The 112,165-nt window shown below is 71.1% G+C and carries 110 protein-coding genes, 3 tRNA genes and 1 other RNA gene (2 of these 114 only partly in view); 46 read left to right on the top strand and 68 right to left on the bottom strand.

Annotation, left to right across the window (positions count from 1 at the left end; genetic code table 11):
• The 6 genes from ilvC to CVS47_RS08565 form a co-directional block, all read right to left on the bottom strand.
• Positions 1–41: the start of a ketol-acid reductoisomerase gene (gene ilvC / locus CVS47_RS08540; protein WP_127095706.1), read on the bottom strand. Its footprint begins 985 nt before the window's first position; the window shows 41 of its 1,026 coding nt (coding positions 1–41); its start codon is at positions 39–41; its stop codon lies off the left edge, out of view.
• 67 nt (positions 42–108) lie between these two features.
• Entirely contained in the window at positions 109–618 is a 510-nt protein-coding gene (ilvN, locus tag CVS47_RS08545; protein ID WP_127095707.1) for an acetolactate synthase small subunit, read from the bottom strand.
• A 1-nt stretch (position 619) separates the two neighbouring features.
• The gene (locus CVS47_RS08550; protein WP_127095708.1) at positions 620–2,425 is read right to left on the bottom strand and encodes an acetolactate synthase large subunit; all 1,806 of its coding nucleotides are present in this window, start codon (positions 2,423–2,425) and stop codon (positions 620–622) included.
• A gap of 40 nt (positions 2,426–2,465) precedes the next feature.
• Positions 2,466–4,178, bottom strand: coding sequence for a dihydroxy-acid dehydratase (ilvD, locus tag CVS47_RS08555; RefSeq protein ID WP_127095709.1), 1,713 nt, complete (start codon positions 4,176–4,178; stop codon positions 2,466–2,468).
• A 9-nt stretch (positions 4,179–4,187) separates the two neighbouring features.
• Positions 4,188–5,018, bottom strand: a complete 831-nt coding sequence (otsB, locus tag CVS47_RS08560; protein ID WP_127095710.1) for a trehalose-phosphatase — start codon at positions 5,016–5,018, stop codon at positions 4,188–4,190.
• On the bottom strand, positions 5,015–6,448 hold the full coding sequence (locus CVS47_RS08565) for an alpha,alpha-trehalose-phosphate synthase (UDP-forming) (protein WP_127095711.1): 1,434 nt from the start codon (positions 6,446–6,448) through the stop codon (positions 5,015–5,017). Before CVS47_RS08565 ends, otsB begins: the two co-directional genes overlap by 4 nt.
• Positions 6,449–6,583: 135 nt before the next feature.
• Here CVS47_RS08565 and CVS47_RS08570 point away from each other — a divergent pair, with 135 nt between their 5' ends.
• Positions 6,584–6,838, top strand: a complete 255-nt coding sequence (locus CVS47_RS08570) for a hypothetical protein (RefSeq protein ID WP_127095712.1) — start codon at positions 6,584–6,586, stop codon at positions 6,836–6,838.
• Between the two features lie 4 nt (positions 6,839–6,842).
• On the opposite strand, the gene CVS47_RS08575 is transcribed toward CVS47_RS08570, so the two are convergent.
• From CVS47_RS08575 to CVS47_RS08585, 3 genes are read right to left on the bottom strand one after another with little or no spacing between them, the layout of a single operon-like run.
• Positions 6,843–8,030 (bottom strand): acetyl-CoA C-acetyltransferase, encoded by a 1,188-nt coding sequence (locus CVS47_RS08575; protein ID WP_127095713.1) that lies wholly within the window; start codon positions 8,028–8,030, stop codon positions 6,843–6,845.
• Positions 8,027–8,704 (bottom strand): 3-oxoacid CoA-transferase subunit B, encoded by a 678-nt coding sequence (locus CVS47_RS08580; RefSeq protein WP_206502583.1) that lies wholly within the window; start codon positions 8,702–8,704, stop codon positions 8,027–8,029. The genes CVS47_RS08575 and CVS47_RS08580 overlap by 4 nt, the downstream gene beginning before the upstream one ends.
• A gap of 1 nt (position 8,705) precedes the next feature.
• Positions 8,706–9,476 (bottom strand): CoA transferase subunit A, encoded by a 771-nt coding sequence (locus tag CVS47_RS08585; RefSeq protein WP_127095714.1) that lies wholly within the window; start codon positions 9,474–9,476, stop codon positions 8,706–8,708.
• A gap of 102 nt (positions 9,477–9,578) precedes the next feature.
• Between CVS47_RS08585 and CVS47_RS08590 the strand changes: the two genes are divergently transcribed.
• Complete coding sequence (locus CVS47_RS08590) at positions 9,579–10,367, top strand: IclR family transcriptional regulator (RefSeq protein ID WP_127095715.1); 789 nt, start codon at positions 9,579–9,581, stop codon at positions 10,365–10,367.
• Here the strand turns inward: CVS47_RS08590 and CVS47_RS08595 are convergent.
• Positions 10,336–11,310: an alpha/beta hydrolase gene (locus tag CVS47_RS08595; RefSeq protein WP_127095716.1), complete on the bottom strand. Its 975-nt coding sequence runs from the start codon at positions 11,308–11,310 to the stop codon at positions 10,336–10,338. The genes CVS47_RS08590 and CVS47_RS08595 overlap by 32 nt on opposite strands.
• A gap of 79 nt (positions 11,311–11,389) precedes the next feature.
• Between CVS47_RS08595 and CVS47_RS08600 the strand changes: the two genes are divergently transcribed.
• The 3 genes from CVS47_RS08600 to CVS47_RS08610 all read left to right on the top strand — a co-directional run bounded on the left by CVS47_RS08600 (position 11,390) and on the right by CVS47_RS08610 (position 14,197).
• Entirely contained in the window at positions 11,390–11,824 is a 435-nt protein-coding gene (locus tag CVS47_RS08600) for a MarR family winged helix-turn-helix transcriptional regulator (protein ID WP_127095717.1), read from the top strand.
• Positions 11,821–13,047 (top strand): MFS transporter, encoded by a 1,227-nt coding sequence (locus CVS47_RS08605; RefSeq protein ID WP_127095718.1) that lies wholly within the window; start codon positions 11,821–11,823, stop codon positions 13,045–13,047. Before CVS47_RS08600 ends, CVS47_RS08605 begins: the two co-directional genes overlap by 4 nt.
• A 118-nt stretch (positions 13,048–13,165) precedes the next feature.
• Positions 13,166–14,197 (top strand): PIG-L deacetylase family protein, encoded by a 1,032-nt coding sequence (locus CVS47_RS08610; RefSeq protein ID WP_164734619.1) that lies wholly within the window; start codon positions 13,166–13,168, stop codon positions 14,195–14,197.
• Between the two features lie 64 nt (positions 14,198–14,261).
• Here the strand turns inward: CVS47_RS08610 and CVS47_RS08615 are convergent.
• Positions 14,262–14,337 (bottom strand) — tRNA-Lys (locus CVS47_RS08615).
• A gap of 93 nt (positions 14,338–14,430) precedes the next feature.
• On the opposite strand from CVS47_RS08615, the gene CVS47_RS08620 reads away from it, so the two are divergent.
• The 3 genes from CVS47_RS08620 to CVS47_RS08630 all read left to right on the top strand — a co-directional run bounded on the left by CVS47_RS08620 (position 14,431) and on the right by CVS47_RS08630 (position 17,265).
• On the top strand, positions 14,431–15,258 hold the full coding sequence (locus CVS47_RS08620) for an inositol monophosphatase family protein (RefSeq protein ID WP_127095720.1): 828 nt from the start codon (positions 14,431–14,433) through the stop codon (positions 15,256–15,258).
• 65 nt (positions 15,259–15,323) lie between these two features.
• The gene (locus CVS47_RS08625; protein WP_127095721.1) at positions 15,324–15,902 is read left to right on the top strand and encodes a hypothetical protein; all 579 of its coding nucleotides are present in this window, start codon (positions 15,324–15,326) and stop codon (positions 15,900–15,902) included.
• Between the two features lie 34 nt (positions 15,903–15,936).
• Positions 15,937–17,265 carry an MFS transporter gene (locus CVS47_RS08630; RefSeq protein ID WP_127095722.1) on the top strand — a complete coding sequence of 443 codons (1,329 nt, stop codon included), beginning with the start codon at positions 15,937–15,939 and terminating at the stop codon, positions 17,263–17,265.
• Positions 17,266–17,282: 17 nt separating this feature from the next.
• Here CVS47_RS08630 and CVS47_RS08635 read toward each other — a convergent pair whose 3' ends face one another.
• The 3 genes from CVS47_RS08635 to CVS47_RS08645 all read right to left on the bottom strand — a co-directional run bounded on the left by CVS47_RS08635 (position 17,283) and on the right by CVS47_RS08645 (position 19,659).
• The gene (locus CVS47_RS08635; RefSeq protein WP_241240079.1) at positions 17,283–17,843 is read right to left on the bottom strand and encodes a 2'-5' RNA ligase family protein; all 561 of its coding nucleotides are present in this window, start codon (positions 17,841–17,843) and stop codon (positions 17,283–17,285) included.
• A 97-nt stretch (positions 17,844–17,940) separates the two neighbouring features.
• Positions 17,941–19,176: a hypothetical protein gene (locus tag CVS47_RS08640; protein WP_127095723.1), complete on the bottom strand. Its 1,236-nt coding sequence runs from the start codon at positions 19,174–19,176 to the stop codon at positions 17,941–17,943.
• 54 nt (positions 19,177–19,230) lie between these two features.
• Positions 19,231–19,659: a phage baseplate assembly protein V gene (locus CVS47_RS08645; protein WP_127095724.1), complete on the bottom strand. Its 429-nt coding sequence runs from the start codon at positions 19,657–19,659 to the stop codon at positions 19,231–19,233.
• A gap of 15 nt (positions 19,660–19,674) precedes the next feature.
• Here CVS47_RS08645 and CVS47_RS08650 point away from each other — a divergent pair, with 15 nt between their 5' ends.
• Genes CVS47_RS08650 through CVS47_RS08660 form a run of 3 tightly spaced genes read left to right on the top strand, consistent with a single transcriptional unit; the run spans position 19,675 to position 22,363 of the window.
• Entirely contained in the window at positions 19,675–20,193 is a 519-nt protein-coding gene (locus CVS47_RS08650) for a DUF2243 domain-containing protein (RefSeq protein WP_127095725.1), read from the top strand.
• Positions 20,190–21,089, top strand: coding sequence for a cytochrome c oxidase assembly protein (locus tag CVS47_RS08655; protein WP_164734620.1), 900 nt, complete (start codon positions 20,190–20,192; stop codon positions 21,087–21,089). The genes CVS47_RS08650 and CVS47_RS08655 overlap by 4 nt, the downstream gene beginning before the upstream one ends.
• Positions 21,023–22,363: a flavin monoamine oxidase family protein gene (locus tag CVS47_RS08660; RefSeq protein ID WP_127095726.1), complete on the top strand. Its 1,341-nt coding sequence runs from the start codon at positions 21,023–21,025 to the stop codon at positions 22,361–22,363. Before CVS47_RS08655 ends, CVS47_RS08660 begins: the two co-directional genes overlap by 67 nt.
• Before the next feature lie 41 nt (positions 22,364–22,404).
• Here CVS47_RS08660 and CVS47_RS08665 read toward each other — a convergent pair whose 3' ends face one another.
• From CVS47_RS08665 to CVS47_RS08685, 5 genes are all read right to left on the bottom strand, one after another.
• Positions 22,405–24,405, bottom strand: coding sequence for an ABC1 kinase family protein (locus CVS47_RS08665; protein ID WP_127095727.1), 2,001 nt, complete (start codon positions 24,403–24,405; stop codon positions 22,405–22,407).
• Between the two features lie 225 nt (positions 24,406–24,630).
• A complete protein-coding gene (locus CVS47_RS08670; RefSeq protein WP_127095728.1) occupies positions 24,631–24,915 on the bottom strand; it encodes a putative quinol monooxygenase in 285 nt (94 codons plus the stop codon).
• Positions 24,916–24,944: 29 nt separating this feature from the next.
• Positions 24,945–25,520: an RNA polymerase sigma factor gene (locus CVS47_RS08675; RefSeq protein ID WP_164734621.1), complete on the bottom strand. Its 576-nt coding sequence runs from the start codon at positions 25,518–25,520 to the stop codon at positions 24,945–24,947.
• A 370-nt stretch (positions 25,521–25,890) separates the two neighbouring features.
• Positions 25,891–26,301: a four-helix bundle copper-binding protein gene (locus tag CVS47_RS08680; RefSeq protein ID WP_452311577.1), complete on the bottom strand. Its 411-nt coding sequence runs from the start codon at positions 26,299–26,301 to the stop codon at positions 25,891–25,893.
• A 3-nt stretch (positions 26,302–26,304) separates the two neighbouring features.
• Complete coding sequence (locus CVS47_RS08685; RefSeq protein ID WP_127095730.1) at positions 26,305–26,718, bottom strand: CBS domain-containing protein; 414 nt, start codon at positions 26,716–26,718, stop codon at positions 26,305–26,307.
• 163 nt (positions 26,719–26,881) lie between these two features.
• Here CVS47_RS08685 and CVS47_RS08690 point away from each other — a divergent pair, with 163 nt between their 5' ends.
• Positions 26,882–27,277 carry a VOC family protein gene (locus tag CVS47_RS08690; protein ID WP_164734622.1) on the top strand — a complete coding sequence of 132 codons (396 nt, stop codon included), beginning with the start codon at positions 26,882–26,884 and terminating at the stop codon, positions 27,275–27,277.
• Between the two features lie 150 nt (positions 27,278–27,427).
• Here CVS47_RS08690 and CVS47_RS16770 read toward each other — a convergent pair whose 3' ends face one another.
• Positions 27,428–27,574, bottom strand: coding sequence for a hypothetical protein (locus tag CVS47_RS16770; RefSeq protein WP_164734623.1), 147 nt, complete (start codon positions 27,572–27,574; stop codon positions 27,428–27,430).
• Between the two features lie 208 nt (positions 27,575–27,782).
• Here CVS47_RS16770 and CVS47_RS08695 point away from each other — a divergent pair, with 208 nt between their 5' ends.
• Positions 27,783–28,148 carry a hypothetical protein gene (locus tag CVS47_RS08695; protein WP_127095732.1) on the top strand — a complete coding sequence of 122 codons (366 nt, stop codon included), beginning with the start codon at positions 27,783–27,785 and terminating at the stop codon, positions 28,146–28,148.
• A 153-nt stretch (positions 28,149–28,301) separates the two neighbouring features.
• Here the strand turns inward: CVS47_RS08695 and ssrA are convergent.
• Positions 28,302–28,670: a transfer-messenger RNA gene (ssrA, locus tag CVS47_RS08700) on the bottom strand.
• A 253-nt stretch (positions 28,671–28,923) separates the two neighbouring features.
• On the opposite strand from ssrA, the gene dacB reads away from it, so the two are divergent.
• Positions 28,924–30,558, top strand: a complete 1,635-nt coding sequence (gene dacB, locus CVS47_RS08705; protein ID WP_127095733.1) for a D-alanyl-D-alanine carboxypeptidase/D-alanyl-D-alanine endopeptidase — start codon at positions 28,924–28,926, stop codon at positions 30,556–30,558.
• On the opposite strand, the gene CVS47_RS08710 is transcribed toward dacB, so the two are convergent.
• The 5 genes from CVS47_RS08710 to CVS47_RS08730 all read right to left on the bottom strand — a co-directional run bounded on the left by CVS47_RS08710 (position 30,552) and on the right by CVS47_RS08730 (position 35,155).
• Positions 30,552–32,084, bottom strand: a complete 1,533-nt coding sequence (locus CVS47_RS08710; protein WP_127095734.1) for an SPFH domain-containing protein — start codon at positions 32,082–32,084, stop codon at positions 30,552–30,554. The two genes, dacB and CVS47_RS08710, sit on opposite strands and share 7 nt — an antisense overlap.
• Positions 32,085–32,227: 143 nt before the next feature.
• Positions 32,228–33,013, bottom strand: a complete 786-nt coding sequence (locus CVS47_RS08715) for an anti-sigma factor (RefSeq protein ID WP_127095735.1) — start codon at positions 33,011–33,013, stop codon at positions 32,228–32,230.
• Positions 33,000–33,560 carry an RNA polymerase sigma factor gene (locus CVS47_RS08720; protein ID WP_127095736.1) on the bottom strand — a complete coding sequence of 187 codons (561 nt, stop codon included), beginning with the start codon at positions 33,558–33,560 and terminating at the stop codon, positions 33,000–33,002. The genes CVS47_RS08715 and CVS47_RS08720 overlap by 14 nt, the downstream gene beginning before the upstream one ends.
• Before the next feature lie 14 nt (positions 33,561–33,574).
• Positions 33,575–34,213 (bottom strand): class F sortase, encoded by a 639-nt coding sequence (locus CVS47_RS08725; protein ID WP_241240080.1) that lies wholly within the window; start codon positions 34,211–34,213, stop codon positions 33,575–33,577.
• Positions 34,214–34,330: 117 nt separating this feature from the next.
• A complete protein-coding gene (locus tag CVS47_RS08730; RefSeq protein ID WP_127095737.1) occupies positions 34,331–35,155 on the bottom strand; it encodes a DUF4397 domain-containing protein in 825 nt (274 codons plus the stop codon).
• Positions 35,156–35,290: 135 nt separating this feature from the next.
• Between CVS47_RS08730 and CVS47_RS08735 the strand changes: the two genes are divergently transcribed.
• On the top strand, positions 35,291–35,488 hold the full coding sequence (locus CVS47_RS08735; protein ID WP_127095738.1) for a hypothetical protein: 198 nt from the start codon (positions 35,291–35,293) through the stop codon (positions 35,486–35,488).
• Between the two features lie 21 nt (positions 35,489–35,509).
• On the top strand, positions 35,510–36,181 hold the full coding sequence (locus tag CVS47_RS08740; protein WP_127095739.1) for an SIMPL domain-containing protein: 672 nt from the start codon (positions 35,510–35,512) through the stop codon (positions 36,179–36,181).
• Between the two features lie 36 nt (positions 36,182–36,217).
• Here the strand turns inward: CVS47_RS08740 and smpB are convergent, their stop codons facing one another.
• From smpB to prfB, 4 genes are all read right to left on the bottom strand, one after another.
• Entirely contained in the window at positions 36,218–36,694 is a 477-nt protein-coding gene (smpB, locus tag CVS47_RS08745; protein ID WP_127095740.1) for an SsrA-binding protein SmpB, read from the bottom strand.
• A 92-nt stretch (positions 36,695–36,786) separates the two neighbouring features.
• Positions 36,787–37,704 (bottom strand): permease-like cell division protein FtsX, encoded by a 918-nt coding sequence (gene ftsX / locus CVS47_RS08750; RefSeq protein WP_127095741.1) that lies wholly within the window; start codon positions 37,702–37,704, stop codon positions 36,787–36,789.
• Positions 37,701–38,744, bottom strand: a complete 1,044-nt coding sequence (ftsE, locus tag CVS47_RS08755) for a cell division ATP-binding protein FtsE (protein ID WP_127095742.1) — start codon at positions 38,742–38,744, stop codon at positions 37,701–37,703. The genes ftsX and ftsE overlap by 4 nt, the downstream gene beginning before the upstream one ends.
• A gap of 93 nt (positions 38,745–38,837) precedes the next feature.
• Positions 38,838–39,947 (bottom strand): peptide chain release factor 2, encoded by a 1,110-nt coding sequence (gene prfB, locus CVS47_RS08760; protein ID WP_127095743.1) that lies wholly within the window; start codon positions 39,945–39,947, stop codon positions 38,838–38,840.
• Here prfB and CVS47_RS08765 point away from each other — a divergent pair.
• The 4 genes from CVS47_RS08765 to CVS47_RS08780 all read left to right on the top strand — a co-directional run bounded on the left by CVS47_RS08765 (position 39,946) and on the right by CVS47_RS08780 (position 42,850).
• Positions 39,946–41,289 carry an MFS transporter gene (locus CVS47_RS08765; protein ID WP_127095744.1) on the top strand — a complete coding sequence of 448 codons (1,344 nt, stop codon included), beginning with the start codon at positions 39,946–39,948 and terminating at the stop codon, positions 41,287–41,289. The genes prfB and CVS47_RS08765 overlap by 2 nt on opposite strands.
• 151 nt (positions 41,290–41,440) lie before the next feature.
• Positions 41,441–41,821, top strand: coding sequence for a hypothetical protein (locus tag CVS47_RS08770; protein ID WP_127095745.1), 381 nt, complete (start codon positions 41,441–41,443; stop codon positions 41,819–41,821).
• A gap of 212 nt (positions 41,822–42,033) precedes the next feature.
• Positions 42,034–42,342: a hypothetical protein gene (locus CVS47_RS08775; protein WP_127095746.1), complete on the top strand. Its 309-nt coding sequence runs from the start codon at positions 42,034–42,036 to the stop codon at positions 42,340–42,342.
• A gap of 31 nt (positions 42,343–42,373) precedes the next feature.
• Positions 42,374–42,850, top strand: a complete 477-nt coding sequence (locus tag CVS47_RS08780) for a hypothetical protein (RefSeq protein WP_127095747.1) — start codon at positions 42,374–42,376, stop codon at positions 42,848–42,850.
• A 77-nt stretch (positions 42,851–42,927) separates the two neighbouring features.
• Here CVS47_RS08780 and CVS47_RS08785 read toward each other — a convergent pair whose 3' ends face one another.
• Positions 42,928–43,431 (bottom strand): hypothetical protein, encoded by a 504-nt coding sequence (locus CVS47_RS08785; protein ID WP_127095748.1) that lies wholly within the window; start codon positions 43,429–43,431, stop codon positions 42,928–42,930.
• 212 nt (positions 43,432–43,643) lie between these two features.
• Between CVS47_RS08785 and CVS47_RS08790 the strand changes: the two genes are divergently transcribed.
• The gene (locus CVS47_RS08790) at positions 43,644–44,234 is read left to right on the top strand and encodes an RNA polymerase sigma factor (RefSeq protein ID WP_241240337.1); all 591 of its coding nucleotides are present in this window, start codon (positions 43,644–43,646) and stop codon (positions 44,232–44,234) included.
• The gene (locus CVS47_RS08795; RefSeq protein WP_127095749.1) at positions 44,197–45,360 is read left to right on the top strand and encodes a CU044_5270 family protein; all 1,164 of its coding nucleotides are present in this window, start codon (positions 44,197–44,199) and stop codon (positions 45,358–45,360) included. Before CVS47_RS08790 ends, CVS47_RS08795 begins: the two co-directional genes overlap by 38 nt.
• Before the next feature lie 280 nt (positions 45,361–45,640).
• Here CVS47_RS08795 and CVS47_RS08800 read toward each other — a convergent pair whose 3' ends face one another.
• The 8 genes from CVS47_RS08800 to CVS47_RS08835 all read right to left on the bottom strand — a co-directional run bounded on the left by CVS47_RS08800 (position 45,641) and on the right by CVS47_RS08835 (position 51,761).
• Positions 45,641–46,066 (bottom strand): pilus assembly protein TadG-related protein, encoded by a 426-nt coding sequence (locus tag CVS47_RS08800; protein WP_127095750.1) that lies wholly within the window; start codon positions 46,064–46,066, stop codon positions 45,641–45,643.
• A complete protein-coding gene (locus CVS47_RS08805; RefSeq protein WP_241240081.1) occupies positions 46,066–46,569 on the bottom strand; it encodes a TadE/TadG family type IV pilus assembly protein in 504 nt (167 codons plus the stop codon). Before CVS47_RS08805 ends, CVS47_RS08800 begins: the two co-directional genes overlap by 1 nt.
• On the bottom strand, positions 46,544–46,942 hold the full coding sequence (locus CVS47_RS08810) for a TadE/TadG family type IV pilus assembly protein (RefSeq protein WP_378790525.1): 399 nt from the start codon (positions 46,940–46,942) through the stop codon (positions 46,544–46,546). The genes CVS47_RS08805 and CVS47_RS08810 overlap by 26 nt, the downstream gene beginning before the upstream one ends.
• A 3-nt stretch (positions 46,943–46,945) precedes the next feature.
• Entirely contained in the window at positions 46,946–47,146 is a 201-nt protein-coding gene (locus tag CVS47_RS08815) for a hypothetical protein (protein WP_164734694.1), read from the bottom strand.
• Positions 47,147–47,175: 29 nt separating this feature from the next.
• Complete coding sequence (locus CVS47_RS08820; protein ID WP_241240082.1) at positions 47,176–48,108, bottom strand: type II secretion system F family protein; 933 nt, start codon at positions 48,106–48,108, stop codon at positions 47,176–47,178.
• Entirely contained in the window at positions 48,105–48,962 is an 858-nt protein-coding gene (locus tag CVS47_RS08825; RefSeq protein ID WP_127097272.1) for a type II secretion system F family protein, read from the bottom strand. The genes CVS47_RS08820 and CVS47_RS08825 overlap by 4 nt, the downstream gene beginning before the upstream one ends.
• Positions 48,959–50,107: a TadA family conjugal transfer-associated ATPase gene (locus CVS47_RS08830; protein WP_127095751.1), complete on the bottom strand. Its 1,149-nt coding sequence runs from the start codon at positions 50,105–50,107 to the stop codon at positions 48,959–48,961. Before CVS47_RS08830 ends, CVS47_RS08825 begins: the two co-directional genes overlap by 4 nt.
• A gap of 361 nt (positions 50,108–50,468) precedes the next feature.
• On the bottom strand, positions 50,469–51,761 hold the full coding sequence (locus CVS47_RS08835) for an alpha/beta hydrolase-fold protein (RefSeq protein WP_241240083.1): 1,293 nt from the start codon (positions 51,759–51,761) through the stop codon (positions 50,469–50,471).
• Positions 51,762–51,890: 129 nt separating this feature from the next.
• Here CVS47_RS08835 and CVS47_RS08840 point away from each other — a divergent pair.
• Together CVS47_RS08840 and CVS47_RS08845 are read left to right on the top strand one after the other, a co-directional pair.
• Positions 51,891–51,972 (top strand) — tRNA-Leu (locus CVS47_RS08840).
• Between the two features lie 73 nt (positions 51,973–52,045).
• Entirely contained in the window at positions 52,046–52,819 is a 774-nt protein-coding gene (locus CVS47_RS08845; protein ID WP_127095752.1) for a DedA family protein, read from the top strand.
• 54 nt (positions 52,820–52,873) lie between these two features.
• Here CVS47_RS08845 and ku read toward each other — a convergent pair whose 3' ends face one another.
• On the bottom strand, positions 52,874–53,851 hold the full coding sequence (ku, locus tag CVS47_RS08850) for a non-homologous end joining protein Ku (protein ID WP_127095753.1): 978 nt from the start codon (positions 53,849–53,851) through the stop codon (positions 52,874–52,876).
• Positions 53,852–53,928: 77 nt separating this feature from the next.
• Here ku and CVS47_RS08855 point away from each other — a divergent pair, with 77 nt between their 5' ends.
• A complete protein-coding gene (locus CVS47_RS08855; protein ID WP_127095754.1) occupies positions 53,929–56,505 on the top strand; it encodes an ATP-dependent DNA ligase in 2,577 nt (858 codons plus the stop codon).
• A gap of 3 nt (positions 56,506–56,508) precedes the next feature.
• Here the strand turns inward: CVS47_RS08855 and CVS47_RS08860 are convergent, their stop codons facing one another.
• The 4 genes from CVS47_RS08860 to murI form a co-directional block, all read right to left on the bottom strand.
• Positions 56,509–57,429 (bottom strand): cation diffusion facilitator family transporter, encoded by a 921-nt coding sequence (locus tag CVS47_RS08860; RefSeq protein ID WP_127095755.1) that lies wholly within the window; start codon positions 57,427–57,429, stop codon positions 56,509–56,511.
• An 85-nt stretch (positions 57,430–57,514) separates the two neighbouring features.
• Complete coding sequence (rdgB, locus tag CVS47_RS08865) at positions 57,515–58,111, bottom strand: RdgB/HAM1 family non-canonical purine NTP pyrophosphatase (RefSeq protein WP_206502584.1); 597 nt, start codon at positions 58,109–58,111, stop codon at positions 57,515–57,517.
• A 2-nt stretch (positions 58,112–58,113) separates the two neighbouring features.
• A complete protein-coding gene (gene rph, locus CVS47_RS08870) occupies positions 58,114–58,851 on the bottom strand; it encodes a ribonuclease PH (RefSeq protein WP_127095757.1) in 738 nt (245 codons plus the stop codon).
• A gap of 49 nt (positions 58,852–58,900) precedes the next feature.
• Positions 58,901–59,719, bottom strand: coding sequence for a glutamate racemase (gene murI, locus CVS47_RS08875; RefSeq protein WP_127095758.1), 819 nt, complete (start codon positions 59,717–59,719; stop codon positions 58,901–58,903).
• A 153-nt stretch (positions 59,720–59,872) separates the two neighbouring features.
• Here murI and CVS47_RS08880 point away from each other — a divergent pair, with 153 nt between their 5' ends.
• Entirely contained in the window at positions 59,873–61,213 is a 1,341-nt protein-coding gene (locus CVS47_RS08880; RefSeq protein ID WP_127095759.1) for a nicotinate phosphoribosyltransferase, read from the top strand.
• 15 nt (positions 61,214–61,228) lie between these two features.
• On the opposite strand, the gene CVS47_RS08885 is transcribed toward CVS47_RS08880, so the two are convergent.
• From CVS47_RS08885 to CVS47_RS16935, 3 genes are read right to left on the bottom strand one after another with little or no spacing between them, the layout of a single operon-like run.
• Positions 61,229–61,495 (bottom strand): DUF3039 domain-containing protein, encoded by a 267-nt coding sequence (locus CVS47_RS08885; protein WP_127095760.1) that lies wholly within the window; start codon positions 61,493–61,495, stop codon positions 61,229–61,231.
• Between the two features lie 25 nt (positions 61,496–61,520).
• Positions 61,521–63,053 (bottom strand): hypothetical protein, encoded by a 1,533-nt coding sequence (locus tag CVS47_RS08890; RefSeq protein WP_241240084.1) that lies wholly within the window; start codon positions 63,051–63,053, stop codon positions 61,521–61,523.
• 11 nt (positions 63,054–63,064) lie between these two features.
• Entirely contained in the window at positions 63,065–64,645 is a 1,581-nt protein-coding gene (locus CVS47_RS16935; RefSeq protein ID WP_241240085.1) for an ABC transporter ATP-binding protein, read from the bottom strand.
• A gap of 566 nt (positions 64,646–65,211) precedes the next feature.
• Here CVS47_RS16935 and CVS47_RS08905 point away from each other — a divergent pair.
• From CVS47_RS08905 to CVS47_RS08920, 4 genes are all read left to right on the top strand, one after another.
• Positions 65,212–66,093, top strand: coding sequence for a hypothetical protein (locus CVS47_RS08905; protein ID WP_127095762.1), 882 nt, complete (start codon positions 65,212–65,214; stop codon positions 66,091–66,093).
• Between the two features lie 70 nt (positions 66,094–66,163).
• Entirely contained in the window at positions 66,164–67,846 is a 1,683-nt protein-coding gene (locus tag CVS47_RS08910; protein WP_127095763.1) for a S8 family peptidase, read from the top strand.
• A gap of 30 nt (positions 67,847–67,876) precedes the next feature.
• Entirely contained in the window at positions 67,877–69,148 is a 1,272-nt protein-coding gene (locus CVS47_RS08915) for a hypothetical protein (RefSeq protein ID WP_127095764.1), read from the top strand.
• Positions 69,149–69,300: 152 nt separating this feature from the next.
• Entirely contained in the window at positions 69,301–69,549 is a 249-nt protein-coding gene (locus CVS47_RS08920) for a hypothetical protein (RefSeq protein WP_127095765.1), read from the top strand.
• A gap of 25 nt (positions 69,550–69,574) precedes the next feature.
• On the opposite strand, the gene CVS47_RS08925 is transcribed toward CVS47_RS08920, so the two are convergent.
• A complete protein-coding gene (locus CVS47_RS08925; RefSeq protein ID WP_127095766.1) occupies positions 69,575–69,973 on the bottom strand; it encodes a GlcG/HbpS family heme-binding protein in 399 nt (132 codons plus the stop codon).
• Positions 69,974–70,150: 177 nt separating this feature from the next.
• On the opposite strand from CVS47_RS08925, the gene dinB reads away from it, so the two are divergent.
• The gene (gene dinB / locus CVS47_RS08930; RefSeq protein ID WP_127095767.1) at positions 70,151–71,347 is read left to right on the top strand and encodes a DNA polymerase IV; all 1,197 of its coding nucleotides are present in this window, start codon (positions 70,151–70,153) and stop codon (positions 71,345–71,347) included.
• A 7-nt stretch (positions 71,348–71,354) separates the two neighbouring features.
• Here the strand turns inward: dinB and CVS47_RS08935 are convergent, their stop codons facing one another.
• Entirely contained in the window at positions 71,355–72,098 is a 744-nt protein-coding gene (locus tag CVS47_RS08935; protein ID WP_127095768.1) for a dienelactone hydrolase family protein, read from the bottom strand.
• 41 nt (positions 72,099–72,139) lie between these two features.
• Here CVS47_RS08935 and CVS47_RS08940 point away from each other — a divergent pair, with 41 nt between their 5' ends.
• Positions 72,140–72,358, top strand: a complete 219-nt coding sequence (locus CVS47_RS08940) for an SCO4848 family membrane protein (RefSeq protein ID WP_127095769.1) — start codon at positions 72,140–72,142, stop codon at positions 72,356–72,358.
• A gap of 57 nt (positions 72,359–72,415) precedes the next feature.
• On the opposite strand, the gene CVS47_RS08945 is transcribed toward CVS47_RS08940, so the two are convergent.
• From CVS47_RS08945 to CVS47_RS08985, 9 genes are all read right to left on the bottom strand, one after another.
• Positions 72,416–73,951, bottom strand: a complete 1,536-nt coding sequence (locus tag CVS47_RS08945; RefSeq protein WP_127095770.1) for a CoA-acylating methylmalonate-semialdehyde dehydrogenase — start codon at positions 73,949–73,951, stop codon at positions 72,416–72,418.
• A 61-nt stretch (positions 73,952–74,012) separates the two neighbouring features.
• Complete coding sequence (locus tag CVS47_RS08950) at positions 74,013–75,335, bottom strand: aspartate aminotransferase family protein (protein WP_127095771.1); 1,323 nt, start codon at positions 75,333–75,335, stop codon at positions 74,013–74,015.
• A gap of 82 nt (positions 75,336–75,417) precedes the next feature.
• Positions 75,418–76,581 carry an ABC transporter substrate-binding protein gene (locus CVS47_RS08955; RefSeq protein ID WP_127095772.1) on the bottom strand — a complete coding sequence of 388 codons (1,164 nt, stop codon included), beginning with the start codon at positions 76,579–76,581 and terminating at the stop codon, positions 75,418–75,420.
• A gap of 89 nt (positions 76,582–76,670) precedes the next feature.
• Entirely contained in the window at positions 76,671–77,474 is an 804-nt protein-coding gene (locus tag CVS47_RS08960; RefSeq protein ID WP_127095773.1) for an ABC transporter permease, read from the bottom strand.
• Positions 77,474–78,304 (bottom strand): ABC transporter ATP-binding protein, encoded by an 831-nt coding sequence (locus tag CVS47_RS08965; RefSeq protein WP_127095774.1) that lies wholly within the window; start codon positions 78,302–78,304, stop codon positions 77,474–77,476. The genes CVS47_RS08960 and CVS47_RS08965 overlap by 1 nt, the downstream gene beginning before the upstream one ends.
• Positions 78,301–79,236 (bottom strand): ABC transporter permease, encoded by a 936-nt coding sequence (locus tag CVS47_RS08970; RefSeq protein ID WP_378790515.1) that lies wholly within the window; start codon positions 79,234–79,236, stop codon positions 78,301–78,303. Before CVS47_RS08970 ends, CVS47_RS08965 begins: the two co-directional genes overlap by 4 nt.
• Positions 79,233–80,249: a TIGR03842 family LLM class F420-dependent oxidoreductase gene (locus CVS47_RS08975; protein WP_127095775.1), complete on the bottom strand. Its 1,017-nt coding sequence runs from the start codon at positions 80,247–80,249 to the stop codon at positions 79,233–79,235. The genes CVS47_RS08970 and CVS47_RS08975 overlap by 4 nt, the downstream gene beginning before the upstream one ends.
• Positions 80,250–80,259: 10 nt before the next feature.
• The gene (gene hydA, locus CVS47_RS08980; protein WP_127095776.1) at positions 80,260–81,696 is read right to left on the bottom strand and encodes a dihydropyrimidinase; all 1,437 of its coding nucleotides are present in this window, start codon (positions 81,694–81,696) and stop codon (positions 80,260–80,262) included.
• Between the two features lie 19 nt (positions 81,697–81,715).
• Positions 81,716–82,564: a nitrilase-related carbon-nitrogen hydrolase gene (locus tag CVS47_RS08985; RefSeq protein WP_127095777.1), complete on the bottom strand. Its 849-nt coding sequence runs from the start codon at positions 82,562–82,564 to the stop codon at positions 81,716–81,718.
• A 237-nt stretch (positions 82,565–82,801) separates the two neighbouring features.
• Here CVS47_RS08985 and CVS47_RS08990 point away from each other — a divergent pair, with 237 nt between their 5' ends.
• Positions 82,802–84,166: a maltokinase N-terminal cap-like domain-containing protein gene (locus tag CVS47_RS08990; protein WP_127095778.1), complete on the top strand. Its 1,365-nt coding sequence runs from the start codon at positions 82,802–82,804 to the stop codon at positions 84,164–84,166.
• A 104-nt stretch (positions 84,167–84,270) separates the two neighbouring features.
• Here the strand turns inward: CVS47_RS08990 and CVS47_RS08995 are convergent, their stop codons facing one another.
• Positions 84,271–85,971, bottom strand: a complete 1,701-nt coding sequence (locus CVS47_RS08995) for a S1C family serine protease (RefSeq protein ID WP_127095779.1) — start codon at positions 85,969–85,971, stop codon at positions 84,271–84,273.
• Positions 85,972–86,070: 99 nt separating this feature from the next.
• Here CVS47_RS08995 and CVS47_RS09000 point away from each other — a divergent pair, with 99 nt between their 5' ends.
• Positions 86,071–87,270 (top strand): aminotransferase class I/II-fold pyridoxal phosphate-dependent enzyme, encoded by a 1,200-nt coding sequence (locus CVS47_RS09000; RefSeq protein WP_127095780.1) that lies wholly within the window; start codon positions 86,071–86,073, stop codon positions 87,268–87,270.
• Positions 87,271–87,291: 21 nt separating this feature from the next.
• On the opposite strand, the gene CVS47_RS09005 is transcribed toward CVS47_RS09000, so the two are convergent.
• Both CVS47_RS09005 and CVS47_RS09010 read right to left on the bottom strand, forming a co-directional pair.
• On the bottom strand, positions 87,292–88,140 hold the full coding sequence (locus tag CVS47_RS09005) for a carbon-nitrogen hydrolase family protein (protein WP_241240086.1): 849 nt from the start codon (positions 88,138–88,140) through the stop codon (positions 87,292–87,294).
• Entirely contained in the window at positions 88,137–88,649 is a 513-nt protein-coding gene (locus CVS47_RS09010) for a DUF6328 family protein (RefSeq protein ID WP_127095781.1), read from the bottom strand. The genes CVS47_RS09005 and CVS47_RS09010 overlap by 4 nt, the downstream gene beginning before the upstream one ends.
• Before the next feature lie 100 nt (positions 88,650–88,749).
• Here CVS47_RS09010 and CVS47_RS09015 point away from each other — a divergent pair.
• A tRNA-Met gene (locus tag CVS47_RS09015) sits at positions 88,750–88,826 on the top strand.
• Between the two features lie 28 nt (positions 88,827–88,854).
• On the opposite strand, the gene CVS47_RS09020 is transcribed toward CVS47_RS09015, so the two are convergent.
• Positions 88,855–89,358 carry a MarR family winged helix-turn-helix transcriptional regulator gene (locus CVS47_RS09020; protein WP_127095782.1) on the bottom strand — a complete coding sequence of 168 codons (504 nt, stop codon included), beginning with the start codon at positions 89,356–89,358 and terminating at the stop codon, positions 88,855–88,857.
• A gap of 73 nt (positions 89,359–89,431) precedes the next feature.
• Here CVS47_RS09020 and idi point away from each other — a divergent pair, with 73 nt between their 5' ends.
• The 7 genes from idi to CVS47_RS09055 are packed head-to-tail and all read left to right on the top strand — an operon-like array spanning position 89,432 to position 95,163.
• A complete protein-coding gene (gene idi, locus CVS47_RS09025; protein WP_127095783.1) occupies positions 89,432–89,986 on the top strand; it encodes an isopentenyl-diphosphate Delta-isomerase in 555 nt (184 codons plus the stop codon).
• On the top strand, positions 89,983–91,050 hold the full coding sequence (locus CVS47_RS09030; protein WP_127095784.1) for a polyprenyl synthetase family protein: 1,068 nt from the start codon (positions 89,983–89,985) through the stop codon (positions 91,048–91,050). The genes idi and CVS47_RS09030 overlap by 4 nt, the downstream gene beginning before the upstream one ends.
• Positions 91,047–91,952 (top strand): phytoene/squalene synthase family protein, encoded by a 906-nt coding sequence (locus CVS47_RS09035; RefSeq protein ID WP_127095785.1) that lies wholly within the window; start codon positions 91,047–91,049, stop codon positions 91,950–91,952. Before CVS47_RS09030 ends, CVS47_RS09035 begins: the two co-directional genes overlap by 4 nt.
• Positions 91,949–93,547 (top strand): phytoene desaturase family protein, encoded by a 1,599-nt coding sequence (gene crtI, locus CVS47_RS09040; RefSeq protein WP_127095786.1) that lies wholly within the window; start codon positions 91,949–91,951, stop codon positions 93,545–93,547. The genes CVS47_RS09035 and crtI overlap by 4 nt, the downstream gene beginning before the upstream one ends.
• 1 nt (position 93,548) lies before the next feature.
• Positions 93,549–93,914 carry a lycopene cyclase domain-containing protein gene (locus CVS47_RS09045; protein WP_127095787.1) on the top strand — a complete coding sequence of 122 codons (366 nt, stop codon included), beginning with the start codon at positions 93,549–93,551 and terminating at the stop codon, positions 93,912–93,914.
• Positions 93,911–94,270 carry a lycopene cyclase domain-containing protein gene (locus tag CVS47_RS09050; protein WP_127095788.1) on the top strand — a complete coding sequence of 120 codons (360 nt, stop codon included), beginning with the start codon at positions 93,911–93,913 and terminating at the stop codon, positions 94,268–94,270. The genes CVS47_RS09045 and CVS47_RS09050 overlap by 4 nt, the downstream gene beginning before the upstream one ends.
• Complete coding sequence (locus CVS47_RS09055; RefSeq protein ID WP_127095789.1) at positions 94,267–95,163, top strand: prenyltransferase; 897 nt, start codon at positions 94,267–94,269, stop codon at positions 95,161–95,163. Before CVS47_RS09050 ends, CVS47_RS09055 begins: the two co-directional genes overlap by 4 nt.
• 269 nt (positions 95,164–95,432) lie before the next feature.
• Here CVS47_RS09055 and CVS47_RS09060 read toward each other — a convergent pair whose 3' ends face one another.
• Positions 95,433–98,351 carry a UPF0182 family membrane protein gene (locus CVS47_RS09060; protein WP_127095790.1) on the bottom strand — a complete coding sequence of 973 codons (2,919 nt, stop codon included), beginning with the start codon at positions 98,349–98,351 and terminating at the stop codon, positions 95,433–95,435.
• 89 nt (positions 98,352–98,440) lie between these two features.
• Positions 98,441–99,562: a YlbL family protein gene (locus tag CVS47_RS09065; RefSeq protein WP_127095791.1), complete on the bottom strand. Its 1,122-nt coding sequence runs from the start codon at positions 99,560–99,562 to the stop codon at positions 98,441–98,443.
• A 126-nt stretch (positions 99,563–99,688) separates the two neighbouring features.
• On the opposite strand from CVS47_RS09065, the gene CVS47_RS09070 reads away from it, so the two are divergent.
• Positions 99,689–101,140 carry a zinc-dependent metalloprotease gene (locus tag CVS47_RS09070; RefSeq protein WP_241240087.1) on the top strand — a complete coding sequence of 484 codons (1,452 nt, stop codon included), beginning with the start codon at positions 99,689–99,691 and terminating at the stop codon, positions 101,138–101,140.
• A gap of 837 nt (positions 101,141–101,977) precedes the next feature.
• Here the strand turns inward: CVS47_RS09070 and CVS47_RS09075 are convergent.
• The gene (locus CVS47_RS09075; RefSeq protein ID WP_127095792.1) at positions 101,978–103,780 is read right to left on the bottom strand and encodes an ATP-dependent helicase; all 1,803 of its coding nucleotides are present in this window, start codon (positions 103,778–103,780) and stop codon (positions 101,978–101,980) included.
• Entirely contained in the window at positions 103,777–104,694 is a 918-nt protein-coding gene (nudC, locus tag CVS47_RS09080; RefSeq protein ID WP_127095793.1) for an NAD(+) diphosphatase, read from the bottom strand. The genes CVS47_RS09075 and nudC overlap by 4 nt, the downstream gene beginning before the upstream one ends.
• A gap of 86 nt (positions 104,695–104,780) precedes the next feature.
• Here nudC and CVS47_RS09085 point away from each other — a divergent pair, with 86 nt between their 5' ends.
• The 3 genes from CVS47_RS09085 to CVS47_RS09095 are packed head-to-tail and all read left to right on the top strand — an operon-like array spanning position 104,781 to position 108,328.
• Entirely contained in the window at positions 104,781–106,175 is a 1,395-nt protein-coding gene (locus CVS47_RS09085) for a phosphotransferase (RefSeq protein ID WP_127095794.1), read from the top strand.
• 27 nt (positions 106,176–106,202) lie between these two features.
• Positions 106,203–106,832 carry an ABC transporter ATP-binding protein gene (locus tag CVS47_RS09090; RefSeq protein ID WP_127095795.1) on the top strand — a complete coding sequence of 210 codons (630 nt, stop codon included), beginning with the start codon at positions 106,203–106,205 and terminating at the stop codon, positions 106,830–106,832.
• Complete coding sequence (locus tag CVS47_RS09095; protein ID WP_127095796.1) at positions 106,829–108,328, top strand: hypothetical protein; 1,500 nt, start codon at positions 106,829–106,831, stop codon at positions 108,326–108,328. The genes CVS47_RS09090 and CVS47_RS09095 overlap by 4 nt, the downstream gene beginning before the upstream one ends.
• 35 nt (positions 108,329–108,363) lie before the next feature.
• Here the strand turns inward: CVS47_RS09095 and CVS47_RS09100 are convergent, their stop codons facing one another.
• Together CVS47_RS09100 and CVS47_RS09105 are read right to left on the bottom strand one after the other, a co-directional pair.
• A complete protein-coding gene (locus tag CVS47_RS09100; protein WP_127097278.1) occupies positions 108,364–111,681 on the bottom strand; it encodes an ATP-dependent DNA helicase in 3,318 nt (1,105 codons plus the stop codon).
• A 98-nt stretch (positions 111,682–111,779) separates the two neighbouring features.
• Positions 111,780–112,165 carry the final stretch of an ATP-dependent helicase gene (locus CVS47_RS09105; protein ID WP_241240088.1) on the bottom strand. It continues 2,788 nt past the right edge of the window, so only the last 386 of its 3,174 coding nucleotides appear in the window; its start codon lies off the right edge, out of view; the stop codon is at positions 111,780–111,782.

The raw sequence follows: 112,165 nt of genomic DNA on the forward strand, positions 1-112,165 counted from the left end.
ATGCTCAGGTCGGCATCGTCGTCGTACAACATTTCGGCCATGGGGGTATCTCCTTGTTGATTACTCGGGTCGTTGGGGAGCGAAGCGAGATGAGACGCTCGGGGGTGTTCAGCCGCGCAGGACGCGCTCGGTGATGCTCTTGCCGCCACGGCCGACGGCGACGAGGCCCGACTGCGCGAGCTCCTTGATGCCGAAGGGCTCGACGGCCTTGAGGAAGGCCTCGACCTTGCCGCGATCCCCCGTGACCTCGACCACGACGGCGTCGGGGGCGTAGTCGACGATCGACGCGCGGAAGAGGTTGACCACCTCGACCACGCTGGAGCGGGTGGCGTTGTCGGCGCGCACCTTGACCAGGATGTGGTCGCGCTGCACCGACTGGGCGGGGTCGAGCTCGACGATCTTGATGACGTTGACGAGCTTGTTCAGCTGCTTGGTCACCTGCTCGAGCGGAAGCTCGTCGACGTCGACGGCGACCGTGATGCGCGACAGCCCCGGCACCTCCGTCACGCCGACGGCGAGCGACTCGATGTTGAAGCCGCGGCGGGCGAAGAGCCCCGCGACGCGCGTGAGCAGACCGGGCTTGTCCTCCACGAGGAGGCTCAACACGTGGCTGGGCATCTCAGGCCTCCTCGTCGAATGCGGGCGAGTGCTCGCGGGCATACTGCACGTAGCTGTTGCTGACGCCCTGGGGGACCATCGGCCACACCATCGCGTCGGCGCTCACCACGAAGTCGATCACCACGGGGCGGTCGTTCGTCTCCAGGGCGAGCCTGATCGCGGCATCCACCTCGTCCTCGCGCTCCACGCGGATCGCCAGGCAGTTGTAGGCCTCGGCGAGCTTCACGAAGTCGGGGATGCGGATCGATCCCGCGCCGGTGTTGAGATTGGTGTGCGAGTAGCGGCCGTCGTAGAACAGCGTCTGCCACTGGCGGACCATGCCGAGCGAGGAGTTGTTGATGATCGCGACCTTGATCGGGATGTTGTTGATCGCGCAGGTGGCGAGCTCCTGATTGGTCATCTGGAAGCAGCCGTCGCCGTCGATCGCCCAGACGTGACGCTCGGGCTGGGCGACCTTGGCGCCCATGGCCGCGGGCACCGCGTAGCCCATGGTGCCGGCGCCGCCGGAGTTCAGCCACGCGTTCGGGCGCTCGTACTTGATGAACTGCGCGGCCCACATCTGGTGCTGTCCCACGCCGGCGGCGAAGACGCCCTCGGGACCGGTGATCTCGCCGATGCGGGAGATCACGTGCTGCGGAGACAGGAGGCCGTCGGTGGTGGGCGCGTAGCCCAGCGGGAACTCCTCGCGGAGGCCGTCGAGGTACGACCACCACTCCCCCGTGTCGGGCGCCGCGCCGTCGGCGGCCGCGCGGTACGCGGCCTCGAGGTCGACGAGCACATCCTTCAGGTCACCCACGATCGGCACGTCGGCCGTGCGGATCTTGGAGATCTCGGCCGGGTCGATGTCGACGTGCACGACCTTGGCGTGCGGGGCGAACAGAGCCGCCTTGCCGGTCACGCGGTCGTCGAAGCGGGCGCCGAGGGAGACGAGGAGATCGGCCTCCTGCAGCGCGAGCACCGCCGGCACCGTCCCGTGCATGCCGGGCATGCCGAGCTGCTGCGGGTGGGAGTCGGGGAACGCGCCGCGGGCCATGAGCGTCGTGACGACGGGCGCGCCCGTGGCCTCGGCGAGCTTCAGAAGCTCGGCGGACGCCTTCGAGCGGATCACGCCGCCGCCGACGTAGAGCACCGGCTTCTTGGCGGAGGCCAGCAGCTGCGCGGCGGCCTGGATCTGCTTGCCGTGGGCCTTGGTGACCGGACGGTAGCCGGGGAGATCGACCTTGGGCGGCCAGACGAAGGGAGCCTCGGCCTGCTGGGCGTCCTTGGTGATGTCCACCAGGACGGGCCCCGGACGGCCGGTGCCGGCGATCTCGAACGCGGCGGCCAGGGCGCCCGGGATCTCCGCGGCGTCCTTCACCAGGAAGGAGTGCTTGGTGATCGGCATGGTGATGCCGACGATGTCGGCTTCCTGGAACGCGTCCGTGCCCATCAGGGTCGAGAAGACCTGGCCGGTGATGAACACGACCGGCACGGAGTCCATGTAGGCGTCCGCGATGGCGGTCACGAGGTTGGTCGCACCGGGGCCGGAGGTGGCGATCGCCACGCCGACCCGGTTCGACGACGAGGCGTAGCCCTCGGCGGCATGGCCGGCACCCTGCTCGTGGCGCACCAGGATGTGCCGGAGTTCGGTGCTGTCCATGAGCGGGTCGTAGACGGGCAGGATGGCGCCGCCGGGCAGGCCGAAGACGTCGGTGACGCCGAGCAACTCGAGCGAGCGCACGACGGCCTGGGCGCCCGTCATCGTCGGGGCGGCGGAGGAGGTGCGGGCAGGCGGCCGTGGCACGGCCGTGGCGGTATCGACGGGCATTGTGATCGACCTCGATGGAGAGTGAGCGGATGTCGGGGGCCTAGCCCGTGACGGCGCCTTCCGCGGCGGAGTGCACGAGCTTGGAGTACTTGGCCAGGACGCCTCGGGTGTAGCGCGGAGGAAGCGGCTCCCAGCCGGAGCGGCGGGAGCTCAGCTCGGCCTCGTCGACGAGTAGGTCGAGAGTGCGAGCCGCGATATCGACCCGTATCAGATCACCATCGCCCACGAATGCGATCGGACCTGCGTCGACTGCTTCGGGTGCTATGTGGCCGATGCACAGGCCGGTTGTGCCGCCTGAGAATCTGCCGTCCGTCAAGAGTAATACATCTTTCCCGAGGCCAGCGCCCTTGATGGCGGCCGTGATGGCGAGCATCTCGCGCATGCCGGGCCCGCCCTTGGGTCCTTCGTAGCGGATGACGACGACGTCGCCGGCGGCGAGCTCGCCCGCCTCCAGCGCGTCCATCGCGGCGCGCTCGCGCTCGAACACGCGGGCGGGGCCCTCGAAGACGTTCCCGTCGAAGCCGGCGGACTTCACGACCGCGCCCTGCGGCGCCATGGTGCCGTGCAGGATCGTGATGCCGCCCGTCGCGTGGATCGGGTCGTCGAACGAGTGGATGACCGTGCCGTCGACCGGGTCGGGGTTCAGATCGGCGAGGTTCTCCGCGAGCGTCTTGCCGGTCACGGTGAGCGCGTCGCCGTGCAGCAGGCCCTCGTCGAGCATGGCCTTCATGATGACCGGGATACCGCCGTGGCGGTCGACGTCGTTCATGACGTACTGGCCGAACGGCTTCATGTCGGCCACGTGGGGCGTCTTGTCGCCGATGCGGTTGAAGTCGTGCAGGTTGAGCTCGACCTCGGCCTCGTTGGCGATGGCCAGCAGGTGCAGCACGACGTTGGTCGAGCCGCCGAGCGCCATGGCGAGGGCGATCGCGTTCTCGAACGCCTCCTTGGTGAGGATGTCGCGGGTCGTGATGCCCTGACGGAGCAGGTTGACGACGGCTTCGCCCGAGCGGTGCGCGAAGTAGTCGCGACGGCGGTCGGCCGAGGGCGGAGCGGCGGAGCCGGGGAGGCTGAGCCCGAGCGCCTCGGCGACGGAGGCCATGGTGTTCGCGGTGTACATGCCGCCGCAGGCACCCTCGCCGGGGGCGATCGCGCATTCGATGCGCTTGAGGTCGGCCTCGCTCATCTTGCCGGCCAGGCACGCGCCGACCGCTTCGAACGAGTCGATGATCGTGACGTCCTTCTCGGTGCCGTCGGAGAGCTTCACCCAGCCCGGGGCGATCGAGCCGGCGTAGAGGAAGACGCTGGAGAGGTCGAGCCGCGCGGAGGCCATGAGCATGCCGGGGATCGACTTGTCGCAGCCGGCGAGGAGCACGGAGCCGTCGAGGCGCTCGGCCATCATGACGGTCTCGACGGAGTCGGCGATGACCTCGCGGCTGACGAGGGAGAAGTGCATGCCCTCGTGGCCCATCGAGATGCCGTCGGAGACGGAGATCGTGCCGAACTGGAGCGGGTAGCCGCCGCCGGCGTGCACGCCTTCCTTCGCGCCCTGGGCGAGGCGGTCGAGGCTCAGGTTGCAGGGGGTGATCTCGTTCCAGCTGGACGCGATGCCGATCTGCGGCTTGTCCCAGTCGGCGTCGCCCATTCCGACGGCGCGGAGCATGCCGCGCGAGGTCGTGGCCTCGATGCCGTCGGTGACGACACGGCTGCGGGGCTTGATGTCGATGGGGGCGGAGGCATCGTGCTCGGGCATGCTGCGAGTCTATTCCCGCGCGGGCGCCGCCTCTGCCGTCGCGACGGCCCGCAGCCGGGCGAGGACGGCCAGCGCGGACGACAGCGTCGCGGCGTCCGGCACGCGCACCGCCGCGGCCGTGTCGCCCTCCCCCACCCGGATGCCGAGATCGTCGCCGGTCAGGGATCCGAGTGCGTCCTCGTCGGTCGTGTCGTCGCCGGCGAAGAGCACCGCCGTGGCGGAGAGGCGTTCCCGGAGGACGCGGAGCGCAGCATCCTTCCCCTCCTGTCGGAAGGAGTACTCCACGATGCTGTGGCCCGTGCGGCGACGCCACTCCGGCGCCCGCTCGGCGACCATCGCGTCGGCGGTCTCGAGCGCCCGGGCGGCGTCGTCGTCGGAGGCGGCGCGGGTGTGCACGCCGAAGCCGTAGGTCTTCGGCTCCACCCAGACCCCGTCGAGGTCGGCGAGCTCGCCTTCGGCCCTGGACCGCAGCTCGTCGCGGAGGGCGACGGCAGCCGGGTCCTCCTCGGCGACGGCGATCCGCTCGCCCGCGATCAGGAACTCGGCTCCGTGCGAGCCGGCCATGTCGATCGGGCTGTCGTCGGCGTGCTCCGAGATGACGGCCAGGTCCTCGATCGTCCGCCCGGAGACGAGCGCCACGACCGTGCGCGGGAGGGCGGCCAGCGCGTCGACGGCGGCCCGCGCCTCGGGGAGCATCCGGGCCTTCATCGGCTCCTTCTGGAGCAGGGACAGAGTGCCGTCGAAGTCGAGGGCGACGAGCAGGACGTCGGTGCCGGCGATCCGCTCGAGCGCGGCGAGGGTATCGGCCTCCAGGGTCGTGTCGCTGTCGTGCGGGGTCATGATGCGGCCTCCGATCGGGCTGCCGAGTTGCGGGCGCGCGCGGTGTCGAGGGCATCGAGGAAGTCGCGCGACCACTTCTCCACGTCGTTGTCGCGCACCTTCTTGCGCAGCGCCCGCATGCGGCGTCCCTGCTCCGCCGGTGACATCTCGACCGCCTGCATGATCGTGTCCTTGAGGGTGCCGATGTCATGCGGGTTGATGCGCAGCGCGCTTCCCAGCTCGTCGGCGGCCCCGGCGAACTCGCTCAGGATGAGCACGCCCCGGTTGTCGACCCGCGACGCGACGTACTCCTTGGCGACGAGGTTCATGCCGTCGCGCAGAGCCGTGACGAGCATCACGTCGGCGGCGAGGAACAGCGCCACCATCTCCTCGCGCGGGTAGCCCTGATGCAGGTAGCGGATGGCGCTGTGGCCCATCGTGTCGTAGTCGCCGTTTATGCGGCTGACCGTCAGCTCGATCTCGTCGCGCAGCTGCACATAGGCCGCGACGCGCTCCCGGCTGGGGCTCGCCACCTGCACGAGGGTCACGTCCTCGACGTCGAGCCGGCCGTCCTGCAGCAGCTCGCCGAACGCCTTGAGGCGGTGCCGGATGCCCTTGGTGTAGTCGAGCCGGTCGACGCCGAGCAGGATGTGCTTCGGGTTGCCGAGGCTCTCGCGGATCTCGGCCGCGCGGGCGCGGACGTCCTCGCGCCGGGCGAGCTCCTCGTAGGAGGCGGTGTCGATGGAGATCGGGAACGCCCGTGCCACGGCGGTGCGCACGGTGCCGTCGGGCTGCGGCACCGTGATGCCCGACGCCTTCGTCTCGTAGCGGAGCTGGCGACGCACGGCGCGGGCGAAGTTGCCGGCGTCGGCGACGCGCTGGAAGCCGATCACGTCGGCTCCGAGCAGCCCCTCCAGCACCTGTCGGCGCCAAGGCAGCTGCGAGTACAGCCCGTATGCCGGGAACGGGATGTGGTGGAAGTACCCGATCGTGAGATCGGGTCGCGCCTGCCGGAGCAGCTGCGGCACGAGCTGAAGCTGGTAGTCCTGCACCCAGACGGTGCCGCCTTCGGCAGTGGCGGATGCCGCGGCCTCCGCGAACCGCTCGTTGACCTGCACGTACGACTCCCACCACTGCCGGCGGTAGCGCGGTGCGGCGATGACGTCGTGGTAGAGCGGCCAGATCGTGTCGTTGGAGAAGCCCTCGTAGTAGAGCTCGACCTCCTCGTCGGACAGCTCGACCGGCACGAGCTGCGTGCCCTCGAACTCGAACGGCTCCGCCTTCAGCCCGGCGCGGCCGGGCCAGCCGACCCAGGCGCCGTCGGCGCCGCGCATGACCGGCTCCAGCGCCGTGACCAAGCCTCCGGGCGAGCGACGCCACCCGCCGTCGACGGTCTCGTCGTGGTCCACCGGAAGGCGGTTGGCGACGACGACAAGATCAGCCTGCGGCACAAGTGCTCCCCTGTTGCGGATGTCGTTCCAGGCTAACAGCGGGCCCCGGACCGGACAGGGGGTTGCGAGCGCGGTCGCGCGCCGTCGCCGTGTCAAGTCCCGTTCGCATGCCGGGACGGGCGCTACCGTGGGGGAATGCGCAAGTACCTCTTCGGAACCGGTCTCATCAGCGCCGTCACCGGCGGCGTCACCCTGCTGCGCGGACTGCGGGACGACGAGCCGTTCACGTGGCGCACCGCACTCGGATGGGCCAGCTGGGCCATCACGCTCGCCCTGGCCATCGGCGCCGTCGTCGACACGCGCCGGGCGTCGCGCGGCAAGCTGGTCGCCGGTGACAGCCCGCGGGCGGGCGAGCAGGCCAAGCTGCTGAAGAAGCGCCTGAAGGGCTGACCCCTCAGCGGGTGAGGATCAGCGCCTCACCCTGACCGCCGCCGCCGCAGAGGCCCACGGCCGCCGTGCCGCCGCCGCGGCGCACGAGTTCGTGCACCGCGTGCACCACGAGCCGGTTGCCGCTGGCACCGATCGGGTGGCCGATCGCGATGCCTCCACCGTGGATGTTCACGACGTCATCGGACACGCCGAGCTCGGTCTGCGAGCGCGCGACGACCGCACCGAAAGCCTCGTTGATCTCGACGAGGTCGAGGTCGTCGGCCGTGATGCCCTGGCGGTCCATGGCCTGGGCGATCGCCCGCGCCGGCTGCGCGTGCAGCGAGTTGTCCGGTCCGGCGACCTGGCCGTTGGCGCCGACCGTGGCCAGCACGTCCCACCCGTGGGCCTCGGCGGAGCCGCGCGTCGTCAGCACGACCGCAGAGGCTCCGTCGGAGATCTGCGAGGAGTTGCCCGCCGTGATCATGCCGCCCTCGGCGAAGGCGGAACGCAGCTTCGCCAGCGTCTCGACCGTCGTGTCGGGGCGGATGCCCTCGTCGGCGGTGACGGTGACCGCCTCGCCGCGCTTCTGCGGCACCTCGACCGGGATGATCTCCGCGTCGAAGACGCCGGCCTGCTGCGCGGCGGCCGCACGCTGGTGAGAACGGGCGGCGACGGCATCCTGCTGCTCGCGGGTCACCTCGTAGTGCGGGTTCAGCCGCTCGGTCGACGCGCCCATGCTCTCACGGTCGTAGGCGTCGGTGAGGCCGTCGTAGGCCATGTGGTCGAGCACCTCGATGCTCCCGTAGGCGTAGCCGTCGCGCGATCCCATCAGCAGGTGCGGAGCGCGGGTCATCGACTCCATCCCGGCAGCCACGACGACGTCCGCGTCGCCGACGCGGATCATCCGGGCGGCGTCGATGATGGCGGTGAGTCCCGAGAGGCAGACCTTGTTGACGCCGGAGGCCGGCACGTCCCAGCCGATGCCGGCCGCGATCGCGGCCTGTCGCGCGGGGTTCTGGCCGGAGCCCGCCGGCAGCACCTGGCCGACGATCACGGCGTCGACGTGCTCCGCGTCGATGCCGGCGCGCTCGAGCGCGCCCCGGATGGCGAGGCCGCCCAGCTGCGGGGCGGTGAAGGAGGCCAGCTGACCCTTCAACCGGCCCTGCGGGGTGCGTGCGGCGGCGACGATGACGATGTCCTGGGCGTCGGTCATGAGAGCTCCTCAGGTGAAGTGGAGGCGGTGACGGTCAGTCCGTCGGCCAGGATGAGCGGCGGCTGGGTCGCGGCGACGACCTCGTCCACGGTGACGCCGGGGGCGGTCTCGACCAGCACGAGGCCGGCGGGCGTGACGTCGATGACGGCGAGGTCGGTGATGATCCGATCGACCACGCCTCGCCCGGTGAGGGGCAGCGAGCAGGTGTCGACGATCTTCGCGGAGCCGTCGCGCGCGACGTGCTCCATGAGCACGATCACCGTGCCCGCGCCGTGGACGAGGTCCATCGCCCCGCCCGGGCCCTTGACCATCTTCCCGGGGATCATCCAGTTCGCGAGGTCGCCCGAGGCCGACACCTGCATGGCGCCGAGGATGGCCGCGTCGATCTTGCCGGCGCGGATCATGCCGAAGCTCGTCGCCGAATCGAAGAACACCGCGCCGGGCAGCGTCGTCACCGTCTCCTTGCCCGCATTGATCAGGTCGGGGTCGACGGCGTCCTCGGTCGGGTAGGGGCCGACGCCGAGGATGCCGTTCTCCGACTGCAGCACCAGCGTGACGCCGTCGGGCACGTGGTTGGGCACCAGGGTCGGCAGGCCGATGCCGAGGTTGACGTACGAGCCGTCGGCGAGCTCTGCGGCGGCACGGGCCGCCATCTGTGTGCGGGTGAGTGCCATGTCAGCTGACCTCCGTGACGGTGCGACGTTCGATGCGCTTCTCGATGCCGGTGCCGACCTCCACCACGCGGTGGACGAAGACGCCGGGCAGGTGGACGGCGTCGGGATCGAGCTCGCCCGGCTCGACGAGCTCCTCCACCTGGGCGATGCAGACCCGGCCGGCCATGGCCGCGAGCGGATTGAAGTTGCGCGCCGCCTTGTTGAACACCAGGTTGCCGAAGCGGTCGCCGCGCAGGGCGTGCACGAGTGCGAAGTCGGTGACGATCGCCTCCTCGAGCACGTACTCCCGCGCCGTTCCGTCGACGTCGAAGGTGCGCACGTCCTTCGCGGGCGAGGCGACCGAGATGCCGCCCGATCCGTCGTAGCGGCGCGGGAGCCCGCCCTCCGCGACCTGGGTGCCCACGCCGGTCTGCGTGAAGAAAGCGGCGATGCCCGATCCGCCGGCGCGCAGCTTCTCGGCCAGCGTGCCCTGCGGCGTCAGCTCGAGTTCGAGCTCGCCGGAGAGGAACTGACGCTCGAACTCCTTGTTCTCGCCGACGTACGAGGAGGTCATCTTGCGGATGCGCCGTGCGCTCAGCAGGATGCCGAGCCCCCAGTCGTCGACGCCGCAGTTGTTGCTGACGATGCTGAGGTCGGTCGTCCCCTGCGCCAGCAGCGCCTCGATCAGCGCGATCGGGTTGCCGGAGAGTCCGAATCCGCCGACGGCGAGCGACGCGCCGTCGGGGATGTCGGCGACGGCCTCAGCCGCCGAGCCGTAGGTCTTGTCGATCACGCGCACTCCTTCGTCGTCGGACCCATTCATCCTCGTCGCCGAACAGCGCCGCGTCACGCCGGGCGTTGCCATGTGGAAGGCACGACGCCTAGTGTCCATATCGTGGACACCGCGAGAACCTCCGTCCCCGGCGCGCAGGCGGTCGCCCGCGCCGCGCGTGTGCTCCGGCTGGTCACCTCCGGGGGCGCGTCCGGGGTCGCCGTCACCGACGTCGCCCGCGACGCAGGGCTGACGAGGCCGACCGCTCACCGGCTGCTGGCCGCCCTCGCCCACGAAGGGCTCGTCGACCACGACGAGCGGACGGGACGGTGGATGCCCGGGCCGGAGCTCTTCCTCATGGGCACGGTGGCGGCATCCCGCTACGACATCACCGATGTCGCGCGTGACGTCGTGCGCTCCCTCGCCGTGCGCACCGAGGAGAGCGCCTTCCTGTCCGTGCGCCGCGGTGACGAGACCGTCTGCCTCCTGCGCGAGGAGGGGAGCTTCCCGATCCGCTCCTTCGTGCTGAGCGAGGGCGTGCGCTTCCCGCTCGGGGTCGCATCGGCGGGGCTCGCCATCCTCGCGTTCCTTCCGCCCCACGATGTGGACGCGTACCTCGACCGCCACCCCGACATCGGAGAGCGGTGGGGTGCGGCGCACGACCCCCGGCGGCTGCGGCCTCGGCTCCGCGAGACGCGCGAACGCGGTTACGCCGTGAACCCGGGACTCATCGTGGAGGGGAGCTTCGGGCTCGGAGCGGCGGTGTTCGACCGGAGCGGGCACCCGCAGTGGGCGCTGAGCCTGACGGGCGTGGAGTTCCGGTTCGGGCCCGACCGCATCGCCGAACTCGGACGCACGCTCCTCGCGCACGCCCACCAGCTCACGACCCGCGTGGCCGCCTCGCATCGCTGACATCGACGGCTGCGCGGTGGTCCGCCGAGATCTCGGCCCGCACGGCCTCCGCGACGGCGTCGGCGCCACGGTCGGACAGGACGATCGTGTAGTGGTTGACGTCTGCCACGGGCAGGTGCCGCAGCCCGGGCACCGCCGCGACCTTGTGCGACAGCCGTTCCGCGGCGTACAGCGCCGGCACCTGGTCGAGCAGGCCGCGCTCCGCGCTGAGGAGGATCACCGGATGCTGCGGCCGCGACTGGGCGGCGGAGATGTCGTGTCCGGTGTTCTGGTCGAGCGAATCCTCTTCGAGCGTGGCGTACGACGTCGACGGCCGGAGCTCGGGCGCCTCCCCCACGAGGTCGTAGGCGAGGTAGGCCTCGAGGGCGGGCGACCAGTCCCGGGCGAAGGCGGGGTGCGCCCGCCAGAAGTCCAGGTAGTCCTGCTCTGAGGCGAATCGCCGTGACAGCCGCTCGGCGGTGGGGCCGAGCACCAGCCGGATGACCTCGTCGGTCGGCATGTCCTCCGGCAGGTCCAGCGGCAGACCGCCGTCCACGAGGACGAGCCGCGACACGCGCTCCGGGTGACGCTCCCCCAGCACCAAGGCCACGAACGCGCCCATCGAGTGACCGGCGACGACGGCGGTGTCGACGTTCAGTGCGTCGAGCACGGCGACGAGGTCGTCCGCGTGGGCCGCCATGCCCGCCGCACCGGCGAGGCCGGCGCTGCGGCCGCGACCGCGGAGGTCGGGGGCGATGACCCGCGCCCGCGGGAGCCGCTCGGCGACGAGCTGCCACGACAGATGCGAGGCGGTGACGCCGTGGACGAGCAGCACGGCGGGTGCAGCATCCGCTGACGCCCGCTCGCTCTCCTCCGAGGGGGTCGGCTCCCACACCCCCACGCGCAGGTCGCCGCCGGGGACGGCGACGTCGAGGGTGCGATGGCGTTCGTACAGGGCGCTCATAGAGCCCACACGCTACCCGCGCTGTCGTCGTGGCGGCGGTAGTGACCCCGGTTACATACCTGAGGTATATACTTTGGGTATGAGTCGTTCAGAAGACATCGAGAGGATCGTCGTCGCCGCGCAGGTGCTGACCCGCATCGCCGCCGTCGAGACACGCAATGAGGCGCCCGCCGCGCAATGGCGGACGTTGAACATCCTGCGCGCGGAGGGGCCGCTCCGCCTGGGAACGCTCGCCTCCCTCAGCCGCATCACGCAGCCGGGGATGACGCGGCTGGTGGCTCAGCTGGCCGATGCGGGGCTCGTCACCCGCGCCAGCGACCCCGACGACTCGCGCGCGACGGTCGTGGAAGTCACCACGGACGGCCTCCGGGCGCTCGACGCCTGGCTCGTGCAGCTGCGCGATGCGCTCGAGCCGATGTTCGACGACCTCGATGACGACGACTGGGCGGCGCTCTCGCGGGTCGCCACGATCCTGTCCGAGCGCACCTCCTCCCGGGTGGAGGTCGCTCGATGAGCGGCGGCGCATCGTCCGGCGTGTGGCGCCAGCCGGCACAGGTCTGGGCGGTCGCCTTCGCGTCTGTCGTCGCCTTCATGGGGATCGGGCTCGTCGATCCCATCCTCCCCGCGATCGCGGAGTCGCTGCAGGCCTCCGCCGTGCAGACCGAGCTTCTCTTCACGAGCTATCTGCTCGTCACGGGACTCGCGATGCTCATCACCAGCTGGGTCTCCAGCCGCATCGGCGCCAAGCGGACGCTGCTCATCGGTCTCGCCCTCATCGTCGTGTTCGCCCTCCTGTCCGCGACCGCGGGCAGCGTCGACGCGATCATCGGCTTCCGCGCGGGCTGGGGCCTGGGCAACGCGCTCTTCATCTCCACGGCGCTCGCGACGATCGTCGGCGCCGCCTCCGGCGGCAGCAGCGCGGCGATCGTGCTCTACGAGGCGGCGCTCGGGCTCGGCATCGCCATCGGCCCTCTCCTGGGCGGTCTGCTGGGCGAGCTCAGCTGGCGCGGACCGTTCTTCGGCGTCGTCGCCCTCATGGCCATCGCCTTCGTCGCGGTGCTCGTGCTGCTGCGGGGGCCGAGTGAGCCGCGACAGCCCGTCTCGCTCGCGGCACCCTTCCGTGCCCTGCGTCAGCCGGCCCTCGCCGTGCTGGCCATCACGGCCCTGTTCTACAACATCGGCTTCTTCGTGCTGCTGGCCTTCTCGCCCTTCCCGCTCGGATTCGGTGCGATGGGCATCGGCCTGACCTTCTTCGGCTGGGGCCTGGGCCTGGCGATCACGAGCGTCTGGGTGGCGCCGTGGATGATGCGTCGGATGCGGCGCACCACCGTCATCCTCATCGTCCTCCCGCTCCTGGCGGTAGACCTGCTGGCCGCGGCGCTGTTCTCGAGCGACCCCGCGGGTCTCGTGACGTGCATCGTCGTCGGCGGCCTGCTGCTCGGAGTGATGAACACCGTGCTCACGGAGTCGGTCATGGAGGCCACCGACCTTCCCCGCTCCGTCGCCTCGTCGGCGTACTCCGCGGTGCGGTTCCTCGGCGGTGCGGCCGCCCCGCCGATCGCGGCCGCGCTGTGGCACGCCTTCGACGCGCGCGTGCCGTACGTCTTCGCCGCGGCATCCGTCCTCATCGCCGCCGCCACCATCCTGATCGGGCGCCGAGCCCTCGCGCGCGTCGACGAGCGCGAGGCCGATCAGGCGGACGAAGCGGTCTCGGTGCTGGTGGGCGACGCCGCCTGATCTCCCCCGTTCCGCGACGCCGTCGGGCTGACCCGGCGGCGTTGCGGTGCGCGGACAGCCCGGTATGGCAGGATCATGCCCGTGCGAGCCGCCGGGGGGCGATTCGGGAGAGAGAGCCGTGCGAAGAAGTGCGAATCGCTGGCGCCCGCGAGCAGGAGCGCTGCTCGGTGTCGCCGCCCTCCTGCTGGCGACCTTCGTGGCCGTCCCCGCGGCCGCGTCGGAGCGAGGAGCGGACCGGTCTTGGGCGTCCGCGTCCACGACCTCCGGCACCCCGCAGCCCACCGCGCAGATGCGCGGAGCCGACCCGCTCGGCGGTTCGTGCTTCGGCGCGCCCACGACGCTGTCGATCTGGGCGCACTACGACGACGATCTGCTCTTCGCGGGCTCGCGCCTCGACGACGCGATCCACGCGGGGAACTGCATCCGCACGGTCTTCCTCACGGGCGGCGACGCCGGCAAGGGGCCGGGTTATGCGGCAGGTCGCGAGCAGGGCATCATGCGCGCCTACAACGTCATGCGCGGCGAGAAGTCCGAATGGACGAGCACCGATGTCACCCTGGACTCCGGTGCGAAGGTCGTGGCCTGGCGTCCGACCGACGATGATCGCGTCACCCTCGTGTTCTTCCGTCTCCCGGACGGGAATCTCCAGGGCCAGGGCTTCCCCACGACCGGCGACGTCAGCCTGCTGAAGCTCGCCAACGGCGTCATCCCGTCTCTGAGGAGCCTCTCGGGGAGCTACTCCCTCACGTGGCAGCAGATCGTCGATTCCCTCGACGCCCTCATCCACCGGTTCACACCGGCGACGATCCTCACGTCCGTGCCGGGCGATTCCCGGAAGTGGTCGGCCGGCGATCACGCCGACCACCAGATGGTCGGCAACGCGACCCGCGAGGCGTGGGAGAACGCCGGGTATCCGGTCGATCTCGTGTCGTACGCGATCGGCTACCAGAGCGAGAACTTCGCGCCGAACATCGAGGGCGACGCCCTGGTCCGCAAGATCGACGCCTTCAGCGCCTACGCTCACGGCGACACCGTCGTCGACAAGTGCGTGAACTACAAGAGCTGCCTCGCCGTGCCGCGCTTCGGCGCCTGGCTGCAGCGTCAGTATGCCCGGACGGATGCCGGACTCTTCACCGACGACGGCCCCTGATCGGCCTTTTCACCGGAGAAGAAGAACCGCCTCTCGGGGACGTCGTCCCGACGAGAGGCGGTCGTGGTGCACCCCCTCGGACTTGAACCGAGAACCCACTGATTAAGAGTCAGTTGCTCTGCCGATTGAGCTAGAGGTGCGTGATTCGCACGAGTCGAACCGAGGGTCAACGTTAGCATCACGATCGCCGGTCCCGCCAATCGAGCCCCACGGTCGCCGGTATCCTGGAGCGCGTGACCCCTCCTCCTTCGGCCTTCCCAGCGGCGCCCGATTCCGCGGAGCCGCACGCGGAGGATCTGGCGGTGGCCCTCCGTCTGGCGGATGCGGCCGATGCCGTCTCGATGGCGCGCTTCGACGCGGCCGACCTCGACGTGCAGATCAAGGCCGACGCGACGCACGTGACGGAGGCCGACCTCGCCACCGAGCGCGCGATCCGCGACATCCTCGCGCGGGAGCGGCCCGAGGACGGCATCTTCGGCGAGGAGTTCGGGTCGTCAGGCTCCACGATCCGACAGTGGATCATCGATCCGATCGACGGCACGGCGAACTACCTGAAGGGCATCCCGATGTGGGCGACGCTCATCGCCCTGGCCGTGGACGGCGTGCCGCAGGTCGGCGTCGTCAGCCAGCCGGCGCTCAGCAGGCGCTGGTGGGCGGCGACCGGACAGGGAGCGTGGACGACGACCCCGTCCGGCGAACCCCGACGGCTCTCGGTCTCGACCGTCGACACCGTCGACACGGCGAGCGTCAGCTTCCAGAGCATCGGCCAGTGGCGTGACGTCGGACGACTGGATGCGCTCGAGCGGCTCACCGCGGCTGTGTGGCGCGATCGCGGCTACGGCGACGCGTGGCCGTACATGCTGCTGGCCGAGGGGCGCCTCGAGCTCGTCGCGGAGTTCGGCGTCAAGGAGTACGACATCGCCGCGCACGTGCCGATCATCACCGAGGCCGGCGGGCGCGTGACCGCCTTCGACGGCACGACGACCCTCTCCGACCGCTCGGTCGTGGCCACGAACGACCGCCTGCACGAGCCGTTCCTCACTCTCCTCCACGACGCCTGACGCGCCCTCCGCTCCCCGTTCCCACCCCTTCACGACCGCACACGATCGCACCCGGAGACGACCCGATGACTCGTAGCCCGCACCGACTGGGCGCCATCGCGCTCATCGTCGCCGCCGCGGCACTGACCGCCGCGTGCGCGGGCGGCCCCTCGGCCGCCCCCACGGGCGAGGCCACCTCTCCCGTGCCGGTGGCGACCTCGCCGTCGCCCACGGCGGCGTCGGACGAGACCGCCGTCCCGGCCGCTCAGCCCACGTGCGACCGGATCATCCCCGAGTCCACCGTCGAGCAGTTCGAGAAGGTCGGCTGGACGGCGAAGTCGGAGCCGATGCGCATCGGCGAGCTCGTGATCGACGCCGGCGTGCAGTGCACCTGGGGCGACTTCACCACGGCGACGGACCGCGTGCAGATCTTCGGCTGGGCCCCCATCGAGACGGCGGACGCGACCGAGGCCCAGCAGACGCTCGTCGCCGAGGGGTGGAAGCGCGAGGAGGGCGCGGGCGGCGTGTACCTCACCGAGCCCGAGTCCACGACGATCGCGACCGACGCCGAGGGCTACGGCCTGACCTACCAGTTCGGCGCCGGCTGGGTGAAGTACGCCGACACGAAGCAGAGCCTGCTGCTCATCGAGTGGCCGAAGGTCTGACCGCGGGCCGCGGCATCCGATCGACGACGCAGACGTGACCACCCCGGCTCTCCTCCGCTCACCCGGCTGGCGCACCTGGCTGGTGTGGGGGGTGGGCGTCGCGGCCTACGTCGTCGCGATCGTCAACCGCTCGTCACTGTCGTCGGTGGGCGTGGACGCCGCTGTGCGCTTCGATGCCGACGCCTCGACGCTCTCGCTGTTCGCCGTGATCCAGCTGGCCGTCTACGGCGGCATGCAGGTGCCGATCGGCCTGCTGCTGGACCGCTGGGGCGCGCGGCCGATCATCGCCATCGGCATGGTGCTGATGGCGCTCGGGCAGGCCGTCATGGCGTCGGCGGATGCCGTCGGCATCGGCATCCTGGCCCGTGTGCTCATCGGCGCGGGTGACGCCGCGGTCTTCCCCAGCGTCCTGCGCGTCGTCGCCACCTGGTTCCCGGCGCAGCGGAGCCCGGTGCTCGTGCAGCTGACGGGCATCGTCGGGCAGTTCGGCCAGATCATCGCGGTCATCCCGCTCGCGGCGCTCCTGCACGCGACGTCGTGGAGCATCACGTTCGGCAGCCTCGCGGGCCTCGGAGTGCTGTTCGCGGTGCTCACGTTCGCGATCATCCGCAACCGGCCCCCGGAACGCCGGGACGACGCCGTCGACACGACGGTGGACACGTCGACCGGCGCCATCCGTGTGGTGCGCTCCTCGGCCGACCTGCGGGAGGGGTTCCGCGCGTCGTGGCAGCATCCGGCGACGCGGCTCGCCTTCTGGTCGCACTTCACGACGCCGTTCGCCGGGACCGCCTTCGTCCTCCTGTGGGGATTCCCGTTCCTCACCCGGGGCGAGGGGCTCACGCCCGCCGTCGCCTCCGTGATGCTCACGTCGTTCGTGGTGTTCAGCATCCTCTGCGGCCCGGTGATCGGCGCGCTCTCCAGCCGCCATCCCACGCGCCGGTCGCGGTGGCTCGTGCTGCCGATCATCGGCTTCCAGGCTCTGACGTGGCTGGTCGTGATCCTGTGGCCGGGGCCGGCGCCCATCGGCGTGCTGCTCGTGCTGATGTTCGCCCTCGGCGCCGGCGGACCCGGGTCGATGATCGCGTTCGACCACGCGCGCACCTTCAATCCCAGCCACCGGCTGAGCACCGCGACCGGCATCGTCAACGGCGGCGGCTTCTTGGCCGCGCTGATCGCGATCCTCTTCATCGGCATCGCGATGGACGTGCAGGGCGCCGGGACGCCCGACACCTACTCGCTCGACGCCTTCCGCATCGCGTTCCTCACGCAGGTGCCGCTGTGGCTCGTCGGCGCGACGGCGATCGTCATCGAGCGGCGCCGGACCATCCGGCATATCGGCGGGACGCAGAACTACCCGCGCTGAGTGGGCGGCCGGAGCCCTCAGCCCAGCACCGTCACCGTCGCCGTCACCGAGTCCCAGCGTCGCAGCGCGACGCCTCGGCCGCGGCCGGCGGGGCCGAGCAGCGCCAGCGCCTCGTCGAGACGGTCGAGCCGGAGACGGCGCGCCAGTGTGACGTGCGGCGTCCAGTCACCCGGAGCCGTGAACGGCGCATCCTCGCCGGGCGGCGCCGCGTCATGCACCGCCCGGTGGAGGCGGCGGAGGCTCTCATCGACCAGGAGCGGCCGCACCAGCACGCCGCGATCGCCGTGGGGGAAGACCGTCGGCTCGCCGAGCTCGACGTCGATCGGCAGCAGGTCGACGGCGGAGGCGAAGTCGACCGGCTCGAGCGTCGAGCGCACGAGCAGAGTGATGTGCGGGCTGTTCGAGGGTGACGGATGCCGCCCGAGGCTCGGCAGCCCCGCGTCGATCAGGCGGGCCCAGTCGGCTCGGACCGCGGCGTCGGTGGCGGCGTCGAGGGTCAGCTCAATGCTGACGACGGCTTTCCGCGTGGGCGTCGGGTTCCCGGGCACGGGGTTCGTGGGCGACGGGTTCCCGGGCACGGGGTTCGTGGGCGTCGCGTTCCCGGACGTCGGGTTCCCGGACGGCGGGTTCCCGGACGGCGGGCGTCCGGACGGCGGCTGGTCTACGGGCACGGGATCACCGGCACCCGCTCGCGAGGTCGATCATGGCCTGCGACGGGTAGCCGTAGGCCTGCACGCCGTTGCCCTCGGCCGTCTGTCCCATGCTGATGGCCCACGCGGTCGCCCACTCCTCGTTCGCGGGGCCGGACTGCGAGTCGAACAGCTGGTAGCACTTCGCGGTGATGGAGTGACCCACCTCGTGCGTGACGAGTGCCCGTGCGTCATCGCCGGGCCACCAGTCGGCGACCGAGTACGAGAACGTGATGGTCGAGGATCCGCCGCGCGACGAGTCCCACGTCGCCGTCCCGCCGATCGAGTTCGCACCCCCGGCGCCGGCCGCCGTCGGCGCCCAGTCGAAGTCGAGCAGCACTCCCCCGCTGATGGACCGCGCGTAGGCCTCGATCTCCAGCCGCGTGTCGAGCTGCGGTCCGGCCTTCTCCGCCAGCTCGGCCGCCTGGGAGGCCCGCAGCGCCGCGGCGCGATCCGCGTACGCGGTCAGGGCGGTCGCGGCCTCATCGGACGGGAGCGCCTGCGCGGCGACCGCCTCCGCCGCATCGCGGAAATCGAGCACCGAGCCCGTCGCCGCCGAGACGTTCGCCTGTTCGACGGTCGCCGCCACCACCGGTGCCGAGGCGAAGAGGGCGGCCGCGGCATCCGTCACCGCCGTGTCCGCGGCGTCGAGCTCGGCCTCGGCGGTGTCGGCGGAATCCTCGAAGGACCCCGCGTCGCGCTCCTCCTTCGCGAGGGCGGCGCTGTCGGCTGTCAGCTCCCACGTCCAGAACGGCTTCTCCGCGAGAACGGGCGCCTCCCACGACTCGATCGTCGCCTGCGCCCGCTCCACCGTCGCCTCGCCTGATGCGGTCTGCTCACCCAGCGCCGCGAGCGCGGCCGGGTCGACGAGATCCGCCGGTGCGACGGCCACCACGTCGTCCGCGCCCGCGACCACATCGGCACGATTCCTCACCGACGCCGACAGGCCGTCGCGCGCCGCAGCGGCCTCCTCGATCGAGCTCTCCGCCGCGGCCCTCGCCGCGTCGTACGCTTCGTGAGCCGACAGGTGCACGAACACGCCCACTCCCGCGGCGATCGCCACCAGCAGGACACAGCCGACGCTGATCAGGATGCCGCGGGTGCGACGCTTCTCGGGCGCCGGCTCCGGCGGCGCGGGAGCCTCCAGGGCATCGCTCGCAGACGGATCGACCACGTCGGTCGGGACAGGCGAGGGAGCCGAGTCGTCGAAGGGGGTGGACACGTGTGCACTCTAACCGGGACCGCCGGCACCGCCCGCGACCCGGCCGTCGCCGAGTCAGCGATAGGGGTTGGGCGTGTCCGAGCTCTGCGCGCCGTCCTGGGAGCCCGCGGCGTGACCCTGGTCCCAGGCGTCGCCCATGCGCTCCACCTGGAGGGTGCGCGCGGCCGAGCGTGGCAGCGGGTCGACGAGGCCGAGCACGACGGGCGACGCGCCGTCGTCGCCCTCGAAGCCGACCCAGACCGCGGCACCCCCGGGCACCTCGACGTCGCCGAAAGGCGTGAGAGGGAAGACACGATCGGCCCACATCGTCACCCCCTGGTTCGGAATCTCCACCCGCACCCGACCCCGACCCTCCGGGTCGGGGTCGCCCTGTGCCACCGCGCGCACGATCATGCTGCCCACCGTACGACGAGGAAGCACCGTGGGGCGATACCACGGCGCGCGCACGACCGTCGACCCCGTCGCCGCCATCCGTCGGGGCACGTCAAGCTCGTCTGCATGTCTGCCTCCTCCTCGACGGCGACCCCCGACGATCGCCCGTCGTCGGAGCGCGAGCGACCTCGTCACGCAAGCCGCAACGCCTGGTCCGGCATCCTGTTCGGCGTCGGGCTCGTGGCGTTCATAGACGAGACCGTCTTCCATCAGCTCCTGCGCTGGCACCACTTCTACGACCGTGCGGGCACGCAGGTCGGGCTCATCTCCGACGGGATCTTCCACGCCGTGAGCTGGTTCGCGACGATCGGCGGGCTCTTCCTCCTGGCCGACCTGCGCCGGCGCGACGGACTGTCCTGGCTGCGCTGGAGCGGTGGCGTGCTCGCCGGCGCGGGAGCCTTCCAGCTCTACGACGGACTGGTGCAGCACAAGCTCTGGCGCATCCACCAGATCCGCGCGGTCGACGACCTGCTCGCCTACGACATCGTGTGGAACGTCGTGGCCACGGTGCTGCTCGTCGCCGGAGTCGTCCTCCTCATCCGCACGGGCTCGGCGCCGCGCCGCTGCGACACCACCGAGTGGTGATCGCGGCGACCGGTCACGCGCACGCCGGGGGCGAAGCCGGCTGGCTCTTCGCGGCGATCGCCGCACTCGCTGTCACCGTCTACGCCGTCGGAGTGGTCCTGTCCGCCCGTCGTGGGCGTCCGTGGCCTTGGACCCGCTCGCTGTGCGCGGTCCTCGGGGTCGCAGCCGCCACGGCGGCGGTGGTGGGCCCGCTCGCCGACGCCGCGCAGACCGGGTTCACCGCCCACATGCGGACTCATCTGCTGATCGGCATGGTCGCGCCGGTTCTGCTCGTGCTGTCGGCACCGGTCACGCTCGCGCTGCGGACGCTGGCGGTCGATCCCGCGCGCAGGCTCTCCCGACTGCTGCGCAGCGTCCCTGCGCGGTTCGTCTCCGCTCCCGTGACGACCCTCGTGCTCAGCGCGGGCGGACTCTGGATGCTGTACCTCACGCCCCTCGTGTCGCTGATGCGATCGGACCCCCTCGTGCACCTCCTCGTGCAGGCGCACCTCCTCGTCGCGGGCTTCCTGTTCACGTCGGCCGTGATCGGCATCGACCCGCGGCCGCACGGCCCGGGGTGGATCCTGCGCGCCGCGGTCCTCGCGGTCTCGATGGCCTCGCACGCGATCCTCGCGAAGCACCTCTACGCCCACCCGCCCGCCGGAGTGTCTGTTGAGGACGCCCGCGCCGGAGCGGAGCTCATGTACTACGCGGGCGGGTGGGTCGAGGCATCCGTCGTGCTCGTCTTCTGCCTGCAGTGGTACCGGGCGACCGCTCGCGACGGTCGCGGAGGTGTGCGTGCGGCGGTAGCGTCGGCAGAGCGCCGAGCGCGCGCCGACAGGGGGAACCGATGGAGCTCTTCGACACCGTCGTGGTGGGTGCGGGGGTCGCGGGTCTCACCGCCGCCACCCTCCTGAGCGACGCCGGACAGCGGGTGGTCGTGCTCGAAGCCCGCGACCGCGTCGGCGGCCGCGTCGTCACCGACCGCGCCGGCGGCACGGCGACGGACCTCGGCGCGTCGTGGATCCACGGCGTCACGGACTCCCCCGTCGCGGCGACCGCGGCGGCCTTCGGCATGCGCATGGTCGAGTTCACCGTCGGCGGCTATCAGCCCGACAGCCGGCCCACCTCCCACTACGGTCCGTCGGGAGAGCGACTGACGGATGCTGCGGCTCGGGCGTACGTCGCCGACATCCACGCCGTCGACCGAACCCTCGCCGAGGCGATCGCGGGTTCCGCCGCCGCCGCGTCGTACCGCGACGTCACCGAGGAGGCGCTCGCGGCCCAGGGCTGGGATGCCGAGCGGACGCAGCGCGTGCGCGAGTATCTGGAGCATCGCGCGGAGGAGCAGTACGGCGCGTGGATCGAGGACCTCGCCGCACACGGGCTCGACGACGACTCGATCGACGGCGACGAGGTGGTGTTCCCCGACGGGTACGACGCGCTGCCGCGCGGCCTGGCGAAGGGTCTGGACGTGCGTCTCGAGCACGTCGTGACGCGGGTGCAGCGGCTCGACGCCTCGACCGGAGGGTCCGCCGTCACCGTCGTCTCGGATCGCGGAACATTCGCGGCGGCGCAGGTGATCGTGACCGTCCCGGTCGGTGTGCTGCAGTCCGGCGATCCCGTGTTCGACCCGCCGCTGCCGTCGGCGCACACGGCCGCTCTCGGCCGGCTCGCGATGAACGCCTTCGAGAAGGTCTTCCTGCGCTTCCCGGTCGCCTTCTGGGACGACGAGGTCTACGTCATCCGTCAGCAGGGTGCCGAGGGCGCGTGGTGGCACTCCTGGTACGACCTCACGCGTCTGCACGGCGAGCCGGCGCTGCTCACCTTCGCCGCCGGCCCCGCGGCCGTAGAGACCCGGTCGTGGAGCGATGCCGAGATCGTGGCATCCGTCATGACGCAGCTGAGACGGCTGTACGGCGACGGCATCCCCGACCCTTTGTCGGCCGTCGTCACGCGCTGGCAGGACGATCCGTTCGCACGCGGGTCGTACGCCTACATGACCCTCGGGGCGACCACGGCCGACCACGACGACCTCGCCGAGCCGGTCGACGGCGTCCTGCATCTCGCCGGGGAGGCGACGTGGACCGACGATCCGGCCACGGTCACGGCCGCGCTGTGCTCTGGCCATCGAGCGGCGGAACGCGTGCTGGGGCACGAGGTGCCGATCGAGCGGATCTGGACGAGCTGAACCCGTCGGCTGACAGCGCTTGAGCCCGTGAGCACGCGGGGTCAGCCGCGTGGGCCGACGAAGGTCTGACGCACCGCCCGCAGCAGCCCGAGGAAGCCGAAGAAGCCGATCACGGCGCCCAGCAGGTCGAACATGCCGACCTGCCCGACGAGCATCGGTCCGGTGTCGCTGACGATCAGCACGACGGCGACCACCACCGCGGCGATCGAGACGACGGTGCCGACGACGAGTGACGTCGTGGAGGTGAGGAACGCCCGCTCCGGTTCGTCGAGCGACTTCACCCGGATGGCCAGCGTGCCGTTCTCGATGCCCGAGAGCACCGCGTCGGCCCGGTGCGGCAGCGTGCCCACCATCTCGGCGAGCACGGCCGCACGCGCCTGTGCGCTCGTGGCCGCGCGGGGCAGCGATTGCACGCGGCGCAGCAGCTTCGGCACGAGCAGAAGCGCCTGGCGCATCATGTCGAAGTCCGGATCGATCACCTTGAGGCACCCCTCGAGGGTCGCCAGGCTGCGGAACGCTGCGGCGAGATCGCCCGGCAGACCGATTCGGTTCTCGCGGATGACGTCGACCATGCGCGTGAAGATCGAGCCGCTGCCCGAGGGCCGGTACTGCTCCGAGGTGATCACCACGCCGATGTCGTGACGGAAGGCGTCGACGTCGAGATCGGACGGCGCGTCCACGATGAGCAGCAGCGCGTCGGTGGCTGCCACGTCGTCCTCGCTCGCGGCGGCGAGCAGGAGCGCGGTGAGCCGCTGGCGCTGGCTGTGCTCCAGGATGCCGACGGCTCCGAAGTCGATCAGTCCGAGTGTGCCGTCCTCGCGCAGGATGGCGTTGCCGGGATGGAGGTCGGCGTGGAAGACCCCGTGCACCAGCATCTGCTCCACGACGGCGCCCATGAGGCGGGCCGCCAGCGCGGTGCGCCGCTCCTTCGGCAGCGCGTCGAGCCGGTCTGCCGCGCGGCTGAGCGGGACACCGTCGACGAGCTCCATGGTGAGCAGGCGTGCGCTGGATGCCGCGGGGAACAGCCGCGGTACCGAGATGCCGATCGACTCATGGTCGGAGGAGATCTTCGCCAGCGACCGGCGGATCATCTCCGTGTTGGTGGCCTCGATGCGGTAGTCGAGCTCGTCGAGCAGCGACGTCGTGAATCCGCGCGCGACCGACTGCAGCCGGAGGTTGCGGCCGATGCGGGTCCGCGTCTCCGCCCGCTCGGCGAGTCGGAGGATGATGTCTACGTCGGCGGTCACCTGCGCGCGGGCGGTGGGGCGCTGCACCTTCACCACCACCGGAGTGCCGTCGATGAGCGTGGCCGTGTGCACCTGCGCGACGGATGCCGCGGCCAGCGGCACCTCGTCGATCGAGGCGAACACGGCGTCGACGTCGCCGGGTACCTCCGCGCGGATGACCTCGCGGATCTCCGCCCACTCCAGTGTCGTCGCGCTGGACTGCAGGGACCCGAGGGCGCTGATGTAGGGCTCCGGGATCATGTCGCGCCGAGTGGAGAGCACCTGGCCGAGCTTGACGAAGCTGACGCCCGATGCGTTGATCGCTCGAACGAGCGCCTGCGCGCGCTGCTGGCTCGTGGTCAGCTCGTGTGCCGCGCGGTTGCTGCCGGAGAACATCCAGCCGATGCCGTGGCGCGAGGCGATGCCGACGATCTGCAGATAGCGGCGCGACCGCTTCGCGCGCCGGCTGGCGGCCCTGATCACCGTGATCGGGTTGGACAGCGGCCGCGTCGGGAAGATCGCCTCGAGCCCGACGAGGATCGCCACCCCCAGCGCGAAGATCCATGCGAGCGCGATGATCACGAGACCGATCGCGACGAAGGCGATGCGCGCGTCGCCGGTCTCACCGCTCTCAGGGAGGATCGCCGCTTCATCGACCACCCAGTTCGCGAACGCCGGCCCCGTGAGGAAGACGAGCAGCCCCACGATGATGCTCCGCGGCCAGCCGACGGGGGTCGCCAGTGTGCGCCGGGCGACGAAGCCGACGAGGAGCGCAGACAGCAGCGCGAGTACGACCGTGAGTACATCGGTGATCATCGGTATCCCCCTTGTGAGCAGGATAGGGACAGCGAGCGGTCCTCTGCACGACGGACGCCCGGCGATGCCCGCCGGTCGACGTCCGACGGGCACGACCGGCGCCGAGTGGGTGACTTCGATCCTGTTCACCGACAGCGACGTGCGCTGGGCGCAGTACCAGGACGAGCACTCGTCCGTCGTCCGCCCGCTGACGATCGCCGTCAGCCGTCGTGACGGAAGGGGTTGCTACGAGGTGAGACCCGTCACGGTGTAGCGACGCTCGATCCCCGCCGTGGCGCGGCCCCAGTCGCTGACGGCGACACGGGCCTGATGCAGCCGGAAGACGTCCTCGTCGGCGAACCGCTCCGAGACCGACCACACCAAAGGATTCTGCGTCGCCTCGACGGCGAAGGCCAGGCACCCCTCCTCGGCACGCGTGAGGTGGATGTGTCGCGCAAGGTGCCGGGCGACGATGTCCGCCTCGGCCGCGGTGCGGCAGATGAGGTGCCCTGTCAGGCGGATCGCGCTCATCGCTCCACGGTAGACCGCGTCGGCCGGGCTCAGCGCCAGTGCGACAACGTTGTCTCCATGAGCGAGCGCGCCCGCGCGAGCTGTCCGCGCACCACGCTGGTGGACACCCCCAGCTCCACGGCGATGTCGCGGTAGCTCGCCTCGTGCAGCTGGCGCAGCTCCCAGCAGCGGCGCTGGAGCTCCGGCATCCGGTCCAGCACCGCTCGGGCCTCGGTGGCCAGAGCCGATCGCGCGTACATCGAGGCAGGACCGCGCTCGGACGCTTCGGCGACGTCGCCGTCGAAGTCCGCGCGGTGGCGGTGCGCGGCGGACCGCAGCCGGCTGTAGCACTGCCGACGGAGGGTCGTGAGCAGCCAGCCTCCGATCGTGGCGCCGTCTGTCAGCGTGTGCAGGTGCCGCCAGGCCGCGATGAAGGTGTCCTGCACGGCATCATCCACGTCGCTGGAGCTGCGGAGGATGCGCGACGCCGTGGTGCGGAGCAGCGCCGTGTGCCGGCGGACGATGTCGTCGAAGGCGCGGGCGTCGCCGGCGGCGGCGCGGAGGACCAGCATCCCGTCGGAGTCGGGATCCGTCAGGGGCGGAGCGGAGATGCGGACCGACGACATGCTGTGCGCATGCGTACGGCCCGGGAGTGCGATGGCGAGCATGGGGATCCGGTCTTCGAAGTATATGTACGCGAATACTTCGGGACGCGAATCGGAATGGATGGGTGGTCCGCGCAAGTCTGGGGAGAAGGACAGGGGATACATATCCTTCACACTGCTTCACGTCCCGCGACGGATGCGCTGGGCCGCGCTCTCCTTCGTGCCGCGACCACGAGGAGCTGGTCGCCTTGCCCGCGCCATTCGTCTCACGGCTGCGAGCGGCTTCCTGACGGTTCGCCTTCTCGATGGATTCGATGAGTTCGTGCGTGGTCATGGAGGAGCGTCCGGTGATGTCGAGGCGTGTGGTCGGCGGGAGTTCGAGATCGCGGGGTCAGACGAGCGCCACCAGGAGCGCTGAGCACGCGGCCTCGCAACGGCGGCAGGCCTCGGCGCAGACCGCGCAGTGTTCATGCATCCCGGCATGCCCCTCGCATTCCACGGCGCACGCGCGGCAGACGATGCGGCATGCCTCCAGCAGTGCCACCAGGGACTGCCGGTCGCCGTCGCCGGTCCACCGAGTCAGCACCCCGGCCGTGGCGGCGCAGACCTCCGCGCAATCCAGATCCAGACGGATGCAGCGGCGCAGCTCCGCGACCATCTCCTCGTCCACGCACGCGCGGGCGCAGGACGAACAGGCCTGCGCACACTCCGCGCAGGCCTGCACGCACTCGATCAGGGCCGCGTCGTAGGGGCTCGAAGTCGCACCGGGACGCGTGTCCCGCATCCGACCGATGATCGACACCGGCTACTCCGAGATCTCCTCGACGGTGCGCCCGGTATCGGACGAGGACAGCGACCGGGCGATGTCGGCCTGGCTGATGATCCCGACGAGGTCGTGACCGTCGATGACCGGCAGACGGCGCACCTGATGGTCCTGCATGGTGCGCAGGGCCTCTTGAACGTCGTCATCGGCGCCGATCGTGACGGGTTCGCCCTCCGCGAGATCTCCCGCCACGACGCTCGAGGGGTCTCCGCCGTCGGCGAGGCACTTCACCACGATGTCGCGGTCCGTGAGCATGCCCTTCAGCCGGCCGTCCTCCCCGCAGATCGGAAGGGCTCCCACGTCGAGATCACGAAGAAGCCGTGCCGCCTCGACGAGGGAGTCCTTCTCGCCGACGCAGCGCGGGTCGGGCGTCATCAGGTCACGGGCAGAAGTCATTTCACTCACCTTTCGTCGGGGGTCGATGTGCCCCGCACGATACGTGCCGGTCCCCGTGGTCGGTGACGGGGGTTGACATCCGACGAGCTGCGCGGCGGCGGATCTGAAGCAGGCCGGACAGAATGACAAGGACGCGCGACCTGAGGAACAGATGACAAGGGAGGTGGATCACGTGCTGGGTGGATATCCGATCGATGTGATCTTGCTGGTGAAGGATCTGGACCGAGCCCGAAAGTTCTACAGCGAAGGCTTGGAACTGGCTCTCATCGAGGGGAACGACACGACCTTGTCGTTCCGCTGCGGCGGGACCCGGCTGAAGCTGTCACTCAGCACCACAGGTACGAAGGACGAACAGACGCAGGCCTCGTGGCGAGTGGATGACGTTCGTGCCGCCGTCGCCTGGTTGCGCTCGCGGGGCATCGAGCCGCAGGAGTATGACACCGACGAGATCAAGACGACCGACGGGGTCGCAGATGCAGGGGACGCGTGGGTTGCCTGGATCATGGATCCCGATGCGAACGTGCTCGGAATCGAACAGAAGAAGCCGTCGAACGCGTGATCGCGGCACCGTCGGGCCGGCGGCTTCCCACCTGCGAAAGTGACACCTCGACCCGTTTCGTCGAAGTGCCGCTGCCGGCTCGTTGAGCCGGCAGCGGCATGGAGTGTGAGAGGACCGTCTCCGGTTCGGGGCTGCCCGTGCGCCGCTGACCTAGCGGTTCTTCACCCGGGTCACCGCGTCGGTGTTCTCGGAGCGGCTGCTCGCGGCCTTCTTATCGGCCTTCGCGGTGCGCTTCTCTTTGAGAGTCTTGCTCGGCGCCGTCTTGCCGCCTTCTTTGCGTGTGGACTTCTCACCCATGGTCGTGCTCCTCTGAGAGCCACGGTGACCCTGTGGGCCTGACGCTACACGTCGGCCGCCGCCGAACCGCCCATGTGATCGAATTCATACCTGCCGCCCTCGCAGGGACAGGGCATTGCTCCGATGAAGTGACCCCTCCCACTGCCTGATCCTGCGGGCGGCAAAAAAGGGGTTTGTCATCGGAGGCGGGCCAGAGTTTCGATCAGGTATGCACCGAATCACGTATGCCGGCAGTTCGATATTGACGGGCTCAGAGATCGCTCACGCTCTCCTTGCCTACGCCCAAGCACTCGCCGTCGCCGACACGTCGGCGACCATCGAGATCCCGACCGTCGAGGACGATGGCAGCATCGGAAAGTCGGAGCTGCTGGTCGGGCCCGCGAGTCAATTGATCGCTGACGCTGAGGATTCCTCGGCGGAGGAGTTGGTGGACGACTCCCTCGTCGGATCGCTCCGCGCAAAGGCCCGAGACCTACGAGCCCACGGCGCGTCGTCGTCGATTGCCCAGACGGTGTCCGCCGAGGACTTCGGCGCGAGCGGGGACGCATCCGCCTGGGACGACTATCGCGACTGAAGGCAGACGCTGGGGGGGCTGATCGTGGTCGATCGCCGGCACGTGTGGCCGACGTGTCGGCACATGACTGGTGGACTCGCGTCGACGTCCACGAAAAGGGCCCGAGACCCGCGTCTTCACGCGGCTCTCGGGCCCCTTCCTGGTGACAGTGGTTTGTGGAGATGGGGGGAATCGAACCCCCGTCCATCACTGGGTCTCTGCGTTTTCTCCGGGCGCAGCCTGTGAAAGCGTTCTGCTCGGCTCCGACATTTGCCACAGGCATCCAAGTCGACAAGCCCAGTCTGGGAAGAGTCCCGCGTGACGTCCAGACGCCGTCACGCAGCAAGTCCCCTAGATGACGCCGGAATCCGTAGCGGGAACACCTACGGTCCGACGGAGTTCAGGCTCGCTTATGCAGCGAGGGCGAACTCAGTGCGCTTAGCATTGGCACTTATTGTTTTGCAGAGATCGTTAACGAGATAACCCTGCATCCTCGGCCCGCTTCTCGCAGATTCGCAGGTGATGTCGAAACCGATCATCCCCGTGAGCCTTCTGGCGAAGGAGCCACTGTCACGCTGTGGAGTTGTCGTTCGGAGGAGTTACTCCGAGCACATCAGGATACAACGGATCGCGGCCTGAAGGAATTCCGCCGTCGCTCGACCCGTCCCGTACCGCGTCCAGCCGCCCTCCCCCGACCACACGCGACCTAGATCCCTGGCGCCTCCCCCGCGGCATCCGCAAGAGTGCAACTGATCGCGTCGTCGACCGCACACGGCGGCGCCCCCGAGGAGTCACCATGGCCGCGCATCCGTCTTCCGCCTCCGCCGCCTCGTATGCTCTCACCCGCGGACGGCCGGTGCGGCGGGCCGCCACCGTGCTCGCCCTCATGGTCTCGGCAACCCTCATGACGTCATGCTTCGGCGGCACCGCCGAGACCGGCGTGCAGAGCGGTGTGCCCGCGACGAGCGATCTGCCCGATGCCGCCGTGCAGGTGATGGAGAAGCCGGAGTACGTGAACGCCGCCTGGCACATCTCGGTCTCCGACCTCGAGACCGGCAGCACCCTGATCGATCTCGCCGGCGACGTCATGGCCGAACCCGCGTCGTTCACCAAGAGCTACAGCGTGGGAGCCGCCTGGCTGCGGTGGGGGCCGGACCACACCGTCACCACACCGGTCAAGCGCACCGGCGAGGTCACCGGGGGCGTGCTGGCCGGCGACCTCGTGCTCGTCGGCAAGGGCGACCTGACCTTGGGCGGTCGCACGAAGGCCGACGGCACCGTTGACTTCGCAAACTTCGACCACAACGACGCCAACCCCGTCCCCGGGGCGACGCTGACGCCGGAGGATCCGCTCACCGGCCTCGACGATCTCGCGGCGCAGGTGAGGGCATCGGGCATCACCTCGGTCACCGGTGGCGTCACCGTCGACGACCGGCTGTTCCAGGGTCAACTCGCCGGCGAGCCGATCACGCCGATCATCGTCAACCAGAACATCCTCGACGTGCTCATCACACCGGGACAGCCCGGAGCGCCGGCCACGGTGGAACTGACGCCCGCCGTCGCCCCGTGGCAGATCGTCAGCAACGTCACGACCGTCGCCGCCGGTGCCGACGCGAAGGTCGATGACCCCGTCGCGGGCGCTCCGGGGCAGATCGTCGTGAACGGCTCGGTCGCGGCCGGGTCCGAGCCGCAGCTCAAGACATTCCTGCTGCGCGACCCGTCGACCTTCGCGCGCACCGCCTTCATCGAGGCGCTCGGACGCGCCGGCGTCTCCGTCGCAGCCGACCCGCTCGCGATCAACGACTCGTCGACGCTGCCCGCGGCGACGACGGTCGACGCCCTGCCGGAGGTCGCTCAGCTGGTGTCGCTCCCCCTCTCAGAAGAGGCCACGTACGTCATGAAGATCAGCTACAACCGCGGCGCGCAGACGCTCATCTGCCTCCTCGCGGTGGATGCCGGCAAGAAGGACTGCGAGGACGGACTCGGTGTCGCGGGGCAGCTCTGGGCCGATGCCGGACTCGACAGCGACGGCGCCTCGCTCGTCGACGGGTCCGGTCTCGCCGGCAACTACATCACGGCCGCCAACGGGGTCGAGCTCCAGCGCGTCATGGCCGCCCGTTCCGACGCCGACCAGTGGAAGAGCACGATGCCCATCCTCGGCGTGGACGGGTCCCTCGCGAGCGTGCAGGCCGACTCCCCCGCGGCAGACAAGGTGTTCGCCAAGACGGGCACGCTCGTCGGCGGCGACCTCATGAACGGCCGGACGAGACTCAACACGAAGGCGCTCGGCGGCGTCATGGAGGCGGAGTCCGGCCGGCGCCTGGCCTTCGTGATCATCGTCAACCAGGGATTCGTCGACGGAATCCAGGGCGTGCTGGCCGCCAACGACGACGTGGGAGCCGTCGCGGCGGCCATCCAGCAGGCCTACTGAGCGGATGCCGCGGGCGCGCCCTCACTCGACGACGAACCCGTCGCCGGGGCCGAAGCGTTCGACGAGGCGGCGCCCTCTGCGATCCCGCGACCGACCGCCTGACCCTGGATGATGGCGCCGAGGTCGAGACCGGTCGCCGCACGCACGCTGTCGAACGTGGCGGTGAGGCTGGAGGACTGCTCGCGGGCCAGATGGGTCGCGGCGGTGTCGCCGCCGACGAGGGTGATGCTTCCGACCTTCTCGTAACCCTTGGCGAACTCCGCCATGAGCTGCGGCAGCTGGCCGATGACCTCGCGGGCGAGGATCGCATCCTGGTTGGCGCGCAGCGCCTCCGCCTCAGCGGCGATGGCCTCGGCGGCCGCATTACCCCGCAGGCGGACCGACTCGGCTTCGGCTTCGGCCTTCAGCCGGACGGCGGTGGCCTCGGCCTCCGCCTGGACCCGCACGGCGGCGGCCTCGGCCGATGCCGACGCCTCCCGCGCCTTGGCCTGGGCGTTCACGGCGTACGCCTCGGCGTCGGCGCGCTCCTGGGCGACCTTGCGATCGGCCTCGGCGCTCTTCTGACGCTTGTAGGTCTCGGCGTCCGTGGCCGACTGCTGGCGGTACTTGTCGGCGTCGGCGGAGGTCTGCTGCTTGTACTTGTCGGCGTCGGCGACCTTCTTCACCTCGGCGTCCAGTCGCGCCTGGGTGTTGTTGGCCTCCTGCAGCAGGACGCCCTGCTCGGCCTCGGCACGGGCGAGGTTCTCGGCCTGCTCGGCCTGGGCGTTCGCGCGACCGACCTCGGACTTCGCTGCAGCGCTGTTCTTGTCGAGCGCGGTCTGCTCGATGAGGTTGGCCTCGTCGGCGGCCAGCTGGCGCTTCTTGACCTCGCGGAGCGCGTCGATCTCGGCCACGTCGGCCTCGCGCTTCACGCGCTGGACCTCCTTGGCGCCGAGCGCGGAGATGTAGTTGTTCTTGTCGGTGATCCCCTGGATCGCGAAGGAGTCGAGCACCAGGCCCTGCGCCAGCAGGTCGCCCGAGATCCCCTCGGCGATCTCGTCGCTGAGCTTCTGGCGGTCCTGCATGACCTGCTCCACCGTCAGCTTGGCGACGACGCCGCGGAGCGCGCCCTCCAGCTGCTCCGTGGTGAAGATGACGATCGCCTCGTCCTGAGAGGCGAAGCGCTCCGCCGCCCGGCGGACCTGGTCGGGCGTCGAGCCGATCTTGACCAGGGCCACACCTGTCAGGTCGATCGTCACCCCGTTGATGGTCTGCGCGGTCGGCTCGAACTTGATCTGGCGCGAGCGGAGCGAGACCTTGTCGGAGCGCTGCGTGAGCTTGTTCACGAACGCGCCGCGACCGCTGATGACGGTCATTTTGTTGGCTTCGCCCTCGGTGCTGTCGCGGGCCTTCTTGCCGACGATCACGATGGCCTCGTCGGCCTTGGGCACCTGGTACCAGGCGCGGAACAGGATGAAGCCGATCAGCAGGATCAGCAGGACGACAGCGACGGCGACGCCGATGCCGATGAGGGCGAACAGGTCCATGGGGTGGTGTCTCCTGATGGGGGCGCCGCCGGATGCGAGCCGATATATCGAACCTATGCGTTCGCGATGAGGTTCGCCTCCTTGTGGCGTCGCCCGAAGCCGAATCGTCCGCGCACGGACGGTGAAGCCGAGCCGCCCCGCCGTCAGCCGAAGCTGAGCTGTCCTCTCACGATGGAGTCGCCCGAGTGCGTGGGATCGCCGTCCACCGGCTCGTCGGAGATGTCCACGAGCACGTACCGGTCGAGATCGACGCCGGACGGGATGGGGAAGGTGCCCTCGTCGCCGTCGAGCACCCCGAGACTGACCAGTGCCGTCGCGTCGGCGGTGATGAGCCACACCTCGCGGTAGCCGCTCGGATCGTCGGGGACGTTCAGCGTGACGGTGACCGTGTCGGCGCCGTCGCTGTCGCGGTCCACGACCGCGGTGCCGCTGGCACCGGGGTGGTCGGGGAACGCGTCCAGCGCGGCCTGCGCGACCGGCGTCGGGGCGAGCTGACGCACCACGGCCCACGTGCCGCCGCCGACACCCAGGACGAGCACGACCGCGGCGGCCAGCATCCACGGGGCGCGGAACGCCGGGCGCCGTCCGCCGGCACGGCGCGACCGTCGCGTCACGGTGTCGGCCGTCCGGGCCGGAGCCGACTCGGGCCGTCCCGCGGGCTCGGCCGTCGCGGAAGCGGCGGGCGCAGCATCCGCCCGTACGTCCTCACTCAGCTGCAGCTCGTCGGCGATGCGCGTCCAGACGACCGGAGCCGGCGTGTCGAGCTCCCCCACGTCGATGGTCGCGCGCCCCACGTCCACGGCATGGCGCAGGCGCGAGAGCTCCTCGCGGCAGCCGGAGCAGTCGTCGATGTGCGCGCGGTCCTCGGGCGACGCGACCGGCTCGCCCATCGCCATGAGGGCGAGGATCTCGGATTCAAGATGCGACATGGGTCACCTCCAGACGTGTCTTCAGGCGAAGCAGACTTCGGCGGATATGGCTCTTCACCGTTCCGAGCGGCATCTGCAGGCGGTCGGAGATCTCCTGGTGCGTGAGATCGTCGAAGAAGGCCAGGCGCATGACGCGCTGCGCGTCCGGCTCCAGACGCTCGAGCTCCCCTGCGACCAGTATCGTCTCGCCGAGGTCGATCTCCGGACCGTGGACCTCATCGACCAGGGCGGTGCGCTGAAGCTCCTCGTGCAGGGCCCGGATGCGGGCACGCGCCTCGTGCGTGTCGGCGATGCGCCGCTTCGCGATGGCGATCAGCCACGTCGACAGCTTCGCCTTCGCGGGATCGAACGACGAACGCGACGTCCACGCCGACACGAAGGTCTTCTGCGTGGCGTCCTCGGCATCGCTGCGATCGCCGAGCGACCGTATCGCGAAGGTGTACACGACCGGCGACCAGCGCCGGTAGATCTCCGCCAGCGCCCGCTCGTCACCGGCACGGAACCGCGCGTCGAGGGCCGACTCGGCGTCCCCGGCTGCGTCATCCATGGGCTCGCCTCCGATCACGACATCGGCGTCGCGACCAGGACGACGTTATCGCGGTAGTGGCCGGTGGACGCATCGAACTCTCCCCCGCACGTCACCAGCACCAGAGAGGCCGGGCCGGTGCGCGCGAAGAGCATGTCGGTGTCGAGGTCGGTCTTGGCGTAGTACGTCACCGTCTCCACCGCCCAGCGCGACTCGACGCCGGCGGCGGACGTCACACGCACCTCGGCTCCTTCGGGAGCATCCCGCAGCGATGCGAAGGGGCCGATCGGGTAATCGGGCGAGTCGATGTGGGCCGCGATGACCGTATTGCCAGCACCCGTGCTCGGCTCGGGGCCGAAGCGGTACCAGCCACCGATCGCGGGGTCCTCGGGGATCTCCATGAAGCCCGTGCCGTCGACGCCGACGGGAACGATCGGGACGTCGATGCCCAGGGCCTCGATGGCCACGCCGGCCGGCGGATCGGATGCTGCGACCGGGGCCGCCGTGGCGGCGGTCCGCGGCACATCCACCGTCGCCGTGGGACGAACGGTCGGCGTGGGCGACGGGGTCGGAGTCGGGGCGGCCGTCTCGACCGGCGCCGTCGCCGGGGGCGCCGGCGTGGAGCAGCCCGCCAGCAGAAGGGCGGCCAGGACGACAGGAAGGAAGCGTTTCACCGGATACCTCGGGTGGGATGCCGGCCGCGGATCACCTGAGCACGTGATCCGCGGCCGAACTCTGTGGACGTTGCAGGTCGCGGGCCGCGCTGGGGGACGCGGCCCGCGACCGCACGATCAGGACTCGACGCGGCGGCGGCGCACCAGCACCGTCGTGGCGACACCGGCCGCAACGACGAGCGCGGAGCCCGTCAGCCAGAGAGCCTGGTTCTGGGCGTCCCGCTGCGCGGCGTAACCGGCCGTGCCGGAGGGCACGCCACCCGGGTTCGAGTGGGCCGTCGGAACCTCCTGCACAGCGAGGGCGAGGTTGCCGTCAGCGGCGCTGCCCCACGCGTAGACGACGGTCAGGGTGCCGTCCTTGATGGCGACGTCTGCCGGGCCGATCACCGGGTCGGTGGTTCCGGCCAGCGCGACGGCGGCCGAGACCGTCCCGGCGGGCAGGTTCAGCGTCGCCTCGTTCGGGTTCTCGAGCATCTGCACGACCGGCGAGCCGCCCGCGAGGATGTCGACGGCGGGAGCCGCAGCCGTGTGGCGGACGGTCAGACGACCTTCGCCGGCCTTGGTCGCGCTGATGTCGTTCGTGAACGCGTTGAGGGCGGGGTTGCCCGAGGCGTCGAGGTTCGCCACGGCGGTGTAGCTGGTGTCAGCGGCCAGGTTCAGCGTGACGGGGCCGAGCAGCGGTGCGCTGGCGTCGGCTGCGTCGGCGGCGGTGACGGCGACCACGTGCTCGCCGGCGGGCACGTCGAGCGGGCCGGCCAGGGTGCCGGGCGTGAAGTCGTCGAGGGTGAGGGCGCCGTCCACGTAGACGTCGACGGTGAGGCCGGGGATGGCGTGCAGGACCGACAGGTCTGCAGAGGACGACGAGATGGCGTTGGCGGGCAGGGCGACGCCGGCGGCCAGCACGATGCCGGCTGCGAGTCCGGCGGTGAGAGTCTTGCGCACGATTTCCTCCTTGACGGGGGGCGGGGGGTCCGCCCGTGTTGTGGAGTTGTTCCGGCGGATGTCGCCGCCTGGATGCACCTGCAGGAGAAAAGTTCCGGAGCCCGTCAGCCGATGCCTTCTCGATAGGGTCGGATCATGACAGAGCCCGAAGAGACATCGGATGCCGGACTCGACCGCTACGTCATCGGCGGGGTGGTCGCGGGTCCGGTCATCGGCATCCTCATCGGGATGATCTTCCCCGCAATCGGCATCGGCTTCGGCATCGCCATGGGGCTGTCGCTGGGCATCGTCGCCGGTGTGATCCTCTGGTTCTTCCGCCGGCCGCGTCGCTGACCACCGCGTAGAGTGCGCGGTATGGCCGACGTCACGATCACCGTCCGCGGCGAGCACGAGACCCGCATCGCGCCCGAGCAGGGCATCGCCCGCATCACCGTGCGCGATGAGGGGCCGGAGCGCGCTCCCGTCCTCGAGCGGATCTCCGTCCTCGCACTCCCCCTCCGCGACGACCTCGCGTCGCGCCTGGCCGCCGGCACGATCGTGGAGTGGTCGAGCGGCCGCGCCGCCGTCTGGTCGGACCGCCCGTGGAACGCGGAGGGCACCCGGCTCGCCCTCGTGCACTACGCCACGATCGACATCTCCGCGACGTTCTCCGATGTGGCGGCGCTGTCGACGTGGCTCTCCGACGTCGCCGAGCGCGACGGCGTGCAGGTCGGCGGCGTGGAATGGGTCCTCACGCCGGCCACCCGCGCCGCTCGCGAGCAGGAGGTCGCGACCGAGGCCGTCCAGGTGGCGGTCGCCCGCGCCACCGCCTATGCCCGGGCGATCGGTCGCGAGACGGTCACCCCCGTCGAGATCGCCGACGTCGGGCTGCTGGGCCACGGCGATGCGCCGGGCATGCCCGCGTCACCGAAGATGATGCGCGCCGCCTTCGGGGCGATGGACGCGTCGTCGGGCCCGGCGATGCAGTTCCAGCCCGAGGAGATCACCCTGACCGCGGCGGTCGAAGCCCGCTTCACGGCCGCCTGACCGCGGCGGTGGGCTCGTCGGCGAAGCGCAGACGCGCTACTCGCCCAGGCGGTTCTTGGAGCGCATCGCGCGCTCGGCCTCGCGCTTGTCCTGGCGCTCGCGCAACGTCTGGCGCTTGTCCCACTCGTGCTTGCCCTTGGCGATGGCGATCTCGACCTTGGCGCGCCCGTCGGAGAAGTACAGCTTCAGCGGGATCAGCGTGTAGCCGCCGGCCGACACCGCGTGGGAGAGCTTGATGATCTCCTCCTTGTGCAGGAGGAGCTTGCGGGTGCGCTTGGTGGAGTGGTTCGTCCAGTGGCCCTGCGAGTACTCCGGGATGTGCACGGCGTCGAGGAAGGCCTGCCCTCCGTCGATGTAGGCGTACCCGTCCGACAGGTTCGCGCGGCCCTGCCGCAGCGACTTGACCTCGGTGCCGGTCAGCACCAATCCCGCCTCGTACGACTTCTCGATGTTGTACTCGTGGCGCGCGCGACGGTTGGTCGCGATGACCTTCTCGCCGCGTTCCCTGGGCATGTCGTACCGTTCCGTGAGCTGTTGCGATGACGCCGCGCGAGCGCGCGGCAGCCCATCAGTCTATCAGCGGGTGCGCGCTCCGGGCGAAGACGTCACGCCCGCAGCCAGCGGCGGATGGCGAATCCGGCCGAGATCGCCGCCAGCACCACGCCGATCACGATGATCACCGGTATGACGACCCAGGCGTCGCTCATGCCTATCCACGTGGTGACGAAGTCGATCCGCTCCCGCAGATACTGGTTCACCCCGAAGTGCACGATCGCCACGACCGCCCCCGACGCGAGCACCGAGCCGATGAAGGCCGCGAACACGCCCTCGAGGATGAACGGGGTCTGGATGAACCGATTGGATGCCCCGACCAGGCGCATGATGCCGATCTCCCGTCGTCGCGCGAAAGCCGACAGGCGGATCGTCGTGGCGATGAGGAGGACGGCCGCGACGAGCATGAGGCCGGCGATCCCCACCGCGATGTAGGTGGCGACGGTGAGACCGGAGAACAGCGGTTCGAGGTATTGGAGCTGGTCCTTCACCTCCTCGACACCGGCCTGACCCGCGAACGCCTCGATGATGACGTCCGACTGCCGCTGGTCGACCAGGTTGATCGAGTACGACTCGTTGAACTGCTCCGGCGAGAGCACGTCCGCGTAGTCCTCGGGGAACAGCTGGAGGGCGTTGTTGTACGCCTCCTCCTGCGTCTCGAAGCGCGAGTCGCGGATGAGCGGCGCGATGGCCGCGCTGTCGAGCTTGGCCTGCACCTCGTCGACCTGCTCCTGCGTCGCGGCCTCGCCGGTGGTGCACGTCGCCGCGGTCGAGACCGGCGCGCACATGTACACCGTCACCTGGGCGCGATCGGCCCAGTAGTCGCGCATCGTGCCGATCTGCATCTGCATGAGGATGGCGGCGCCCACGAAGGTGAGCGAGACGAACGTCACGAGGATGATCGAGATCACCATCGACGCGTTGCGGCGCAGGCCGGACAGCGCCTCGCCCAGGATCAGACGGAACCTCACGAGGTCGGCCCCACTTCTTCTTCGGGTTCGTCTTCGCCGAGGCCCAGCCGATCGGCGACCCCCAGCTCGGTGACGTCGAGTTCCGCGGCATCGATGACCGGAAGGGACTGCGTGGTCGGCGCGTCGGTGCGCGCAAGAGCGGCCTCCAGAGCGGTGGCCTGGGCCGCGGCATCCGCTGCCCCTGCTTCGTGGAGCACCGTGCCGACGGCCTCCTCGGCGGCGACGACGGCCGCATCGACGGCGGCGGGCTCCAGGTGGCCGGCGTCGACCTCGCGGGCGACCTCGAGCACGGCGGTGAGGGCGGCGATGGCCGCGGCGCCCTTCTCGGGCTCCGGGGCGAGGCTCGGCAGGCCGGACGTGTCGCCGTAGCCGCCGCGGCGCTCGTCGCGGACGAGCACGCCGTCGCTGAGCTCGATGACGCGGCGCTGCATCTGGTCGACGAAGCCGGCCTCGTGCGTGGCCATGACCACCGTCGTGCCGTTGGCGTTGATGCGCGCGAGCAGCTGCATGATGTCGACGGATGTGCCGGGGTCGAGGTTTCCGGTCGGCTCGTCGGCGAGGAGCACCTGCGGGCGGTTGGCCAGCGCGCGGGCGATGGCGACGCGCTGCTGCTCGCCGCCGGAGAGCTCGTGCGGGAACCGCTTCTCCTTGCCGTCGAGTCCGACGAGCGCGAGCACCTCGGGCACGGCCTGGCGGATGAAGCCGCTCGAGGACCCGATGACCTGCAGCGTGAAGGCCACGTTCTGGAACACGGTCTTGTTCGGCAGCAGGCGGAAGTCCTGGAAGACCGCGCCGATGTGACGGCGGAAATAGGGCACCTTGCGGTTGGAGAGGGAGCGCATGTCGCGGCCGAGCACGACCACGCGTCCGTCGCTCGGCGTCTCCTCGCGGAGGATCATCCGCAGGCAGGAGGACTTGCCGGAGCCGGACGCGCCGACGAGGAAGACGAACTCGCCCCGGAGCACCTCGAAGTCGACCTCGCTCAGGGCGGGGCGGGAGGTGCCGCGATAGCGCTTCGTGACGTTCTCGAACCTGATCATGGCTCTGAGAGCCTAAGCGCGGCCCCGCGGTGCACCCCGAGCGACACCCGCAGTCGTGGCATCCCGCCCTCTCGGCGCGCCGTCGCGACCGGGTCAGTCCTCGTCGGGACGCTTGCGCCAGCGGATGCCCGCGGCGATGAGGCCGTCGAGGTCGCCGTCGAAGACCGAGGCGGGGTTGCCGACCTCGTAGCCGGTGCGCAGGTCCTTGACGAGCTGCTGGCCGTAGAGGAAGTAGGAGCGCATCTGATCGCCCCAGCTCGCCGTGATCGTGCCGGCCAGCTCCTTCTTCTTCGCCGCCTCCTGCTCGCGCTGCAGGATGAGCAGGCGCGTCTGGAGCACGCGCATCGCGGCGGCGCGGTTCTGGATCTGCGACTTCTCGTTCTGCATCGACACGACGATCCCCGTGGGGAGGTGGGTGATGCGCACGGCGGAGTCGGTGGTGTTGACCGACTGGCCGCCGGGGCCGGACGAGCGGAACACGTCGACGCGGATGTCGCCCTCGGGCACCTCGACCTCGACGGCCTCCTCCATGACGGGGATGACCTCGACGGCGGCAAAGCTCGTCTGGCGCTTGTCGGCGGAGCCGAACGGGCTGATGCGCGCGAGGCGGTGCGTGCCGGCCTCGACCGACAGGGTGCCGTAGGCGTAGGGGGCGTCGATCTCGAAGGTCGCGGACTTGATGCCGGCGCCCTCCGCGAACGAGGTGTCCATGACCTTCACGGGGTACTTGTGACGCTCGGCCCACCGCAGGTACATGCGCATGAGCATCTCGGCGAAATCGGTGGCGTCGTCGCCGCCGGCGCCGGAGCGGATCGTCACGACCGCCGAGCGGTCGTCGTACTCGCCGTCGAGGAGCGTCTGCACCTCGAGCTGGCTGACGGACTCGGTGACCTCGGCGAGCTCCTTGCGGGCCTCGTCGGCGGAGTCCTGGTCGTCCATCTCCATCGCGAGCTCGATGAGCACGTCGAGGTCGTCGAGGCGCCGCTCGATGGCGGTGATGCGCGCGAGCTCGGACTGACGGTGGCTCAGCGCGCTCGTGACCTTCTGCGCCTTGTCGGTGTCGTCCCACAGGTCGGGGGCGCCGGCCTCCTCGCTGAGGCGGGCGATCTCCGCGGCGAGCGCGTCGACATCCACCACCGCCTTGATGTCGGCGAAGGTGGAGCGGACGGCCTGGATGTCGGCGGAAAGATCGAGATCGAGCATGACAGTCCAGACTAACGTGGATGCGGTGACAGACCGCGCCGGAACGATCCTCCTGCGGTTCGGGCCCATGGTCTACGGGCCCACCGTGCTCTTCGCGCTCGGCGAGGGTGCGGTCATCCCCCTCATCCCGGTGATCGCCTCGCGGCTCGGCGCGGATGTCGCGACCGCCGCCCTCATCGCCTCGGCGCTCGTCGTCGGGCAGCTCGTCGGCAACCTCCCCGCGGGCTACGCCGTGGCGCGCGTCGGCGAGCGGATCACCATGGTGATCGCCGGATCCGTCGCCCTCGTCGGCTTGGCCGGGCTGCTGCTCGCCCCGAGTCTGGGCGTGTTCGCGGCATCCATCTTCGTCATCGGCTTCTGCGCCGCGGCGTTCGGGCTGGCGCGCCACTCCTTCATGACGACCCGTGTGCCGCTCGCATTCCGCGCGCGGGCGCTGTCACTGCTGGGCGGATCGTTCCGCCTCGGCATGTTCGTGGGGCCCTTCATCGCCGCCGCGCTGCTGGCGGTGTTCGGCGACGAGCACGCGGCGGTGTGGTTCTTCGCCGCCTGTCTCATCGCGACGATCCTGCTCGTGCTCCTCGGTCCGGACCCGGAGAAGCAGCCGCCGCTGACAACCGGCGCGATTCCGGATGCTGCGGCCTCCGGTCCGCGCACGGCCACCGAGTCCTCCCGCCGCGCCGGCTTGCCGGACGACAGCGGCGAGGCGGTGACCGGGTCGATCCCGACCGTCGAGCGCGTCGGCGTGTTCCGGACGATGTGGCGTCACCGGCGGGTGCTGTCGCGACTGGGGCTGGCCGCGGCATCCCTGTCGGCCATCCGCTCGACGCGCCAGGTGGTGCTGCCGCTGTGGGGCGTGTCGATCGGGCTCGACGCCCAGACGATCGCGCTCGTCGTGGGCGTCTCGGGGGCGATCGATTTCGCCCTCTTCTACGCCAGCGGACAGGTGATGGACCGGTTCGGCCGCCTGTGGGCCGCCCTCCCGGCGATGCTGCTGATGAGCGCCGGCTTCATCGCCCTGGCCTTCACCCACGACCTCGCGTCGTCGGCGATGTGGTTCGCGCTCTTCGCCGCCGTGCTCGGCGTCGGCAACGGCCTGTCGAGCGGCATCCTGCTGACCCTCGGCGCCGACGTCGCTCCACCCGCCGACCCGGCGCCGTTCCTCGGCTCGTGGCGGACGCTGACCGACGCCGGCGGGGCGGTCGCGCCGCTGCTCGTCTCGGGGATCGCCGCCGTGTCATCGCTCGCCATCGCGACCGGGGCCGTCGGCGTGCTCGGGCTGCTGGGCGCCGGCGCATTCTTGCGGTGGGTTCCGCGCTTCGTGCCGCGCGCGACGCCGGACTGACCGCCGCGCGCGCGGATATGCGTCCGCCGGTCAGCGCAGGGCGGTCCGGCTCGTCGCCGTCGCCTCGAGTGCGAGCCCGTCGGGCACGAACAGCGACACCACTGGTGGGTACCACCTCCCCGCGATCGCCGCGCAGCGGCAGCGCCGCGTCGTGCAGCTCGACAACGTCGTCACCCTTGACAGGAAGATCAGCGACCTGAAGGCTCGGCTCGGTCGCGTGACGGTGCGCTGGTCAGGAAGCGGGATGCCTGACGCAGCCTACGAGGCCGCGGTGGCGCAGCTCGACGCCGATCTAGCCGGGCTGGTGGAACGGCGCCGGCATGCCGGTCCTGCGCCCGCCGTCGAGGTCGACCCACGCGAGCTCGCTATCCGCTTGACCGAGCTGTGGGATGACCTCACCGTCATCGAGAAGCGCAACCTGCTGCGCCCGCTCATCCACCGGGTGCGGATCCTGAAACCCGCCCGTCAGGGCAAAGGGGTGTGGCGAGACCGCGTCGACGTCATACCCGCCTGGGGGCCCGCTGCCGGTTGATGCACCCGACGCCGCCGCCGCACAGCTGTCCAGGTGCCCTGGATTAGCAACAGGATGAGTCCGCCGATGACGAGGACGACTGAGGTGGTCGTCCAGCCACCTAGGAGTCCTGGAAGCAGTCCGAGGAGAACGAATACAATGCCCAGAGCAAACCCGCCGCACATCTGAGCTGTCGCACTCGTGCCCTCATCCGAATCGGTCACGGCTTCATCTTGCACCTCTGCGACAATCAGCGCGTAAAGCCAGCGTGGGAGCGACACGACTTCGCCACCTACGCCGCGGCACTTCCCGGCGTTCGTCGTCTGATTCGGGCTCAGCGCATCCTTCTGATCTGCGCCGGCATCAGTGTTGGCGTTCCGCTCCTGATTGCCCTCACCGGCGGGCCGATATTGCTGATGGCTTTGACCCCTATCGTCACGGCGGTCCTCACCGCAGCATCCGGCTTTTGCCTGCAGCGAGCCGCTGCGGTCGAACGACTCGCCATCGCACGGTGGGTGATCGCCGCCGAGCGGTTCTCCTAGTCACGCAGGAGGCGCCTGGTATGAAGGCTGCATGAGTGGATGCGAGGGCCGATGGCTCCTGCTCGGTCTTCTCGGCGGAGTCGCCCTCGTGGTGCTGTGCCTTGGACGATGGATCTTCGAATTCATGACGGACTTCAACCGCGCGCAGGGCGGTTTGAACGGCCGCCTAGCCGGCGCTGCCCCGAAATGGTCTTCGCACACCATGGGCATAGGTATGGCGATCTGCGCTGTCTTGAGCTACTTCGAGTGGGCTCGCGCCTGCCCGCCGTTTCACCCTGACATCCTGGCCGTGTCGGTGGTTGTTGGCTCCCTGCTCCTAGCGACGGTTGCCACGGCTCTACTTGCTCGGAGAAGGTGGACGGTCGACCACATGTTCGATGCCGGTGCGATCTTGTCGCTGGGTCAAGAACATGCGGTGCGAGCCGCAAGACGAAGGGCGGCTCCGGGTCCCGTAGCCCTCATGGCGGTCGCCGTCGCGCTGTTCGCCCTTTATGCCTTCATCGCTTGAGCACAGCTCAGATCTCAGTTCGGCCCTGGAGGTGCTGTCGGTTGACGAACAACGACGTGCAACTTAAGACGACGACACTAACGGCTACGGCTTGAGAAGTCGGGACGCAGCCTCTGCGGTCGTCGTCGCGTTCGGGCGAGTGGCCGCAGTTCTCCATCGAGGAAGGCAAGTGCCGCGAAGGCTGTTACATGATTCACGGTCACCCGCTGGCTTCCCATCGGAAGGGCGTAGGCGGGGTTACGGAATGTTGCCGCGATGCCATGAATCAGCCCCAGCTCTTCTTCGGAGAGCTTCAGAACCCGCTCGGCTAAATCGTCTTCGCCGTAGTCCCACAAGCTTCCCGCGGCTTGGGGAGCCGAGAAGAAAACTCGGAGGGCCTTGTACCCCCTCATGGCGGCGACGATTGTCGGGTCGAAGCGCGCAGCCATGGCTGGATCGAGAACGACTTCGTCGCCCTTCTCGAGCAGCTCGTCGTAGTCGTAGATGACTGCGTCCTCGCCGCTGTCTTCTACCTTCGAGCTCGTTCCCGACACATCCATGTTCGAGACGATAGTCCCGATGTTGTGAACGGTTGCGACCAAAGGTCGTGACCGAAGTCTGCCCGGCAGGGACGTCGACCTTCGGGACACACCGTCCCTTCCTGTGATCGGTTCACGCACAACTACGAGCAACTTTCGACGGCGACACGACCCTCGTCGGGACGGAGCCGGAAAGTCGCACCGGGGCGACCCAGACAAGACGAAGAAAATGCCGTGAACTTAACTGGCCGGATCGGACAATACCCAGTGTGAGCATGCACGACGGCCAGATCATGACCCGATCCATCACGGAGCGGGCGGCGTTCGCGGAGCTCTATGACCGGCATGAACGCAGCGTCTACCGGTACGCGGCCCGCCGGCTCGGTCCGTCACAAGCAGACGACACCACCTCCGAGACATTCGTGGTGGCCTTCGCCCGCCGTGCGGACTTCGTAGGGCACGACGCCCGCCCTTGGCTGCTTGGGATCGCGACCACGCTCATGCACAAGTTCGCTCGACAGGAAGCCCAAGCATGGAGGGGGATGCTGGCCGCTGACCTCGCCAGGGTCGACAGCGATCAGTTCGAAGCTGTCGACGACCGGTTGGACGCCGGAACGACTGCGCAACAGATGGGAGCGACACTGGCGCGGCTTCCGGCAGGTGACCGCGACGCCCTTCTGCTGCACACCTTTGGCGACCTCGACTACGAGGGCATCAGCAAAGCGCTCAGCATCCCGATAGGCACTGTCCGCTCACGCATACACCGTGCCCGCCGAAAACTCCGCGCCGCGATCGACCCGGCTTACCGCCCAGAGAAGGAAGCACATCATGGACGAGATCTCGCTCCTGCGCCAAGTGCGGAATGACATCCCGGAGAGGGCGCCGGAGGACGTCGCTCGCCGACGGGAGGCCCTGCTCGCGCACATCGATGGTGCGGCCAACCCCATAGCGAGCTCGCACCGCCACAGCACGCGCACCGCTACATGGCTTGGAGTGTCGCTGCTGACAGCTGCGGCCGTAGCGATCGCACTGGCTATCGCCCCGAACGTGCTGAGCGGGAACACCATCAACAACGGGAACGACCAGATCGTGGCCGCGCCCAGCGCCGTCCCGACGGCCACCGCTGACGTCATGGTTCCCGCCTCAGTAGTGACGGTAATGAAGGCAGCCGCGATCGAAACCTTGAAAGTCAGCGACCCCGTCGTGGGCCCAGGCCAGTATTCGCTCATTCAGACCAACGCTGTTGGCCGCACCTCGGGGTCCATCGAGGCCGACCGAGCAAAGATCGAAGCCCAAGGCGGTGAATCGAAGGAAGAGGACTTGGTGTCGTATCTGCAGGGCGTACGCGAGGACCTGTATATCCCGGCGAACCGCGACAACGAATGGGTGTGGGTGCGTCATGCACCGACCGTCGTGGAGACCTTCGGACCACGATCCGAAGCACTCGCCCAAGAAAGCGAGACTTTCCCTGGTGGCACCGAGCGGCTACCCGGGGGCGCGTTCACCAGTGGCGGGTCGACGATTGACAGCTACTACATCGGGACGGAGCCCGTGCGAGGGTACGACGCTCTTCCCCGCGACCCGCAGCAGCTTCTCGGCACGATCTACGACCTGACAGTGGGTCAGGGGCAATCCCCCGATGGCGAAGCTCTTGTATGGATCGCCGACCGACTTCGCACGGGAACCGTGCCGGCCGATCTTCGGGCCGCCCTCTACGAGGCCGCCGCAATGATCCCAGGAGTCACCATCACCGAGCAGCAAGCAACCCTCGACGGGACAACTGGCATCGCCATCGGGCGCGCCGAGCCCTACGTCTATGACGACGTCAACGGGACGCGCGGCGGCTTTCGCCAAGACATCATCATCGATCCCACCACGGGCCAGTTCATCGGCGAGCGAGAGGTACTCCTAAAAGCCTTCACCGACATGCCAGCAGGCGCCGTGACGCGATCGACATCCGTCACCACTACCGTCGTAGACTCTGCACCCTAGTGAGACGGCAACATATTTGGGAAGCCCGAGTTTGAGGCCGCGCCTACTGTCGGTTAACGCATGACGACGTGGAACGTAGGACGGCGACACCTCGCTCATCGCATTCCGGAACGGACATAATCTCGACATTGTGTCGCGTCATACAGAGCGCCTCGCTATCGACTAGCTGGGGCGGGTCTGAAGCTTATTGCAGCGGCACGCCACAAAGCGGAGGACTCTACAGCGAAATGCTTCGTCGCAACGGCCACACGGACGCGCGCGCAGGTTCGGGTCAGGCCGGTCAGCGCAAGGCGGTGCGGCTCGTCGCCGTCGCCTCGAGTGCGAGCCCGTCGGGCACGAACAGCGACACCACCGGTGGGTACCACCGCCCGGCGACCGTTACCCGCGCCGACGTGCCGTCCGGCGTGCCGGCCGCGACGACCACGGCTCCTCCCCCGACCTCGGCGACCAGCGCTCCCGCCTGGTCCGCCACACCGTCGTCGGTGAGCACCGCGAGCGGATCGGCGTCGGTGACGACCAGGGTGAACCCGTCCGCGCCCGCGAGAGCCGCCGCATCCGCCAGCGCATCGAGCCTCTTCTGCGCCAGGTACAGGCTCGTCGCGTTCACGCACACCAGCACCGCCACCAGCGCGAGCAGGCAGTAGCCGATCGTCAGGATCAGGATGCTGCCCTCCTCGCCCTCCGCGGCGGCCGTCCAGCGCCGCATCACTCGGTTCCCCAGTACCGCGACACCTTCTGCGCGGCCGAGGCGTCGACCGGGACGGACGCCAGACGCTCGAGGCCGAGCACGGGCGGCACGAGCGGCAGCGAGACCCGCGCGGAGACGGTGACCACGACCGTAGCGCCGGCGTCAGGACAGCGGGTGCCCGCCGGGCGGCAGTCGAAGGCGATGTCGACGGATGCCGGATCCAGACCGTACTCCTCGACCACCGCGTCGAGCACCCGCGCGGCCTTGTCCCGCGCGTCCGCGTCGTCGGTCGACACGGCGACGGTGCGCGCGATGTGACGGGCGGCGGCCTCCACCCCGAGCGCCTGCCCCTGGATCAGACCCAGCGAGATGATGAGGTAGACCACGGGGACGAGGAGCAGCATCCCGACGACGATGAACTCCAGCGCCGCCGAGCCGCGCTCATTCGTCAGGTCGAGCCGGCGTCGCAGCACCGCGAGCGCCCGTGCCGTCCGATCAGTCGAACGACTCTGCGGGCGCATGCGCGGTCACCTCCAGCAGGCGCGGCACGCCGAGGAGACCGAGGAGCGGCAGCGTGGTGCGCACGGTCACCTCGACTTCCGGCCGGTCTCCTGTTCCGGTCTCCGTCACAGTGATGTCGGAGGCGTACTCGGCGCCGACGGCGCGGGTGACGATGGCGCGGGTGCGATCAGCCCCCTGCGCCAGCGACGTGTCCGCCAATGCGGCATGGAACGCGCCTTCAACGGCGGCGTAGTGGACGACGTTGCGGACGTAGATCGCCAGCGCGAGCTGCAGCACGGCGAGGGTGAGGAAGGTGAGCAGGGTCCCGACGAGGACGAACTCGACCGGACTGGACCCGCGCTCATCGCCCAGCAGCTCGCGGATACGGTGCACCGGTCAGATTCCGGAGACCCGATCGATGGCCTGCTGGAAGAGCTCCGCGAGCGCCGGTCCGGCCAGGGCCCAGATGACGACCACCAGCCCGGCCGTCATCAGCGTGATGAGCACCCAGCCCGGCACGTCGCCCCGATCCTCCTCCCAGGTGCTCCCCCAGGCGGATCGCACACGCGCCAGTGCGCGCGTCCCCAGTTCGTGCATCATGACGTTCTCCTTTCGATCGACGACGGTCATCCGACACCCAGCCGGAGCATGAACACACCCGGGAACACCGCGAACAGCACGCTCAGCGGCAGGATCAGGAAGACCAGAGGGATGAGCATGACGATCTCCTTGCGGCCCGCCTGCTCGATGAGGATGCGGCGCGCGTCCTCACGGGCGTCGCCGGCCTGCGCCTGCAGCACCTGGGCGAGCGGCGCGCCGCGGTCGATCGCGGCGACCAGGTGGTCGATGCTGCGCGACAGCGCGGGCACCTGGAGATCCGAAGACAGCCGGGTCAGGGCATCCTGCAGGCTCGAACCGGTGCCGACCGCCAGCACGACGGCGCGGAGCTCGGCCGTCAGATCGCCGACGCCGACCGTGCCGACCCGCCGGAGGGAGTCGAGCAGGCCCTCGCCGGCGGACAGGCAGAGCGCCAGGAACTCCAGCACCGTCGGCAGCTCCTCTTCGACGCGGCCGGTCCTCCGGCGGGCGGCGCGCGTCAGCCACAGATCGCAGCCGACCACGCCGGCGAGGCCGAGCACGGGCGGCAGCAGCACCGCGCCGGGGATGAAGCGTCCGGTGAGCGCGAGGCCGACGAGCAGCCCGCCGCCCGCGAGCACCCCGCCGACTCCCCACGCGAGCTGGCGGCCGCGGAAGGCGGCGACCTCCGGCGACCACGCCGCCTGTCGGAGCCGGCGGCTCACGCCCTCCGTACCGCCGAGCATCTCCGCGAAGCGCACCCGCAGCGCAGCCCAGGCGGTCGCTCCACCCGACAGCGCCGGCGGAGCCCACACCGTCGTGCCGCGGGGATCGGTCACGTCGCGGATGTACGGCGCGATCCGCCGCGACAGGCTCGGCGCACCCCAGCGCGGCGTCAGCGACATGAGCAGGCAGACGCCCGCGCCGAAGGCGCCGCCGAGCACGACGGCGGTGGCCAGCTGCGTGAGTGCGAGTGGGTTCACCCGAACCACCGCCGCGGCTCCGGCAGGCGGCCGATCCGCACCATGATGCGGAAGGCGACGATCGACACGAGCGCGCCGGCCACGATCAGCACCACGCCCTCGGCGCTGCCGTACGCCTTGGCGCCCTCCGGCCGGAGGGCCAGCATCCCGAGGATGACCCAGGGCGCGACGACTCCCAGAATCGCCGCACCCCGGATCCACGACTGCCGCGCCTCGACTTCGGCGCGCAGCGCGACATCGGCGCGCACCGCCGTCGACAGCGCGCGCAGCACCGCGGTCAGCTCCGTCCCCCCGACCTGACGGGCCATCCGCAGCGTCTCGATGATCCGGTCGGCGACCGGATCGGCCAGTGTCGACTTGAGGCGCTCGGCACTCGAGTCGAAGTGTCCTGAGGCCGCCAGATCACGGCCGAACTGCGCGAACGCCGGACGCAGGGCGACCGGGCCCGAGTCGGCCAGGCTCGCGACGGCGTCGGGGAGCGCCATGCCCGCGCGCACGGACGCGATCAAGAGATCGCAGACGTCCGGCCACATGCCGCGACGCCGGCGCCTCAGCCCGGTCTCCCTGCCGCGCAGCAGCGCCACCGGGGCCAGCGCGCCGATGACGACCGCGACGAGTGCGAGCGCCGGAACGGGCACCACCAGCCACACGATCGCACCGGCCACGATCCCGCCCGCCGCGCAGGCAGCGGGCAGCGTCTTCCCGGGCAGGTGGCCGTATCCTGCGCCCTCGAGCAGACGCGCGATGCGACCCGTCGACGCCGGGCGGGAGGCGACCGCGCCGGCCGGCCACAGCCACGGGGAGAGGATGAGGAGCAGGCCGGCCGCGAGCGTCGCGCCCCAGACGAAGATCATGCGCCGTCCCACCGGTAGAGCGTGCGGGCCTCGACGGCGTCCGCCACCACACGCCCGGTGGGCGCGACGAGCTCCACGACGCGGCGGCGACCCCCGGCATCCTTCGCGCAGTGCGCCACGAGGTGCACCGACGATGCGATCGCGGGCAGCACGAAGCCCCCGTCGATGTTGCGGCCCGCGAGCAGCGGCAGAGCGGCGAGCTTCGAGAGTGCGTCGCGCGCGGAGTTCGCGTGGATGGTCGCGGCACCGGGCACGCCGGTGTTGAGGGCGAGGAGGAGGTCGAGTGCCTCCGCGTCGCGCACCTCGCCCACCACGAGCCGGTCGGGACGCATGCGCAGAGCCTCCTTCACGAGCCGACGCAGCGTGACCTCGCCCGACCCCTCGAGGCTGGGCTGCCGACCCTGCAGCGCGACGAGGTCCGGCGCATCGACGGCGAGCTCGAAGGTCTCCTCCACGGTCACGACGCGGTGCTCCGGCGGGCATGCGCCGATGAGGGCGGCCAGCAGGGTCGTCTTGCCCGCGTGCGTGGCTCCGGACACCAGGATGCTGCGCCCCTCCGTCATGGCCGCGCGCAGGTGCACAGCGGCCTCCGGAGCGATCGAGCCGATCGCCTCGAGCGTGTCCAGGTCGCGGTAGGCGGGCAGGAACTTCCGGACGTTCACCGACCAATGCCGCCGGGTGATGTCGGGGATGACGACGTGCAGGCGCGACCCGTCGGGCAGGGAGGCATCGACGAAGGGCTGGCTCAGGTCGACGCGTCGACCGGTGGCGTGCAGCATCCGCTCCACGACGTCGCGGACGGCGGTGTCGCTCAGCGACAGCGGCACACGCTCCGACCGCCCGCCTCGCGCGATGAAGATGCGGTCGGGGGCGTTGATCCACAGCTCCTCGACCGTCGGATCGTCGAGGTAGGCCTGCAGCGGCCCGTACCCCGACACCGCGGCCAGCACGTCGCGCACGCACGACGCCTCGTCGTCGACGGGCGACAGGCCGCGGGCGAGGGCGAAGTCGTTGTGCCGCCGCACCTCAGATCGGGCGATCAGCGCGGCCGCGTCCGGATGCCGCGCCGGGTCGGTCTGCTCAGCCCTCAGCCGCTCGCGGACGCGCTCGGCGACCGCGGCGACGGGGCTGGCGACCGGACTCACCCGTGCATCCTCGCAAGACCGCCGACCGCCCCGCGCGAGTTATCCACAGCGCCCGCGCCGCAGCATCCACCCTCTCCTGTCCACCTGACGCGGACATGGGGAATCATCGGCACGATGCGACGAGCCCTGACAGGTGAAGGGAACGCGGGCAGCCCGTGTGGCGCGAGCGGCCCAGCACCGCTCGCTCACCTGACGGGAGAGTGCGGAATGAGCCATCCGTGGCGACAACGGGCGTCAGGTGAACGGAACGCGGGCAACCCGTCCTCGCCCGAACGGCCCGCCGCCGCTCGCCTACCTGTCACCGCCGTTCGGAATGAGGCCCGGTAACGACGACGGGCGTCAGGTGAGCGGATGCTCCGTCCTACGACCCCGGGGGCGAGAGCTGCAGGATCGGGTACAGCAGGCCGAAGCCGGCGTCCAGGCCGCCGTTGAGGCCGTCCACGACGTGGCCGGCGCCGGGGATCTCGATGTAGGCGGTCGTCATGCCGGCGTCCTTCGCCGCGGCGGAGACGGCCTTGGCCGCGGGGATGAAGGCCGGGTCTGCACCGCCGACGGTGAAAATCGCGTTGACCCCGTCGTACTTGCCCTTGTTCGCGGCGAGGATGTTGATCGGCTTGGAGGCCTCGAACTTCGCGGCGTCGCCGCCGTAGATCTGCGCCGTGACGCTGTCGGCATCCTCCGAGCCGGGGTATTCCTCACCGGAGATGTCGAGGATGTTCATGAAGACGTCGGGCTCCTCCGCGCCGTACTTTATGGCGCAGCCGCCGCCGTTGGAGTAGCCGGCGATCACCCAGAACTTCGGGTCTTCCAGGATGTTGAGGTTCGTCTTGGCCCAGTCGACGACGTCCTTCTTGATGTACGTCTCCGCGTTGCCGAAGGTCGAGGAGTCCGCGCACGCGGGGTCTCCCCCGTTGCCGATCTGGTCGGCCACGACGACGATCGGCGCGAGGCCCTTGTTCTTCGACGCGTAGTCGTCGAGCACGGCACCGATGTAGCTCGGGTCGGGGTTGCCGGGGTATCCCATCATGAGGATGACCAGCGGCAGAGCCGGGGCGTTCGCGACCTGCGCCGCGGGGGGCAGGTAGATGCCCGCCGGCCGCGCGTCGAAGCCCGACACCGTCGCCGGGATGACCTGCGTGCCCTGCGTGCCCTTGGCGGGCATGTCGGCCGGCGGCGTCCACGAACTGTAGAGCGGGCCGGCGTTCGTCCGCGTCGGGTCCGGCGTCGGGATGTTCACGGGATTGTCGGCCGAGACGCCGAACATGCTCCCCAGCGTCGGGTTCAGGCCGTAGGCGGCGTTGATGCCGAGGCCGCCGGCCAGCGCGAACACGAGCGCGCCGATGATCGCGAGCACTTTGCGCCACCAGCGCGAGCGGAAGAGGTTGGCCACCGCCAGCCCCACGCCGCCCAGCGCGCCCATCGACCACCACGCGACGAACAGCGGGAGCGGCGACCCGAAGGCGTTCGTCGCGTTGCTCGCCAGGAAGACGCCCAGCGCGATCGCCACGCCCAGCACGATGCCGAGGAGAGACGTCAGCACCCACCGCGGCGAGGGAGTGCGCATCAGCAGGTAGATCGCGAACACCACGGCGGCGATGAGGACGCCCCAATATGCCGGACCGTCGATGACGTTCAGGCTCCACAGTGCGTCCACTCGGGCAGCCTCTCGATCTGTCGGACCAGCGTATGCCTCATGATGCACGGTGCGCCGTCGCGGGACAACAGACCCAGGTCGCGTAGGCCACAGGTGATCCACAGCGCCACCGATACAATCGACACACCAGCGGGAGTGGTGAAACTGGCAGACACGCAGGATTTAGGTTCCTGTGCCTCCGGGCGTGTGGGTTCAAGTCCCACCTTCCGCACGGCGGCGGCCATCGCCACCACCTCCCGCACCACGCCGACCGCCGCATCCGCGGCCCGACGGAATCGACACACGTGCACCACGCCGCGCTTCTTCCCTGGCTCGACCCCGAGACGATCATCGCCGCGGCGGGCCCTTGGGCTCTCCTCGTCGTGTGCTTCATCATCTTCGCCGAGACCGGCCTGCTCATCGGGTTCCTGCTCCCCGGCGACACGCTGCTCATCATCGCGGGGCTCCTCTCGCACCCCTCGGATGTCGCGCCTCACGGGGTCTTCGGCATGAACGTCTGGTTCGTCGCGCTGCTCATCGGCTTCGCGGCCTTCGTCGGCGGCGAGGTCGGCTACCTCATCGGCCACAAGGCCGGCCCGGCGATCTTCGAGCGCAAGGAATCCGGCATCTTCAGCCGTGCCAACGTGGAGCGTACGAACGCCTTCTTCGAGCGCTTCGGCGCCGCGACCGTGATCCTGGCGCGCTTCGTGCCGGTCGTCCGCACGTTCGCGCCGATCGCGGCCGGCGTCGGCCACATGAACAAGTGGCGCTACACGCTCTACAACCTGATCGGCGCCGTGCTGTGGGGCATCGGCCTCACCATGCTCGGGTACGCCGTCGGACTCATCCCCCCGGTGCGCGACTTCGTCACGAGCTACATCGATGTGATCCTCCTCGCCGCGGTAGCCGGCACCATCGGCTTCATCGCCGTGCACTACTTCCGTGAGCGCTCGAAGGCCAAGAAGGAGGCGCTCGCCGGCGACGGTGAGACCGACGCCGCCGAGGCCCAGCACCTCACGCTCGACAAGGACGTCTTCGACCAGCCGCACCACCGCGACGGCGGCACTCCGACGGTCTGACCCTGCTTCCGAGACGGATGCTGCGGCCCGAGGCCGCGGCATCCGTTTCGTGTCTCAGGAGGCTTTCGCGGTCTTCTTGGCCGGCGCCTTCCGGGCCGGCGCCGTCTTGGCGGCAGACGCCTTCGACGATGCGGCGGTCTTGGTGGCGGGCGCCTTCTTCTTGTCGGCGGCGCTGCCCGACGCCTTCGCCGAGCCGGAGGCCGCGGCATCCGTCGTCTTCTTGTCGGACGCGTCCGCTCCGCGCGCCGCCCGGCTGCGCTCGACGCTGGCACGCAGGGCGGCCATCAGGTCGATGACCTCGCCGCCGGAATCCTCCTCGTCCTTCTCGCCGAAGGTCTCGGCGGTGTCGAGCGCGTCGCCCTTCTCGAGCTTGGCCTCGATGAGGGTGCGCAGCTCCTCCTGGTACTCGTCGGTGAAATCCGACGGGGTGAAGTCGGAGGAGAACGACTCGACCAGCGACGCCGAGAGCTCGAGCTCCTTCGCGCTGATGCGCACGCTCTCGTCGAGCGAGGGGAACGCGGCCTCGCGCACCTCGTCGGCCCACAGGAGCGTCTGCAGCACGAGCACGTCGCCGCGCACACGCAGGGCCGCCAGCCGTGTCTTCTGCCGCAGCGAGAAGCGCACGATCGCGGTGCGGTCGGTCTGCTCGAGGGTGCGCCGCAGCAGCACGTAGGCCTTCGGCGAGGCGGAGTCGGGCTCGAGGTAGTAGGCGCGGTCGAGCGTCAGCAGGTCGACCTGCTCCGACGGCACGAACTCCACGACGTCGATCTCGCGGCTGCGCTCGGACGGGAGGGAGTCGAGGTCCTCCTTGGTGAGCACCACCGTGCGATCGCCGTCGTCGTACGCCTTATCGATGTCGGAGTAGGGCACGACCTCGCCGTCGATCTCGCAGACGCGCTGATAGCGGATGCGCCCGCCGTCTTTGTTGTGCACCTGGTGCAGCGAGACGTCGTGATCCTCCGTCGCGGAGTACACCTTCACCGGCACGTTCACGAGCCCGAACGTCAACGCGCCCTTCCAGATCGCCCTCATGGTCCCAGTGAACACCGGCGGGGCGCCCGGCGGCTACCCCGGCGGCGGCCCTTGACACCGCGCGGCAGGATGGAGACATGGCGGGAGAGCAGCTGGCGAGCATCGGCGGTCGCCGCCTGCGCATCACCAACCTCGACAAGGTGCTCTACCCCGAGACGGGTACGACCAAAGGGGAGGTGATCGACTACTACACGCGCGTCGGGCCGACGATGATCCCGCACGTGATCGGTCGCCCGGTCACCCGCAAGCGGTGGCCCGACGGGGTGGGGACGGCGCAGCATCCGGGGCAGTCGTTCTTCGCGAAGGATCTCGAGCCCGGTGCACCGTCGTGGGTCCACCGCCTGCCGATCCCGCACTCGGGCGGCCCGAAGGACTACCCCCTGGTCGGCGACGTGCCGACCCTGGTGTACCTCGCACAGGTGGCGAGTCTCGAGCTGCACGTGCCGCAGTGGCGCTTCACCGCCTCGGGCGAGCGAGGCGACGCCGACCGCCTCGTGCTCGACCTCGACCCCGGTCCGGGGACGGGCCTGGCCGAATGCGCGGAGGTGGCCCGCTGGGCGCGGGAGATCCTCGGGCACATGGGCTTGGACCCCTTCCCCGTCACCAGCGGCAGCAAGGGCATCCAGCTCTACTCGGCGCTGCCGCCCGGGCAGACCAGCGAGCAGGCCTCCGCTCTGGCCCACGAGCTGGCGCGCGCGATCGAGGCCGATCATCCCGACCTCGTCGTCAGCTCGATGAAGAAGTCGGTGCGCGACGGTCGCGTGCTCATCGACTGGAGCCAGAACAACGGCGCGAAGACGACCATCGCCCCCTACTCGCTCCGCGGACGGGCGCACCCCAACGTCGCCGCACCCCGCACGTGGGACGAGCTCGACGATGCCGACCTCCGGCAGCTCTCCTTCGAGGAGGTGCTCGCCCGCATCGACGACATCGGCGACCCGCTCTCAGCGCTCGGGTTCCACGCCGGCGGCCGCGAGTCGGACGACGGCCCCCTCGCCGCCTACATCTCCAAGCGCACGGCGGGCAAGACGCCGGAGCCCGTGCCGTCGGACCCCGCGGCCGCGACCGTCGATCCGTCCGACCTGCCGCGCTTCGTGATCCAGGAGCACCACGCGACCGCACTGCACTGGGACTTCCGCCTCGAGCACGACGGCGTCCTCGTGAGCTGGGCGGTGCCCCGCGGCGTGCCGCCGACGCCGCGTCGCAACAGCCTGGCCATCATGACCGAGGACCACCCGATGGACTACGCCTCGTTCGAGGGCACGATCCCCGCGGGCGAGTACGGCGGGGGGTCGGTCACGATCTGGGACGACGGGCGCTTCGAGCTCGAGAAGTGGCGCGACGACGAGGTCATCGCGACCCTCGAGGGCCGCCCCGGCGGTCCGCTCGGCCGCGTGCGTCTCGCCCTCATCCGCACGAAGGGCGCGGGCGAGAAGTCGCAGTGGCTTCTGCACCGGATGAAGACGGATGCTGCGGGCCGCCCTCAGCCGGACGGCGAGGTCGTCGAGGCGTCACCGCAGGCGGACGGCAGGACTCCGGCGGCCGAAGACGAGCCCTCCGCTGACGGACCTGCCGAGGACGCGCGACCGGAACCTGTGCCCGACCTTCCCGAGTCCGCCCCCGAGATGCCGGTCGACGAGCTCCTCGCGCAGGCTCCCCCGCTCGCCTGGCCGCCCGCCCCGGCGGACCTGCGGCCGATGCTGTCGACCACCGCCACCCCCGAGTGGGCGGAGACCGCCGCGCGGTCGTGGACCGGCGCCGCGTGGGCGGAGGCGAAGTGGGACGGCATCCGTGCCGTCGGGGTGTGGGACGGCGAGAGCCTCCGCCTCTGGGCGCGCAGCGGCAACGAGTCGACGGCGAAGTACCCCGAGATCAGCGGCGCGGCTCTCGCGCTCGGTTCCGAGCCCGTGATCCTCGACGGCGAGCTCGTGGCCCTCGACGAGCGCGGCCGCCCGAGCTTCCCGCTCCTGCAGACCCGCATGAACCTGGCGCGTGCCGGAGATGTCGCCCGCGAGGCGAAGCGGACGCCCGTCACCTACTACCTCTTCGACGTCCTGGCCGCCGCGGGCCGCGACGTGACCCGCCTTCCGCTGACGGCGCGCCGCAGCATCCTGGAGCACGTCGCACGGGGCCTCCCCGAGACCTTCGTGGTCCCGCCGGTGTTCGACGACGTCCGCGAGGCGCTGGAGACCAGCCGCCGGTTCGACCTCGAGGGCGTCGTGGTGAAGGATCCCGCGTCGACGTATCGCCGCGGCATCCGCTCGGACTCCTGGCTCAAGGTGAAGCTGACGCGCACACAGGAGGTCGTGATCGCCGGCATCCGACCGGGGCAGGGCAGCCGCGCGTCGACGTTCGCGTCGTTGCTGCTCGGCATTCCGGGGCCGGACGGACTGCAGTACGCGGGGCGTGTGGGCACCGGCTTCAGCGAGAGCACGCTGCGCATGCTGCAGGACCGCCTCGAACCGCTGCGGACCGACGGCACGACGCTCGTCGGCGTGCCGCGCGCCGACGCGCGCGACGCGCTGTGGGTGCGGCCCGAGCTCGTCGGCGAGGTCGAGTTCGCGGAGTTCACGCCCGGCGGCATCCTCCGGCACTCCCGGTGGCGCGGACTGCGTCCCGACAAGTCGCCGTCCGAGGTCGTGCGCGAGAGCTGATGCTCAGGCGTGGCGCGCGTCGTCGTGCTCGACGTGCCCCGCGGCCTCGAGCTGGAACGTCGAGTGCTCGACGTCGAAGTGATCTGCCAGGCAGCCCTGCAGCCGGCTGAGGATGGCCGAGGAGGCGCCGTCGCGGAGCGCCTCGTCGGCGACCGTGACGTGCGCCGAGAAGACCGGCGCTCCGCGCGTGAGCTGCCACACGTGCACGTCGTGACAGTCGACGACGCCGGGAGTGCGCAGGATGTGCGCGCGGATCTCCTGCACTTGGATGCCGCGCGGCACCTCTTCGCCGAGCACCGAGGCCACCTCGCGCAGCAGGCCGATCGCGCGCGGCACGATCATCGCTGCGATGAGCAGGGAGGCGATCGCGTCGGCTGGCGCCCATCCGGTGAACAGGATGACGATCGCCGCGACGATGACCATGGCGGAGCCGAGGAGGTCGCCCAGCACCTCGAGGTACGCCCCGCGCACGTTGATGCTGCGCTTCTGCGCCGCGCTCAGCAGCCACATGGCCACCGCGTTGGCGACGAGCCCGATCGCGGCGACGATGAGCATCGGGCCGCCGGCCACCTCCGCCTCCTGCGGATTCACCAGGCGCTGGATGGCCTCTACGGCCACCCACGCCGACAACGCGATCAGGATGACGCCGTTGATCAGCGCGCCGAAGACCTCGGCGCGCTGGAAGCCGTAGGTGCGTCGCTCGGTGGCGGGCCGGGCAGCAACCATGCTCGCCACGAGCGCGATGACCAGCGCCGCGGCATCCGTGAACATGTGGACGGCGTCCGCGAGGAGGGCGAGCGATCCGGACAGGACGGCACCGACGACCTGCACCACCATGACCACCGAGGTGATCGCGAGCGACACGCCCAGCAGCCGGCGGTTGCTGCCGCCGCGGATGCCGCCCTCCGGCGCGTGATCGTGCATGAGGCCAGGTTACGGCCGCCGGGCCGCGCGTCCGCGGCATTCCGCGCAGTCGGGAACGATCACGGTTCTCACCTGGAGCCGCGCGTCAGAGCTCGGCGAGCAGCGGGCCGAGCTCCCGGAACGCGCGCGCGCGGTGGGACTCGCCGTTTTTCTCCACCGCGGACCACTCGCCGACCGTGCGCTCGGCCTCCGGGTCCTGGCCGTCGGGGATGAAGGCGGGGTCGTAGCCGAAGCCGCCCGCTCCCCCGGCCTCGCGCGCCAGCCGCCCCGGCCAGATGCCCTCGACGACGTGCTCCTCGCCAGCCGGCGTGACCACCGCGATCGCCGAGGTGAAGTGCGCGGTGCGGTGCGCGTCGGCGATGTCGGAGAGCTGGTCGAGCAGCAGGGCGAGGTTGGCCGCGGCGTCCTTCGCGTGCCCGGCCCAGTAGGCGGAGAAGACCCCGGGCGACCCGCCGAGCACGTCGACGCAGATGCCGGAGTCGTCCGCCAGCGCGGGCAGCCCGGTGTGAGCGGCTGCGGCGCGCGCCTTGATGAGGGCGTTGTGCGCGAACGTCACGCCGTCCTCCACGGGTTCCGGCCCGTCGTAGGCGATGACCTCGAGGTCGGGCCGCACCTCCGCCACGATCGCCTGGAACTCGACGACCTTGTGCGGATTGTGGGTGGCGAGGACGATGCGACCCACGGTCACTCCCCCGCGAGGGCCGTGGTCTGAAGGTCGCGGAGATCGGCGCAGCCGGCGACGCCGAGCTCGAGCAGGGCATCGAGCTCGCGCTTGTCGAACGGCGCACCCTCCGCGGTGCCCTGCACCTCGACGAACAGGCCGCGGCCGGTCACCACGACGTTCATGTCGGTCTCGGCGCGGACGTCCTCGACGTAGGCGAGGTCGAGCATCGGCGTGCCGTCGATGATGCCGACCGAGACGGCCGCCACGGAGTCGATCAGCGGCGTGGCCTTCTGCCCGATGAACTTCTTCGCGCGGCCCCATTCGATGGCGTCGGCCAGCGCGACGTAGGCGCCGGTGATCGCCGCGGTGCGCGTGCCGCCGTCGGCCTGCAGCACGTCGCAGTCGATGACGATGGTGTTCTCGCCGAGCGCCTTCGTGTCCACGACGGCACGCAGCGCGCGACCGATGAGGCGGGAGATCTCGTGCGTGCGCCCGCCGACCTTGCCCTTGATGCTCTCGCGGTCGTTGCGGGAATTGGTCGCACGCGGCAGCATCGCGTACTCCGCCGTCACCCAGCCCTTGCCCTTGCCCGTCAGCCAGCGCGGCACGCCGTTGGTGAACGACGCCGTGCACAGCACCTTGGTGCCGCCGAAGGAGATCAGCGCGGACCCCTCGGCGTGCGCGCTCCACCCGCGCTCGATGGTGATGGGACGCAGGTCGTCGACGGCGCGGCCGTCTGCCCGGATGATCTCGCTCATTGCTCTCCTCGTGTGTGCGCGTCGGACGCGGGATGTCGGATGCCGCGGCTCAGCGCGGCAGGTCGATGGCGCCGGTCTGCACCAGCTGGACGTCGCGGATCTCCCGGCCCATCAGCCGGTGCGCGAGCGTGACGAAGTCGTCGGCGGAGGTGCCGGTGGCCTCGTAGACATGGGTGGGCGCAGCATCCGGCCCCGCGAGAAGATCTCGGGAGACGAGCTGCCGGTAGACGTCCTTCGCGGTCTCGCTGTCGCTGGAGACCAGCGACACGCCCTCGCCCATGACGTAGCTGATAGCACCCTCCAGGAACGGGTAGTGCGTGCAGCCGAGCACGAGCGTGTCGACGCCGGCGTGACGGAGCGGTGCGAGGTACTCCTCGGCGACGGCGAGCACCTCGGACGACTCGGTGACCCCCGCCTCGACGAACTCGACGAAGCGCGGGCAGGCGCGGGCGAAGACGGTCAGGCGGGCGTTCACCTCGAGCATGTCCTGGTAGGCGCGCGAGGCGATGGTCCCCGCCGTGCCGATGACGCCGATACGGCCGTTGCGGGTCGTCGACATCGCCGTGCGGACGGCGGGGCCGATCACCTCCACCACCGGCACGGAGTAGCGCTCGCGCGCGTCGCGCAGCATGGCGGCCGAGGCCGTGTTGCAGGCGATGACGAGCATCTTCACGCCCTGGTCGACGAGGGTGTCGAGCACCTCGAGCGAGTAGCGGCGCACGTCGGCGATGGGCTTGGGGCCGTAGGGCGAATGTGCCGTGTCGCCGATGTAGAGCAGCGACTCGCGCGGCAGGAGCGCAGAGATCGATCGGGCGACGGTGAGCCCGCCGACCCCGGAGTCGAAGATCCCGATCGGCGCGTCATCCACGATCCCCCACCCTACGCCAGGGGCCGCGCCACCCCTCTGCGTGCCGGTCGTCGGGAGCGGCGGCCTCGGCGGCACCCGCGGCGGGGTGTCGGGGCGTATACCGCACGCGCGCCCTGCGACCGGCACGGGAGGCTCGCTCAGTAGGCTGACCGCATGACGAGCACCGGCGTCCTGCGCAGCACGGCCCTCCACACCGACCGCTACGAGCTCACCATGCTCGATGCGGCCCTGCGCGACGGGACGGCGGGCCGCCGCTGCGTCTTCGAGCTGTTCGCGCGCCGCCTCCCCGGTGCCCGCCGCTTCGGCGTCGTCGCCGGCACCGGGCGCCTGATGAGCCTCATCCGCGACTTCCGCTTCGGCGAGGACGAGCTGCGCTACCTCCGCGACGAGAAGGTCGTGGATGCCTCGACCGTCTCCTACCTCGAGGACTACCGCTTCGGCGGCTCGATCATCGGCTACCGCGAGGGCGAGGCGTACTTCCCCGGCTCCCCCGTGCTGACGGTGGAGGGCACGTTCGCGGAGGCGGTGATCCTGGAGACGCTCGCGCTGAGCGTGCTCAACCACGACTGCGCCGTCGCCACGGCCGCCGCGCGCATGTCGATCGCGGCCGGCGACCGGCCGCTGGCGGAGATGGGCTCGCGCCGCGCGGGCGAGGAGTCGGCCGTGGCCGCCGCGCGCGCCGCGTACATCGCCGGCTTCGGCGCCACCTCGAACCTCGAGGCCGGACGCCGCTGGGGCGTACCCACCATGGGCACCGCGGCCCACTCGTGGACGCTGCTGCACGACACCGAGGAAGACGCCTTCCGCGCCCAGATCGCCGCTCTCGGCCCGAGCACGACGCTCCTCGTCGACACCTACGACATCCGCCGCGGTGTCGAGCTCGCCGTGCAGGTCGCCGGCCCCGAGCTGGGCGGCGTCCGCATCGACTCCGGCGACCTCCCCACCGTCGCCGCCGAGGTGCGCGCGCAGCTGGACGAACTCGGCGCCACGCGCACGCGCATCACCGTCACGAGCGACCTCGACGAGTACGCGATCGCGGCGCTCGCGGCCTCCCCCGTCGACGCGTACGGCGTCGGCACGTCGGTCGTGACGGGCTCCGGGTCGCCGACGGCAGGGATGGTCTACAAGCTCGTCGCACGACAGGATGCCGCGGGCTCCTGGGTCGGCGTCGCCAAGGCGTCCGCCGACAAGGCCTCCCGCGGAGGACGCAAGGCCGCGTTCCGGACGCTCGAGCACGGCACCGCGACGAGCGAGCTCGTCACCGTGTCGGACGGCTTCGAGGACGTCGCCACGGCGGCCGAGCACCCGGATGCCCGCGCACTCCAGACGAGCTTCGTCACCGGCGGCGACATCGACGCGGCGGCCGAGGGCCCCGAGGGTGTCGCGGCCGCACGGTCACATCACGCCCGCGTGCGGGAGGAGCTGCCCGTGCGCGCCCTCGCGCTCAGCAGGTCGGATCCGGCGCTGGAGACCGTCTTCGTCGACGTCGCCTGATGGGCGCGGCTGCGCTCAGCCGACCATCGACTCGTAGATCTCCTTGCAGGTGGGGCACACCGGGAACTTCTCCGGATCACGCCCCGGGATCCACTTCTTGCCGCAGAGGGCGCGCACAGGCTTGCCGGTGATCGCGGACTCCAGGATCTTGTCCTTCTTGACGAAATGGGAGAAGCGCTCATGATCACCCGGCTCGAGATTCTCCTCGCGGATCAGCTCTTCGAGCTCTCGGTCCAGGGTGGCGGTGCCTCCCTGGTCAGGTCTGTCCAAGGGGGTGCTCATGGAGAGCGAGTCTAACCGAGGACGCTCAGGTGGACTCGGCGAATTCCATCAGGCGTGAGCTGCGACGCGTGAACACAGACGCGCCGATCGAGATGCCCACCGCGAACACCACCACGCCGATCGCCAGGCCGCTCCACAGGGCCGCGGTGGTCTGGGAGTAGTCGCCGGTCAGGGCCAGCCAGCCCCACCACAGGGCGGGGGCGCTGAGCACGATCGCTCCGAGGAAGACCACGCCCTGGGCGACGGCACCGCCGGCGCCGACGCGCTGCGGCTGCTGGAACGGGCTGTCGCCCGGCCGGGCCACCGCGTACGGCGCCACGACCGACGAGATGCTCGACAGTCCGAGGGCGCTGAGGAAGAGCGAGGCGCAGACGCCGACCATCGCCGGGAGGAGAGCCCACCGGCCGTGACCGGCGACCGTGAGCGGAACGGCGACGGCGAGCACCGGAACGGCGACGAGGAGCACGGGAACCAGCCGGCCGATGCGGTCGGAGACGCCGCGGATGCCGCTTCCGATGTGCATCCACACGGCGGAGGAGTCGTACGCGAGGTCGTTGTGCGGCAGCCAGCCGAAGAACAGCGCGGCCAGGGGCACGGGCACCAGCACCGCGTATTCGAACGGCACGCCGGCGATGAGCAGCGGGAGCATCGTGATCGCGGCGGCGATGGGCACGGCGACGATGTTCACCAGGTAGCGGCTGTCGCGGAACCAGTACACGAGGCTGCGCGCGGCGACCCCTCCGCCGGGGGTGCCGGGGGCGACGCCGAACCAGCCGAGTCCGCCGTGCTCGCGCACGGCCACGGGGCGCTCCGTCGACGTGAGGGCGTGCCGCACGATCAGCGCCCAGAAGCAGGCCAGGATCGCGACGGTGAGCACCGCGACGGTCAGCGCCGCGGTGGGCGCGCCGTCGTCGATCACGCGCTCGGCGGGATACGCCCACGAGGCGCCGACGGGCGTGAGCGCGAGGGCGCCGACCGCGGCGCGCAGCGGCGGCGGCACCGTGCCGCGCCATTCGAGCGACGACAGGAACACCCCGACCGGCACGACCACCACGAGGACGGCCAGGACGAAGACGCCGGTGAGCTCGCGGGACCGACGCTCGCGGATGAACGCGGCGGTGACCGCCATGCTCACGCGGGCGAGGAGAGAGCAGGTGAGGATGCCGAGCATGACCCCGAAGGCGCCCGCCGGCCAGGGCACCCCGTGCGCCTGCCAGACGAGGACGAGGCAGACCCCGAGCGCGATCAGGACGAAGGTGGGGACGCTGAGGAGTCCGGCCAGCAGCAGCACCGCGGCGAGCGGTGCGGGCGGCAGCCCGAAGACGGAGAAGCGCCGTGGGTCCAGCGGGTCGCTGGTGCCGGCCATCAGGGGCGCGAGCGCGAAGCCGAGGGTCACGGCCGAACCGCCGAGGACCGTGACCGTCAGAGCGGCGGCGGACGTGGCATCCCGCAGCGTCAGCAGGGCCCAGCAGGCGAGCACCGTGCCCGCGATGAGCGCCACGAGACCGGCCACCATGCGGACGACGTGCACGGGCTCCCCGCGGAGGGCGCCCAGCATCAGCGCGATCCTCAGTCGGAGAACGTGTGCAGCCACTCGAGACCCTCCACGTCGCTGAGGCCGCCGGCCAGCTCGATGAAGCGCTGCTCGAGAGTCAGCTCACCGCGCACCTCGTCGACGGTCCCCTCGGCCAGCACCTGCCCGGCCACGATGACCGCGACCCGCGAGCACACCCGCTCGACCAGGTCCATGCCGTGGCTGGAAAGGATCACGGTGCCGCCGTGGGCGACGTACGTGCCGAGGATGTCGAGGATGACCGCGCTGGAGACCGGGTCGACGGCCTCGAACGGCTCGTCGAGCACGAGCAGGCGCGGCGAATGGATCATCGCTCCCGCGAGCATGACCTTCTTCGCCATGCCGGCGGAGTAGTCGGAGACGACACGGCCGAGCGCGTCGGTCAGGTCGAAGGCGCGCGCAAGATCGGCGGTGCGGCTCTCCACCACCGACGGCGGAAGCTTGCGGAGGATGCCGTAGTAGTACAGCAGCTGGCGGCCCGTCAGACGGTCGAAGGTGCGCAGGCGGTCGGGCAGCACGCCCATCGCCCGCTTCGCCCCCACCGGGTCGGTCTTCGCGTCGATGCCGTTGACCTCGATCGAGCCCCGGTCAGGGCGCAGCAGGCCGGCGATCATCGAGAGGGTGGTGGTCTTGCCGGCGCCGTTGGGGCCGACCAGGCCGTAGAAGGTGCCGGCCGGGACGGTCAGGTCGATGCCGTCCACGGCGCGCGTCTCGCCGAAGACCTTGGTGATGCCGCGGACCCGCAGCACGGCGCCGTCGACGTCCGTCTCGACGTCGGTCTCGTCGCGGTCGAACACCACGGCGGCGGCGGCCGAGGACTCCTCGACCGCGGAGGGGTCCGCCAGGTCGGTGGCCTCGTCGACATCGGACGGAGTCCCGGTGTCGACGTCGGGCTCGACGACGGGGACGGATGCCGCGTCCTCGGTGTCGACGTCCGTCGTGAGGTCGTCGGCTTCGAGCTCTTCGAGGATCGGCTCCTCGAGGTCGGGCTCGTCGATCATCGGCTCGTCGACGATCGGCTCTTCGAGGTCCGGCTCCTCGAAGATCGGCTCGGCGAACGGCGATTCCTCGAGGAACGTCTGTTCGAGGTCGGGCTCCGGCTCCGCGGCGACGACCCGGATGGCGACCGTGTCATCGACCGCGTCGTCAGCCGGGTTCTCAGCGACCGGGCTCTCGGGCTCGTCCGCGACCGTCTTCTCGACGACGACGTCCTCGGGCGCGACCTCGGCGGGTTCCGCCTCGCCGGCGATCCCGGGCGCGTCCGCGACGACGCCGGCGGCGGACTCGGTGTCGACATCCTCGGCCTGCGGCTGCACGACGGGCAGCGGCGGACGCGGCGGGATGACGAGGCCGGCAGGCACGGTCGGCGGGCGCAGGTCGGGCGGCAGCGGCGGTGGCGGTCCGGGGTGCGCCGCGACCGCGGCATCCTCAGTAGTCACGATCGCGGCATCCGTAGTCGCCTGCTCGACGGGCACGGAATTCACCGGCTCGGGCGTGTCGGCGGCGACGTCGACGGTCGGCTGATCCGAGGTCGGCTTCTCCTCGACGGGCTCCACCTCGCGCGCGGCGTCCTTCACGGGCGTTGCCGAGGCCGCCGCCGTGGGCTTCTTGGTCCGCGGCGCCCGAGGCTTGGCGGCGCCCGACGTCGCGGACGTCGCCCGCGGAGCGCGTGGCCGCGGCGGTGTCTGACCTGCCGTCGCGCGGGGCTTCCGCGGGGCACGCGGCGTGGGCGCCGGCTTCGGCTCGGCACCCTCAGCCGGCGTCCCAGCCGGAGCCTCAGGCGGAGTCAACGCCGAGTCCTCGGTCGCACCGTTCGCCTCGACGCGACCACCGGCCGGAGCCACCGACGCGGAGGGCAGCTGGACGATCCGGCCGCCCTGCCCCGGTTCGCGATCGACCGTCCCGTCGGAGTCTTCCGAGAAGGCGTCGTCAGGCACCGGTAGAGAGGCTGGCACCGCTCCAACCTACCAAGACGAAGTCCGTCCGCCCCGAGGGTGACGCCCGATTGCGCCCTCCATCGCGTCACGAATCGACAACGGACGAAGCGGATGGCGGCCGACCCGCCCCCGCCGTCACGAGAAGTCCCGCCGACCCGCCCGTCAAGCCTCGGCCTTCGTGCAGACGGCGTCCGTACACTCGCGGCATGGCCGACAAGGTGCATCGCATCCACTCCCTCACCGACGAGTCCCCCTGGGACGGCGGGCTTCCTCCCGCGGGCTCCGACGAGCATCCCCGACTGGTGCGCGTGCTCGACCGCGTGCTGGCCGTGCAGCGCCCGCTCGTGCTCGCGCACCTCCGCGGGATCCGCGCCCGTCACCCCGAGGCTTCCACCCTCGACATCGTCAAGATGCTCGAACGCCGCTATCTCGCCGCCGTCACCACCGGCGGCGCCGCCGTCGGTGCGACGGCGGTCGTCCCGGGCATCGGGACCGGCATCACGCTCGCGCTCAGCGGCGTCGAGACGGTCGGCTTCCTGGAGGCGACGGCGCTGTTCGCGCAGTCGGTGTCGGAGGTGCACGGCATCCCCGTCGACAACCCCGACCGCGCCCGCGCGCTCGTCCTCACGCTGATGCTCGGCAAGGAGGGCATCGACCTCGTGTCACAGCTCGCCGGCCAGGCCGGCGGAAAGGGCGTCACCCGCGATCGCTACTGGGGCGAGCTCATCACCAAGACGCTCCCCCGCGCCGCCGTCGGGCCGCTCGTCGACCGGCTCAAGGGCTCGTTCGTCCGCCAGTTCGCCGCCAAGGGGGGCGCCTCCTTCCTCGGGAAGGCGCTGCCGTTCGGCATCGGCGCCGTGGTGGGCGGCACGGGCAACCACCTGCTCGGCCGGCGCGTGCTCGTCAACTCGCGGAAGGCCTTCGGCATGCCTCCCGTCACACTCCCCACCGAGCTCGAGCCCCGCACGAGCACTCCGGCCGTCGGCGAGGGCCGGCGGAACGGCGGACGCCGCGCCCGCAAGGCGCAGGCGAAGCTGGAAGCCGCCGGCGCGGCATCCGCTCCTCCGGAGTCGACGCTCCGCAGCTGATGCGCTGATCCACCCGTGACACCGGGTGCACTCCGGCGGTACTGTCACCGCAGGAGAGAGCGGGTGCGTCATGTCGGCAACCGAGGATCGACCCCAGCTTCCGCGCGAATTCAGGGCGATCGAACCGGACGCCGACCTCGAGCCGGATCCCGCCAAGCCGGCACCGCGCGGCGAGGAGCCGTCGGACGTCGACGAGCACGACGACGATCGGCGGGCGCCGGGACCCTCCGGACCTCTGACCCCCGCGTTCTCCCTGCCCGGCGTGCCGACGACCGTCTCGCTCGTGACCGACTCCGTCATCACGCGGCCGCTGGCCGAGCGGATGTCCTCGGCCCGCCCCGACGAGCCCATCGGCATCGTCATCGAGCTGCGCACCGACAGCGGCATCTCCGCGGGCGATGCCGTGGGCGAGCTGCGCGCGTCGGTGCTCATCGCCGCCCAGGGCCGGAAGGACGTGCCGGAGCCCTGGCTGTCGGGCACCTACCTCATGGCCGCGCTCACCGCCACGGAGATCCTCGAGCTCGTCCGCGTGGACGCCGAGAAGGGCGGCGCCGTGCGGGGCGGCCGGCAGGAGTCCAAGACCGCTCCCCGCAGCTTCATCAACCGCATCTGGCCGAACTTCGAGGTGCGCGCGACGATCCACCGTTCGGTCATCACGACGAAGTCGGATGCCGCCGTCCGGTCGTTCGACGCCACGGGCGACGGCATCGTCTGGGCGGTGCTGGACACCGGCGTCGACGCGACGCATCCGCATTTCCGCACCTACGACACCCTGAGCCTCCCCGACGGGGTCAGCGCGCGCAGCTTCGTGCCGGGATCGAGCGACGCGGATGCGCTCCGCGACCCGAACGGGCACGGCACGCACGTCGCCGGCATCATCGCCGGCGGGCAGGCCGTCGGGCCTCGAGGGAAGCCGATCTGCGCGGCGACCTGGTACCGCACCGCGGAGGGCGAGACCGGCGTGCAGCGGGTCGAGCTCGACCACATCAGCGGCATGGCGCCGCGCACGACGATCGTGCCGATCAAGGTGCTGCGCGACGACAGGACCGGCGACCTCGCGTCGCTCCTGGAGGCGCTGCAGTACATCCAGGACGTCAACCGCGGCGGCCGCGACCTCATCGTGCACGGGGTCAACCTGTCACTCGGCTACCCCTTCGATCCATCGTGGTTCGCGGCGGGCCTCTCCCCCGTCTGCCGCGAGGTGGACCGCCTCGTCTCCGACGGCGTCTGCGTGGTCGTGTCGTCGGGCAACACCGGCTACGGCGCGGCGCGCGACACCGCCGGCAGGGAGATGCGGCTCGGCTTCGGCATGACGATCAACGACCCGGGCAACGCCGCGCGGGCGATCACCGTGGGCTCGACATCGATCAAGCCGTACGCCACCGGCGTGTCGTACTTCTCCTCCAAGGGGCCGACCGGCGACGGGCGCCTCAAGCCCGACCTGGTGGCCCCGGGCGAGCGGGTGGTCAGCGCGGGGGCGGGCGAGCTCCTGGAGAAGGCGCGCGCGACGGTGCGGCTGGAGAAGGGCCAGAAGTCCGCAGACGTCACCTATGTCGAGGATTCCGGCACCTCGATGTCGGCTCCGCATGTATCAGGAGTGGCCGCCGCCTTCCTCTCCGTCCATAGAGAGTTCATCGGCAAGCCCGACGACGTGAAGCGCATCCTCATGGACTCGGCGAGCGACCTCGGCCGCGAGCGGACATTCCAGGGACGCGGTCTCGTGGACGCGATGCGGGCGATCCAGAGCGTGTAGGCCCACGGGCCAGGACAGGGAGGCGTGGTCATGAGACTGCCGTACACCGAGGTGCAGTTCGATGAGAAAGGCGTCCCCGCGGAGCCCGACCAGCTGCGGGAGGCGGCATCCCTCGTGAGGGACAGGAACGCCACCGACGTGATCCTGCTCTCGCACGGGTGGAACAACACGGCCGCCCAGGCCCGTGACCTCTACGAGAGGATCGTCGCCTCGATCGTCGCCGTCCGTGACCGCGTTCCTGGTGCGACCGATCGGCGCATCGTCGTCGTGGGCATGGTCTGGCCGTCGATCCAGTGGGCGGCCGAGGAGGACTCCGGGGCCGGCGCGGGCATCGAGGACGACGCCGCCGTCCTCGCCGCCGAGATCCGCTCGCGTGTCGAGGACGCCGCCACGGCGACACGCCTCGCCGCCCTCATCCCCCGTCTGCGCACCGACTCCGCGGCGCAGGCCGAGTTCGTCTCCCTCCTGCGCGGTACGCTCCCCAACTCCACGAAGGGTGAGGACGAGGCCGCGTTCACCGCGCTGAAGACAGGCGATCCGGCCCAGGTCTTCGAGGCCGCGAAGGACAGCGGCTCCGACGACGCCGCACCGGCCGCGGTCGGCGGCGCCGCCGACATCGATCCCGCGGGTCTCGCTCCCCTCGAGGACGGCGGAGCCGCGGGCTTCTTCGACGGACTGATCAGCGCCGCCCGCAATCTGCTCAACGTCACGACGTACTACACGATGAAGGAGCGTGCGGGCCTGGTGGGCAGGAAGGGCATGGCGCGTCTCCTCGAGGAGCTGCACGCCACGGCCTCCGATGCACGCCTCCACCTCGTCGGACACTCCTTCGGCGGCCGTGCGGTCACCGCCGCGGCGCTCGCCGCGGACGCTCCGGTCTCATCGCTCTCGCTGCTGCAGGCGGCCTACAGCCACTTCGGCATGGCCCACGACTGGGACGGCGCGGGCACCGACGGCCTCTTCGCCGCCGTCCCCGCCAAGGTCCTCGGGCCGGTGCTCGTCACCTTCACGCACAACGACAAGGCCGTCGGTGTCGCCTATCCGGTGGCATCGAGACTCGCCCGCCAGATCGGGGCGGGACTCGGCGACGAGAACGACCCCTACGGCGGCATCGGTCGAAACGGCGCACTCAGGACCCCCGCGTCGCTGCCCGCGGCCGACCTCGCCGACGTCGGAGGCACCTACGCCTTCCGCCCTGGGCACGTCTCCTCGCTCCGCGCGGACGACTTCGTCTCCGGACACTCCGACATCGCCGGGCGCCAGGTCGCCTACGCCGTCCTCACCGCCATCACGTCCACCTGATCCGTCCGGTCGATCGGCGACGATCGATGGAACGGATGCCGCACACGGCGCGCTGCGATCCGGCGCCCCGCGATCCGGCGCCCCGCGATCCGGCGCCCCGCGATCCGGCGCCCCGCGATCCGGCGCCCCGCGATCCGGCGCACAATGGTCGCATGGGTCTTTTCGCATCCCGCCCCGAAGAGCCGTCGGAGTGGGCCGGTCTCCCGTCGGAGCCGGCCGAACCCGGCTCCCCCGCTGAGACGCTCGAAGCGCCCATCGGCATCGGCCTCGAGGCCGTGCTCGGCGCCTCTGTGACGAGCATCGCCGTCCCCGTCGTGGTGCGCGCGGGCATGGCGGACGACCCCGAGGCGGAGCCGGGCGCCGGAGCGGAGCCCGGCGCGGACGCGGACGCCGGCGACTGACCGCGCCGCCGACGCCCGCAGACGCTCAGAACCCGGCGGCGCCGGCCTCGGCGACGGCGTGGTCCTGCTCGCCCGAGCCCCCGCTGACGCCGACCGCTCCGACCACGACACCGTCGCGGGAGAGCGGGATGCCCCCGGCAAAGATCGCGACCCGGCCTCCGTTGGTCGTGTGGATGCCGAAGAACTGCTTCCCCGGCTGCGAGTTGTCGCCGAGGTCCTTCGTGGAGATGTCGAACGCCCGCGACGTCCAGGCCTTGCTGATGGAGATGTCGACGCTGCCGATCCATGCGCCGTCCTGCCGGATGTGGGCGACCAGATTGCCGCCGGCGTCGACGACGGCGATGTTCATCGGCTGACCGACCTCATCAGCCTTCGCCTCGGCTGCGGCGATGACGCGACGGGCATCCTCGAGTGTGACGGACATGACTTCCCTTCGGCGGGCCGGGCCCGGCACAGGACGATCCCGCACGACGGGCGTCACACCGGACCGGCGCGCGACCACCCGGCCAGCCTACGGACGGGCCCGGTCGACAGGGAAGGGCCGGGCCCGGTCATGTCGCACGTGCGTGCGACGATGCCCTCCGGACGTCGGGAGGGTCGGATGCGGGGCGAGGCCACCGTGCTGCACGCCGACCTCGACGCGTTCTACGCCTCCGTCGAGCAGCGCGACGACCCCTCACTGCGCGGCCGCCCCGTGATCGTCGGCGGCGGAGTCGTACTCTCGGCGAGCTACGAGGCCAAGGCCCGCGGAGTCCGCACCGCGATGGGTGGCCGGCAGGCGCGCGAGCTCTGCCCCGACGCCGTCGTCGTGCCCCCGCGGATGGACGCGTACTCGGCGGCCAGCAAGGCCGTCTTCGCCATCTTCCGCGACACCACGCCGCTCGTGGAGGGTCTGTCGATCGATGAGGCGTTCCTGGAGGTGGGCGGGCTGCGCCGCCTCGCGGGCACCCCCGAGCAGGTCGCGGTGGCGCTCCGCGCCCGGGTCAGGACCGAGGCCGGACTCGCGATCTCGGTCGGCGTGGCGCGCACCAAGTTCCTCGCGAAGGTCGCCAGCGCCGTCAGCAAGCCCGACGGCCTGCTGGTGGTCGAGCCCGACCGCGAGGAGGAGTTCCTGCTTCCCCTGCCCGTGGAGCGTCTGTGGGGCGTGGGAGCGGTCACGGCGGAGAAGCTGCACCGACTCGGCATCCGCACCGTCGGACAGCTGGCGGAGCTCGAGTCCTCGACGGCCGAACGCCTGCTGGGCAGGGCGGCGGGCGCGCACCTCCATGCGCTCGCTCGACTCCGGGATCCGCGACCCGTCGAGACGGCGCGACGCCGGGGCTCCATCGGATCGCAGCGGGCCCTCGGGAACGGCCCGCGCACACCCGAGGAGCTCGACGTCATCCTCAGCCAGATCATCGACCGCCTCGCACAGCGTCTCCGCGACGGGGAGCGCTCGTGCCGCACCGTGGTGCTCCGGCTGCGCTACGGCGACTACGCCAAGGCCACGCGGTCGCGCACACTGCGCATGCCGACGCAGCGCACGGTGGTGCTCCTCGACGTCGCGCGCGCGCTCCTGTCGGCGGCCGCCCCGGAGATCGCCGCGCGCGGCATCACCCTGATCGGCATCTCGCTCGCCCAGCTCGCCACGGCTGACGCGCTCCCGCCGGAACTGCCGATCGACGAGGACGAGGGCCTGCGGCTCGACACCGCGCTCGACGCCGTGCGCGACCGCTTCGGCGCCGCGGCGCTCTCACGCGCCGCCCAGCTCGGGCGCGACCCCGGCTGGTCCAGCCCGATCCTGCCCGAGCACCGATGAGCCCCGGTCAGCGCCCGGCGTCGACGTCGAGCTTCTCGTCGAAGAAGTCGAGCACACGGGCGACGCCCTCCTCCTGGCGGTCGCGGGTGAGGACGGAGTGGCCTTCGCCCTCGAACTCGACGGCGATGAACCGGTCGCCGAGCTCGCGGCGGAGAGTGTCGAAGCGGGTGCCGGTCGCGGCATCCGTGCGATAGCGCAGTCCCAGCACCTCGCATCCCTCGGCCGCCTTGCGGGTCACCGCGACGAGGTCGAGCGGACTGAGCCCGAGGTCGGCGCCGCGCTTCGCCCCGATCGGGAACGGAAGCGACGGCTCGGCCAGCACCGGCGCGATGACCGGCGCATCGGCCATCATCGCGAGCGCGAAGCCCCCGGTGAAGCACATGCCGACCACGCCCACACCCGGACCCCCGACGTCCTCGTGCAGCTGACGCGCGAGTGCGCGAAGCCATCCGGCGACGGGGCTGGTACGGCCGCGGGCGAAGGTGGAGAACTCGCGGCGCACGCAGAAGCGGGCCAGGTCGCCCGCGATGTTGCGCGCGGTGAAGCCCGCTCCCGGAGTGCCGAAGAGCCGCGGCAGCAGCACCGTGTGCCCACGGGCGACGACCTCCTCGGCGAAGGCGACGAGCAGGTCGTCGATGCCGGGGATCTCGTGGATGACGATGACCCCGGTGCCCGAGCCCTTCCGCCACACCTCGCGGGTCTCACCCGCCAGGCTCACCTCGTCGTGCTGCCAGCTGCGGAGTGCGTCCATGTGCTCATCGTGGCACCCCGCGACCGTATTAGCCTCGAACGGTGCACATCGCCCTGGCCGTGATCCTCTTCGCCAACGCCCTCTTCAACATCGTGGCCTGGCCGCAGTTCCTGCGGCGCGTCGCGAAGGACCCGCGGACAAGGGATGACGCGGGCAGCGCCACCGCGTTCCTGCGCGTGCATGTGGTGCTGGTGGTCATCGCGCTGGCGCTGGCCGCGGCATCCCTCATCGGAGGCGTCGTCCTGCTCGCCGCCGGCTGATCCCGGCGGCGGGCGGACGCCGCCGGCTGATCCCGGCGGCGGGCGGACGCCGCCGCCTCACTCGTGCTGCGGGAAGCCCAGGTTCAGTCCGCCGTGCGACGGGTCGAGCCAGCGCGACGTGATCGCCTTCTCCTGCGTGAAGAAGTCGAAGCCGTGCTCGCCGTACGCCTTCGCGCCGCCGAAGAGCGAGTCCTTCCACCCGCCGAACGAGTGGTACGCCACGGGCACGGGGATCGGCACGTTGATGCCGACCATGCCGACCTGCACCTCGCGCTGGAAGCGGCGCGCGGCGCCGCCGTCGTTGGTGAAGATCGCGGTGCCGTTGCCGTACGGGCTGCCGTTGATGATGCGCAGGCCGTCCTCGTAGCCGTCGACGCGGACGATCGAGAGCACCGGTCCGAAGATCTCGTCGCGGTAGACCGACGACGAGGTCGGGACGCGGTCGATGAGGGTGGGGCCGAGCCAGAAGCCGTCGGGGTCGCCGTCGAACTCGTCGTCGCGGCCGTCCACGACCACGGTCGCGCCGTCGGCGGAGGCGACGTCGATGTAGCCGGCGACCTTGTCGCGGTGCACGCCCGTGATGAGCGGGCCCATGTCGGTGCCACGCGTGCCGTCGCCCGTGCGGAGGGTCGCCATGCGCTGCTTCACCCGCGTGACCAGCTCATCGGCCACGGCGTCGACCGCCAGCACGACGGAGATCGCCATGCAGCGCTCGCCCGCCGAGCCGAAGCCCGCATTCACCGCAGCGTCGGCGGCGAGGTCCAGGTCGGCGTCGGGCAGGACGAGCATGTGGTTCTTCGCGCCGCCGAGGGCCTGCACGCGCTTGCCGTGCGCGCTGGCGGTCTCGAAGATGTACTTCGCGATCGGCGTGGAGCCCACGAACGAGATGGCGCGGACGTCGGGGTGCACGAGCAGCGCGTCGACGGCCTCCTTGTCGCCGTGCACGACGTTGAGCACGCCGTCGGGGAGCCCCGCCTCCGTCATCGCCGCGGCGAGCCAGTTGGCCGCCGACGGGTCCTTCTCGCTCGGCTTGAGCACCACGGCGTTGCCGGCGGCGATCGCGACCGGGAAGAACCAGAGCGGCACCATCGCCGGGAAGTTGAAGGGGCTGATGATGCCCACGACGCCCAGCGGCTGGCGCAGCGAGTACACGTCGACACCGGTGGACACGTTCTCGGAGTAGGCGCCCTTCGTGAGGCTGGCCGCGCCGCACGCCAGTTCGACGACCTCGAGCCCGCGGGCGATCTCGCCGAGCGCGTCGGAGGTGACCTTGCCGTGCTCGGACGTGAGGATCGCCGCCAGCTCCTCCTTGCGCGCATTGACGATCTCGCGGAACGCGAACATCACCGTCTGACGCTTGGCGATCGACGCATCGCGCCAGCCGCCGGACGCCGCGCGGGCGATCTCGACGGCGGCGTCGACGTCGGCGGTGGACGCGAGGCGCACCTCGCGCTGCACGATCCCCCGCGCCGGGTCGTAGACGGGCGCGGTGCGGTGGGACTCGCCGGACCACGGCGCACCCCCCACCCAGTGGTCGAGGACGGCGATGTCGGCCTCGGTCGAGGCGGGCTCCGCGATGCGGGTGTCGGTCATGAGTTCTCCCTCTGTCGGCGCCGGAGGCTCCGGCATCCTGTGGCGGCCTGCCCTCGTGGGGTCAGCCGCGCCCTGCGATGCCGAGCACCTCGTCGTAGATCGCCATCGCCTGCGCCACCTCGTCGTCGGTCACGACGCACGGCGGCACCACGTGTATGCGATTGTCCTGCACGAACGGCAGCAGTCCTCGGGCGGAGAGACCCTTCTTGATCTCTCCCATGGCGCCCGCCGTCAGTGGCGTGCGCGCGTCCCGATCGGAGACCAGCTCCAGCGCCCAGAATACGCCTTCGCCGCGCACCTCCCCGATCAGCTCGTGGCGCTCCGCGAGCTCCTCGAGGCCGGGGCCGATGGCCTCGGCGCCGATGCGGCGGGCGTTGTCGACGATGCCCTCCGCCTCCATGGCGTCGAGCGCGCCGATGATGGATGCCGCGGCCAGCGGGTGACCGCTGTAGGTGAGTCCCCCGGGGAACACCGTCTCGTCGAAGTCGGCGGCGATGGCGTCGGAGATGATCACGCCGCCCACGGGCACATAGCCCGAGTTGACGCCCTTGGCGAAGGTGATGAGGTCGGGCACCACGTCGTAGCCCTCGAAGGCGAACCAGCGTCCGGTGCGCCCGAAGCCGGCCATCACCTCGTCCAGGATCAGCACGATGCCGTATCGGTCGCAGATCTCGCGCACGCCGGCGAGGTAGCCCGGCGGCGGGATGAGGATGCCGGCCGTGCCCGGAACGGTCTCGAGGAGGATCGCGGCGATGCTCGCGGCCCCCTCCGACTGCACGACGCGCTCGAGGTGACGGAGCGCGCGCTCCGACTCCTCCTCGAGGGTCGTGGCCCAGAACTCCGACCGGTACAGGTAGGGGCCGAACACGTGCACGTGACCGCGGGCGTACTCGTTCGGGATGCGGCGCCAGTCGCCCGTGGAGACGATCGCCGCCCCGGTGTTGCCGTGGTAGGAGCGGTAGGTCGAGATGACCTTGTCGCGCCCGGTGTGCAGACGCGCCATGCGGATGGCGTTCTCGTTCGCATCGGCGCCGCCGTTGGTGAAGAACACCTTCCGGAATCCGGCGGGCGCCCGGTCGACGATGCGCCGCGCGGCCTCGCCGCGGGCGAGCGCGGCCGTCGCGGGAGCCACGGTCGCCAGCTCGTCCACCTGGGCGTGGATCGCGGCGAGGACGGCGGGATGCTGGTGCCCGATGTTCACGTTGACCAGCTGGCTGCTGAAGTCGAGCCATCGCCGGCCCGAGTGGTCCCACACCGTGCTGCCGAGGCCACCGGCCAGGACGGGCGGGTCGATGAGCGCCTGCGCGGACCAGGAGTGGAACACGTGCGCGCGGTCGAGCTCCCGCGCGCGGGCGTCGAGATCGGTCTGGACGGTGTCGGTCATGACTGAATTATGGGCCACGCCCCGACCCGGGGGCATCCCCGCCGCACACGCGCGGCGGGGGTGCCCCCGAGAGGGTGGCGGACTACTGGCCGCCCTCCGTGAGGGTGACCTCGATGGGGCTGACGTCGGCACCGGTCAGGTCGATTCCGGCGTCGGCCAGTTCGTCGTGCGCCTTCTCGATCCACTCGTTCGAGTAGGCCGTCGAGGGCGGTGCCGCCGTGATCAGGTGCGCACCGGTCTCGTTGACGGCGGCGAGGGCGCCGTCGACGGTCTTGTCCCACGCGGCCTCGTCGATGATGCCGATGCCGTTCTCGGAGGGCCAGATCAGCTTGTTGGTCTCGTTCACCATCCACAGCTCGTGGCTGGGACCCCAGCCGGAGCCCGCGGCGATGGTGATCTCCGACGCCTTCTCGGGGTTCTGGGCGGCGTACGCCCAGCCCTTGATGACGGCCTTGAGGAACTTGACGGTCGTCTCCTGATAGGCCGTGTCGCTCTCGAGCTTCGCGGTGTCGGCCCAGATGGCGTCCTGCAGCATGGCGCCCTCCGTGTCCTCGTAGGAGATGACGTTGAAATCCGACGGCTCGTAGAGCTTCCCCGTGTCGGGGTCGGTCGTCTCCAGCAGCTGCGCGTACTCGTTGTAGGTCATCGCCTGCGCGGCATCGATGTCGCCCTGAAGGAAGGCGTTCATGTTGAAGTCCTGCGTGATGATCTGCACGGTCGAGGCGTCCAGACCCTGTGCGGCCATGGCGGCGAAGATCTCCCACTCGTTGCCGAAGCCCCACGAGCCGATCTTCTTGCCTTCGAAGTCCTTCACGGACGAGATGCCCGAGTCCGCCCATGACACCTGCAGTGTGCCGGAGCGCTGGAAGATCTGGGCGATGTCGGTGAGGTTCGCTCCGGCCTCGATCGAGCCGAGCACCTTGGGCACCCAGGCGATCGCGTAGTCCACGTCGCCGTTGGCGAGGGCGTCCTGCGGCACGATGTCGCCGCCGGACGGGATGATCTCGACATCCAGACCCTCCTCGGCGAAGAACCCCTGGTCGACCGCGGCGAAGTAGCCGGCGAACTGTCCCTGCGGCAGCCACTGCAGCTGCAGCTTCACCGGGGTGAGCTCTCCCCCGCCCGACGCGTCGCCGGAGGCAGCGCCTCCCTCGCCTCCGGAGCTTCCCGAGCAGGCCGCGAGGGCGAGCACGCCGCTGAGGGCGAGTGCTCCGGCCGCGAGCATGCGGCGTGTGCTGTGTCTCATGTCGATCCTTCTCTCTGTGGTGTGGTGCCGGTCGTCCTGTGGTGCGGGGATGGTGCGGGCGCGGTGGGGTCGTGTTCCGGCGCGGCGCGTCAGGCGCTCCGCCGTCGGGTCGCGAGCCGCTCGAGGACCAGCGTCACGACGTAGAACAGGAGCCCGAGGATGATGGCGGCGAAGACGTAGGCCCACGCCCGGGCGTAGGCGCTGGTGGCCGCCGAGGTGGAGATGAGGCCGCCGAGCCCGCCGCGCGGTCCGCCGAAGTACTCCGCGACGAGGGCGGAGATGACCGCCAGTGAGGAGGCGATCCGGATGCCGGTGAACACGAACGGCACGGCCGTCGGCAGCGTCACGGTGCGCAGCACCTGGCCGCCGCTCGCGGCGTAGGCCGTCATCAGATCGCGGTGCACCGGGATCACCTGGCGGAACCCCCGGAGCGTGTTCAGGAATATCGGCACGAACGACGCGAGCGCGGCGATCGCCTGCCGGCCGAACTGGCTGTCGGCGCCGAACATCGAGTTCAGCACCGGCGCGAGGGCCACGATCGGGATGACGGCGAGGCTCGCCACGACGGGCGCACCCATCATGTCGAGCACGCGCCAGCGTGCCGCGAGCGCCGCCAGGAGGATCCCGAGGATCGCCCCGACCAGTAGCCCGACGAGGGCGTTCGTGCCGGTGACGGCGGTCGCTGCGAGGACGGCCGGTGCGAACGCCACGAGCTCCTCGGCGATCGAGGCCGGACTGGGCAGGAGGTAGTCGCTGACGCCGCCGACCGAGACGAGCACCTGCCATCCGCCGAGCACCACGATGCCGACGACGACCGGCGCGACGATCCGAAGGACGCCGTCCCCTCCCCCGGAGCGCACACGGGACGAGGAGGAGACGGATGCTGCGGCCATCACCGGTTCTCCACCCCCCGCGCCGTCGGGGTGCCCTGGTGCAGGGCCTCACGGACGGCGGTGACCATGCCGAAGAACGCGGTGTCCTCGCGGAGGTCCTCGGTGCGCTCGGACTCCAGCGCGATGGGGACGATCTCCTGGATGCGCCCGGGGCGGGGCGACATGACGACCACCCGGTCGGAGAGGAACACCGCCTCGGGGATGGAGTGGGTGACGAAGACCACGGCGGCGCCGGTCTCGGACGAGATGCGCACGAGCTCGCTCTGCATGCGCTCACGGGTCATCTCGTCGAGCGCGCCGAACGGCTCGTCCATCAGCAGCAGGCTGGGCTGCTCGGCGAGAGCGCGGGCGATCGCGACGCGCTGCTGCATGCCTCCGGAGAGCTGGTCGGGGTACCGGTCGGCGAAGTCCGTCAGGCCCACCATCTCGAGCAGCTCCGCCACGCGTGAGCGGCGGGCCGCAGCATCCGTCCGATGCAGCTCCAGAGGGAGGGCGACGTTGGCCGACACCGTCCGCCAGGGCAGAAGACCCGCCTGCTGGAAGACGATGCCGTAGTCCTGGTCGCGCCGCGCTCGGTCGGCCGTCTTGCCGAAGACGCGCACGCTGCCCGAGGTGGGCTGGTCGAGGTCGGCGACCAGGCGCATGAGGGTCGACTTGCCGCACCCCGAGGGTCCGATGAGCGAGACGAACTCCCCCGGCGCCACCGTCAGGTCGATGCCCGAGAGCGCGGGGACGTCGCCGGAGCGCGTGGAGAAGACCTTGTCGACGCCGGACACCTCCACGGCGGGGGCCGTCGTCCGGTCGGGCCGAGCCTGCTGCTCGAGGGTCACGACCCCACCTCCACGCGTCGGTAGTTCGAGAGGATGACGCCGAGGAGAGCGACGGATCCGGCGGCGACGAGACCGAGCGCGATGGCGCCGAAGATCGGCCCCCAGGCCTTCGAGGGATCACCGGAGGCCTGACCGGCGTACTGGATGAGGATGCGGCCGATGCCGCCCTGGAGCCCTGTCGACACCTCGGCGACGACGGCGCCGACGACGGCGTTCGCGGCACCGAGCCGGAGCGCGGGGATCAGATAGGGCACCGCCGCAGGGAAGCGGAGGCGGGTCAGGGTCTGCCAGGAGCCGGCCGCGTAGGTGTGCATGAGCTCGGTGTGGATGCGGTCCGGCGACTGCAGGCCCCGCAGGGCCCCCACGGCGATCGGGAAGAACGCGAGGTAGCTGGCGATGAGCGCGACGCTCATCCAGTCCTGCCACTCGAACGGGCCGACCTGCACCCGCGAGCCCCAGCTCTTGACCACCGGGGCGAACGCGATGAGCGGAACGGTCTGGCTGAGGATGATCCAGGGCAGGAGACCCCACTCGGCGATCCGCCAGCGCTGCATGATGATCGCCAGACCGATGCCGACCACCAGGCCGACCAGCCAGCCGACGGCCGCGATTCCGAGGGTCACGAGGGCGGCGACGGTCACCTCGAGCCACAGCGGGCGCGCCGTCGGGGCGCTCGTGACGGGTTCCAGCATCCGCGCGGCCATGTCCCAGACGTGCGGCATCGCGAGATCGGTGGTGCGCGGCAGCACCCGCAGTTCTCCGAGGACGACGCCGTTCGCGGGGCCGAGGAGCTTGTAGAGCTCCCAGACGGCCACGACCGCCAGCAGTCCGGCGGCACCCCACAGCCAGCCGATCGCGCGACGTCGCCCGCCCCGCCGCCGGTGCAGCGACGGCGGCGGACCCGCACCGTCGATGAGCCCGGCGGCCGTCACTGCTTCGCCGTCACGTGCTCGGACAGCGCGGGGATCACGGTCTCGCCGTAGACGCGCAGTGTCTCCTCCTTGTTGTCGTGCTGGAGGTAGCCGGCGAACTGGTCGACGCCGAGGGAGCGCAGCTCCTCGAGCTTGGCGATGTGGTCCGACGCGGAGCCGAGCAGGCAGAACCGGTCGATGATCTCGTCGGGCACGAAGTCGGCGTGCGTGTTGCCCGCGCGGCCGTGCTCGTTGTAGTCGTACCCCTGTCGCCCGGCGATGTAGTCGGTCAGCGCCTCAGGCACGGCGCCGTGCTGGCCGTACTTGGTCACGATGTCCGCGACGTGGTTGCCGACCATCCCGCCGAACCAGCGGCACTGGTCGCGCATGTGGGCCCAGTCGTCGCCGATGTAGAACGGGGCGGCGACGCAGATCTTGACGCTCATCGGATCCCGACCGGCCTTCTCGGCGGCATCCCGCACCGTCTGGATCATCCACTTCGCGATGTCGACGTCGGCGAGCTGCAGGATGAAGCCGTCGCCCACCTCGCCGGCGAGCTTCAGCGCCAGCGGGCCGTAGGCGGCCACCCAGACCTCGAGCTCGCTTCCGACCGACCAGGGGAAGCGGAGCGTCGCGCCGTTGTACTCCACCTCGCGGGAGTTGCCGAGTTCGCGGATGACGTGGATCGACTCGCGCAGCTCGCGCAGTGTCGTCGGCTTGCCGTTCGTGACCCGCACGGCGGAGTCGCCCCGGCCGATGCCGACGATCGTCCTGTTGCCGTACATCTCGTTGAGGGTGGCGAACACCGACGCGGTGACCGTCCAGTCGCGCGTCGCCGGATTCGTGACGAACGGCCCCACCGTGACCTTGCGGGTCTCGGCGAGGATCTGGCTGTAGATGACGTACGGCTCCTGCCACAGCAGGTGCGAGTCGAAGGTCCACACGTGCGAGAAGCCGTGCTGCTCGGCGAGTCTGGCGAGCGCGATCGTGCGCGACGCCGGGGGGTTGGTCTGCAGGACCGCTCCGAAATCCATGTGTCCGTCCTCAGATCAGGTACTGGCTGAGGGCGCGCTTGACGTACCGGCCGTGTCCGGCGGACCCGTGGTAGACGCCGCCGTCGACGATGACCCGTCCGCGCGAGAGCACGGTGTCGACGTGGCCGTCGATCTCGAACCCCTCCCAGGCGGAGTGGTCCATGTTCATGTGGTGCGACTCGTGGACCCCGATGGACGTGTGGCCGTTCGGGTCGTAGATGACGATGTCGGCGTCGGCCCCCGGCGCGATCACGCCCTTCTGCCCGTAGAGCCCGAACATGCGCGCGGGGGTGGTGCTCGTGAGCTCCACCCAGCGCTCGAGGGTGAGTTCGCCGGTCACGACGCCCTGGTACATGAGGTCCATGCGGTGCTCGACGGAGCCGATGCCGTTCGGGATCTTCCGGAAGTCGCCGCGGCCGAGCTCCTTCTGGTCCTTCATGCAGAACGGGCAGTGGTCGGTGGAGACCATCTGCAGGTCATTGGTGCGCAGGGCCTGCCACATGGAGTCCTGGTGTCCCTCGGCGCGGGAGCGCAGCGGCGTCGAGCACACCCATTTCGCGCCCTCGAACCGGCCCCACTGCTCGCTCGAGGCACCCAGCTGGTCCTCCAGAGACAGGTACAGGTACTGCGGGCACGTCTCGCCGAACGCGTTCTGGCCGCGGTCGCGCGCCCAGGCGAGCTGCTCCACCGCCTGCTTGGCGCTGACGTGCACGACGTAGAGCGGCGCGCCGGTGAGGTTGGCCAGCATGATCGCGCGGTGCGTGGCCTCCTCCTCCATCTGCCATGCGCGCGCGATGCCGTGGAAGTACGGGTCGGTCTTGCCCTCGGCGTACAGCTGCTCCGCGAGCACATCGATGACCGGACCGTTCTCCGCGTGCATCATCGTGAGCATGCCCGTGTCGCGCGAGACCTGCATCGCCTTCAGGATCTGCGCGTCGTCGGAGTAGAAGACGCCCGGGTAGGCCATGAAGAGCTTGAAGCTCGTGATGCCCTCATCGATGAGGCCGGGCATGGCGGCCAGGGCGTCCTGGTCGACTCCGCCGATGATCTGGTGGAACCCGTAGTCGATCGCGCAGGTGCCGGCGGCCTTGCGATGCCACTCGGCGAGGCCGTCCTGGATGCGCTCGCCGGTGCGCTGGACGGCGAAGTCGATGATCGTCGTCGTGCCGCCCCATGCCGCGGCGCGCGTGCCCGTCTCGAACGTGTCGGAGGCGGCGGTGCCGCCGAACGGCAGCTCCATGTGCGTGTGCGCGTCGATGCCCCCGGGGATGACGTACTTGCCGGTGGCATCCAGGACGGTGTCGACGGATGCCGCGAGGTCGCTCCCGAGCAGCACGGATCCGGGTGCGAGCACCGCGACGATGCGCTCGCCGTCGACGAGGACGTCTGCCGGCACGCGTCCGGTCGCGCTGACGACGATGCCGCCGGCGATGAGGGTCGTGGTCATGATGTGGCGCCCTTTCCGGTCACGGCTTCGCGATCTGCGTGTAGGAGTCGGGCCGGCGGTCGCGGTAGAACTGCCAGTCGTCGCGCATCTGCTGCACCATGTCCATGTCGAGGTCGCGCACGAGCACCTCCTCGTGGCTGCCCGAGCCGCGCTCCCCCACGAAGTTGCCGCGGGGGTCGATGACCTGGCTCGTGCCGTAGAAGTCGACGGCGAGCTCGCCGTACTCGTTGTCCTCGCGGCCGACCCGGTTGGGCTGCAGCACGAAGTAGCCGTTCGCCACCGCCGCCGCGGGGCCCTCGACCTCCCAGAGCCGGTTCGACAGGCCGGGCTTCGTGGCATTCGGGTTGAACACCATGTGCGCCCCGCTCAGGCCCAGCTCGCGCCATCCCTCGGGGAAGTGCCGGTCGTAGCAGATGTACATGCCGACCTTGCCGACCGCGGTGTCGAAGACGGGATAGCCGAGGTTGCCGGGACGGAAGTAGAACTTCTCCCAGAACCGGTCGAGGTGGGGCAGGTGGTGCTTTCGGTACGTGCCGAGGATGGAGCCGTCCGCATCCACCAGCACCGAGGTGTTGTAGTAGACGCCGGTCTGCGCCTCCTCGTAGATGGGCAGCACCATGACGGTGCCGAGCTCCTTGGCAACGTCCGCGAAGCGCTGCACGATCGGGCCGTCGGCCGGCTCGGCGTAGCGGTAGTATTTCTGATCCTGCGTGATCCCGAAGTAGGGACCGTAGAACAGCTCCTGGAAGCAGACCACCTGCGCACCGTCTGCGGCCGCCTGCCGCGCGAAGGCCTCGTGCTTGTCGAGCATCGACTCCTTGTCACCCGTCCACGTCGTCTGCGTGATCGCCGCTCGTACTGTCGTCATCGTCGTCTCCCTCGCTGTCCCCGCACTGTCATCGTGCGGCGCGCACGTTTCGCGCGCGTTTCGCCGATCTTGCGTTCTCGACCGGATCCACCTCGACCCGGTCATCCGCGGGCGTGACGGCCCCGGTGATGGCTGAACGTACACGACACGGATGCCGCGGCACCATGCTCCCTACAACCTGCAAGCGCTTGCGCTCGACGCCTCGACACCGCTCCCGGCCCGCCATAGCGTGGAACGATGGACAGCACCCTGGACTGCCTCTCGACGTGGATGCCGCATCAGCGGTGGTACGCCGCGAAAGGCCGCACACCCGCCCTCCGTCTCGTCGGCTCGTGGGATCTCCTCTCGCCCGATCCGGCCGCGCGGGTGCGCACGCTGCTCGTCGCCGACGAGGCCTCGACGCCCGCTGTGCTCTACCAGGTGCCGGTGGTGGAGCGCTCCACGGCGACCGTCGCCGACGACGCGGTCGGCGTCATCGGCTCGCCGGAGTCCGGCATCACGCTCATCGACGGCCCCACCGACGCCGCTTACACCGCGGGGCTCCTGGGCCTCGTCTCCTCGGGAGGCCGTGCCGGCTCCGGTGACACCGTGGCGACGGGTCGGCCCGCGGCATCCGCCCCGTCGACGGCCGACGACCACGCGTCGCGCGTCCTCAGCGGCGAGCAGTCGAACACCTCGATCATCTACACGTCGGCTGCGGGCGGGGCGCCCGTCATCTCCAAGGTCTTCCGGCAGCTGCACCCCGGGCTGAATCCCGACATCGAGCTGCAGACCGCGCTCGCCGACGTCGGCTCCCCCTTCGTGCCGCGCGCCGTCGGGTCGCTCGGCGGCACATGGGCGGGCACCGACGGCCCCGTCGAGGGCTCGCTGGCCTTCGCCCAGGAGTTCCTCCCCGGCGTCGAGGACGCCTGGCGGGTCGCCCTCGCCGCGGCCGAGGCCGGCGAGGACTTCACCGCCCGCGCGCGCGACCTCGGGGTCGCGACGGCGACGGTGCACGCCGACCTGGCGCGGCTCTTCCCGACGACCGTGTCGGGCGACGCCGAACGCGCGGCGGCAGCGGCGTCGTGGCGTGTACGCCTCGACACGGCGATCGCGGAGGTGCCGGAGCTCGCGCCGTTCCGGGAGCCGATCCTCGCCGTCTACGGACGGGCGACCGAAGCGGCATGGCCGGCGCTGCAGCGCATCCACGGCGACTACCACCTCGGGCAGGTGATCCTCGTGCCCGACCACGGCTGGGTGCTCCTGGACTTCGAGGGCGAGCCCCTGCGGCCGATGTCGGAGCGGACGCGGCCCGACCTGGCGCTGCGCGATGTCGCGGGCATGCTGCGGTCGTTCGACTACGTCGCCGGATCCCTCCGTCTCGCTCAGCCCGATCGGCCCGCGGACGACGTCGGCGCCTGGGCCGCCGACGCGCGGCGGGCGTTCCTGGACGGCTACGCGCACGCGGGTGAGGACCCGGCACGGACGCAGGCGCTCCTGGATGCGCTCGAGATCGACAAGGCCGTCTACGAGGCGATCTACGAGGCCCGCAACCGCCCGAGCTGGCTGCCGATCCCGCTCGGCGCCGTCGGCCGTCTCGTCGACGGACCGACGCGCTCCTAGCCCGCGGGAGACGACGAGCTCCCCGCGCGCGTGGAGACGACGCGCCCGAGACGACGAAGGCCGCCGCGCGAGGTGATCGCGGGGCGGCCTTCGTGCGTCGGACGCTACTGCGGGAGCGTTCCGAGCGTGACCTTCGCCGTCAGCGTCTTGCCGTCGCGCGCGTAGGTGAGCGTCGCCTCGCTGCCGGCCGCGGCCGCACGCACCTGTGCGGTGAGGTCGACCGAGTCGGTGATCGGCACGCCGTTGAAGGAGGTGACGACGTCGCCCTTCTCCAAGCCGCCGCCCGCTGCCGCACCGCCGGAGGTCACATCGGAGATGTAGGCCCCGGTGGTCGTGGCGCCCTGGACGGATGCCGCGGCCTGCACGGTCGCGCCGAGCAGGCCGTGCGTGGCGGCGCCGTCGTCGATGATCTCGTTCGCGACGCGCTGCGCGATGTCGGACGGGATCGAGAAGCCGACGCCGATGGAGCCCGACTGGCCGCCCGACGACGACCCGCCGGCGGACGCGATCGCGACGTTGATGCCGATGAGCTTTCCCTCGGAATCGACGAGCGCCCCGCCGGAGTTGCCCGGGTTGATGGCCGCGTCGGTCTGGATGACCGCGATCGAGATCGAGGACGTCGCCTGCTGCTGCTGCTGACCCTGACCGGGGATGTCGAAGAAGAACGGGCTGTCCTGCCCGCTGTCTCCCTGATCCTGCTGCTCGCCCGAGTCGGGTGCCGCGGAGGACGCGATCTGGATCGAGCGGTTCAGCGCGCTGACGATGCCCGTGGTGACCGTGTTGGAGAGACCGAGCGGCGCGCCGATGGCGACCGTGGCGTCGCCGACGTTGAGCTTGCTGGAGTCGCCGAACTCGATGGGAGTGAGGTCGGTGGCATCCTTCAGCTTGATCACGGCGAGGTCGTAGGTCGGGTCGGTGCCGACCACGTCGGCGTCGTACACGCGGCCGTCGGAGGTGGTGACGCGGATGGTGGCGTCACCGGCCGCGCCGTCGAGCGTGACCACGTGGGTGTTGGTGAGCACATAGCCGTCGGTGTTGAGGATCACACCGGAGCCGGTGCCGCCCGACGACCCGGAGGCAGCCTCGATGGTGACCACGCTCGGCGTGACCTTCGCCGCGATGGCCGTGGTGGCGTTGACGGACTCCGTGTCGTTGACGGTCACCGTCTGGGGGCCGGCGGCGGGTGCCGCGGCGCTCGTGCTCCACATGTTGACGCCCGCATAGGCGCCCCCGAGCCCGGCGGCCCCGCCGACGAGGGCGGCGGCCACGATGAGCCCGACGACGGCCCCGGCGGTGTTCTTCTTGCGCGGGCCGTTCTCCGTCGCCGTCGATGCGGTGGTGACGGAGCCGGGCAGCGGCTCGGTGGGCTGCGTCTGCTGATAGGACCCCGTGCCGAAGGCGGCTCCGGGGTGTGGGTGACCGGCGGCACGGGGGTCGGCCTGCGGGCGCGTGGCGCCGTACGACGGTGCGCCGTACGGCGCGTTGCCGGCCGGTGCGCCGTAGGGCTGCGTCCGCGACGGGTCGTACCCCTGTCCGCCATAGGGCTGCGAGCCGTTCGGCTGCGAGCCGTTCGGCGCGGCAGGGGCCCCGTAGGGCTGCTGCGGTGCCGACGGGCGTCCCTCGGGGGCCTGCCAGCCTCCCTGAGCGGCCTGCGGCGCAGCCGGAGCGGGGCGCGGGTCGTGGGGAGCGGACGCCGCGGGGGGCGCGACCGGGGTTCCGGCGTCGTGGCCGGTGTCCGGAGTGCTCTCCGGGGTGGATGCTGCTGCGGTGGACTCGTCCGGGCGGTCGCCCTGGGTGTCGCTCATGGGTTGCTCCTTCTTCCAGGCGAGGACAACACTGTCAACCGATCCTGTGGATCTTCTATGCCACGACCCCGGTGAACCTATGCGAGTAATCTGAGGCCGATGCGAGAACCAGCGGGCGCCTGGCGCCGAACCGCGGCGGGGGCGGGACTCCTCGCACCGGACGGATCCACCCGTCCCACCATCTTCGCCGAGATGAGCGCACTCGCGGCCGCCACGGGCGCGATCAACCTGGGTCAGGGCTTCCCCGATGAGGACGGCCCGGCCGTCGTGCTGGAGGCCGCGAGGGCGGCGATCTCCGACGGCGTCAATCAGTACCCGCCCGGTCGCGGCTCGGTGGAGCTCCGCCTCGCCGTCGCCGAGCACCAGCAGCGCTTCTACCGGCTCGCGCTCGACCCCGAGCAGGAGATCCTCATCACCGCCGGAGCCACCGAAGCGCTCGCCGCGACGCTGCTGGCGCTCGTCGACGGCCCCGACGACGAGGTCGTCGTCTTCGAGCCGCACTACGACTCATACGCCGCGTGCATCGCCCTGGCCGGTGCCCGGCTGGTGCCGGTGCCGCTGCGCTGGCCGCTGTTCCAGCCTGACCTCGATGAGCTCCGACGAGCCGTGACCGACCGCACCCGCGTCATCCTCGTCAACGACCCGCACAACCCGACCGGCTCGATGTTCTCCGCCGAGGTGCGCGCGGAGATCGTGCGGCTGGCCGAGCGTCATGACGCGATCATCGTCACCGACGAGGTCTACGAGCACCTCGCCTTCGACCGGCCGCACGTGCCGATCGCCGGCGCGGAGGGCGCACGCGGGCGCACGATCTCCATCTCCTCGGGCGGGAAGACCTTCTCCACGACGGGCTGGAAGATCGGCTGGGCGACGGGTCCCGCGCCGCTCATCGAGGCGGTCGTCGCCGTCAAGCAGTACCTGACCTACTCCGGCGGGGCGCCGTTCCAGCCCGCGATCGCCGTCGGGCTGCGCCTGCCCGATGAGGCGTTCGCCGCGATCACCGCCTCCTATCGCGCGAAGCGCGATCTCCTGGGCGAGGGCCTCCGAACGGCGGGGTTCGACGTGTCGACGCCGGACGGCTCCTACTTCACCGTTGTGGATGCTGCGCCTCTCGGTGCCACGGATGCCGATGCCTTCTGCCGGGAGCTGCCCGCGCGTGCCGGCGTCGCGGCGATCCCGCTGACGGCCTTCGTGACGCCGACGCACCGCGCGGACTACGCCACGCTCGTGCGCTTCGCGGCCTGCAAGCGCGAGGACGTCCTCAGCGAGGCGACGTCGCGACTGTCGGTCCTGCGCTGACCGGGGCCCGTCCCCGTCCGGTCAGGCGTCGCCGTCCCGCGGCGTCGCCGGCTCACCCGGTACGACCCGCAGCCGGCGGAGCTGCAGGGCCGGATTCACCCGGCGCACGCGCGCGATCGCCGCACGGTCCAGGTGTGCGACGGCGACCTCCTCGGCGGCGATGCCGACGGCCGCGCGCTCGACACCCTGCGGGTCGACGATCATCGAATGCCCGACGCCCAGCGGCGGCGGGTGATCGGCGGCCGCGACGAAGAACGTGTTCTCGATCGCGCGGGCGTGCAGGAGCGTGCGCCAGTGCTGCTCCTTGAGCGGGCCGCGCACCCACTCCGCAGCGACCAGCACGAGGTCCGCGCCGGCGTCGGCGAGGAGCCGCGTGACCTCGGGGAAGCGGAGGTCGTAGCAGGTCATGAGCCCCACGCGCAGACCGTCGACGTCGAACGTCTCCGGTGCGCCGAGCTCCCCCGGCTCCACCCAGTCGGATTCGCGCTGCCCGAAGGCGTCGTACAGGTGCAGCTTGCGGTAGCGCGCCACGATGCCGGAACCGTCCACGGCCACCACGGTGTTGCGCACGCGACGCCCGTCCGAGCCGTGTTCGAGCATCCCCGCGACCACGTGCACGCCATGGCGGGCGGCGATCGCGATCAGCTCGGACGTGAAGGGGCCCTCGACGGGCTCGGCGTGGGCGCTCAGCCGGTCGTCGAAGGGGTCGACGAAGTAGCTGGAGTACTCGGGGAACAGCACCAGGCGCGCCCCGCGCTGCGCGGCGACAGCGGTCAGCCGGTCGATCGTCGCGAGATTGGCGCCGCGGTCGTCGATCGGGGCGAACTGCGCCACCGCGACGCCCAGCGCCGGCAGCTGCTCACCGGTCACGGCTCCTCCCTCGGGTGACGGGCGCGGATGACCGCCGGCACGATGATCCAGAGCGCGGCGATGACCGCGCCGAGCGCTCCCAGCGCGATCCAGGCGGCCGCAGCATCCAGCACCACGTCGAAGACGAAGGCGACCACGCCGACCAGCAGCAGCGCCACCAGGCACAACGCGGTCACGAGCGCCAGATGCCCGTAGGTGACCACGCGGGCCTTCTCCTGGCGCCGGAAGAGCGTGCGGTGCAGGGCGACGGGCGAGAGGGCGACGATCGCACTCAGCGCCGACAGCACGACGAGCGTGAGGTAGACCGCGCGCTGGAAGGCGGTGAGGTCGGCGAACGCCGGCTGGAAGGCGAGTGCGAGCAGGAAGCCGGTGAGGATCTGCGTGCCGGTCTGAAGCACCCGCAGCTCCTGGAGCACCTCGTTCCAGTTGCGGTCGGCCCGCTCGACCGCGGTCTCGTCGCGGCCGTCGACCTGATCGTCGGGCATCTCGGAGCGGCGTGCGGAGGACATGTCCATATCCTCCCCATCCAGGTCGGTGCCGGGCAAGCCGATGGCCCTGACACGCACCGGTTCGCGGCCCCTCCGGAGGCGTGTTAGGCTTTTCATGTGCCGCGGGGTGGAGCAGTTCGGTAGCTCGCTGGGCTCATAACCCAGAGGTCGCAGGTTCAAATCCTGTCCCCGCAACCAACAAGACTAGGCGCCCTTCCGAGGGCGCCTAGTCTTTTCTGCGTGTGCTGCTCGCCGCGGGCTCGTCGCTCGACACCGCACGGCCGAGCTCCTCGAGGAAGCGGCCGATGACGCGCAGCTCCCCGTCGCTGTACCGGTCCGCGACAGCCCGCATCTTCGCCAAGCTGTGCCCGAAGTTGCGGAAGAAGGCCTGCCGCGAGAGATCCGTCAGCACCACGACGCGCGAGCGCCCGTCGTGCGGGTGGGGACGGCGGTCGAGGTGTCCCGCGCGACTCAGCCGGTCGAGCATCTTCGTGGTGGACGCGGTGGTGATGCGCAGGTGACGGGCGAGATCGTGGGGACTGACGACCTCGCCGCGCGACTCGCGCATGATGAGCATCCGGAGGGCCGCGAGATCGGTCGCGTTCATCTCCATATCGCCCTTCATGTCGCTGTGCATGCGGTCGATGGCATCGGTGAATGCGCGAACCTCCTCCAGCACCTCGCGAACTGCGAGATCATGGAGGGACTGCGGCGTCGAGCGCTCGGTCATGTCGACATTGCCTCCCGGGGACGGTTATCATCATGACACGCGATCGCTAGCTAAACTAGCAATAAGGAGCACCATGAACGATGGCGATCAGGTCGTCCTTCTCGACGAAGAGGGACGTGCGATCGGCACCGCGCCCAAGGCCACCGTGCACGACACGGAGACAGCCTTGCATCTCGCCTTCTCCTGCCACGTCATGAACGACGCCGGCGAGGTCCTCGTCACCCGCCGCGCCCTCTCCAAGGTCGCATGGCCGGGCGTCTGGACCAACTCCTTCTGCGGACACCCCGCTCCCGGCGAAGCCATGGAGGACGCCGTCCGTCGCCGTGCCGCGTACGAGCTGGGGCTCGAGATCGACGAACTCGAGCTCCGGCTCCCCGACTTCCGGTACCGCGCGGTCGACGCGAGCGGCATCGTGGAGAACGAGATCTGCCCCGTGTTCTTCGCCCGCGCGCGGCACGAACCCGTGCCGAACCCCCTCGAGGTCGTCGACGTGCGGTGGGTCGATCCCCTCGCGCTGGGCAGCGCGCTCAGCGCGGCCGCCTGGGCCTTCAGCCCCTGGCTCGAGCTCCAGTCCGAGCAGCTGCCCCTCTTCGGGCGGGATGTGCTCACCGGCGCCGCGACGCCATGATCACCCTCGCCACCGACGCCGCCTCGCGCGCGGCGATCGATCGGGAGATCGACCGGGCCCTCGGCCGCATCGCCGCCCGCTGCCTCGCCCTGGGCGACGGCGCTGTGGCCCTCGGCGATGCCATCGCCCGCTCCACCACGGGCGGCAAGCGGTTCCGTCCGGCACTCGTGGTCTCAGCCTTCAGCGCCTTCGGCTCCGACCCCGCCGACGTGCCCGCCCTCTATCCGGTGGCGGCCGCCTTCGAACTCCTCCACACGGCCTTCGTGGTGCACGACGACGTCATCGACAACGACACCGAGCGCCGCGGCATCCCGAACGTCGTGGGCGAGTTCCGCGATCGCGGACGCAGCAGCGGAGCGGATGCCGCGGCTTCCTCGCTCGTGGGAGACGCGGCCGGGATCCTGGCCGGCGACCTCCTGCTCCACGAGGCCGAGCGCATCATCGCGCTCGCCGCCCTTGATCCCGGCGCTCGCGCGCTGATCCTCGACGTCATCGACGACGCGGTCTTCGTCTCCGTCGCCGGTGAACTCGCCGACGTCGAGAACGCGGCGGCCGGAGACTGGGCGTCACCGGAGGCCATCCTCAACGCCGCCCACGACAAGACCGCCGTGTACTCCTTCACCGCCCCGCTCCGCGCCGGCGCGATCCTCGCGGGCGCCCCGCCCGAGGCGTTCCCCGCCATCGATCGCTTCGGCGGCCGGCTCGGCCTCGCCTTCCAGCTCGTCGATGACCTCATCGGCGCGTTCGGCTCTCCCGAGCAGGCCGGACGCGACGCGGGCGGCGACCTGCGCGAGGCCAAGCGCACGCCGCTCGTCGCACTCGCCCGGGAGTCGGCGTCGTGGCCGCTCGTCAGCTCGGCGCTCGCCCTCGCGCACACCGGTCCGATCGCGGTCGCGGAGGCGCAGCGGATGCTCGACGAGAGCGGCGCCCGCGACGGCGTCCTGGGTCTCATCGAGGAGACGCTCGCCGAGTCGCGCGCCGCCGCCCGCGACGCGTCCCTGCCCATCGACGTCCGCACGCTGCTCCTCGGCCTCGCCGACGCGGTGCAGGAGAGGATCCCGTGAGTCGAGAGCCCACCGGACTCGAGCTGTACGACAGGACGGCGAGGGATGCCGCGGCCGCGGTGATCGCGGCCTACTCCACCTCGTTCGGCCTCGCCTGCCGCCTGCTCGGCCCGCGGGTGCGCCCGCACGTGCGCAACATCTACGCACTGGTGCGCATCGCGGACGAGATCGTGGACGGGCCCGCGGCGGCCGCCGGCCTCAGCGCGGAGGCGGAGCGCGCCGTGCTGGATGACCTCGAGACCGAGGTCTACACGGCCATCGAGCGGGGTTTCAGTGCGAACCTGGTGGTGCACGCTTTCGCCACCACCGCACGCGAGTGCGCGATCGGGGAAGACCTCATCCGCCCGTTCTTCTCCTCCATGCGGACGGACCTCGAGCGCACCGACCACGACGCCGCCTCCCACGCGGAGTACGTCTACGGGTCGGCCGAGGTCGTCGGGCTGATGTGCCTGCAGGTGTTCGTGAGCGCCGGGTCGCGGCATCCGGTCGCTGCGGCTCCCCACCTCGTCGAGGGTGCCCGCCGCCTCGGAGCGGCGTTCCAGGACGTGAACTTCCTGCGCGACCACGAGCACGACGCCGGCGGCCTCGGCCGCAACTATCTCGGCCTCGACGGCACGAGCGCCTCGCGCATCGCGGTGCTGAACCGCATCGACGCCGACCTCGCCGCCGCCGCTGCGACGGTGCCGGCCCTGCCCGCCGACTGCCGCCGGGCCGTCACGCTGGCGCACGACCTCTTCGCGGAGCTGTCGGCGCGTCTGCGGCAGGACCATGACGCCGGACGCCGCGTGCGCGTGCCGGATCCGGTGAAGGCGGCCATCGCGGCCCGGGTGATCGCCGGTCGCCCTCCTCGACCCCCGGGCGCCCGCAGCGGGCGCACCATCTCGATCGGAGCAGGACGATGACCCCCGACCACAGCCGCACCAACGGACGCGAGGTCGTCGTCATCGGCGCCGGCATCGCGGGCCTCGCCACCGCGGCGCTCCTCTCTGCGGAGGGCTACGACGTCACGGTCTACGAGGGCCGCGACGAGATCGGCGGCCGTGCCGGATCGTGGGAGCGGGACGGCTTCCGCTTCGACACCGGTCCGAGCTGGTACCTGATGCCCGAGGTGTTCGATCACTTCTTCCGCCTGCTCGGCACCTCGGCCGAGGACGAGCTGGACCTCGTCCCGCTGACCCCGGCCTACCGCGTGTTCACCGAGAACGAGGGGGCGGAGCAGCCTCTGGACGTCGTGTCGGGGCGCGCCGAGGCCATCGCGCTGTTCGAGGGCATCGAGCCGGGCTCCGGCACGGTGCTCGACGAGTACCTCGATTCAGCCGGAGATGCGTACGACCTGTCCATCAACCGGTTCCTCTACGACTCCTACGAGTCGCTGGGCGGCCTCACCGACCCGGAGCTGCTGAAGCTGCTCCCCCGGCTCGCTCCGCTGCTGACCCGCTCGCTCTCGTCGTACGTCGAGAAGCGCTTCCAGGATCCGCGCCTGCGCCAGGTGCTCGGCTATCCCGCGGTCTTCCTGGGCGGATCGCCGTTCGGCGTGCCGAGCCTGTACCACCTGATGAGCCACCTCGACCTCGATGAGGGCGTGCTCTATCCCCGGGGCGGTCTGACCACCGTCATCCAGGCCGTCGAGCGCGTGGCGGTGCGTCACGGCGTGACGATCCGCACGGGCGCCCCGGTCGTGGGGATCACGACCGAGGAGGATCCGAAGGCGCGGGCCACCGGCATCCGTCTTCAGGACGGCACCACGGTCGCGGCCGATCTCGTCGTCTCCACGACCGACCTCCACCACACCGAGACGCAGCTGCTCCCCGAGCACCTGCGCACCTACCCCGAGTCGTGGTGGAAGAACAAGACGCCGAGCCCCGGCGCGCTGCTCCTTCTGCTGGGCGTCGAGGGGGAGCTCCCTCAGCTCGCGCACCACACGCTGCTGTTCACGGCCGACTGGCGGGAGAACTTCGGCGCCATCTTCGGCAAGGACACCTACATTCCCGATCCCGCCTCGATCTACGTCTGCCGGCCCAGCGCCACCGACGACTCGGTGGCGCCCGAGGGGCACGAGAACCTCTTCGTGCTCGTTCCGGTGCCCGCCGACCCGTCGATCGGACGCGGCGGCGTGGACGGGGCGGGAGACGCGTCGGTCGAGGCCGCAGCCGACCTGGTGATCGCGCAGATCGCGGAATGGACCGGCGTGCCCGACCTCGCCGACCGCATCGTCGTGCGGCGCACCATCGCCCCCGGTGACTTCGAGGCCGACCTGCACGCCTGGCGGGGGAATTCCCTCGGCCTCGCGCACACGCTGGGCCAGAGCGCGGTGTTCCGTCCGCGCAACGCGTCGAAGAAGGTCGAGAACCTCTCCTACGCCGGCGGATCGGTGCTTCCGGGCATCGGGCTGCCGATGTGCCTGATCTCCGCGGAGCTCGTGCTCAAGAGGCTCCGCGGCGATCGTTCGACCGGGCCGGTGGCGGAGCCCGCGCACGTCGCATCCCCCGGGGCCTGACATGCCGGGGCTGTACCTGCTCGCGATCCTCCTGTCGTCCGCCGGCGTCGCCGCGCTCGACGCGAGGTTCCGCCTGGCGTGGCAGCCCGCCCCCGCACGCACGGCCGCTGCCGTCGGCATCGGCACCGCGTTCTTCCTGGCGTGGGACGCCGTCGGCATCGCCACCGGCGTCTTCGTCAAGGGCGACAGCCCTCTGCTGCTCGGCATCGACCTCGCACCGCACCTGCCGCTGGAGGAGCCGGTGTTCCTCGCGTTCCTCTGCTACCTCGGTCTGGTGGTGTGGGGTGCCGCGCGGCGTCGCCTGGCGCGACGCCGGCCCGAGCCGGCCGCCGACGGCGTCGCTCGCCGGGATGCGGAGGCGCCGTGACGTACGCGCTCATCGTGCTGCCGTTCGTGCTCCTCACCGCGGTCGTGGTGCTCTGCACCGTGCGGAAGCCCGGCTTCGGACGACGGATGGCCGCCTCGGCCCTCACGGCCGTCGCGCTCTGCGCGCTGACGGCCGTGTTCGACAACCTGATGATCGCCGCCGGACTGTTCACCTATCCGCCGGAGCACCTGAGCGGCCTGCGGATCGGGCTCGCGCCGCTCGAGGACTTCTCCTACCCGCTGTGCGCCGCCTTCCTCGTACCCGCCGTCGCCACTCTGCTGCGCACCCGCCACGCGGGCGGCCGAGGTGGCGGCGCACGCGGCCGGAGCGCTCGTGCGCGAGGCGCGACGGCATGACCGGCCCGCGCACCTCGCCGCTCGGAGCCGCCACCGTGCTCCGGGAGCTCTTTCTGGCGTCCCGACCCATCAGCTGGATCAACACCGCGTACCCCTTCGCCGCGGCGTACCTGCTGACCACCCGCGACATCGACGCGACGCTCATCATCGGCACGATCTTCTTCCTCATCCCGTACAACCTCGCGATGTACGGGATCAACGACGTCTTCGACTACGAGTCGGACCTTCGCAATCCGCGGAAGGGCGGCGTGCACGGCGCGGTGCTCGACCGTCGGATGCACCCGATCACCCTGTGGGCGGCCGCGCTGTCGTGCCTGCCGTTCCTGGTCTACCTCGTCGTGGTGGGTCCGCCGTCGTCGTGGGCGGTGCTCGCGATCAGCATGTTCTTCGTCGTGTTCTACTCCGCTCCGCCGCTGCGCCTCAAGGAGCGGCCCTTCGCGGATTCGATGACCTCCAGCATCCACTTCTTCTCCCCCGCGGTATACGCGCTCGTGCTGGCCGGCGCGACGTGGACATGGTCGCTGGTCGCTCTGCTGGTCGGATTCGCGCTGTGGGGCGTCGCCTCGCACGCGTTCGGCGCCGTGCAGGACGTGGTCGCAGACCGCGCGGCCGACATCTCCTCGATCGCGACCGCGCGCGGCGCCCGGTGGACGGTGCGCTTCGCCCTCACCTGCTACGCCCTGGCGGGGGTCGCGATGCTGGCGACGCCCTGGCCCGGTCCGCTCGCGGGGCTCCTCGTGCTCCCCTACCTCGCCGCCGTCTGGCCCTACCGCTCCGTCAGCGACGCAGAGTCGGAGACGGTGACCCGCGGCTGGGACCGGTTCCTCTGGATCAACCAGATCGCGGGTGCCGGCGTGACCCTCCTGCTGATCTGGTACGCGTTCTTCACCTGAGCAGCCCGAGGCCGCCTGAGCGGCTCGCGGCCGCGTGGGCGGGCTGCGCGCCCGCCTGAGCGGGTGTATGGGCTCCCGCGCTTCCCCGGTCCGTCGACGAATGCACGGCGGATGGCGCGCCGGCCACCTCATGAACCACATCCGTCCTCGCCGGTCCCACCGGTCGCGTGAACCTCGCACCACCCCGCCGGACATGCCACGACCACACGCCGCACGAACGAGGAGAGGGTCGCGACCGTGGTCGCGACCCTCTCCTGCGGTGCTGCCGGCTACTGCTCGCCGAGCTCGATCAGCTTCTGGACAGCGGCGGTCAGGCGAGCGTCCGCCTCGCCGAAGGCGGCGAGGTCGTTGGCCTGCAGCGCGGCCTGCTTGGCCTGCACGGCGGACTGCGCCTCCTGCAGAGCAGCCTGGTACTCGTCGGCCGGCGGGGTCGTCGGCGCGGTGGACTCACCCGGCGACGGCGACGCCGAGGGGGTGGGTGCCGGCGTGCCTGTCGGACCGGGCGACGGCGTCACGCCGCCGTCACCGGCACTCGCGCCGGAGTCTCCGCCGAACAGCACGTCGAGCGCGTCGTTCAGCGTGTCCTCGAAGGCGACCTGGCTGCCGAAGGAGACCAGCACCTTCTGCAGGGTCGGGAGCTTGGTGGCTCCCGAGGACTGCACGAACACCGGCTGCACGTAGAGCAGGCCGCCACCGACCGGCAGCGTCAGCAGGTTGCCGTTGATGACGTCCGACTGGCCCTGTTTGAGGATGTTGATGAAGGCGGAGACGTTGGGATCGGCGTCGAAGGTGTTCTGCACCTGTCCGGGACCGGGCACCGGAGTGTCGGCGTTCACCACCAGCATCCGGAGCTTGCCGTAGTCCTCGCTCTTCACCCCCGCCTGGTCGCCCGCGTTGGAATCGACGCCGAGGTAGCCCATGAGCACGTTGCGTGCCGTGGCGCCGGAGGACGACGGGATGAACGACGTGAACATCGAGTACGTCGGCGCATCCTGGCCGGGCATCTGCATCGTCAGGTAGTACGGCGGCTGCAGGCGGTCGTTGTTCTGCGGGTCGTTCGGGGTCGCCCAGGCGTTGTCGCGCTGGTAGAACGACTGCGCGTCGTTGACGTGGTAGACGCCGAGCATCGTCCGCTGCACCTTGAACAGGTCGGTCGGGTAGCGCACGTGGCTCATCAGGTCGGCCGAGATGTCGGTCAGGGGCTTGATGGTCGACGGGTAGATCTTCTGCCAGGTCTGGAGCACCGGGTCCTGGTCGTCCCACGCGTAGAGGGTGACCTTGCCGTCGTAGGCGTCGACCGTGGCCTTGACCGAGTTGCGGATGTAGTTGATGTTGTCCAGCGCGAAGCGCGGGGCGGTGTTGTTCGAATCGGCGATCGCCTGCTGCAGGCTGACGTTCGACGAGTACGGGTACGAGTTGCTCGTGGTGTAGCCGTCGACGACCCACACGATACGGCCGTCCACGACGGTCGGGTAGGGGTCGCTGTCGAGCTCGAGGTAGGGAGCGACCTTCTGCACGCGCTCGCGCGGCGTGCGGTCGTACAGGATCTGAGACTCCTCGTTGACGTTGTCGGAGAACAGGATCTGCTCGGACTGGAACTTCAGCGCGTAGATCAGGCGGTTGAAGACGTTGCCGACGCTCGGTCCGCCGTCGCCGGAGAAGGTGGTCTTCGTCTCGGTCGCGCCGTCCTCGCCGTCGGGGTAGTCGAGCTCCACGGGAGCCGTGCCCTCGGGTGCACCGACGATCGAGTACGGCGGCGACTTCTCGCCGAAGTAGACGCGCGGCTCGAAGTTCTCCTCGTCGGAGAGGAAACCGGATGCCGGGATGCCGCGCTCGAGGAACACGGGGTTGCCGTCGGCGGTGCGCGCGTTGCCCTTCGCCGCGACGAGGCCGTAGCCGTGCGTGTAGATGAGGGTGTTGTTCTGCCACGACGGGGCGCCGAGCTGGTCGATGTCGAGCTCGCGGACCGCGCTGATCGTGTCCTGCGAGACGCCGTCGATCGTGTAGCGGTCGACGTCGAGGTCATCGGGGAACTGGTAGTACTGGCGGTACTGCTCGATCTGCCGCACGGTCGGGCTGATGATCGCCGGGTCCATGATGCGGATCTGCGCGGTCGTCTGCGCATCGGAGCGGAGCTGGCCCTGCTCGACGTCGGTCGCGGCGGCGAAGTCGCTCTTCTCGAGCCCGTCGAGGCCGTATGCCGTCTGCGTCATGTCGATGCCGCGCTGGTAGTACTCGCTCTCCAGCGCCAGCTGGTTCGGCCGCACCTGGAAGGTGTTGACGACCCAGGGATAGCCGGCGCCGAGCACGATCGCCGACACGACGAGCAGCGCGGTGGCGATGAGCGGGTAGCGCCAGCGGCCGATGACGGCGGTGACGAAGAACAGCACGGCCACCAGGATGGCGACGATCGCGAGGATCGTCTGGCCGGGGATGGTCGCGTGGACGCCGACGTAGCCGGGACCGGTGATGCGGTCGCCCGGCTCGACGAGCGTCTTGAAGCGGTCGAGCCAGAGGCTCGCGCCCTGCACGAGCAGGTAGAGACCGGCGACGATCGCGAGCTGGATGCGGGCGGCCTTCGAGATGCGCAGCTCGCGCTGGCCGACGCGCACCGACCCGTAGAGGTAGGAGACGACGGCCGTCACGAGCAGGCAGATCAGCAGCACCGCGGAGATGAAGCCGAGCGCCGCGCCGTAGAACGGCATGGCGAAGAGGTAGAAGCCGGTGTCGAGCCCGAACTCCGGGTCGGTGGTGGTCGTCGCGACGCCGTTGAACCAGAGCCAGGTGGTCTCCCACTGGGCCGATGCCGCGAAGCCCGCGAAGAAGCCGAAGAAGACGGGGATGCCGAACATCGCCAGTCTGCGGAGGGGTTCGACGACCTCCTGGTAGCGGTCCAGCTGCGAGCTCAGCCGCGCGTAGACCGGACGCAGCCGGTAGGCCAGCTGGATGGCGAGCCAGACGGGCACGGCCATGCCGATGAAGCCGATGAGGAACATCACCACCCGGGCTATCCACTGCGTGGTCAGCACCGACTGGAAGCCCAGCTGGGCGAACCACAGCCAGTCGGCGTAGAGGTTCGCGAAGACGAAGAAGGCCACGACCAGCGCGGCGATGATCGCGAGGGAGATCGCGATGATCCTTCGGGAACGATTCGGGGCGGCCGGGCGGGTGGCGGTCGACGATGTCACCGTCTCATCCTAGGTCGCCCATGTTGAGCGAACGCCGAGCGTCCGCCTCGCGAACTCACAGGTTCGGCGGCACCCTGCGGCGCCCCCGATCAGGAGCCGCAGGTGGGCAGCGCGTCGAGGTCGCCGCCGTCGCGGATGGCCTCGAGGACGGTCAGCGAGTCCTCGAGCTTCGAGACGGAGAAGACGCGGAGACCGTCGGGAACGTGGCCCACGACCTCGTCGCAGTTCTCGGCGGGGGCGAGGAACCACGTGGCCCCGGCGTCCTCGGCGCCGTACAGCTTCTGCCGGATGCCGCCGATCGGCCCCACGGTGCCGTCGGCGGTGATCGTGCCGGTGCCGGCGATCCGCTGACCGCCGGTCAGATCGTCGGGCGTGAGGGTGTCGATGATTCCGAGGGCGAACATCATGCCGGCGCTCGGGCCCCCGACGTTGTTCAGCTGGATGCTGACATCGATCGGGAAGTCGTAGTCGGCCATGAGGCTGACCCCCACCCGCCACACGTTCTGCCCCTGCTCCTCCACCTCCCGCGGCGTGACGGTGACGTTCTGTGTCGCGCCGTCCCGCTCGATCCCGAGCTGGATCGGCGCGTCCTCACCGGCGGTGACCACCTCGCGCAGGGCCGCGGCATCCGTCACCGGCTGACCGTCGGCCGTCTCGACGACGTCGCCCTGCTGGAGAATGCCCTGCGCGGCGGAGTCGTCCGTGAGGCCGACGACGGTCACCTTGGTGCCGACGTCGTAGCCGAGCTCGGTGAGGGCGGCCGCGGTGGCCTCCTTCTGCGAGTCGACCATCATCGTCGCGCTCTCCTGATTGCGCTCATCGGTGGTCTCGCCGGCGGGGAAGATGGAATCCAGCGGCACGACTGCGCGCGAGGGATCGAACCAGGCGGTCGCCAGCTCGAACCACGACGGCGTGCGCTCCCGGTTGCCCACCACCTGCACGGTGAGGAGGTCGAGCGATCCGTCGGTCGGGTAGGTCTCGGCGCCGTCGACGGAGATCAGCGGCACCTGCGATCCGTCGGCCGATGCCGCGGAGCCGAGGGTGTCGTAGACAGGACCGGGCTGCTGGATGACGTACGACGTCGGCAGGAACGTCAGGACCAGCAGCACGACGAGCGCCACGAGCAGCGCCCAGACTCCTGCGTGGGAGCGACGGCTGCGGCGCCTCCGCGGTGCAGGCGCGATCGTCACGTTCTCGTCGAACAGCGTCACGAGAGCCCTTTCCTCGACTGGTCGTTCGCGACCGGCGTACGTCGAGGGGGTCTCGGCCGGGGACTGCGATGATCCGTGCGACTAGCGTAGAACGCGAGTTCAGGACCCGGCTGAAAGGCGGCTGAAGTGGCGGACGATGATCGCAGCCCGGAGGAAGAGTTCCAGGAGCTGATGAGACAGCTCCTGGGTGGAGCAGGCGGAGCCGGCGGTGAGCTGGACGCCGAGACCCTGTCGCGGCTGTCGGGCATGCAGGTCGATCCGGCCATGATGCAGGCCATCATGCGCCAGATGCAGAGCGCCTTCTCGAGCACCGACGCGGAGGGCATCTCGTGGGACGCGGCGAAGACGCAGGCGCTGCACATCGCCAACCAGGACGGTCAGGCCATCTCGTCGGGCCAGCGTGCCGACCTCGATCAGGCGTTCACGCTCGCCACCCTGTGGCTGAGCGAGGCGACCGCGATCTCCGACCTCTCGGCTCCTCCCCGCACGATCACGCGCGGCGCGTGGGTCGAGCAGACCCTGCCGATCTGGCAGGAGCTGGCGGAGCCCGTCGCGACGAGCATCGCCGACGCTCTCACGGCGACCCTCAGCGAGCAGGCGCCCGACGAGATGCAGGGCCTCATCCAGGGTGCCGGGCGGCTCATGCGCACCATCGGCGGTTCTCTGTTCGCCACGCAGCTCGGTCAGGTCATCGGGCGGCTGTCGACGGAGGTCGTCAGCGGCGGCGACGTGGGCATCCCGGTGATGCCGGCCGGCGAGGCGGCGATCCTCCCCCAGAACTTCGCGGACTTCGGCCGCGACCTCGGCATCCCCGACGATCAGCTCGCGCTGTACGTCGCGACGCGCGAGCTCGCGCACGCGCGCCTGTTCCGCCACGCGAAGTGGCTGCGCCTGCAGGTCATGTCGCAGGTCGGCGACTTCGCCCGCGGCATCCACATCGACACCGGCGCCCTCGAAGACCTCGCATCGCGCTTCGACCCGTCCCAGCCGGAGGAGCTTCGGCAGGCGCTCGAGAGCGGCGCGCTCATCCCCGCGAAGTCGGAGGCGCAGGAGCTCGCCCTCGCGCGCCTCGAGCACCTGCTGGCCACGATCGAAGGATGGGTGGACGTGGTGACGGATGCTGCGACCTCGCGCCTCCCGACATCCGGCGCCATCGGCGAGGCCGTCCGTCGCCGCCGTGCGGTGGGCGGGCCGGCCGAGCAGGCACTCGGCTCGCTCGTCGGCCTCGAGCTGCGTCCCCGCCGTATGCGGGAGGCGGCCGCCATGTGGCGCGCGGTGACCGACGCCGTCGGCATCGCCGCCCGCGACGCCCTCTGGGACTACCCCGACCTCATGCCGGAGCCCGGCGACATCGACGATCCCGCCGGCCTCATCGCACGACTGCAGGCGCGGGCACGGGGCGAGCAGCCGGCGCCCGACGAGTTCGACGACGCGCTGGCGCGCCTGCTGGCCGGCGAGGAGCCGCAGGACCCCGCGGTCGCCGAGGGCGGTGGCGACGATCTCGATGCCGAGCTCGAGGACCTCGACGACGACCTTCGTCGCGATGACGACGGTCCGGAGGATCCCCGCCCGGTCTGAGCGCCCGATCGACCGGCCGGGCAGCCTCTCCGTCCGACGTGCCCGTTCCTCCCCAATGCCTGTGCCGCGACCGCGATCGCGCGAGCTGTGGAGGACGGCCGCGCGGGGGCCGTCGCCTCCCCCATGATCGGGGGATGCTGCGACTCGACCCCGCGCACCCGCCGCTCTGGCGGAGCGCCACCTCCCTGCAGTTCGGCCTCGACGCGGTCGCTCGGCTGGACGCACCGGAGCCCTGGCAGGAGCGACTGATCCGGCAGCTCGAGCGGGGCCTGCCGGAGCCGGCCTTCGACGGCACGGTCGTCGGGCTCGGCGGCACCGTCCCCGAGGCCCGCGACCTGCTCCGGATGCTGGCGCCCGCCCTCTCCCCCGATGCGCGGCCGCTGCGGCCCCGGGCCGTCCTCGACGTGCCCGACGACGCTGACGCCTTCGACGCGGCGACGGTCCGGGCGTTCACAGCGGCGATGCGCGCCGCGGGACGGATGCCCCTCCCGGCATCCTCGAACGACCGGACGCCCGTCATCCTCCTCGCGTGTCACGCGGTGGACCCCCGACGGGTCGTGCCGCTGATGAGCCGCGACGTCCCCCACCTGCCGGTCGTCTTCACGGCCGACCGGGTGGAGGTCGGGCCTCTCGTCGTCCCCGGTCGATCCGCCTGCCTCACGTGCGTGCAGCTCCACGAGCGCGACCGCGACGCCGACTGGCCGCACCTCTTCGCTCAGCTGCTGGATCGCCGCGCCATCCCGGCGAGCGAAGACCTCGCGCTGGAGGCCGGCCTGCTCGCCGCCGGACTTCTCGGCGCGGCATCCGGCGGCGCCGGACAGGCCGGCGCCGACCTGTTCAGCGCGAGCGCGGAGCCGACGATGCCGTCGGGGCGTTCCGTGCGGGTGCGCGCCGGCTCGCTGCGCCGCCGCTGGCACGTCCATCGGCCGCACGCAGAGTGCCGCTGCCGATCTCTCGCAGGAAGCGCGACGGCGTCCGCTCCCGATGTCCGATCGATCGCGACCATGACAGCGAGAGCGAGCGCCCGGCGCGCGTGATGCCGACGTAGGCCAGCCGGCGCTCCTCGTCGACCTGCTCGAACGTCGTGGCGTAGGAGATCGGGAGGAAGCCCTCGCTCAGTCCGAGCAGGTGCACGTGGTCCCATTCGAGACCCTTGGCGGCGTGCAGGGTGGCGAGCGTGACGGTGCGCAGCGCAGGCTCGTGCTGCGACTTCGCCCGCGCGATCAGGTCGTCGGTGAAGGCGCGCAGACCGGTGCCGGGTACGGCCTCCTCGGCGAGGCGGAGGATCGCCGCGCGCGCCTCCCACGCGTCGCGCAGGGCACCGCCGGCCGGCGGCGGCTCGTCCGTCATGCCGAGCGAGCGGAGCACATCGCGCACGCTGTCGACGAGTCCGTGCTCCTGTGTTGCGACCGAGGCGCCGCGGAGAGCCATGAGCGCCTGCCGCACCTCGGGCACCTCGAAGAAGCGACGGCCGCCGAGCACCGTCGCCGCGATGCCCCGCTCGGCCAGCGCGCGCAGGAGCTCCGGCGACTGGGCGTGGGCGCGATACAGCACCGCGATGCTGCGCGGATCGGCACCCGCGGAGATCCGCGCGGCGATCGCGTCGGCGACGCCCGCCGCTTCGGCGGCGTCGTCCGGGTAGGCGGTCACGGTCGGCAGGGGCGGCTCACCGGCGGCGGTCGCGGTTTCGGGCCGGGCGGCCGGCGGGCGGTTCGGGGCCGGCTGCAGCTCCAGTGCCCCGGGTCGATCCCGCATCAGCTCGTTGGCGACGGCGAGCACCGCGCCATCCGATCGGTAGTTGGTCTCGAGGCGCACGACCGTGGCATCGGGATGACGGGCCGGGAACTCGAGCAGGAAGCGGGCATCGGCACCGGCGAAGGAGTAGATCGTCTGGCTCGCGTCACCGACCACGCAGAGGTCGCGCCGCTCGCCGACCCAGAGCTGCAGGAGGCGGTGCTGCAGGGGCGAGACGTCCTGGAACTCGTCGACCGTGAAGTGCCGGTACTGCTCGCGCACCGCCTGGGCGACCCGCGGCTCCGCCTCGAGCATGCCGGCGCAGGCGAGCAGCACGTCCTCGAAGTCCAGCTGCCGCCGCTCGTCCTTGAGCTTCTCGTAGGCACGCTGCAGATCGGCCACCCGCGAGACGTCGTAGCGGCCCACACCGCCCGGACGGGCCGCCGCCCAGGCGTCGATACTGCGCAGCGTCACCTTCCGCCACTCGATCTCGCTCGCGATGTCGCGGAGCGTGGCCTTGTCGGCGTCGATGCCGACGCCGTCGGCGGCATGGGCGAGCAGGCGCACCTTGTTGTCGACGATCGCCGGCGCGCTGTCACCGGCGAGCGTCGGCCAGAAGAAGTTCAGCTGGGCGAGCGCGGCGGCGTGGAAGGTGCGGGCCGAGACGCCCTCCACCCCCAGCGCGCGAAGACGGCCGCGCATCTCCCCTGCCGCCTTCGCGGTGAACGTCACGGCCATGACGCGCCCGGGCGAGTACGCGCCGGTGTCGACGCCGTGCGCGATGCGGTGCGTGATGACGCGCGTCTTGCCGGTGCCGGCGCCGGCCAGCACGAGCACCGGACCGCGCAGGGTGGCGGCGGCTTCGCGCTGCCGCTCGTCGAGTCCGTCGAGGGCGTCGCCGATCATCCGGCCGCCGTGTGCCAGTCCGCGATCAGTCGTCGCGCGATGGAGGCGGGCCCGGGCAGCAGCACGCCGCCCTCCCCGGCCAGACCGGCGCCGATCTCGTCGCGAGTGAACCAGCGGACGGCGACGATCTCTTCGCCGTCCGGACGGGCGGCGTCCTCGTCGGCCGCCGTCGCGTGGAAGCCGAGCATGAGCGACCGCGGGTAGGGCCAGGCCTGCGACCCGCGGTAGCGCACGTCCACCAGCTCGACGCCCGCCTCCTCGAAGACCTCGCGCGCGACGGTGGACTCCAGCGACTCCCCCGCCTCGGCGAAACCCGCGAAGCACGAGAAGCGCTCACCGCCCCACATCGCGTTGGCGCCGAGCAGAAGACGATCGGGATGCTGCGACCCGCCGACGGCGACGATGACCGCGGGATCGGTGCGGGGGAAGTGCTCGCGTCCGCAGTGCGGGCACTTCCGCGACCATCCGGCGTTGCGCAGCTCGGTACGGGTGCCGCAGAACGGGCAGAAGGCGGCATCCAGCAGCCAGCGGCCGAGGCTCAGCGCCTCCACGAAGAGGCCGGAGTCCGTTCCGTCGAGGTCGCCGCCGACGGCGCGCAGGGCACCCCAGCCTGCGGGCGCCGTGAGAGGCGGCGCCTGCTCGGGCACGGACGGGAACACGGCGGCGAGGACGCCCGCGCGGGCGGCGTCGCGTCCCAGGAACGCCCACTCCGCACCGGCCGGCACCTCCTCCGCGGGAACGAGGTGCAGTCCTCCGCCGTCGCGGAGCGGCGCCGCATCGCCCTGGAGGACCAGTACGCGCGTGCCGGTTTCGGCGCGCAGCGTCTCGACGAGACCTTCGGTGCGACGCTCGTCGGCGGACCGGTCGATGCCGGCGGCGGCGGGGAACGGCTCGAAGGATCGGGGACCCGGCATCGTGGACCTTCCAGAACGGGTCGACACGGTCGACAAGACGGGCGTGGCGCCGTGGCGCTGGAGCGGACCCGACCTACCCTGGGCACATGGCACGCTCACCTCTCACTTTAGCCGCGTCCGTGACCTCGGCTCTGCCCCGTGCGGGGGTGGTCGGGGTGGCCATCCTGACCGAGAGGGCGGCCGGTCGCTACGACACGGCCGTGGCCGACCTCGACGACGGACGCCGCGTCGTGGTGCGCGCGCCCGCCGACGCCGAGGGCGTCGCGGAGCTCACCGCCGAGGCCCGTGCGCTGCGCGCGCTGACCCCGGGCGTGCGCGGCCTGCTCCCCTTCCGCGCCCCTGAGCTCCTCGGCGAGACCGGCATCGGCGACACGCCCGCGGTCGTCGTCGACTTCCTCCCCGGCTACCGGGTCGACGCCGCGCACCTCCCCCCGGGGCGTGGGGCGGCCACCTCCATCGGCGAGGCGCTCGCGGCCCTCCACGCCCTCCCCCTCTCGATCGTCCGCACGGAGGGGCTGCCCGTGCGCACGCCCGCACAGGTGCGCGATGACGTGTCCCGTCTCCTCGACCGCGCCGAGTCGACGCACCGCCTGCCCGTGCCGCTCATCGTGCGCTGGCGTCGCGCGGTGGCCGCCGAGACGCTCTGGCGCTTCGAGTCCGCCGTCGTGCTGGGTGGTGCCGGCGCGGCATCCTTCCTCTTCGAGGACGCCGAGAGCGGCGCACCCACCGTGACGGGCGTGCTCGACTGGCACGGACTCTCGGTCGGCGACCCCGCGACCGACCTGCAGTGGCTCGCCTCCGCGCCGACCGCCGCCGAGGACGTGTACGCCGCATACGCGGCGCGCAGCTCGCGCGCCCCCGACGCGCTCGTCCGTGAGCGGGCACGGCTGTATGCCGAGCTCGAGTTCGCGAAGTGGCTCGTGCACGGCTTCGACTCCGGCCGCGACGACGTGGTCGACGACGCGGTGGGCCTCCTCGAGTCGCTGGCGAAGGGCGTGGCGGGCGAAGATCTGGTCTCCGACGACGAGCTGGATGTCGATGACGCGATCGCGCTCCTCGGCCGCACGCCCGATGCCGCTCCGGCGACCGACATCGACACCTCGATGCAGACCGACGCCTACGACCCCGCGATGCTCTCGCTGTTCCTCGCCGATGACGAGGAGACCGCCGGCCGGGACGACAGCCGCACGGGCGATGTCCGCGGCACGGCACCGGACGTCGTCCCGTCGACGCCCGCCCCCGCCTCTTCGCGCCGCGAAGCGCCGGTCGCCCTGGCGAGCCCGCCCCGGAAGAGCGCGACGGATGCTGCGGGCCCCGCCCCCGCCGATGACCTGGCCACCGCTCCCATCGACATCTCGGCGCTCGTGCGGCCGGCCGACGACGACCCCGAGGCCGACGCGGGTCGCTCCGCGGAGGCCGCCCTGCGGCACTGGACCGACCAGGCGGAGCGCGGCGAGGGCGGCACGCGCGACGCACGCTGAACGCGGCTGTCTGAGACGATCGATCGTGTGATCGACCTCGACGACGTGTCCGTGTCCGCGGGCGAGGTGAGGCTGCTCGCACCGATCTCCGCCTCCGTGGACGCGGGTGGCGCCCTGATCGTGCGCGGGCGGAACGGTGCCGGGAAGTCGACCCTCCTCCGCGTCATCGCCGGCGTCCGCGCGCCGACGAGCGGGGCGGTCCGCATCGGCGGCGACATCGTGACGGAGCGCGATCGCCGCATGCGCCGGCGGGTGGCCGTCATGATCGGCCTCCCGCCCGCCGCCCCCGATCTCACCGTCGCCGACCACGTCCTCCTCGTGGCGACCACATGGGAGGAGGACGCGGCCGCGGCGGCCGCGCTCGCATCCGGCGTGCTCAGCGAGCTGGGCCTCACATCTCTCGCGGAGCGCTATCCGCACGAGCTGTCCTCCGGGCAGATGCAGCTGTTCGGCCTCGCGCTCGTGCTGGCCCGTCCGTTCGAGGTGCTCGTCATCGACGAGCCGGAGCAGCGGCTCGATCCGGAGCACGTCGACGTGGTGATCAGGGTTCTTCGCGCGAGACGAGACCGCGGCGCGACCCTCGTCGTCGCGACCCACGACCCGCGACTGGCGGCCGGGCTCGCCGGTCGCACCCTCTGGCTGGACGCGGCGGCATGAGCGTCCGTCTGTCCGCACCCGCCCGCATCTGGCGGTCGCGGCACGCGCGGACGCGGGGCGACCAGGCCTACCTCGCCTATCTGACCCTCATGGTGACCCTGGTCACGGTGGTCCCGCTGGGGCGCGCCGTCTCGCTCGCCGCGAGCAGCCCGCAGGGCGTCGCCCTCCTCACCGCGCCGGACGCGTCGAGCGCGGTGGCGGCGGTGGTCGCGAGCCTGTGGGCCTCTTTCCTGCTGCTGGGGCGGGTTCGAGGTCCCGCGCTCCGGCCGCCGTTCCAGACCCATGCGCTGGCCTCGAGCGATCTCCTGCGCTTTACCTCGTTCCGCGGGCCGTTCCTGCGGTCGGCCGCGCTGGTGGTCGCGTCCACCGCCGCGGTCGGCGTCCTCATCGGCACGAGTCTCATCACGGTCGGCCGCAGCGCACCCGGCGACGCCCTGCTCTTCGTCCTCGCCTGCGTCTGCGTCGGCATCGTCTCCGCCGTCGCGTGGCTGGCCGGGCAGGCGATGCCGCGCTCCTCCGCCCTCCTCGCCCCACTCGTGGTCGGTCTCGGCGCGATCACCGCCGCCGTTCCGGCGTGGCGGTTCGTCACGCCCTGGGGATGGGCCGGTCTCGCCTACCCGCTCGCCGCGTCGACGGGAGCGCTGGTGCCGCTCCTGGCCGTGACCGCAGCCGCCGTCAGCCTCGTCCCGGCTCTGATGAGCCGCCTCTCCCTTCCGCGGCTGATCGCACAGGCGATCCGCTGGGAGGCGGCGACCTCGCACGCGACCGGCATGGAACTCGCGACGGCCACCAGCGTCTACCAGCCGGTGCCGACCCTCGGTCGTCGCCTTCGAGTCGTGCGGCCCGGGCTGCCGAGACCGCTGCTTTTCCTCGTCCGCGACGCGCTCGGTGCCGCTCGGACGCCCGTCAGGCTCGTGGCGGCCGCACTCGCGATGGCGACGGCCGCGGCGCTCTTCACCCTGTCACTGGTCGGGGAGTCTCCCGGCTGGTTCCTCAGCAGCGCCGCGGGCGTGCTCCTGTTCGCCGGGCTCGGGCCGTTCACCGACGGCGTCCGGCACGCCGCTCGCGCGGCGTCCGACCTTCCACTCTACGGGATCGGGGACGAGCGGCTTCTCCTGCACCACACGCTCTTACCGGTGCTCGTCACGGTGATCATGGTCGTCGTCGCGGCCACGATCAGCGCGCTCCTTCTCGCCGCCGGCCTGCACGCGCTGCCCGCGATCGCCGGTTCCGTGATGCTCGGGATGCTCGCCATCGTGGCGCGCATCGCCACCGCGGTGAAGGGACCCCTGCCGTCCGCGCTGCTCACCCCGATCCCCACGCCGATGGGCGACCTGGGCGCCGCGGCGCGGCTCGTGTGGGCGACCGACGGGATCCTCCTCGCCGCCTGCGCGGGGGCCGCCGCCGCGGGGATGTCCGTGTCACCGCTTCCCGTCATCGCGGTCGGGGCCGCACTGGCCGGCCTCGCCGTCCACCGGTGGCGTCACCGGCTCTGACGACGCACGTCTGTCGGACGTGAGGGCCGCCTCGCTCAGCCGCGCAGCACGAGGTCGTGCGCGACGTAGTACAGCGCCACGTCGATCTCACGTTCGGGGATACCGTGCTTCTGCGCATACGCCAGCCGGTAGAGCTCGAGCTGCAGCATCCGTTCGTCCTTCTCGGCATCGGATGCCGGTGGCCGGCCCGTCTTCCAGTCGACGATCTCGATCCGGCCGCCGCGGTCGTCCCGACGGTAGACCGCGTCGAGCTTGCAGATGACGACGTGCGGCTCGCCGTCGAGGCCGGAGTGCGCGAAGTCGATCTCGGTCTCCACCTCGATCGGCTGGAGGATCGCCCACTCGGAGCCTTCGAAGTTCTCCTGGAGACGGGTCAGGTCAGCCGCATCCTCCGCGGCGGCCGCCGACGCCGACGTCTCCTCGTCGCTCTCCCACAGGCCGTCGTCGAGGGAGCCGCTCGTGCCGACGGAGCCGGAGCGCGCCTCCACCCAGGCATGGAAGAGCGTGCCGAGCCGCGTCTGGCGGAAGGGGCGCTCGGGCAGCGGCCGGGCCAGCTTCGCGACCGTTCCCTCGTAGTCGGTGACGAACTCCTTGTAGCGCGACGCCGGGATGCGCGTCGGTGCCGACCCTGTGGCGGGTGCCGCGCGTGCCGCCCGCTCGGCCAGGAGCAGCCGGACGTCGGCATCCGGCTCCGGGCGCTCCCGCTCCAAGGCCAGACGCACCTCGTCGGCCGCGCGCAGCACCCGGTCGCGCCGCTCGCCGAGCGGATCGATGGGCCACTCGAGCGTGCGCCGCTCTCCCAGGTAGGGATCATCTCCCGGGTCGTCGTCGGGGAGCTCGACCTCGAGGGCCTCGGCCATCTCGGCGAGGAACGCGCTGCGCTCCCGCGGCTTCTTGGTGCCCGACCAGCTCGCACCGCTGAGCAGCAGGTGATCGCGCGCGCGGGTGACGGCCACGTAGGCGAGACGCCGGTCCTCCTCGAGCTGACGGGCGCGGTTGGCCGCGACGAAGGTCTCGAGCGCGTCCTTGAGATCCTGCTGGGTCGGCGCGTCGTGGGCCTCCCACCGGAACGCGGGGAGCCACGCGCTGTCGCCGCGGAACGCATAGGGCAGCACCCCGAACCCCAGCCACGCCTTCGTGTCACGCGCGGCCGAGGGCAGCTCGTCCTTGACGAGCCGCACGACGGCCACGGCGTCCCACTCCAGGCCCTTCGAGCCGTGGATCGTCAGCAGCTGCACGACGTCGTCCTCGGGTGGTTCCGTACGCGGGGCGAACTCGTCGAGCTGCTCGGCGTGGTCGAGCCAGGCCAGGAGACTCGACAGCGAGCCGCTCTCGTCGGCGGCCAGGAAGCCGTGCAGCTCGTCGACGAAGGCGCGCAGCTGGGCTGACGCGATGCGCGCCGGCCCGCGGGCCTCGTTGGCGGCCAGCTCGATGTCGAGCCGCAGCTCGAGCTCGATGAGTCGCACGAGCTCGGGCACCGGCATGCCCGCGGCCTGCCGCAGACCCGCGAAGACGGATGCCGCGTCCCGCAGCCTCTCGCGGGCGCCCGGGGTGAACTCCTCCAGCCAGCCGTGGTCGCCGCGGTGCTGCAGCACGAAGTCGAGGGCGTCGACGAGCGACCCCTGGTCCTCCCCCGCTCCCGCCCTGACCTGCTCGGCCACCTCGGGGGTGAGCGGCTGCAGGGCGGCGTCGTGGCGGGCGATGCGGCGCGCGAGCTGAGCAAGCACCCGCAGGTCGGCCAGACCGATGCTCCAGCGAGGCCCGGCGAGGAGGCGGATGAGCGCGGAGCCCGCGGACGGGTCGACCATGACCCGCAGCGCCGAGACCACGTCGACCACCTCGGGCGTGGAGAGCAGCCCGCCGAGGCCGAGGATGCGGTGCGGGATGCCGCGCCGTCCCAGCGCGTCGCCGAAGCGCACCATGTGCTTCTTGTTGCGGAACAGCACGGCGCCCGACGTCGGTCGCCCCTCGGAAGCGCGGTCGTCGCGGACGCGGTGGAACCAGCAGGCCACACGATCGGCCTCGGCGTCGATGTCGGCCTCGAACACGACCTCGACATCTCCCCCAGGGGCGCCGGGACGCGACCGCAGCTCCTCCACCGGCACCGGCGCGGACGCCGCCAGCGGAGCGAGCACGGCATTCGCGGCGTCCAGCACGCGCGAGCTGTTGCGCCAGCTCGTGGCGAGGGCGAACCGCGCGCAGATCGCGCCCGGCGCGAAGGCGGCGGGGAAGCCGCCGAGGTTGCCGGCGCTCGCCCCCCGCCAGCCGTAGATGGCCTGGTGGGGGTCGCCGACCGCCATCACCCCGGTTCCGCCGAACAGCGTCGCGAGCAGGTCGGTCTGCACGACCGACGTGTCCTGGTACTCGTCCAGCAGCACCACGCGGTACCGGGCCCGCAGCTCGTCGACGACGGCCCGGTGCGAGCGGACGATGCGCATCGCGCCCGCGACCTGGTCGGAGAAGTCCAGGACGCCGAGGCGCTGCTTCTCTGCGGCGTACTGCCGAGCGAGGCCCGCCAGGAGCTGCAGGGCGGTGACGTTGTCGGCCGCCGTGGCGATGTCGGCGTAGACGACGGTCGCGCGCCGCGTCGAGGGTCGCTCGCGGACATCGGCGAAGGCCTCGGGGAACGCCTCGAGCTCGTCGAGGTCGACGAGGTTGTCGACGCTGTCGCGGGCGATGCGGAGCGCGCCGTCGATGATGGAGCGCAGGGCCTCCTGCCGCTCCTCGAGGCGGGGATCGTCGGAACCGAACACCACACGCCGCATGAGGAGCCAGGCAGCGGACTCCGAGAGGATCGCCGCCTCCGCGTCCCAGCCGATGCGCACCGCGTGCTCCCGCACGATCGCGTCGGCGAAGCTGTTGTAGGTCGAGACGGTCGGACGGTGCAGCAACGCGTCGTCGCCCGCGTCGACGGGCACCGCACCGGCTCGTTCGGCCAGCTCCGCCATCGCCGCAGCCCGCGCGGCGTCGGGCGCGCCCTCGCGCTCCAGCCGGCCGAAGACGTCGAGGAGCCCCTCCCGGTGGAGCGCGGGAAGGGCGGGGAGGAGACCGCGACGCTCGAACTCCGACAGGCGTGCCAGGCGCTTCTGGATGCGTTCGGCCAGCTCGCCCGCGGCCTTGCGGGTGAAGGTGAGGCCGAGCACCTCGTCGCGGCGAACGATGCCGTTCGCCACGAGCCACACCACCCGTGCCGCCATCGTCTCGGTCTTGCCGCTGCCCGCGCCGGCCACCACGAGTGCGGGAGCCAGCGGCGCCTCGATGACGGCGGTCTGCTCGAGGGTCGGCGGGAACTGCCCGAGCGCGGCGGCGATCACGGCCGCCGAGAGCGCCGGGGGCGCAGCATCCGCGTGCATCGAGGCATCCGCCGTGGAAGCGCCCGCCGACGCCGGCGCCGTCGGGTCCGCAGGCGCCGACGCCGCGGAAGCCACCGTCGCCACGTTCTCCCGCTCGCTCATGAGGCGCTCACCGCCGAGATGGTGTGGATGCGGCACAGGCCGTAGGAGTGGTCGTCGCGGCAGTGCTCCTCGAACGGCGCGCGGAAGCGGAGACCGCGCATGACGGTCACCGCGTCCTGCACGCGTCCGAGGAACGCGTCACGCCGCTCGGGGTCGAACGGCGGCTGATGCGGGATGACGTAGTCCTTCGACGCGGCGGTCGGCCGCAGCACGAGGAGCGCCGCACCCGCGGGCGGCAGTCCCGCCGCCTCGGGGATCGCGCCGGACTCGAATGCCAGCTGGTAGGCGGCGAGCTGCGGGTTGTCGGCCACCTTGGCGTCGGTCTGCGGCTCGCGCTTGCCGGTCTTGAGATCGAGGATGAGCACCGTGCCCTCGGGGGTGA

The organism is Microbacterium lemovicicum (assembly GCF_003991875.1).
GTDB classification, from domain to species: domain Bacteria; phylum Actinomycetota; class Actinomycetes; order Actinomycetales; family Microbacteriaceae; genus Microbacterium; species Microbacterium lemovicicum.

What these genes read in the sequence shown, in the direction of transcription:
- CVS47_RS08695 (WP_127095732.1), top strand. Translation starts at nt 27,783, where the DNA reads ATGCACCGAATCACGTATGCCGGCAGTTCGATATTGACGGGCTCAGAG.
- CVS47_RS08780 (WP_127095747.1), top strand. Translation starts at nt 42,374, where the DNA reads ATGAGTGGATGCGAGGGCCGATGGCTCCTGCTCGGTCTTCTCGGCGGA.
- CVS47_RS08595 (WP_127095716.1), bottom strand. Translation starts at nt 11,310, where the DNA reads ATGAGCGCCCTGTACGAACGCCATCGCACCCTCGACGTCGCCGTCCCC.
- CVS47_RS08715 (WP_127095735.1), bottom strand. Translation starts at nt 33,013, where the DNA reads ATGTCGCATCTTGAATCCGAGATCCTCGCCCTCATGGCGATGGGCGAG.
- CVS47_RS08735 (WP_127095738.1), top strand. Translation starts at nt 35,291, where the DNA reads ATGACAGAGCCCGAAGAGACATCGGATGCCGGACTCGACCGCTACGTC.
- CVS47_RS08960 (WP_127095773.1), bottom strand. Translation starts at nt 77,474, where the DNA reads ATGGCCGCAGCATCCGTCTCCTCCTCGTCCCGTGTGCGCTCCGGGGGA.
- CVS47_RS08855 (WP_127095754.1), top strand. Translation starts at nt 53,929, where the DNA reads ATGGCGGGAGAGCAGCTGGCGAGCATCGGCGGTCGCCGCCTGCGCATC.
- CVS47_RS08945 (WP_127095770.1), bottom strand. Translation starts at nt 73,951, where the DNA reads ATGACCGACACCCGCATCGCGGAGCCCGCCTCGACCGAGGCCGACATC.
- hydA (WP_127095776.1), bottom strand. Translation starts at nt 81,696, where the DNA reads ATGACCACGACCCTCATCGCCGGCGGCATCGTCGTCAGCGCGACCGGA.
- CVS47_RS08910 (WP_127095763.1), top strand. Translation starts at nt 66,164, where the DNA reads ATGTCGGCAACCGAGGATCGACCCCAGCTTCCGCGCGAATTCAGGGCG.
- CVS47_RS08880 (WP_127095759.1), top strand. Translation starts at nt 59,873, where the DNA reads ATGACGAGCACCGGCGTCCTGCGCAGCACGGCCCTCCACACCGACCGC.
- crtI (WP_127095786.1), top strand. Translation starts at nt 91,949, where the DNA reads ATGACCCCCGACCACAGCCGCACCAACGGACGCGAGGTCGTCGTCATC.
- CVS47_RS08920 (WP_127095765.1), top strand. Translation starts at nt 69,301, where the DNA reads ATGGGTCTTTTCGCATCCCGCCCCGAAGAGCCGTCGGAGTGGGCCGGT.
- CVS47_RS08665 (WP_127095727.1), bottom strand. Translation starts at nt 24,405, where the DNA reads ATGATCACCGATGTACTCACGGTCGTACTCGCGCTGCTGTCTGCGCTC.
- CVS47_RS08710 (WP_127095734.1), bottom strand. Translation starts at nt 32,084, where the DNA reads ATGGACCTGTTCGCCCTCATCGGCATCGGCGTCGCCGTCGCTGTCGTC.
- CVS47_RS08790 (WP_241240337.1), top strand. Translation starts at nt 43,644, where the DNA reads ATGCACGACGGCCAGATCATGACCCGATCCATCACGGAGCGGGCGGCG.
- CVS47_RS08625 (WP_127095721.1), top strand. Translation starts at nt 15,324, where the DNA reads ATGACTCGTAGCCCGCACCGACTGGGCGCCATCGCGCTCATCGTCGCC.
- ilvD (WP_127095709.1), bottom strand. Translation starts at nt 4,178, where the DNA reads ATGCCCGAGCACGATGCCTCCGCCCCCATCGACATCAAGCCCCGCAGC.
- CVS47_RS08950 (WP_127095771.1), bottom strand. Translation starts at nt 75,335, where the DNA reads ATGACCGACACCGTCCAGACCGATCTCGACGCCCGCGCGCGGGAGCTC.
- CVS47_RS08670 (WP_127095728.1), bottom strand. Translation starts at nt 24,915, where the DNA reads ATGAGCGCGATCCGCCTGACAGGGCACCTCATCTGCCGCACCGCGGCC.
- CVS47_RS08995 (WP_127095779.1), bottom strand. Translation starts at nt 85,971, where the DNA reads ATGAGCGACACCCAGGGCGACCGCCCGGACGAGTCCACCGCAGCAGCA.
- CVS47_RS08935 (WP_127095768.1), bottom strand. Translation starts at nt 72,098, where the DNA reads ATGGACGCACTCCGCAGCTGGCAGCACGACGAGGTGAGCCTGGCGGGT.
- prfB (WP_127095743.1), bottom strand. Translation starts at nt 39,947, where the DNA reads ATGCTCGATCTCGATCTTTCCGCCGACATCCAGGCCGTCCGCTCCACC.
- CVS47_RS09085 (WP_127095794.1), top strand. Translation starts at nt 104,781, where the DNA reads ATGGCACGCTCACCTCTCACTTTAGCCGCGTCCGTGACCTCGGCTCTG.
- CVS47_RS08740 (WP_127095739.1), top strand. Translation starts at nt 35,510, where the DNA reads ATGGCCGACGTCACGATCACCGTCCGCGGCGAGCACGAGACCCGCATC.
- CVS47_RS08575 (WP_127095713.1), bottom strand. Translation starts at nt 8,030, where the DNA reads ATGACCGACGCCCAGGACATCGTCATCGTCGCCGCCGCACGCACCCCG.
- CVS47_RS08985 (WP_127095777.1), bottom strand. Translation starts at nt 82,564, where the DNA reads ATGACGACAGTACGAGCGGCGATCACGCAGACGACGTGGACGGGTGAC.
- CVS47_RS09010 (WP_127095781.1), bottom strand. Translation starts at nt 88,649, where the DNA reads ATGTCCTCCGCACGCCGCTCCGAGATGCCCGACGATCAGGTCGACGGC.
- CVS47_RS08905 (WP_127095762.1), top strand. Translation starts at nt 65,212, where the DNA reads ATGGCCGACAAGGTGCATCGCATCCACTCCCTCACCGACGAGTCCCCC.
- CVS47_RS09045 (WP_127095787.1), top strand. Translation starts at nt 93,549, where the DNA reads ATGCCGGGGCTGTACCTGCTCGCGATCCTCCTGTCGTCCGCCGGCGTC.
- dacB (WP_127095733.1), top strand. Translation starts at nt 28,924, where the DNA reads ATGGCCGCGCATCCGTCTTCCGCCTCCGCCGCCTCGTATGCTCTCACC.
- CVS47_RS09030 (WP_127095784.1), top strand. Translation starts at nt 89,983, where the DNA reads ATGATCACCCTCGCCACCGACGCCGCCTCGCGCGCGGCGATCGATCGG.
- dinB (WP_127095767.1), top strand. Translation starts at nt 70,151, where the DNA reads ATGCGGGGCGAGGCCACCGTGCTGCACGCCGACCTCGACGCGTTCTAC.
- CVS47_RS09095 (WP_127095796.1), top strand. Translation starts at nt 106,829, where the DNA reads ATGAGCGTCCGTCTGTCCGCACCCGCCCGCATCTGGCGGTCGCGGCAC.
- CVS47_RS08990 (WP_127095778.1), top strand. Translation starts at nt 82,802, where the DNA reads ATGGACAGCACCCTGGACTGCCTCTCGACGTGGATGCCGCATCAGCGG.
- CVS47_RS08825 (WP_127097272.1), bottom strand. Translation starts at nt 48,962, where the DNA reads ATGATCTTCGTCTGGGGCGCGACGCTCGCGGCCGGCCTGCTCCTCATC.
- smpB (WP_127095740.1), bottom strand. Translation starts at nt 36,694, where the DNA reads ATGCCCAGGGAACGCGGCGAGAAGGTCATCGCGACCAACCGTCGCGCG.
- CVS47_RS08885 (WP_127095760.1), bottom strand. Translation starts at nt 61,495, where the DNA reads ATGAGCACCCCCTTGGACAGACCTGACCAGGGAGGCACCGCCACCCTG.
- CVS47_RS09075 (WP_127095792.1), bottom strand. Translation starts at nt 103,780, where the DNA reads ATGATCGGCGACGCCCTCGACGGACTCGACGAGCGGCAGCGCGAAGCC.
- CVS47_RS08805 (WP_241240081.1), bottom strand. Translation starts at nt 46,569, where the DNA reads ATGCGCCCGCAGAGTCGTTCGACTGATCGGACGGCACGGGCGCTCGCG.
- CVS47_RS08795 (WP_127095749.1), top strand. Translation starts at nt 44,197, where the DNA reads ATGGACGAGATCTCGCTCCTGCGCCAAGTGCGGAATGACATCCCGGAG.
- CVS47_RS08650 (WP_127095725.1), top strand. Translation starts at nt 19,675, where the DNA reads ATGTCTGCCTCCTCCTCGACGGCGACCCCCGACGATCGCCCGTCGTCG.
- CVS47_RS08815 (WP_164734694.1), bottom strand. Translation starts at nt 47,146, where the DNA reads ATGCACGAACTGGGGACGCGCGCACTGGCGCGTGTGCGATCCGCCTGG.
- nudC (WP_127095793.1), bottom strand. Translation starts at nt 104,694, where the DNA reads ATGCCGGGTCCCCGATCCTTCGAGCCGTTCCCCGCCGCCGCCGGCATC.
- CVS47_RS08685 (WP_127095730.1), bottom strand. Translation starts at nt 26,718, where the DNA reads ATGACTTCTGCCCGTGACCTGATGACGCCCGACCCGCGCTGCGTCGGC.
- CVS47_RS08925 (WP_127095766.1), bottom strand. Translation starts at nt 69,973, where the DNA reads ATGTCCGTCACACTCGAGGATGCCCGTCGCGTCATCGCCGCAGCCGAG.
- CVS47_RS08975 (WP_127095775.1), bottom strand. Translation starts at nt 80,249, where the DNA reads ATGGATTTCGGAGCGGTCCTGCAGACCAACCCCCCGGCGTCGCGCACG.
- CVS47_RS08800 (WP_127095750.1), bottom strand. Translation starts at nt 46,066, where the DNA reads ATGCGGCGCTGGACGGCCGCCGCGGAGGGCGAGGAGGGCAGCATCCTG.
- CVS47_RS08580 (WP_206502583.1), bottom strand. Translation starts at nt 8,704, where the DNA reads ATGGCACTCACCCGCACACAGATGGCGGCCCGTGCCGCCGCAGAGCTC.
- otsB (WP_127095710.1), bottom strand. Translation starts at nt 5,018, where the DNA reads ATGACCCCGCACGACAGCGACACGACCCTGGAGGCCGATACCCTCGCC.
- CVS47_RS08720 (WP_127095736.1), bottom strand. Translation starts at nt 33,560, where the DNA reads ATGGATGACGCAGCCGGGGACGCCGAGTCGGCCCTCGACGCGCGGTTC.
- CVS47_RS08570 (WP_127095712.1), top strand. Translation starts at nt 6,584, where the DNA reads ATGCGCAAGTACCTCTTCGGAACCGGTCTCATCAGCGCCGTCACCGGC.
- CVS47_RS09020 (WP_127095782.1), bottom strand. Translation starts at nt 89,358, where the DNA reads ATGACCGAGCGCTCGACGCCGCAGTCCCTCCATGATCTCGCAGTTCGC.
- rph (WP_127095757.1), bottom strand. Translation starts at nt 58,851, where the DNA reads ATGAGCGAGATCATCCGGGCAGACGGCCGCGCCGTCGACGACCTGCGT.
- CVS47_RS08605 (WP_127095718.1), top strand. Translation starts at nt 11,821, where the DNA reads ATGAGCGGCGGCGCATCGTCCGGCGTGTGGCGCCAGCCGGCACAGGTC.
- ku (WP_127095753.1), bottom strand. Translation starts at nt 53,851, where the DNA reads ATGAGGGCGATCTGGAAGGGCGCGTTGACGTTCGGGCTCGTGAACGTG.
- CVS47_RS09100 (WP_127097278.1), bottom strand. Translation starts at nt 111,681, where the DNA reads ATGCACGCGGATGCTGCGCCCCCGGCGCTCTCGGCGGCCGTGATCGCC.
- idi (WP_127095783.1), top strand. Translation starts at nt 89,432, where the DNA reads ATGAACGATGGCGATCAGGTCGTCCTTCTCGACGAAGAGGGACGTGCG.
- CVS47_RS08860 (WP_127095755.1), bottom strand. Translation starts at nt 57,429, where the DNA reads ATGCACGATCACGCGCCGGAGGGCGGCATCCGCGGCGGCAGCAACCGC.
- CVS47_RS16770 (WP_164734623.1), bottom strand. Translation starts at nt 27,574, where the DNA reads ATGGGTGAGAAGTCCACACGCAAAGAAGGCGGCAAGACGGCGCCGAGC.
- CVS47_RS08890 (WP_241240084.1), bottom strand. Translation starts at nt 63,053, where the DNA reads ATGCTGGGCGCCCTCCGCGGGGAGCCCGTGCACGTCGTCCGCATGGTG.
- CVS47_RS08765 (WP_127095744.1), top strand. Translation starts at nt 39,946, where the DNA reads ATGACAGTCCAGACTAACGTGGATGCGGTGACAGACCGCGCCGGAACG.
- CVS47_RS09000 (WP_127095780.1), top strand. Translation starts at nt 86,071, where the DNA reads ATGCGAGAACCAGCGGGCGCCTGGCGCCGAACCGCGGCGGGGGCGGGA.
- CVS47_RS08550 (WP_127095708.1), bottom strand. Translation starts at nt 2,425, where the DNA reads ATGCCCGTCGATACCGCCACGGCCGTGCCACGGCCGCCTGCCCGCACC.
- CVS47_RS08915 (WP_127095764.1), top strand. Translation starts at nt 67,877, where the DNA reads ATGAGACTGCCGTACACCGAGGTGCAGTTCGATGAGAAAGGCGTCCCC.
- CVS47_RS08600 (WP_127095717.1), top strand. Translation starts at nt 11,390, where the DNA reads ATGAGTCGTTCAGAAGACATCGAGAGGATCGTCGTCGCCGCGCAGGTG.
- CVS47_RS08660 (WP_127095726.1), top strand. Translation starts at nt 21,023, where the DNA reads ATGGAGCTCTTCGACACCGTCGTGGTGGGTGCGGGGGTCGCGGGTCTC.
- CVS47_RS08675 (WP_164734621.1), bottom strand. Translation starts at nt 25,520, where the DNA reads ATGTCGTCGGTCCGCATCTCCGCTCCGCCCCTGACGGATCCCGACTCC.
- CVS47_RS08955 (WP_127095772.1), bottom strand. Translation starts at nt 76,581, where the DNA reads ATGAGACACAGCACACGCCGCATGCTCGCGGCCGGAGCACTCGCCCTC.
- CVS47_RS09055 (WP_127095789.1), top strand. Translation starts at nt 94,267, where the DNA reads ATGACCGGCCCGCGCACCTCGCCGCTCGGAGCCGCCACCGTGCTCCGG.
- ftsE (WP_127095742.1), bottom strand. Translation starts at nt 38,744, where the DNA reads ATGATCAGGTTCGAGAACGTCACGAAGCGCTATCGCGGCACCTCCCGC.
- ilvN (WP_127095707.1), bottom strand. Translation starts at nt 618, where the DNA reads ATGCCCAGCCACGTGTTGAGCCTCCTCGTGGAGGACAAGCCCGGTCTG.